The following is a 115,343-nucleotide window of genomic DNA, read 5'->3' as shown; positions in this document are numbered from 1 at the left end:
TTGCTGCCCGGACGGCAGCCCTGATTCTTTTCTGTTTTCGGCCACAGGCCTGAGGAATATCCATGGACACCAAACTGCTCGACATCCTCGCTTGCCCGATCACCAAAGGCCCGCTCAAGCTCAGCGCCGACAAGACCGAGCTGATCAGCAAGGGCGCGGGCCTCGCCTATCCGATCCGCGACGGTATCCCGGTGATGCTGGAAAGCGAAGCCCGTACCCTGACCGACGACGAGCGCCTGGACAAATGAGTGTCGCCTTCACTGTCGTGATTCCCGCCCGCCTGCGCTCGACGCGCCTGCCGGGCAAGCCGTTGCTGCCGATCGCCGGCAAGCCGATGGTTCAGCATGTCTGGGAGCAGGCGCGCAAGAGCAGTGCCAGCCGCGTGGTCATCGCCACCGACGATGCCGGCATCCTCGAAGCCTGCAAGGCGTTCGGCGCCGAGGTGTTGCTGACCCGCGAAGACCATGAGTCCGGTACCGACCGTCTGGCCGAAGTGGCAGCGGTACTGGGGTTGGCCGCCGACGCCATCGTGGTCAACGTGCAAGGCGACGAGCCGCTGATTCCGCCGTCGATCATCGATCAGGTCGCCGCCAACCTTGCCGCTCATCCCGAGGCCGGCATCGCCACCTTGGGCGAGCCGATCGAGGACGTCGAGGCGCTGTTCAATCCCAACGTGGTCAAGGTGGTTGCCGACTGCAATGGCCTGGCCTTGACGTTCAGCCGTGCCCCGTTGCCGTGGGCGCGGGATGCCTTTGCGCAGAGTCGCGACCGGTTGCCGGCGGGCGTACCCTATCGTCGTCATATCGGCATGTACGCGTATCGTGCCGGCTTCCTTCAGGACTTTGTTGGCTGGGGCCCATGCTGGCTGGAGAAAACCGAGGCGCTGGAGCAATTGCGCGCCCTCTGGCACGGTGTACGGATTCACGTCGCCGATGCGCTGCAAGCGCCACCTGTCGGGGTGGACACCCCGGAAGATCTGGAGCGCGTAAGGCGCCTGCTGGAGGCTTGATGCGGGTTTTGTTCGTTTGCCTCGGCAATATCTGTCGCTCGCCGACCGCCGAGGGCGTGCTGCGTCATCAGCTGGACAAGGCTGGTCTGGCCGACGTGATCACCGTTGCGTCGGCCGGGACTGGCGATTGGCATGTCGGCAAGCAGGCCGACAGCCGCACCCGGCGCGCCGCACTGTCCCGAGGCTACGATCTCTCCGGTCAGCGCGCCCAACAGGTTTGCGTCGAGCATTTCAACGAGTTCGACCTGATCCTGGCGATGGACAAGGCCAACCTTGCCCATCTGCAGGCCATGCGTCCGGGCCACGCCCGCGCGGAACTGGACCTGTTCCTGCGCCGCTACGAAGGCGTCCTCGACGAAGTACCGGATCCCTACTATGGCGGCGAGCAAGGTTTCGAGCAGGTTCTCGACCTGGTCGAGGCGGCCTGCCAGGCCCTGATTGTCGAACTGAAGGGCCGTCTATGAGCGTCACCGTACAGTCGCAAGTCTCCCTCAAGCCCTACAACAGCTTTGGCATCGACGTGAGCGCCGGCCATTTTGCCGACGCCCGCAGCGATGACGATGTCCGCGAGCTGCTCGCCTATGCCGGCCAGCATGCGTTGCCGGTGCTAGTGATTGGCGGTGGCAGCAATCTGCTGCTGACCCGCGATGTTCCGGCACTGGTGATGCGCATGGCCAGTTCCGGCATTCGTCTGCTCTGCGACGATGGCCGGGAGGTCGTGGTCGAGGCGGAAGCGGGCGAGCCGTGGCATCCGTTCGTGCAGTGGACCTTGAAGCAAGGTCTGGTCGGTCTTGAAAACCTCAGCCTGATTCCCGGCACCGTGGGCGCCGCCCCGATGCAGAACATCGGTGCCTATGGTGTCGAGATCAAGGATGTGTTCGCCGGCCTCACCGCGCTGGATCGCCAGACCGGCGAGCTGCGGGATTTCAGTCTTCAGGACTGCGCGTTCGCCTACCGCGACAGCTATTTCAAGCGCAATCCGGGGCGTTGGGTGATCCTGCGGGTTCGGTTCCGTCTGGCGCGGGAGGCCGCGTTGCACCTGGACTATGGTCCGGTTCGCCAGCGCCTGACGCAGATGGGTATCGAGCACCCGGGTGCTCAGCAGGTCAGTGATGCAATCTGCAGTATTCGCCGGGAAAAGCTGCCGGATCCGGCCGAGCTGGGGAACGCTGGCAGTTTCTTCAAGAATCCGGTGGTCAGTGCTGAGCACGTCGCGCGCCTCCGCCAGCAATACCCGGCCGTGGTGGCTTATCCACAGGCTGATGGGCAAGCCAAGCTGGCCGCGGGGTGGCTGATCGAGCAAGCCGGCTGGAAAGGTTATCGTGAGGGTGACGCCGGCGTGCATCAATTGCAGGCTCTGGTACTGGTCAATCATGGTCAGGCAAGCGGCGCGCAGTTGCACGAACTGGCTCGCAAGATCCAGGCTGATATCGTCAAACGCTTCGATGTCGAGCTGGAGATGGAGCCCAACCTGTATTGAGGTAGCAGGCCTCAGCAGCGAGCGTGTCGCGTTTTCTCGCAAGCCAATAAAAAGCCCCGCCAGTGTTCACTGGCGGGGCTTTTTATTCAGCCATGGATCAGAACAATGGTTTTTGTTCTTCGGTGGTTTCCAGGGCCTTTGGCGCTGGCTCTACCGCTTCCACTGGCTCGACGGCAGCTTCCGGCTCGATCGCTGTCTCGACAGCCGGTGCGCTCTCGACTGCAGCAGCGGCGGCTGCGGCAGCTGCAGCCGCTTCGGCTTCACGCTTGCGACGGCGGACTTCACGAGGGTCGTTCGGCGCCCGGCCATTGGCCAGGGTCACGGCCGGTGCTTCGACCGAAGCCGGCTGCTCTGCCGGTGGCTCGACGGCCGCAGGAGCAGCCACCGCAGGCGCGGCTTCTTCCTGGGCAGGGGCCGGTTCGACGGCTACCGGTTGAACCTCGACCACCGGTGCTTCGGCTTGTGGCAGTTCGACGGCAACCGGGGCCGCTTCGACCACCACTTCCGGCTCGGCGGCTTTCTCGACCGCTTGCGGTACGACTTCAACCACAGGCTCGGCAGTCGGCTCGACGGCTTCGACCACTGGGGCCGGTTGTTCGACAACCGGTGCGATGGCGGTTTCAGTGGCCTCTGGAGCTGCTTTCACTGCTTCGGCGACTTCGGCGATTTCGGTCTGCAGCGAAGTGGCTTCAGCCGGCTTGACGGCTTCCTCCACGGCGGCGGTTGCCAGTTCAGCCTGGGTGTTGGCTTCGGCTTCGGCGTTGGCGCTGATGTTGCTGGTCGCGACCGCAGCGGTCACGGCCAGGCCGGCAGCCAGCTCGGTGCCGGATGGCTCCTGGCCTTCTTCGCTGCCTTCTTCACCTTCGACCAGGTTGCCGTTGGCATCACGCTGGCGCTCGCGACGGTTGCTGCGACGACGCTGACCGCGGGAACGACGGCGCGGACGTTCGCCTTCGGCGCCTTCCTGATTGTCATCCTGCAGCAGCTCTTCGTTCGGCAGCTGCTCTTCGGCGGCTTCGGCGGCCTGCTCGACAGGGCGTGGCTGACGCTCCTCGCGCGGTGGACGCGGTTGGCGCTCTTCGCGTGGAGCGCGTTCTTCACGAGGTGCACGCTCTTCGCGAGGAGCGCGCTCTTCACGTGGGGCACGTTCTTCGCGAGGGGCACGTTCTTCACGTGGCGCGCGCTCTTCACGCGGAGCACGCTCTTCACGAGGCTGACGCTCTTCACGCGGTGCGCGCTCAGGGCGTTCTTCGCGGACTGCCGGCGCGGCATCCAGTGGCTCGCGCAGTTCGCGGACCGGACGGTCTTCGCGGGAGCGGCGCTCCTCGCGTGGAGGACGTGGCTGACGCTCTTCGCGAGGCTGGCGTGGTGCACGTTCTTCGCGGGCCTGGGTCTCTTCGCGAGGCTGGCGCTCTTCGCGCGGTGCGCGTTCGGCGCGTTCTTCGCGAGGCTTGCGGTCTTCTTCGCGGCGGCCGTTGCGGTTGCGGCTCTGCTGGCGACCGTTGCGACGCTCTTCGTTGCGCTGCGGACGCTCTGCGGCGGCAGGCTTCTCGGCGGCGGCCGGCGCTGCAACAGGCTCTTCCTTGCCGGCGAAGAGGCTGACCAGCGACTTGACCAGGCCCTTGAACAGGCTTGGCTCAGGTGCGGTGTGCACTGGCGCAGGTGCCGGAGCCGGTTGCTCGGCGGTGGTCGGGACCGGGGCGTTGGCGCGGGCCGGAGCGGTCTTGACGGCAGCTTCCTGGCGAACCAGCGTGCGGGTTGCGGCAGCCTGTGGCGCTTCTTCCACTTCGGCAGCGGCGATTTCGTAGCTGGACTGGCCGCTCAGGGCTTCGGGGTTGTCGTCGCGCAGGCGCTGGACTTCGAAGTGCGGAGTTTCCAGGTGATCGTTCGGCAGGATGACGATGCGGGCACGGGTGCGCAGTTCGATCTTGGTGATCGAGTTGCGTTTTTCGTTGAGCAGGAACGCGGCAACCGGGATCGGCACCTGGGCGCGGACTTCCGCGGTGCGGTCCTTCAGGGCCTCTTCTTCGATCAGGCGCAGGATGGCCAGGGACAGCGATTCGACGTCACGGATGATGCCGGTGCCGCTGCAGCGTGGGCAGACGATGCCGCTGCTTTCGCCGAGGGACGGACGCAGGCGCTGACGGGACATTTCCAGCAGGCCGAAGCGCGAAATGCGGCCGACCTGGACGCGGGCGCGGTCGGCTTCCAGGCACTCGCGGACTTTCTCTTCCACGGCACGCTGGTTCTTGGCTGGGGTCATGTCGATGAAGTCGATGACGATCAGACCGCCAATGTCACGCAGACGCAGTTGACGGGCGATTTCCTCGGCCGCCTCCAGGTTGGTCTGCAGGGCGGTTTCCTCGATGTCGCTACCCTTGGTGGCGCGCGCCGAGTTGATGTCGATGGAGACCAGGGCTTCGGTCGGGTCGATCACGATCGAGCCGCCGGATGGCAGGTCGACCACGCGCTGGAAGGCGGTTTCGATCTGGCTTTCGATCTGGAAGCGGTTGAACAGCGGGACGCTGTCTTCGTAGAGCTTGATCTTGCTGGCGTACTGCGGCATCACCTGGCGGATGAAGGTCAGGGCTTCTTCCTGGGCGTCGATGCTGTCGACCAGCACTTCGCCGATGTCCTGGCGCAGGTAGTCGCGGATGGCGCGGATGATGACGTTGCTTTCCTGGTAGATCAGGAATGGCGCGGCGCGGTCCAGGGAGGCTTCCTTGATCGCGGTCCAGAGCTGCAGCAGGTAGTCCAGGTCCCACTGCATTTCTTCGCTGCTGCGGCCAAGGCCGGCGGTGCGAACGATCAGGCCCATGTCGGCGGGGGCGACCAGGCCGTTGAGGGCTTCGCGCAGTTCGTTGCGCTCTTCGCCCTCGATGCGACGGGAGATGCCGCCGGCACGCGGGTTGTTCGGCATCAGGACCAGGTAGCGACCGGCCAGGCTGATGAAGGTGGTGAGGGCAGCGCCCTTGTTGCCGCGCTCTTCCTTCTCGACCTGGACGATGACTTCCTGGCCTTCGCTCAATACTTCCTTGATGTTGACCCGGCCTTCAGGGGCCTTCTTGAAGTATTCGCGGGAGATTTCCTTGAGGGGGAGGAAGCCGTGACGTTCGGAGCCGAAGTCGACGAAAGCGGCTTCGAGGCTGGGTTCGATGCGGGTGATCCGGCCTTTGTAGATGTTGGCCTTCTTCTGCTCGCGGGCGCCGGACTCGATGTCCAGGTCGTAGAGGCGCTGGCCGTCTACCAGAGCAACACGCAACTCTTCGGGTTGAGTCGCGTTAATCAGCATTCTTTTCATGTAATACCGTCGGTTTCCGGGCTGCCGGAAACGGCGTTCGGCACACACGACTTCTCACGGTCGGTGTCAGGTGCGTCAGGGGTGGCGGGCCATCCCGTGTCCAGCGGTATCCGGAGAACTGGTATCCAGTGCTGCCGAAGCCGCGACGACGCTTCCTGCTTGCTGTGGTGTCATGCACTCAGTCAGGAGGAGGAATCAGCCTTCGGCCGTGGACGCCCGGGGGCATCTCGATCAGACCGGTCCGTTCGCTGGGCCTGGGGCCCTCGGGCAGGACGCGGTGCTACACGGTGCGACGGTTGTGCATCTCCACCCTACACGTATCCCTGAAAGTCGGGTGCTGCCGCGCGCTGAATCCGCAACGGGTTGCATTTATCGCCGGCTCCGTTCGGGAGCCCGCGCATTTTATGGCTGAGGCTTGTATTTCCGAAACGTTCGCCATGACTGCGTGAAGGGCCCTGGCACTGAAAGAGTGGCATCGAAAAAAAACGTTGTGGGAGGGTCAAACACCGCTCTTGTTGTTTTTTATCGGTCTTCTCTCTTCGGCGCTGGTGGCGATTCCAGGCATTTCTGTAAACTGGCAAAAGCCCCGTCGGACGGCCTCGCGTCCTCGAGAATTGCGTAGGTCAGGGCCGGCTCGAAGCCATTGGTCCGCTGGCCAGCCGCTTTTGGCGGCGTTCGCGACTATAGCAGCAATCATTAAGTGCTTCAAATCCATAAAAAATTGTTATGATCCGCCAATGACGACCAATACCCCCCCGACTTCCGGTGTCCAACTGATTGAAGTCGCGCCGGAACTTGCCGGCCAGCGCATCGACAATTTCCTCATCAATGTCCTCAAGGGCGTTCCCAAGACGTTGATTTATCGCATTTTGCGTAAAGGCGAAGTGCGGGTGAACAAAGGACGGATCAAGCCTGAATACAAGATTCAGGCGGGTGACATCGTTCGTGTTCCGCCTGTTCGCCTGCCTGAGCGCGACGAACCGGCGCCTGTTGCGCAGGGCCTGCTGCAGCGACTCGAGGCGGCCATCGTGTACGAGGACAAGGCGCTGATCGTCCTCAACAAGCCGACCGGTATCGCGGTGCATGGTGGCAGCGGCCTGAGTTTCGGTGTGATCGAAGCGTTCCGGCAACTGCGCCCGGACGCCAAGGAGCTGGAACTGGTCCATCGCCTCGACCGCGATACCTCGGGTCTGCTGATGATCGCCAAGAAGCGCAGCATGTTGCGTCACCTGCATACCGCGCTGCGCGGTGACGGTGTCGACAAGCGCTACATGGCGTTGGTCCGCGGGCACTGGGCGACGGGCAAGAAGCAGGTCAATGCCCCCTTGCTCAAGAGCAACCTGCGTTCCGGAGAGCGGATGGTCGAGGTCAATGACGAAGGCAAGGAGGCCCTGACGGTTTTCCGTGTCCTGCGTCGCTTCGGTGATTTCGCGACCATGGTCGAGGCGCGGCCGATCACCGGGCGTACCCACCAGATTCGCGTGCACGCCCTGCATGCAGGGCACTCCATCGCCGGCGACAGCAAGTATGGTGACGAAGACTTCACCCGCGAGATTCGCGAGCTGGGTGGCAAGCGGTTGTTCCTGCATGCCTATGCGCTCACCGTGCCGCTGCCCGATGGTGGCGAGCTGAAACTGGAAGCGCCCGTGGATGAAATGTGGGCCCAGACTGTGGAGCGACTGAGTGCGCCGTGACTACGATCTGCTGATCTTCGACTGGGACGGGACGCTGGCCGACTCCATCGGCCGGATTGTCCAGGCCATGCACGCGGCTGCGGAGCGGGCCGGCTATCCCCTGTGCAGCGACGATGCGGTCAAGGGCATCATCGGGCTGGCATTGCCCGAGGCCATCAGTACCCTGTATCCGGAACTGGTGGAGGCTGAGGTGGTGGCGTTTCGTCAGCATTACGCCGATATCTACATGGCTCTGGATGACCAGCCTTCACCGTTGTTTCCCGGCGTTGTCGAGGCGCTGGACGCCTTCCGCAGCGAGGGCTACCGTCTTGCAGTGGCGACCGGCAAGGCCCGTCGCGGGCTGGATCGGGTTCTGAAGGCCAACGGCTGGGAGCAGTTCTTCGATATCACCCGGGCTGCCGACGAGACCCGCGGCAAGCCCGATCCGCTCATGCTTCATGAGATCCTGGCGCATTGCCAGGTTCCTGCGTCCAGGGCGTTGATGGTGGGGGACTCTTCATTCGATCTGCTGATGGCGCGCAATGCCGGGATGCACGCGGTTGCGGTGGGCTACGGAGCGATGTCGCTGGAGGTGTTGAGCGTTCATGAGCCCCGGTTGTCCATCGGTCACTTCTCAGAATTGCAGTCCTGGCTTGGCCGGGCGTCTGCGTCAGTAATTCCAGGGTAGGTAAACATGGTTGATGAGTGGAAGGCGCCTCGCGAAGAGTCGGATCAAGACGGCAAGAGCTGGAAATTGCTGGAAAAGACCCTGCTCGCCAGTGTGCAGGAGCAGCGTCGGGCACGGCGTTGGGGGATTTTCTTCAAGCTGCTGACGTTTTTTTACCTGTTCGGCATCCTGGTGCTGTTCTCGCCCCTGATGGACATGGAGAAAGGGGCGGTGGGTGGAGCTGGGCACACCGCGCTGGTCGAGGTGCGCGGCGTGATCGCCGATCAGGAAGAGGCCAGTGCCGACAACATCATTGGCAGCTTGCGTGCGGCGTTCAAGGACCCCAAGACCAAGGCCGTGGTGATGCGTATCAACAGCCCGGGCGGCAGTCCCGTGCAGTCCGGCTATGTGTATGACGAGATCCGCCGCCTGCGTGGCGAATACCCGGACATCAAGCTGTACGCAGTGATTACCGATCTGGGGGCTTCCGGGGCCTACTACATTGCCAGTGCGGCGGACCAGATCTATGCGGACAAGGCGAGCCTGGTCGGATCCATCGGTGTGACGGCGGCGGGCTACGGCTTCGTCGGGACCATGGAAAAGCTCGGTGTCGAGCGTCGAACCTACACCTCGGGCGAGCACAAGGCGTTTCTCGACCCCTTCCAGCCACAGAAGCCCGAAGAAACGGCCTTCTGGCAGAGTGTCCTGGATACGACGCACAAGCAGTTCATCGCCAGCGTGAAGAAGGGGCGTGGCGAGCGCCTGAAGGACAAGGAGCATCCGGAGCTGTTCAGCGGCCTGATCTGGTCCGGCGAACAGGCGCTGGGGCTTGGTCTGGTCGATGCCCTGGGTAGCGCTGGCTACGTGGCCAGGGAAGTCGTGGGGGAAAAGGATCTGGTTGACTTCACGGTGAAGGAATCGCCATTCGATCGTTTCTCCAAGCGCCTCGGTGCCAGTGTGGCGGAGTATCTGGCGATGTGGATGGGGTTCCAGGGGCCGACCTTGCGTTGAGGTGCCGGTTGTACGAAAAGCCGATCCTGATGGGTCGGCTTTTTCATGGGCTCAGGGAATGTCGACGCCTTCGGTTGTCAACATGTCCACCAGCCGGATGAGGGGCAGTCCGATCAGGCTGGTGGCATCGCTGCCGTGGGTGCTCTGGAAAAGGCTGACACCCAGTCCTTCGCATTTGAAGCTGCCGGCGCAGTCATAGGGTTGCTCTGTACGCAGGTAGCGCTCGATGCGCGGCAGGGTCAGTTCGCGCATATGCACGCTGAAGGGGACGCAATCCACCTGGCACTGGCCGGTCTGGGTATTCAGCAGGGCGACGCCGGTCAGGAAGGTGACGTGGTTGCCGCTGGCGGCAAGCAGTTGTTCGCAGGCTTTGTCGAAGGTGTGCGGCTTGCCGAGGATCTGCTCGCCGAGTACCGCCACCTGGTCGGAGCCGATGATCAGGTGTGCAGGGTAGCGCCCGGCCAGGGCGTGGGCTTTCTCCCGTGCCAGACGCTTGACCAGCGCGGTCGCCGTCTCGTCGTCGTTGCGGTGTTCATCGATGTCCGGCGATGCCCATTCGAAAGGCAAGTGAAGGCGTGCCAGCAGTTCGCGGCGGTAAGGGGAGCTGGAAGCCAGTATCAAGGGCAGCATGAGGTACTCCGGTGCAAGTCGGCTGAATCTGGATTCTGTATGAAAAGGCTTGAGAAGCCGGCAGGGCAAGGCGAAAACGGCCGGGGAAGCGGAGTTTACTGGAGTCAATGAGCATTCCGGGGCGGTTTTCAACGCGACATGGCCACGTATCAAGGCTTTTCATGCAGAACCTAACATGCTGAACGGGGCGGAATTTCCTTTGACAGGGGCGGGGGGCATCCCTAGAATGCTGCGCCTATGTTGAATGACCCGATTCCACCTCACGTTGACCCGCGCAAATTGGCAGACCGTGGCGTTTCCATCGAAGGAAGCGTAGCGCTCGCCGATTTGGAGAGACTCTGCGACCCGCTTTCCGACAATGTCGGTACGGTGCAGGCCAAATTCGATTTTGAGCGAGACGAGCAGAACGCTGTGGTTTTCCACACCGATCTGAACGTCGAGGTCAAGATGGTTTGCCAGCGTTGTCTTGAGCTGGTCACCCTGCCGATCCACAGCGAATGCACTTACGCCGTGGTGAAGGAGGGTGCGAATACCCAGTCGTTGCCGAAAGGTTATGACGTGCTGGAACTGGGCGAGGATCCTTTGGATCTGCAGGCATTGATCGAGGAGGAGCTTTTGCTCGCCTTGCCCATTGTGCCTGCTCATCATCCGGAAGAATGCCAGCAGCCGGCGGGCGCCGATGAGCCCGAACCGAGCGAGGACGAGGTAAAGCGGTCCAACCCGTTCAGTGTATTGGCGCAGTTAAAGCGTGACCCAAACGTTTAGGAGTTAATCAATTATGGCTGTTCAGCAGAACAAAAAATCCCGCTCTGCCCGTGACATGCGCCGTTCGCACGACGCTCTCGAGGCCAGCGCTCTGTCCGTAGAAAAAACCACCGGTGAAGTTCACCTGCGCCACCACGTTTCGCCAGAAGGCGTATACCGTGGTCGCAAAGTGATCGACAAGGGCGCTGACGAGTAATCCTTGTCCGCTCAGATCATTGCGATTGATGCAATGGGCGGGGACTTCGGTCCCCGCAGCATTGTTCAGGCGAGTCTTGCTTGCCTTTCCGCTACCCCCTCGCTGCACCTGACCCTCGTCGGTCAACCCTCCCTTCTTGAAGACCTGATCGCTGGCCAGTCGGCTGCGGATCGCGCGCGCCTGCAAATCGTTGCGGCGAGCGAAGTGATCGGCATGGACGAAAGGCCCTCGCAAGCCCTGCGTGGCAAGCCTGATTCGTCGATGCGCGTGGCGCTCGAACTGCTGCGTGATGGCAAGGTGCAGGCCTGCGTCAGTGCGGGCAATACAGGGGCGCTGATGGCGCTTTCCCGTTATGTGCTGAAGACATTGCCGGGCATCGATCGACCGGCCATGGTCGCCGCCATCCCGACCCAGGCAGGCTACTGCCAGTTGCTGGATCTCGGTGCCAACGTCGATTGCAGTGCCGAGCACCTCTATCAGTTTGCTGTCATGGGGTCGGTGGCGGCGCAGGCGCTGGGTATTTCCCGCCCTCGAGTGGCCTTGCTCAACGTCGGTACCGAGGACATCAAGGGCAATCAGCAGGTCAAGCTGGCTGCCAGCCTTTTGCAGCAGGCCCGAGGGCTCAACTACATCGGCTTTGTCGAGGGCGATGGCCTGTATCGCGGCGAGGCCGATGTGGTGGTGTGCGATGGGTTCGTCGGCAATATCCTGCTCAAGTCCAGCGAAGGCCTGGCAACCATGATCGCCGCCCGTATCGAGGCGCTGTTTCGCAGTGGGGTTGCGTCCCGCCTGGTGGGCGCCATGGCCATGCCGTTGCTCAAGCGGCTCCAGGCCGATCTGGCTCCGGCACGGCATAACGGGGCGAGTTTTCTCGGGTTGCAAGGTATCGTGATCAAGAGCCATGGTTCTGCCGGGGTGCAGGGTTTCCAGAGCGCTATCCAGCGGGCCTTGATCGAAATCCAGGAGAACCTGCCCGAGCGCCTTCACGGGCGACTCGAGGATCTGTTGCTTTAGGCATATTCGCCAGGAAGTGGTTAAATGTGACCGCTTGGTTCTCGTTACCATCCAATCTTTCGAATTTCTTGTGTCCAGCCGTGGCTGGACACTCACATTTTGACGACAAGATCACTAGGGGCTTGTTCAATGTCTGCATCCCTCGCATTCGTCTTTCCCGGTCAAGGTTCGCAGTCGCTTGGCATGCTTGCCGAGCTGGGCGCCCAGCACCCGCTGGTCATCGACACCTTCCGTGAGGCCTCCGAGGCTCTGGGCTACGATCTCTGGGCGCTGGTCCAGAACGGTCCGGAAGAGCAACTCAATCAAACCGACAAAACCCAGCCTGCCATTCTGACGGCGTCCATCGCGCTGTGGCGCCTGTGGCTGAGTGAAGGTGGTGCGCGTCCGGCTTACGTCGCTGGCCACAGCCTGGGTGAATACAGCGCGCTGGTCGCGGCCGGCAGCCTTGCCCTGGGTGACGCGGTCAGGCTGGTGGAGCGTCGCGGGCAACTGATGCAGGAAGCCGTGCCGGCCGGGCAGGGCGCCATGGCGGCGATCCTCGGGCTGGACGATGCTGACGTCGTTGCCATCTGCGCTGAAGCGGCTCAGGGCGAAGTGGTCAGTGCGGTGAACTTCAACTCGCCTGGCCAGGTGGTCATCGCCGGCGCCAAGGCCGCAGTCGACCGCGCCATCGAAGGTTGCAAGGCCCGCGGGGCCAAGCGCGCATTGCCGCTGCCGGTCAGCGTGCCGTCCCACTGCGAGCTGATGCGCCCGGCTGCCGAACGCTTCGCTGACTCGGTCAATGCCATCGACTGGAACGCGCCGGAAATTCCGGTGGTGCAAAATGTCAGTGCCGCGGTGCCGGCCGACCTCGAAACCCTCAAGCGCGATCTGCTGGAGCAGCTGTACAAGCCGGTTCGCTGGGTCGAATGCGTGCAGACGCTGGCTGCAAAAGGTGCTGTGCAACTGGTCGAGTGCGGACCAGGCAAAGTCCTGGCTGGCTTGAACAAGCGTTGCGCCGACGGTGTGACCACCTACAACCTCAATACCCCGGATGCCTTCGCCGCCGCCCGCGCGGCGCTGGCCTGAATTAGGAGAGCTTGCATGAGTCTGCAAGGTAAAGTTGCACTGGTCACCGGTGCGAGCCGTGGCATTGGTCAGGCCATCGCACTGGAGCTGGGGCGCCTGGGCGCTACCGTGATCGGCACCGCCACTTCCGCGGCGGGTGCCGAGCGTATTGCTGCCACCCTCAAGGAGCACGGCATTGCCGGCACCGGCCTGGAACTGAACGTGACCAGCGATGAGTCGGTGACGGCGGTCCTGGCGAGCATCCAGGAGCAGTTCGGTGCGCCGGCGATTCTGGTGAACAACGCCGGTATCACCCGTGACAACCTGATGATGCGCATGAAAGATGACGAGTGGTTCGATGTCATCGATACCAACCTGAACAGCCTCTACCGTTTGTCCAAGGGTGTTCTGCGCGGCATGACCAAGGCGCGTTGGGGTCGTATCATCAGCATCGGCTCGGTGGTGGGGGCCATGGGTAACGCCGGCCAGGCCAACTACGCTGCGGCCAAGGCAGGTCTGGAAGGTTTCAGCCGTGCGCTGGCGCGTGAAGTGGGCTCTCGCTCGATCACCGTGAACGCCGTGACTCCAGGTTTTATCGATACCGATATGACCCGCGAGTTGCCCGAGGCGCAGCGCGAATCGCTGCAGAAGGAAATTCCGCTGGGCCGTCTGGGTCAGGCCGATGAAATCGCGAAAGTGGTTGCATTCCTGGCGTCCGACGGTGCGGCATACGTGACTGGTGCAACCATTCCAGTCAACGGCGGGATGTACATGTAGTCAAATGTGACGGATTGTTTTAAAAAAATGTCATACGAGTCTGACTAAAATCCGTTATAAAGCTGCAATCAAATTCTAGGCAGCCGGTGGGTGCCAGGTTCGGAAGGCGCGTTGAGCTTGAAAAGCAGGCGTCTTTCTATAAACTTACACACCGGCCAGCTGCCTGACATATGTCCATTAGGAGTGAAAACAAGGTATGAGCACCATCGAAGAACGCGTCAAGAAAATCGTTGCCGAGCAACTGGGTGTCAAGGAAGAAGAAGTGAAGAACGAATCTTCCTTCGTTGACGACCTGGGTGCCGATTCCCTTGACACCGTTGAGCTGGTGATGGCTCTGGAAGAGGAATTCGAAACCGAGATTCCTGACGAAGAAGCCGAGAAGATCACTACTGTTCAAGCTGCTATCGACTACGTCAACGCCCACCAGGCGTAAGACTTTGTAGTCGTTACTTCTTGTCAGGGAAAAACCGCACTGCCGTTACTGGCGTGCGGTTTTTTCTTTGCAAGAGATGTGGACACCTAGAATAAGGAGAGTGCTGTGTCGCGTAGACGCGTCGTGGTCACCGGTATGGGTATGCTGTCGCCACTGGGTACCGATGTACCAAGCAGTTGGCAGGGCATTCTGGCTGGCCGCAGTGGCATCGGTCTGATCGAGCATACGGATCTGTCTGCCTACTCCACCCGTTTTGGCGGCTCGGTAAAGGGCTTCGAGGTCGAGCAGTATCTGTCGCTCAAGGAAGCTCGCAAGCTCGATTTGTTCATTCAGTACGGTCTGGCGGCCGGTTTCCAGGCAGTCCGCAATGCGGGTCTGGAAGTGACCGATGCCAACCGTGAGCGCATTGGCGTGGCGATGGGTTCGGGCATCGGTGGCCTGACCAACATCGAGGAAACCAGCCGTACCCTGCATGACCAGGGGCCACGGCGCATTTCGCCGTTCTTCGTACCTGGCTCGATCATCAACATGATTTCCGGATTCCTGTCCATCCACCTGGGTGTGCAGGGACCTAACTATGCGATCGCCACGGCCTGTACCACGGGCACTCACTGCATCGGCATGGCCGCGCGCAACATCGCTTTCGGTGAAGCCGACGTGATGATTGCCGGTGGCGCCGAAATGGCAGCCTGCGGGCTGGGCATGGGTGGCTTTGGTGCGTCCCGCGCGTTGTCGACCCGCAACGACGAGCCTACCCGTGCCAGCCGTCCATGGGACAAGGGGCGTGATGGTTTCGTGCTGTCTGACGGTGCCGGCGCCCTGGTACTTGAAGAGCTCGAGCATGCCAAGGCCCGTGGCGCGACCATCTATGCCGAGCTGGTCGGTTTCGGCATGAGCGGCGACGCCTTCCACATGACCTCGCCACCCGAGGACGGTGCCGGTGCAGCCCGTTGCATGGCCAATGCGCTACGCGACGCTGCCATCGATCCTGCGCAGGTCAACTACATCAATGCTCACGGCACCTCCACGCCGGCGGGTGACCTGGCTGAGGTCGCGGCGATCAAGTCGGTATTCGGCGAACACGCCTACAAGCTGGCAGTCAGCTCGACCAAGTCGATGACCGGGCACCTGTTGGGTGCGGCGGGTGCCGTCGAGGCGATCTTCAGCGTCCTGGCCATCAACAGCCAGGTAGCGCCGCCGACCATCAACCTCGATGAGCCCGATGTCGGCTGCGACCTGGACTTCGTCGCTCACGAGGCGCGCAACATGCCCATCGACGTCGTGCTGTCCAACTCGTTCGGCTTCGGTGGCACCAACGGCTCGCTGGTATTCCGCCGGTTCGCGGGCTGATGCAGGCCTGGGTCGATGGTCAAGGCGCCGACTCCCTGGCGCTGCAAAACCGCGGCCTGGCCTATGGCGATGGGCTGTTCGAGACCATCGCCGTCAAGGCAGGGCAACCGTCCCTGCTCGACTATCACCTCGATCGCCTGACGCTGGGTTGCCAGCGGCTGGCGATCGAGGCTGATCACGCACTGATCCGCGAAGAAATCTGCCGCTATGCCGCTTTGCTCGGCGATGGTGTGCTGAAACTGATCCTGACCCGCGGCGACAGCCAGCGAGGTTACGCCGCTGCGGCGGGGGTCGCGCCACGCCGGATCCTCCAGGGCAATCCCGCTCCCGCTTATCCTGATGCCTATGGCGAGCAGGGCGTGCGTCTGTTTGCCTGTCGTACTCGCTTGGCCGAGCAACCGTTGCTGGCCGGGCTCAAGCACCTCAATCGACTGGAGCAGGTCCTGGCCCGCGCCGAATGGCAGGGGACGGAGTACGCAGAAGGTTTGATGCTGGATGTGTCCGGGCGAGTGATCGAAGGGGTCTACAGCAATCTGTTCCTGGTCCGTAACGGCGAGTTGCAGACTGCGGATCTTTCCCGCTGCGGTGTGGCGGGTGTCATGCGTGCCGCGCTGCTGGAGGCCGCGCGAAGCGAGGGAATTGCGCTCAAAATTGGTGATCTGTTTCTGGAAGACGTCGCGCAGGCCGACGAAGTATTCCTGTGCAACAGTGTCTACGGCGTCTGGCCCGTGTGTTCATTTGAGTCGCTGAACTGGCCGCCGGGACCACTCACCCGTAAACTGCAGGCCATTGCCCGTACGCTACTGGATGCCTGATTCGTGAGACGTAAATTGCTGCTGTTGCTGGAGATCGGTCTGATCCTGGCGGGCCTTGTGCTTGGCTATTCCGCCTGGAAAGTGAGTTCGTCGGTGGAGCAGTCGCTGCATTTGTCTGGAGAGGAATTGCTGGACGTACCCACGGGTACCACGCCCAACCGGGTGTTCTATCGCATGGAAAGCCAGGGCCTGGTCAAGGACGCGTTCTGGCTGCGTCTCTACTGGCGTTTCAATATGGCCGGCGTGCCCTTGCATACCGGCGAGTACCGCATGACCCCTGGCATGACGGTGAGGGACCTGTTCGAAGACTGGCGGCGTGGCGATGTCGTGCAGTACAACCTGACGCTCGTCGAAGGCTGGACCTTCCGTCAGGTGCGCTCGGCACTGGCCCGGCACGACAAGATCAAGCAGACCCTCGACGGCCTGAGCGATAGCGAAGTGATGGACCGCCTGGGGCATCCGAGCGTCTTTCCCGAGGGGCGTTTCTTCCCTGACACCTACAAGTTCGTGCGTGGCATGACCGATGTCGAGCTGCTGCAACAGGCCTATGCCCGTCTTGAAGAGGTCCTGGCCAAGGAGTGGGCCGAGCGTCCTGCCGATCTGCCGTACCGGGATCCTTACCAGGCGCTGATCATGGCCTCGCTGGTTGAAAAAGAGACCGGTGTGCCGCAGGAGCGGGGACAGATCGCCGGTGTTTTCGTGCGGCGCATGCGGATCGGCATGCAATTGCAGACCGATCCTACCGTCATCTACGGCATGGGGGAGCGCTACAACGGCAAGATCACCCGCGCCGACCTGCGTGAGCCTACCCCCTACAACACCTATGTCATTTCCGGCCTTCCGCCGACGCCAATCGCTATGGTCGGGCGCGAGGCCATTCACGCGGCGTTGAATCCGGTGCCGGGCAGCAGCTTGTATTTCGTTGCCCGGGGTGATGGCAGTCACGTCTTCTCCGACGACCTGGATGCCCATAATTCTGCGGTTCGCGAATATCAGCTCAAGCGCCGTGCGGACTATCGTTCGAGCCCGGCCCCCGCTCCAGCCAATGGCAACGGGCAGCCGGCAACCCAGGAAGCGCCCGCGACGCCGGAGCTGCCGGCCCAGCCTGCTACCAGCGTGCCGGCGGAGGCCCCGGCAGTGCCGACCGAGACGCCGTCTGCCGGCGAATCCACTTCGCAATGACTACTATCGAGGACAGCTTGTGAGCGGTTTGTTTATCACCCTGGAAGGTCCGGAAGGCGCGGGCAAGAGTACCAACCGTGACTATCTGGCCAGGCATCTGCGCGATCAGGGGTTGAATGTGCTGCTGACCCGAGAGCCTGGTGGCACCCCGCTGGCTGAACGCATTCGCGAGCTGCTGTTGGCGCCCAGCGATGAAAAAATGGATGCCGATACCGAACTGCTGCTGGTGTTCGCCGCCCGGGCCCAGCACCTGGCCGAGGTGATTCGCCCGGCGCTGGCGCGTGGCGAGGTGGTGCTGTGCGATCGTTTCACTGATGCGACGTACGCCTATCAGGGCGGCGGGCGCGGCCTTTGCGTCGAGCGCATCGCCACCCTGGAGCAGTTCGTTCAGGGCGGCTTGCAGCCGGACATGACCTTGCTGTTCGATTTGCCGGTGGAAGTTGGGTTGTCCCGCGCCGCCGCGCGCGGACGCTTGGACCGTTTCGAGCAGGAAGGCCTCGGCTTCTTCGAGGCTGTGCGCCAGGCGTACCTCGGTCGCGCAAAGGCGGATCCGCAGCGCTATCGACTGATCGACGCAGCCCAGCCGCTGGCGCAGGTGCAGCACTCTCTGGATGGCTTGGTGGCGCAGATCGTGGAGCGCGGCCGTGGCTGAGGCCTACCCTTGGCAGGCGACGACCTGGCAGCAGTTGGCCGGGCGCAGTCGTCATGCCCATGCCTATCTGCTGCACGGTCCGCAAGGTATCGGCAAGCGCGCCATGGCCGAGCGGCTGATGGCATTGCTGTTGTGCCAGCGCCCGGATTCGCTGCAGGCGTGCGGGCAGTGCAAGTCGTGCATGCTGCTGGCCGCGGGCAGTCACCCGGATAACTATGTGCTGGAGCCGGAAGAGCCCGAGAAGCCCATCAAGGTCGATCAGGTGCGCGACCTCGTGGGGTTCGTCACCCAGACGGCTCAACTGGGCGGGCGCAAGGTGGTCTTGATCGAACCGGTCGAGGCGATGAACGTCAACGCGGCCAACGCTCTGCTCAAGAGCCTTGAAGAGCCTTCTGGCGACACGGTGCTGTTGCTGGTGAGTCATCAGCCGAGCCGGTTGCTGCCGACCATCAAAAGCCGTTGCCAGCAGGTAGCCTGTCCACAGCCCGCCGCAGCCCAGAGTCTGGCCTGGCTGGCTTCGGCGCTGCCGGAGTGCGAGGAGCAGGAGCGAGCCGAGTTGCTCAGCCTGGCCGCCGGCTCACCCTTGATGGCGGCAAGCCTGCAGGCGCTGGGTGTTCGCGAGCATCGGGCGCAGGTGGTGGATGGGGTGAAGAAGTTGCTCAAGCAGCAACAGTCCCCCACCCAACTGGCCGAATCCTGGAATGCCATTTCCCTGTTGCATCTGTTCGACTGGTTCTGCGACTGGTCGAACCTGATCCTGCGTTATCAATTGACCCAGGACGAAGACGGCCTCGGCCTGGCGGATATGCGCAAAGTGGTGCAGTACCTCGCCCAGAAAAGTCCGCAGGGCAAGGTGCTCGAGATCCAGGACTGGATTCTGGCCCAGCGGCAGAAAGTCCTGTCCAAGGCCAATCTCAATCGTGTATTGCTGCTCGAAGCCTTGCTGGCTTCCTGGGCCATGTTGCCGGGCCAGCGTTGAGCGGTCCGCGTGTTCAATTCCTTTTCAGTGTTGCCATTTAGCCATGCTCGTAGACTCCCATTGCCACCTCGATCGCCTTGACCTCGCCGCCCATGGCGGCTCCCTCGATGCCGCGCTGGACGCTGCCCGGGCCCGTGGGGTCGGACACTTTCTGTGCATCGGAGTGAGTGCCGACAACGCCGCTCAAGTGAAAGCGCTGGCCGAGCGGTACGCTGATGTCGATTGTTCCGTGGGCATCCACCCACTGGACCTGGCGCCCGGCGAGACTCCGGCGCTGGACTGGCTGCTGGCGGAACTGAACCACCCCAACGTCGTGGCGATTGGCGAGACCGGGCTGGATTACCACTACGAGCCCGAGGCGGCCGAATTGCAGCAAGCGTCGTTTCGCCTGCATCTGGATGCGGCGCGGGCGACAGGCAAGCCGGTGGTCATCCATACCCGTGCGGCGCGTCAGGACACGCTGCAATTGCTGCGCGAAGCTGCCTTGCCTCAGGCGGGGGTGCTGCATTGCTTCACCGAAGACTGGGAGATGGCGCGGGCGGCCCTGGACCTGGGTTATTACATCTCCCTTTCCGGCATCGTGACCTTCCGCAATGCCGATGCCTTGCGGGACGTCGCCCGGCAGGTTCCGGCCGATCGCCTGCTGGTGGAGACCGATTCTCCCTACCTCGCGCCGATTCCCCATCGCGGCAAGCCAAACCTGCCGGAGTACGTTCGCGACGTGGCCGAGTTCATCGCCCTGGTTCGCGGTGAGCGCTACGAGCAGTTGGCCGAGCAGACCACGGCGAACTTCCGTCGACTGTTCCCCCTGGCTCGCGTCCGCCAGGGCTGAGGCCCCTTCGCGCAGGCAAAAAAAACCCGGGTTCTGGGGGGGGAATCCGGGTTAAGACCATTAGGAGTAAAACAAAGGCGAACACTCCTTGATCACCTTTATCGGCCCGACACTTGGGGGGATGTGCCGCGCCAACAATTCAAGTATTAATCAAGATTGATAGGCTTCCAGCCGCTGTTGCTCGTTTTTTAAACAGATTTGGAATACGCCTTCGCCTGCTGAGCACTCATCGCTCTGCTATTTTCCTGACAATGGGGCGCTTTTCGTCGATTATGCGCCGTTCAGCGGGGAAGGGCGGGGAAAATGCACCTGCGCTGCCTTGACGACCGGTCTGCTGGCAGGAGCGATGTCTGCGGCAAGCAGGCGGCCCGAGCGCCGGCCCGGATGTCTCATGAAGCGCCGACATGATTGGATGATCCGTGCATTTTGCCGCAAGTTAGGCATAATACTTGGCTTCGATTTTGATCCAGTCCTTCTTATGCAGAAAGAACCTCGTAAGGTCCGTGAGTTTCGTCGCCGTGAGCAAGAAATTCTCGATACCGCACTCAAGCTGTTTCTCGAACAGGGTGAAGACAGCGTCACCGTCGAGATGATCGCTGATGCAGTGGGTATCGGCAAAGGCACGATCTACAAGCACTTCAAGTCCAAGGCGGAGATCTACCTGCGCCTGATGCTCGATTACGAGCGCGACTTGAACCAGTTACTGCATTCCGCCGATGTCGACCGTGACAAGGAAGCCCTGTCGCGCGCCTATTTCGAATTCCGCATGCGTGATCCGCAGCGCTACCGGCTGTTCGACCGCCTGGAAGAGAAGGTGGTGAAGGGGCATCAGGTGCCGGACATGGTCGAGGAGCTGCACAAGATCCGTGCCTCCAACTTCGACCGCCTCACGCTGCTGATCAAGGGGCGTATCAGCGAAGGCAAGCTGGAAGACGTGCCGCCGTACTTCCACTACTGCGCGGCCTGGGCATTGGTGCATGGTGCGGTGGCGTTGTATCACTCGCCGTTCTGGAGCAATGTCCTCGAAGACCAGGAAGGCTTTTTCCAGTTCCTCATGGATATCGGCGTGCGCATGGGCAACAAGCGCAAGCGCGATCCGGAGCCTTCCGCCAGCTGATACCTGCTACCGACACGAGCGCTACTGACGGCGACAAGGCAGGAATATACTTTGGGTGCGAGGCTTGCAAAAACCTGATTTTTGAGTCAGGTTTCGCAGGCCCGATTCATCTATGCCGGAGTTCTCCATGATCGTCGACCGTCAAGGCAGGCGTTTTCGCAATTTGCGTGTCAGCCTTACCGCCGCCTGCAACTATGCTTGCACCTATTGCGTGCCGGACGGTAAACGGCTGGTCGCTGCTCAGGACGAACTTTCCGCCGAGGCCCTGGCTCGCGGTGTCGCCTGGTTGATCGAGACTGCCGGCATCGAGCGGCTGCGGGTCACTGGTGGCGAGCCGCTGGTCAGTCCCAAGCTGGAAACCTTCCTCAGGACTGTCGCCGGCTTTGGCCTGGACGACATCAGTCTCACCACCAATGGCCAGCTCCTGGCCCGCAAGTTGCCGCTGCTGGTGGAAACCGGCATTCGTCGTCTCAATGTCTCCCTCGATACCCTCGATCCGCAGGCGTTCCGCAGCATTGCCCGCGGCGGTGACCTGGCGACTGTTCTGGATGGCATGGAACAGGCCGCGGCGGCTGGCATGAAGATCAAGGTCAACATGGTGCCTTTGCGTGGCCAGAACCTCGATCAGGTCGTGCCCTTGCTGGATTACTGCCTCGAGCGTGGCTATGAGCTGCGTTTCATCGAGCTGATGCGCATGGGGCACCTGGCCAGGGACAACAATGTGTTCCTGCAGCAGTTCGTGGGCCTGGAGCAGCTGCTGCAGCTGATTGGTGAGCGTCACGAGTACGCCCAGGCCGAAGCTCCGATCGATGCCACCGCGCTGCGTTACCGGATTCCCGGTCGCGGCGTGTTCGGTGTGATCGCCAACGAGAGCGTGCCATTCTGCCGAACCTGTTCGCGCTTGCGCCTGTCGTCCACCGGCTGGCTGCATGGCTGCCTGTCATCGAGCAATCGCCACTTCATTGGCGACCTGCTCGACCGCCCGCGCCACCAGGCATTGCCTGCCCTGCAGGGCTTGCTGGTAAAGGCGCTGGGCGACAAGCAAAGCGTGGCCTTTTCCGGCGGTGCCACCGTGATGAAGATCATCGGCGGCTAGCTGGCGTAAAACATGCATCAGCCGGGCGTTCGCCGGTTTTCCGTCGCCGGCTCCTGGAGGAAAGATGCGTAGCCTGGTTCTGCTGCTGGCGCTGATGGCGCTGGGTGGCTGCATGAATGTCAGCGACATGGGGGAGGCCACCCGTTATCACATGAGTGACGCGGGCTTGCTCGATCACAGCAATACCCAGCGCTCCATGTCGCTGCGGCTGCAACCTGACTCGTTCATTTTCATCGCCCAGGGGGCTTTCGTTCCTCCGGGTGGTGCTTATCCACGACCTAACGTCGTCGCGGAAGAAGCGTTCAAGGGTTTTGTCGAGTACTTCCCGCTGGTGCGGCGCGCGCAAGGGCCGATCGGCCTGGAGGAGGCGCTGGGCCAGGCGAGGGCGGTGGGCGCTCACTACCTGCTGTACACCCGCTTCGCGCGTGCGGATGATCGTATCGGCAATGGTGACGAATGGTATGACCAGCAGGCAGTGGACCGCCTCGGCATTGATACCGGCACGGTCCAGATGATGTTGATCGAAACCAGCACGCGCTATCTGATCGACACCGCCCGCATCCGCAGTCGCGGCGGTTTGCTGACATTCCATGACAACAAGCCGGAAGATTTGCTCGGCCCTCCGCTGGAGGACTACGCTCGTGCTCTTCTGGGGTTGAGTAACTGAGGAGTGCCGAGCATGGCGGATACCGGCAAGGCCAACGATCTTCTGGCGCAGATTCCCAAGGCGGAAAAAGGGCTTCCACCTGTTCATCTGTGGAATCCTGACTTCTGTGGCGATATCGACATGCGTATCGCCCGGGACGGCACCTGGTTCTACCTGGGCACGCCGATTGGTCGCAAGCCCATGGTGCGGCTGTTCTCGACCATCATTCGTCGTGATGGCGACGACTACTTCCTGGTGACGCCGGTGGAGAAGGTCGGCATCAAGGTAGATGACGCGCCGTTCGTGGCGGTTGCGCTGGACGTGCAGGGCGACGGCGAGCAACAGGTGCTAGGGTTCACCAGCAACGTCGAGGATCGCGTGGAGGCGGGGCCGGAGCATCCGTTGCGCTTCGTGATCGACCCCGTAAGCCAGGAGCCTTCGCCCTACGTGCACATGCGCGCCAATCTCGAAGCGTTGATCCATCGCAACGTGTTCTATGAGTTGGTGGAGCTGGCGGTCACCCGGGAGATCGACGGCGAATCCTGGCTGGGTGTCTGGAGTTCGGGCGAGTTCTACCCTATCGGGCAGGGCTGAGCTTCTGCATTGCCCGCTTCGGCGGGCCTTTCATGGCTTTTCTGGCTGCAATGAAAAAACCTCCAGTGCTTGCGCATCTGGAGGTTTTCAGTATTTGGCTCCGCGACCTGGACTCGAACCAGGGACCCAATGATTAACAGTCATTTGCTCTACCGACTGAGCTATCGCGGAATCTGTGGCGTATCTTACTGATTGCTAAGGGGAAGTCAAGCCTCCCCTTGGCAAAAAGTCATCACAGCACGTCGACGATCGCTTTGGTCACGACATGGATATTGCTCTGGTTCAGCGTAGCGACGCAGATACGACCGGTGTCCAGGGCGTAGATGCCGTATTCGTTCTTCAGGCGTGCAACCTGTTCCACGCTCAGGCCGGAGTAGGAGAACATGCCGCGCTGACGACCGACGAAGCTGAAGTCGCGGTTGGCGCCATATTCGGCCAGCAGGTCGACCATCTGCTTGCGCATGCCGTGGATGCGACCACGCATCTCGCCCAGCTCGGTTTCCCACATCTGACGCAGTTCGGCGCTGTTCAGAACGGCAGCGACGATGCTGGCGCCGTGGGTCGGCGGGTTGGAGTAGGTGGTGCGGATCACGCGCTTGACCTGGGACAGCACGCGAGCGCTTTCTTCCTTGGCGCTGGTGACGATCGACAGTGCGCCGACACGCTCGCCGTACAGCGAGAACGATTTGGAGAACGAGCTGGACACGAAGAACTCCAGGCCCGACTCGGCGAACAGGCGTACCGCGAAGGCGTCTTCGGCGATGCCGTCGCCAAAGCCCTGGTAAGCCATGTCCAGGAATGGGACGTGGCCCTTGGCCTTGATGACTTCCAGGACGTTTTTCCAGTCCGCCAGGCTCAGGTCGACGCCGGTCGGGTTATGGCAGCAGGCGTGCAGGACGATGATCGAGCCCGATGGCAGCTCGTTCAGGTCTTCCAGCATGCCGGCGCGGTTGACGTCGTTGCTTGGCGCGTCGTAGTAGCGGTAGTTCTGCACCGGGAAGCCGGCGGTTTCGAACAGTGCGCGGTGGTTTTCCCAGCTCGGATCGCTGATGGCGACGACGGCGTTCGGCGAGATCTGCTTGAGGAAGTCGGCACCGATCTTGAGGGCGCCGGTACCGCCGACGGCCTGGACGGTGACCACGCGGCCTTCGGCCAGCAGCGGGGATTCGGCACCGAACAGCAGTTTCTGCACGGCCTGGTCGTAGGCAGCGATGCCGTCGATCGGCAGGTAGCCGCGGGAAGCGTGCTGGGCGGCACGTTGGGTTTCGGCTTCGATGACCGCACGCAGCAGCGGAATGCGCCCTTCTTCGTTGCAGTAGACGCCTACGCCCAGGTTGACCTTGTTGGTACGGGTATCGGCGTTGAATGCTTCGTTGAGGCCCAGAATGGGATCGCGTGGTGCCAGCTCGACAGCGGAAAACAGGCTCATTATTACCTTGGCTCTGAATGGAGGGTGAGTAGGGTTTGCACGCTCCAGCCCAATGCACTAGAGCGGTGCACAAACGGGGAGTCAGTATAGTGATACCGACTGGAGACGGCGACAGTCTGCCGCAGCTTTTCCTGCTGTTTGCCGGAATATTTTTCGACCGTTAGTCGAATCCTTCAGTCAACAGTAGGAAATGTCCTCAGCGGCAGCTTGAAACTGGCGCCAGGCAGCCTTAATTGGGTATAAATACTGTCTAAAAATACAGTTACTGTATCCGCACTCAGTCAGGGGTTTGTCATGTCCGAGTTTCAGCTCGTCACCCGTTTCCAGCCGGCCGGTGATCAGCCGGAAGCCATCCGCCAGATGGTCGAAGGCATCGAGGCAGGATTGGCGCACCAGACCCTGCTGGGTGTGACCGGCTCGGGCAAGACCTTCAGCATCGCCAACGTGATTGCGCAGGTACAGCGACCGACCCTGGTGCTGGCGCCGAACAAGACCCTCGCCGCACAGCTCTACGGCGAGTTCAAGGCGTTCTTCCCGAACAACGCGGTGGAGTATTTCGTTTCCTACTACGACTACTACCAGCCGGAAGCCTACGTGCCGTCCTCCGACACCTTCATCGAGAAGGATGCCTCGATCAACGATCATATCGAGCAGATGCGCCTGTCAGCGACCAAGGCTCTGCTGGAGCGCCGCGATGCGATCATCGTCACCACGGTGTCGTGCATCTACGGCCTGGGTAGCCCGGAAACCTACCTGAAGATGGTCCTGCATGTGGATCGCGGCGACAAACTCGATCAGCGCGCCCTGCTGCGGCGTCTGGCCGACCTGCAGTACACCCGCAACGAAATGGACTTTGCCCGTGCCACCTTCCGGGTCCGTGGCGACGTGATCGATGTCTTCCCCGCCGAGTCCGACCTTGAAGCCATTCGCATCGAACTGTTCGACGACGAGGTGGAGAGTCTCGCTGCCTTCGATCCGCTGACCGGCGAGGTGATCCGCAAGCTGCCGCGCTTCACCTTCTACCCCAAGAGCCACTACGTCACGCCGCGGGAAACCCTGCTGGAAGCGGTCGATGGCATCAAGGAGGAGCTCGACGATCGGCTGGTCTACCTGACCAAGGCCAACAAACTGGTGGAGGCCCAGCGCCTGGAGCAGCGCACCCGCTTCGACCTGGAAATGATCCTCGAGCTCGGTTACTGCAACGGCATCGAAAACTACTCTCGCTATCTGTCCGGGCGTCCTGCCGGCGCACCGCCGCCGACCCTCTACGATTACCTGCCGCCGGATGCCTTGCTGGTGATCGACGAATCCCACGTCAGCGTTCCCCAGGTCGGCGCCATGTACAAGGGCGACCGCTCGCGCAAGGAAACCCTGGTGGAGTACGGTTTCCGTCTGCCCTCGGCGTTGGACAACCGGCCCATGCGCTTCGACGAATGGGAAAGCGTCAGCCCGCAGACCATCTTCGTTTCCGCCACGCCCGGTCCCTACGAGGCCGAGCACGCCGGGCGCGTGGTGGAGCAGGTGGTGCGGCCGACCGGTCTGGTCGATCCACAGGTGGAAATCCGTCCGGCCCTGACCCAGGTCGATGACCTGCTGTCGGAAATCCGCAAGCGCGTGGCCGCCGAAGAGCGCGTGCTGGTCACCACTCTGACCAAGCGCATGGCCGAAGACCTCACCGATTACCTGGCCGATCACGATGTCCGTGTACGCTACCTGCACTCGGACATCGACACGGTTGAACGGGTCGAAATCATCCGCGACCTGCGCCTGGGCACGTTCGACGTGCTGGTGGGGATCAACCTGCTGCGCGAGGGCCTGGACATGCCCGAGGTGTCGCTGGTAGCGATTCTCGATGCCGACAAAGAGGGCTTCCTGCGCTCCGAGCGCTCGCTGATCCAGACCATCGGCCGGGCGGCGCGTAACCTCAATGGTCGGGCGATTCTCTATGCCGACAACATCACCGGGTCGATGCAACGGGCGATCGACGAAACCGAACGGCGCCGTGAAAAGCAGATTGCCTTCAACACCGCCCATGGCATCGTGCCCAAGGGTGTGGTCAAGGACATCACCGACATCCTCGAAGGCGCCAACGTGCCCGGCTCGCGCAGCAAGAAACGCAAGGGCATGGCCAAGGCGGCGGAGGAGAGTGCCCGTTACGAGGCCGAACTGCGCTCCCCAGGGGAGATCACCAAGCGGATCAAGGCGCTGGAGGAGAAGATGTACCAGCTTGCGCGGGATCTGGAGTTCGAAGCGGCGGCGCAGACCCGCGACGAAATCGCCAAGCTGCGGGAGCGGTTGATTACTACCTGACCCTTCGGGGCAGATCGTTTGCACATTTTTGTGGGAGTGGCTTTAGCCGCGATCGGCGGCGCAGCCGTCGTAAAACCAGAGTCCGCGATTGTGCTGGAATAGTGGGCGCGCAGCGGCCATAGAACCTCAGGGTTTACGACGGTTCGGCGCCCTGACAAGCTCGCTCCCACGAGGTGCGTCCCAGGCAGGCATCCGATTCAGTGAGCCTCCCCGGCCTTCAACCCCTGCGGCAATTTCTTGGTCAATAGCACCGCCACCATACTGATCGCCAGGCCGATCCCGACGAAATGGAAAGCGTCGTTGTAGGCCATGATCATCGCCTGCTGGTGGGTGATCTCGCTCAGCTTGCCCAGCGCCGCAGCATCACTGCCCAGCTTCTCCGCCAGCAACGCCAGGCGCTCCGCCACCTGCGGGTTGGTCGGCACCACGGCTTCGCGCAGATAGTCGAAATACACCTTGGTCCGTGCATCCAGCAGCGTCGCCAGCAGGGCGATGCCGATGGCGCCGCCGAGGTTGCGCAGGATGTTGAACAGGCTCGACGCGGAACCCGCATCCTGCGGCTGGATATACGCGGTGGCGATCAGCGAGATGGTCACCATGATCATCGGCTGGCCGAGGGCACGGATGATCTGGATATGGTTGAACTGGCTCCCCGCAAAGTCCGGATTGAGTACCCCGGAACTGAAACTGGCGAGGCCGAACAGACCAAAGCCCACGGCGCAGAGCAGTTTGGGCGGGATCACCTTCATCAACTGCGGGACCAGCGGAATCAGGAACAGCTGCGGAATGCCCATCCACATGATGACTTCGCCGATCTCCAGGGCGTTGTAGTTCTGGATCTGCGCGAGATACAGGGGCAACAGGTAGATCGATCCGTACAGCCCCACGCCCATCCCCAGACTGGCGATGCTCGACAGGCCGAAGTTGCGGTTCTGCAGGATCCGCAAATTGATCAAGGGATTGGGCCTGGAAAACTGGATGATGACGAACGTGATCAGGCTAACCAGCGCGACACTGCCGAGACCGACGATCAGACTCGACTCCAGCCAGTCCTTGCGATGCCCCTCCTCGAGAAACACCTGCAGGCAGCCAAGTCCGACGCCCAGCGTGACGATGCCGGCGTAATCGGTGCTTTTCAGCAGTTCCCAGTGCGCTTCCTTCTTCTCCAGCCCGTACATCAGGCCGGCAATCATCAATAGCCCCGGAGGAATGTTGATGTAGAAGATGTACTCCCAGCCCCAGTTCTCCGTGAGCCAGCCGCCCAGGGTCGGACCGATGGAGGGCGCGAAAGTCGCCGTCATGGCGAACATCGCCATGCCTTTGGCGCGATGGTGTTCCGGCAGTTTGATCAGGGTCAGGGTGAACGCCAGCGGAATCAGCGCACCGCCGGTGAAACCCTGCATGGCGCGAAACACGATCATGCTCTCTAGGTTCCAGGCCATGGAGCAGAGCAATGACGACACCAGGAACCCCAGCGACACCCAGACCGCCAGGCGTCGGGCCGAGAGCAACTGCACCAGCCAGGCGGTGAGGGGGATCATGATGATTTCGGCCACCAGGTACGAGGTGGAAATCCACGAGCCTTCTTCCAGGGTGGCCGACAGCGCACCCTGGATGTCCTTGAGTGACGAGTTGGTGATCTGGATGTCCAGTACCGCCATGAAGGCGCCGAGCATCACGCTCATGACCGCGATCCAGTCGCGTCGGCTGGGTTCGCCGACGGGACGGATCAGTTGATCACCGGCCATCGCTGCGCAGATCGACGGTGGCGGTGACCGACATGCCGGGGCGGATCCGGCCTTGCAACGGGTTATCGGCAGGGAAGGTCAGTTTCACCGGAATGCGCTGCACGACCTTGGTGAAGTTGCCGGTGGCATTGTCCGGTGGCAGCAGGCTGAACTGCGCACCGGAGGCAGCGAACAGGCTGTCCACCCGGCCTTCGATCGGCGTATCGGGGTAGCTGTCGAACACCAGTTCGGCACGCTGGCCGGGCTGCATCTTGCCGATCTGGGTTTCCTTGAAGTTGGCCTGAACCCAGATGTCCTGGTCGGGAACGATGGACAGCAGGTAGGCGCCGGCCTGCACGAACTGGCCGTCGCGGGCGGAGCGCTGGCCGATCATGCCGCTGATCGGGGCATGGATTTCGCTGCGGGTCAGGTTCAGTTCGGCCTGGGCGAGGTCGGTGCGGGCCGTGGCGATCTGCGCGTCAAGACGCTTGAGCTCGGCTTCCAAGGCGCTGACCTGCTGGCGTTGGCCCTGCAGATCGGCCTGGGCCTTGCTCACCTGGGAGCGGGCGACATTGCTTTCCGCAGACAGGGTGGTGACCCGCTCCTCGGATACGAAGCCGGGTTTGCGCAGGGCCTGAGCGCGGTTCAGGTCCAGCTGGGTGCGACCGAGAGTCGCCTGGCTGGCGGAGACCTGGGCCTGGCCGGCGGCGATCAGGCTGGACTGCTGGGTCAGCCGGCTGTCAGCCTGCAGACGCTCGGCCTCTCGGGTGGCGAGGGTGGCGCGGGCGCGCTCGACGGCGAAGCGGAAGTCATCGGCTTCCAGGCGTACCAGCAGATCACCCTTGTTGACGTGCTGGTTGTCCTGCACCAGCACGTTGTCGATGCGGGCGCCCAACTGGCTGGATACCCGGGTTATTTCACCCTGGACATAGGCATTGTCGGTGCTTTCGTAGAAGCGGCCTTTGAAATACCAGTGGGCGAGGAAGGCGAGAGACACCAGCAGAACCAGGAAAACAAAAAACAGCAGGCGACGCTTGAGTTGGGCAGGCATGAGACGATCGTTCCGAAAATGTAAGCAAATTTAACTAGCTTTGGATCCACCGGCACAAGTGGCGATCACGCCCATTACTGGAGCCCGGCGCCTGCTCCCTGTTAACATCCCGGCTTTGTTTCATCTCTTGTTCGAGACTCTCATGACCACCGTTCGCACGCGCATCGCGCCTTCGCCGACTGGCGATCCCCACGTCGGCACCGCTTACATCGCCCTGTTCAACTACTGCTTTGCCAAGCAGCACGGCGGCGAGTTCATCCTGCGTATCGAAGATACCGACCAGTTGCGTTCGACCCGCGAATCCGAACAACAGATTTTCGACGCGCTGCGCTGGCTCGGCATCGAGTGGAGCGAAGGCCCGGACGTCGGTGGCCCGCACGGCCCGTACCGGCAGAGCGAACGGGGCGAGATCTACAAGCAGTACGCCCAGCAACTGGTCGACCTGGGTCACGCCTTCCCGTGCTTCTGCACCGCCGAAGAGCTGGACCAGATGCGTGCCGAGCAGATAGCTCGCGGCGAAACCCCGCGTTATGACGGTCGCGCACTGCTGTTGTCCCAGGAAGAAGTCCAGCGTCGCCTGGCGGCCGGCGAACCTCATGTGATCCGCATGAAGGTGCCGAGCGAAGGCGTCTGCGTGGTTCCGGACATGCTGCGTGGCGATGTCGAGATTCCGTGGGACCGCATGGACATGCAGGTCCTGATGAAGACCGACGGCCTGCCGACCTACTTCCTGGCCAACGTGGTCGATGACCACCTGATGGGCATCACCCATGTCCTGCGTGGCGAAGAGTGGCTGCCGTCGGCGCCGAAGCTGATCAAGCTCTACGAGTACTTCGGCTGGGAACAACCGAAACTGTGCTACATGCCGCTGCTGCGCAACCCGGACAAGAGCAAGCTCTCCAAGCGCAAGAACCCCACCTCGGTGACGTTCTACGAGCGCATGGGCTTCATGCCGGAAGCCATGCTCAACTACCTGGGCCGCATGGGCTGGTCGATGCCGGACGAGCGGGAGAAGTTCTCCCTGGCCGAGATGGTCGAGCACTTCGACCTGTCGCGCGTGTCCCTGGGCGGCCCGATCTTCGATATCGAAAAGCTGTCCTGGCTCAACGGCCAGTGGCTGCGCGACCTGCCGGTGCAAGAGTTTGCCGCGCGGGTACAGCAGTGGGCGTTCAACAGCGACTACATGATGAAGATCGCGCCCCACGTGCAGGGCCGCGTCGAGACCTTCAGCGAGATCGCTCCGCTGGGTGGCTTCTTCTTCGAAGGCGGACTGCGCCTGGATGCGAAGCTGTTCGAGCACAAGAAACTGTCGGCCGACCAGGTGCGCCAGGTCATGCAGTTGATCCTGTGGAAGCTGGAGAGCCTGCGTCAGTGGGAGAAGGACCGCATCACCGGCACCATCCAGGCGGTGGTCGAAGCCCTGGAGCTGAAACTGCGCGATGCCATGCCGCTGATGTTCGCCGCGATCACTGGCCAGGCGAGTTCGGTGTCGGTGCTCGATGCCATGGAAATTCTCGGCCCGGACCTGACCCGCTATCGCCTGCGTCAGGCGCTGGACCTGCTGGGTGGCGTTTCCAAGAAAGAAAACAAGGAGTGGGAGAAGCTGCTGGGCACCATCGCCTGATTGCGGCTACCGCTTTTTTCCTGCGGGGCGAACCGGCTTTCCCTGGCTCATGGCCAGGAAAAGCCGGTTCGCCCCGCAGTGTTTTCACGCCGGGGGAGGGCGCCATTTGCCCGAAAACACGGGGCTTTTCCCGGCCGTGGGCGGTAAGTGATTGTTATCTAGGAAAAAATTTTTGAATTTTGTTGAAAATATATTTGACAGGTCTGTGATCCGATCTTAATATGCGCCCCGTCCACAGCGATGAACGAAAACGAAACGCGAAGCACCCAGCCAAGCGGTTCAGTTCAAAGCGACATTGTGGGGCTATAGCTCAGCTGGGAGAGCGCCTGCATGGCATGCAGGAGGTCAGCGGTTCGATCCCGCTTAGCTCCACCAATTTCCAGCTTGACAGTCAATTCCAGCGACTGTCGGCATGATCGGTTCGAAGAGCCGGTCGATGGTAGAAGGGTTGCGTCCCCTTCGTCTAGTGGCCTAGGACACCGCCCTTTCACGGCGGTAACAGGGGTTCGAGTCCCCTAGGGGACGCCAGTTTTACACAAGCGATATCGAAAGAGGTCGCTGGGTCGCGAGACTAGAAATCCGGGGCTATAGCTCAGCTGGGAGAGCGCCTGCATGGCATGCAGGAGGTCAGCGGTTCGATCCCGCTTAGCTCCACCAATTCCGCCAGGATTCGTGAAAACGGATCTGCACGAAGGTTACAAGTCCCCTTCGTCTAGTGGCCTAGGACACCGCCCTTTCACGGCGGTAACAGGGGTTCGAGTCCCCTAGGGGACGCCACTTTACCCGCTTTGCGGGATTTCAAGGCTCATTCGATTATTGAATGAGCCTTTTGTTTTTCTGAGCTGAAAGTTTCGAGCTGCAAGCTGCAAGAAAGAGCAGTTAGCGCAGACTTTCGCTTGCAGCTTGCAGCTTGCAGCTTGCAGCTTGCAGCTTGCAGCTTGCAGCTTGCAGCTTATCGCTGCCTTCCCCTCGAAAAAGATTTTTGCCGCGGGCGCGACAAGCGGTCGGGCTAAGCGCTTGCTTTTAAATATTATGAGCATAATATTTCAACCATAATATTTTGGAGCTGCGCCATGAACGACAAGAAGGCCAAGACCCGCGAGCGCATTCTCGACGCTGCTCGCTCCGCCCTTATCCAGCACGGGCCGGCTGACCCCAGTGTCAATCAGGTCATGGGCGCCGCCGGATTGACCGTCGGTGGCTTCTACGCGCATTTCGACAGCAAGGACGCACTGATGCTGGAGGCCTTCAGCCAGTTGCTCGGCGAGCGTCGTGCCTTGTTGTCCCAGGTCGATCCTGCGCTGGATGGCCCGGCCCGCCGCGCTCTGGTGGCGGCATTCTATCTGTCGCGCAAGCACCGCGACGCCAAGGTCGATGCCTGCCCGCTGCCCACTTCCCTGAGTGAAATGACCCATTTGCCCGACACCTTCCGCGAAGTTCTGGCCGAGCACATCGAGTTGATGACCGCGCAACTGGTGGATAGCCCGGAAGAAGCCGACAAGTTTCTGGCCGACCTTGCGCTGATGGTCGGCGGTCTGGCCCTGGCCCGTGCCCTTGGAACCAGCGATCTGTCCGATCGCGTATTGCGTGCCGCCAAGTCGGCGGTGATCTGAACGATCCTTTGGAGCGAAGCGATGAATACCTTGAGCTGGATTCGTGGCGTAAACGGCACCCTCGGGCACCTGCTTCCCGGGCCTATCGCCAGTCGGATGCACCGCGCGTTCATGACGCCCTACACGCGGCCGCCGCGGGCGTGGGAATTGCCCGTGCTGGAGCGTGCAGAGCGCATCACCCTGCGTTTCGGCCTCTCGGCACTCCGCTGGGGGCAAGGGCCGGCCGTGCTGCTGATGCATGGCTGGGAAGGGCGCCCGACCCAGTTCGCCAAAATCATCGAGGCCCTGGTGGAAGCCGGCTACAGTGCGGTGGCACTGGACGGTCCGGGCCACGGTCGTTCTCCGGGGGATGAGGCTCATGTGGGGCTGTTCGCCCGCGCACTGCTGGAGGCAGCGGCGGAACTGCCGCCGCTCAAGGCGGTGATCGGTCATTCCATGGGCGGTGCGAGTGTCCTGCTGGCCCTGCAGATGGGGTTGCGTGCCGAGGCGGTCGTCAGTATCGCCGCACCGGCGCGGTTGCTGGGGGTGTTGCGTGGCTTTGCCCGGCACCTGAACCTGCCGCCGCGGGCGCGGGCCGCCTTCATTCGCAAGGTCGAGCGGGATGTCGGTTTGCCGGTGGTGAAGCTGGATGTCAGTGCGTATCAACTGGATGTACCGGGCCTGATCGTGCACGCCCAGGACGACAACCTGGTGCCGGCCAGCGAAGCTCAGGTCATGCACGATGCCTGGTTCGACAGTCGCCTGTTGATGCTGGAAGAGGGCGGGCACCAGCGGGTTCTCGCCGATCCACGGGTCATCGCCAGCGTACTCGACCTGCTCAGGCGCAGCGACCTGCCGCTGCGCCAATCGGCGTGATCATCCGTTACACTCTGCCCGTTCATCATTTTGGGGAGCGGGCATGAGCTGGGATCTGGCAACGCCATTCGTCATCGACCTTCGCGTCGGTGCCGAGGATATCGACGGACTGGGACACGCCAACAATGCCGTGTACGTCACCTGGCTGGAGCGCTGCGCCTGGCGCCACTCCCAGCGGCTGGGGCTGGACCTGGTCGAATACCGGCGCCTGGACCGCGCCATGGCGGTGGTCCGCCATGAGATCGACTACCTTGCCAGCGCCTATGAAGACGACGAACTGCAACTGGCGACCTGGATCGTCGACTGGGACCAGCGCCTGAAAATGACCCGTCGTTTCCAGCTGGTCCGTCCCAGCGACGGCGTCACGCTGCTGCGGGCGCAGACCACCTTCGTCTGTATCGAGTTGTCCACAGGCCGGCCCAAGCGCATGCCGCAGGAGTTCCTCGACGGCTACGGCCAGGCCATCTCGAAGGATCCTGCATGATCCGTCCGGCGCAACTGGCAGACGAGTCGGCGGTGCGGGCGGTGGTGGAGGCGTCTTACCTGCCGTATGTGGCGAGCATCGGCATCCGCCCCGGTCCGCTGGACGACGACTACGGTGACCTGATCCGTCAGCATCAGGTCTGGCTGCTGGAATCCGACGGGCAGGTCAGTGCCATTCTCGTGTTGTGCCCGGAAGCGGGCGCAATGCTCCTGTCCAATGTCGCGGTCGATCCCGCGTTCCAGGGGCAAGGCCATGGCCGCCGCCTGATCGACTTTGCCGAAACCCGTGCCCGCGAGGCGGGGTTTTCCCTGATTCGCCTCTACACCAATGCCGCCATGCAGGCGAACGTCGCCCTCTACGAGCGGCTGGGTTATCGCGAGACGCACCGGGCGTTCGATCACGGGTTCAATCGGGTGTTCATGGAGAAGGCGTTGGCTTGAACCAGCGCATGAGCAGTTTCCCGGCTCTGCGAAAGGTCGTTCCGAGAAGTCCGGGGCGCCGCCGGTTTTCAGGCCGAGCTGGCAGTTCGTGCGAGTCCCCAGAGTCGACAGGGGGGCGTCGCGGTTTCGCGTTCTGCTGGTCAGCCTGGAAATTCAGGATGTCGTAATTGTTCTTCTTGATATGCATGTCCCGTTCCTTGTCGTGTGGCGCGTCGAGAGTTGCGGCGAGCGGTCAGGTCCAAAGAACGTGATCATGTGAAGGTCTCCAATCGGGAAATGGGCCGTGAATACGGGCATGTCACTTTTTAAACGGAAAAGTGAGTGCAGCAAGCAGGGCTTTTCTTCGAGGCGTGTAGGCCGTTGCCGTTTTTGACCAGGCGTCGAGCCAGAGGCCTCGCCCCTTCCATTTGCGCCTGCCCCGTTTACTATGTGCGCACTTTTTCCGAGGTTTTCCCCCATGCAAATTGCCCTGGCCCCGATGGAGGGGCTGGTCGACAACATCCTGCGCGACGTTCTGACCCGAGTCGGCGGCATCGACTGGTGCGTGACCGAGTTCATTCGCGTCTGCGATCGTGTCCTGCCCGAAGCCACGTTCCACAAGATGGCGCCGGAGCTGGAGCAGGGCGCGCGGACGCCGGCCGGGGTGCCGATGCGGGTGCAATTGCTGGGTTCCGATCCGGTCTGCCTGGCGGACAACGCGGCGCTGGCGTGCGAACTGGGCGCTCCGGTCATCGACCTGAACTTCGGCTGCCCGGCCAAGACGGTCAACAAGTCCCGCGGCGGCGCGGTCCTGCTCAAGGAGCCGGAGCTGTTGTTCCGCATCGTCAGCGAGGTGCGCAAGGCGGTGCCGGCGCACATTCCGGTGACCTCGAAGATGCGCCTGGGCTTCGAAAGCCCCGACGGCGCGCTGGATTGTGGTCGGGCCCTGGCCGAAGGCGGCTCGGCGCACCTGGTGGTTCATGCGCGGACCAAGGTCGAGGGTTACAAACCGCCGGCCCATTGGGAATGGGTGGCGAAGGTGCAGGACGTGGTCAAGGTGCCGGTGTTCGCCAATGGTGAGGTCTGGGACCTGGACGACTGGCGGCGCTGCCGCGAAGTCAGCGGCGCCAAGGACATCATGCTCGGTCGCGGACTGGTCTCGCGGCCGGATCTGGCCCGGCAGATCGCGGCAGTGCGCGATGGTGTCGAGTTCCAACCCTTGGACTGGCAGGCGCTGTTGCCGCTGATCCAGGCGTTCTGGCTGCGGGTGCGCGAAGAACTGACCCCGCGCCAGGCGCCCGGGCGCCTCAAGCAGTGGGTGGCGATGCTGACCCGCACCTATCCCGAGGCCACTGCGTTGTTCACCGAACTGCGCCGCGAAACGGACTGCGACCGGGTTGGCCTGCTGATCGGCGTACCGCCGCCTGTCGCCGCCGCGTAAGAAATTTTTCCGCCAGCGCTTGAAATCGTTCCGGTGGTCCACATCTTGGGAGTACGCGATGCCGAAGTCGGGTCGCGAAAACCCCAACTCGCTGATATTTCAGGAGATGTACCATGACTACCGCTTTTTCCCTGGCTCCACTGTTCCGTCATTCCGTTGGCTTCGACCGCTTCAACGACCTGTTCGAATCCGCGGCGCGTAATGAGTCGGGTAGCAGCTACCCACCCTACAACGTCGAAAAACATGGCGATGACCACTATCGAATCGTTGTTGCCGCAGCCGGCTTCCAGGAGCAGGACCTCGACCTGCAAGTGGAAAAAGGCGTGCTGACCGTCACCGGCGGCAAGCGCGACAGCAGCAATGCAAGCGTCACCTACCTGCACCAGGGCATTGCCCAGCGTGCGTTCAAGCTGTCCTTCCGTCTGGCGGACCATATCGAGGTCAAGTCGGCGGCACTGGCCAACGGCCTGCTCAGCGTCGACCTGCTGCGGGTCGTGCCGGAAGAGGCGAAGGCCAAGCGTATCCCGATCAACGGGGACAAGCCTGCGCTGAACTGACAGCGGCAGGGAAAACGGGCGCCTATCGAGGCGCCCTTTTTTTAGCTGCAAGCTGCAAGTTTCAAGAAAAAGCCGGCCTGATGCGTTCCCGCTTCTCCTTGCAGCTTGTAGCTTGCAGCTTATAGCTCGCCTTCAGTAATCCGCCGGCGCTTCCAGCAGCATCGCCCGGAACGCACTCAGTGGCAGGGGACGGCTGTGCAGATACCCTTGATACAGATGACAGCCCTGGCGCAGCAGAAACTCCAGTTGTTCGGTCAGTTCCACCCCTTCGGCAATCACTGCCAGGTCCAGGCTGCGGGCCATGGCGACGATGGCACGGACAATCTCCGCGTCGTTGGGGTCCACGGGCGCGTCCCGGACGAACGACTGATCGATTTTCAACGCATCCACCGGTAGCCGCTTCAGGTAGGTCAGCGACGAATAGCCGGTGCCGAAGTCATCCATGGCGAAGCTCACTCCCAGCGCCTTCAGTTCACGCATCTTGCTGATGGTGTCTTCGAGGTTCTGGATGACGATGCCTTCGGTGATCTCCAGCTTGAGTACGCGGTAAGGCAGGCGATAGTCATCCAGGCTGCGACGCACTCGCTCGACGAAATCGTTCTGGCGGAATTGCCGAGGACTGATGTTGACGCACAGGCTGAAGTCTTCGGCATCGATCAGGCCGTCCTGCAGCATCCGCGAGCAGGCGTCGCAGGCCTCGTCGAGGATCCAGTTGCCCACTTCGAGGATCAGGCCGCTTTCCTCCAGCACCTGGATGAACTGGCTCGGGGGCTGCTGGCCGAGCAATGGGTGATGCCAGCGCAGCAATACTTCGGCGCCGACGATGCGGTTGTCGCGGGCATCCACTTGGGGCTGGAAGTGCAAGGCCATTTCGCCGCGGGTCAGGGCCATGCGCAGATCGCTTTCCATGCGCAGCCGCTCGCTGGCGGCCTTTTGCATGGTGGTGTGGAACAGTTGCGTGGTGTTGCGTCCGGAATCCTTGGCCCGATACAGGGCGATATCGGCGCGCTTGAGCAGGTCGGCCGGCGTCGAGCCGTGGTCGGGAATCAGCGCCACGCCGATGCTCGGCGTCACCTGCAGGCGCTGGCCGTCCAGCGACATGGGCTCGGCCAGCAGTTCGCGCAGGGTGTCGGCCAGTTCGCGGACCTGCTCGGTGACTTCCTCCCGGCTGCCCTGCAGGCCGCTGAGCAGCACCACGAATTCGTCCCCGCCCAGGCGGGCGACGGTGTCTTCCATGCGCACGCTGGCTTCCAGGCGCGCCGTGATGATCTTCAGCACGGTGTCGCCCACCGGGTGGCCGAGCGAATCGTTGATGTGCTTGAAGTGGTCGAGGTCGAGGAACAGCAACGCACCGCGCAGGTTATGGCGTTTGAGCAGGGCGATCTGCTGGCTCAGGCGGTCCATCAGCAGGGCGCGGTTGGGCAGGTTGGTCAGCGGGTCGTGGTAGGCCAGGTGACGGATCTGCGCCTGGGCGTTCTTCAATTGGCTGACATCCCGGGCTGTCAGCAGCAGGCAGTCGGTTTCATTGAGGGTGATGGGCTCGACCGAGACCTCCAGGGTCAGCAACTCGCCGCGTTTGTTGCGCCCATGCATTTCACGGTGGTTGACCCGGCCGCGCTCCTGAACCTCGGCCACCAGCATCGCGTGCTGTTTGTCGTCGGCCCACACGCCCACCTCATGGGCCGTGCGCCCCAGCACTTCGCTGGCGCTGTAGCCGGTCAGGCGGCAGAAGCCGTCGTTGACCTCAAGGTAGCGACCGCTGTCGCGCTCGCTGATGGTGATGGAGTCGGGGCTGGAGTGAAACGCCTTGGCGAATTTCTCCTCGCTGGCCTTGAGCGCCGCCTCGCCACGTTGCTGCTGGGTGATGTCGCGCAGAGTGGTAACGCTGCATGTCTGCTGGTCGACCTTGATCAGGCGACTGGAAATCACACAGGTCAGAGGCTGGCCGTTCTTGTGGTTGACCACGACGGCGACGTTGTTCAGCGCCTGGTCGCGAATCACCTGCTCGATGCGCCTGGCGCGTTCCGCCGACTCGGCCCACAGGCCTATTTCCTCGGCGCTGCGGCCCAGCACCTGGTCGGCCGTCCAGCCGAAGGTCTGGGTGAAGGCCGGGTTGATCTCGATGAACTGACCGCTGTCCTGGCGGGTGACACAGATCGGGTCGGGACTGACCTGGAACAATCCGGCGAATTTTTCCTCCGAACTGATCAGGCGTTGTTCGCGCTCCACCTGGTCGGTGATGTCCAGCAGGGTGCCGGCCATGCGCAGCGGGTTGCCCTGTTCGTCGCGGTAGAGGCGGGCGCGGCTTTCCAGATAGCGCGAGCTGCCGTTGTCCAGCTGGATCCGGTAGGTGATCTGGTAATTGCCGGCCGGGCCTTCGCGCAGGCTGCGATAGGCCTGGCGCATGCTGCTGCGCTCGGCTTCGGGCACACCTTCGAAAAACGCCTCGAACGACTCGTGGAACGGCACCGGGTCCAGTCCGTGCAATTGCGCGGCGCGGGCCGAGCCGTAGAGCATGCCGCTGGGGATATGCCAGTCCCAGGTGCCCAGTTGCGCCGAGTCCAGCGCCAGGTCCAGGCGTTCCTGGCTGTCCTTGAGGGCCTGCTCGGCCCGTTTGCGCTCACTGGTATCGACGAAGGTGCTGAGCAGGCAGCGCACGCCCTCCAGCTCGATGGTCTGGGTGCAGAGAATGCCGTCATGGAGCTGCCCGCTGCGGGCGCGGAACTGCACTTCGAGAATCACCGGGCCGTTGTTGTCGCGGGTCGCCTCCAGCACCTGGTGGCGCTGGTCGGCATGGGCCCAGAGCTCCAGCTCCACGGTGGTCTTGCCGATGACCTCCTGGGCCGGCCAGCCGAGGATCTTTTCGAAGTGCTCGTTGACCTCGTGTATCAGGCCGTCGTCCCGGCGGGTCAGCAGCACCACATTGGGGCTGAGCTGGAACAGGGTGGCGAAGCGCTTTTCCGAATTGATCAGCGCCGCTTCGCGTTCGCGCTGGCGGGTGATTTCGCGGATCACGCCGATCATTTGCGGGCGGCCGTGCTTGTCCTGGGTCAGGCTGCCGTTGATTTCCAGCCAGTGCAGGCTGCCGTCGGGCCAGCGGATGCGGTGGCGCATCGCCTGCTCCAGCGGCTCGCCAGCGAGCACCCCATGAAACGCCTCGAGCGTGCGCTCGCGGTCTTCTGCGGGGAGCAGGTCGAGATAATCCAGGTCCTGGGGCAGCGGTTGCCGCGGATCATAGCCGAACAGCGCCTGGGTGCCGCGGGACCAGCTGATCTTGCCAGTCTCGACATCCCAGAACCATGCGCCGAGCTTCGCACCATTGAGGGCGGCCAGCAGTTGAGGGGCATTCTCCCAGGTCTGCTCGGATTCCTGGGGATCGGCCGCGTGGATGCGCGGCAGGCGCGGAAAACGGTGTGATTTGGACATCGATACCAGACCTTTGGCGGATACGCTTCCTTGGTACAGGCCTTCCAGGACTTTCCGGCGGCCTCAGGGTTGTCTCGCTTGGCTGTCGAGCAGTGCCATAAAGGCTCTGGCTGCGTTCGATAACGTTCGTTCCGTATGCAGAATGTAGCCTAGCTGGCGAGTCAGACTAATGCCCGGCAGAGTGACGGGCGCCACCTGGTCATCGAGCATGGTGCGTGGCAGAACGCTCCAGGCCAGGCCGATGGAAACCATCATCTTTATGGTTTCCAGATAGTTGGTGCTCATGGCGATGTTCGGCACCAGGCCCTGGGCCTCGAACAAACGCTGGACGATATGGTGCGTAAAGGTGTTTCCGCCGGGAAAAACCGCCGGATGGTGGGCAATGTCCGCCAGGCTCACCGCCGGCTTCGACGCCAGTGGGTGCTCCGGTGCGACGACGAAATCCAGTGGGTCGTCCCACACCGGTACGGCCCGAACCAGGGTGTGGGGTTCTGGCGCCAGGGTAATGACGGCAATTTCCGCGCGACCGTGGAGGATTTCTTCGTAGGCTACTTCCGAATCGAGGAACTGGATGTCCAGGGCGACGGCCGGGTATTGCCGGGTAAAGGTGCGCAGCAACGGCGGCAGGCGGTGCAGGCCGATATGGTGGCTGGTCGCCAGGGTCAGACGGCCGCTGACCTCGCCGGTCAGGTTGGTCAGGGCACGCCGTGTGTCATCCAGCACGTTGATGATCTGGTAGGCCCGCGGCAACAGGGCGCGTCCGGCCTCGGTCAGGCTGACCTCGCGACCCAGGCGATCGAACAGCCGTACATCCAGTTGTTGCTCCAGCCCGGCGATGCGTTTGCTGATGGCCGGCTGGGTCAGATGCAGGCGTTCGCCGGCCCCGGAAAAGCTGCCGGTCTCGGCGATGGCGATGAAGGCGTTGAGGTTTGCCAGATCCACGTTTTCAGATTCCCTTTGGTTATCCAAAGCATAAAAATTATGAATTTGAGTTATTCAATCTAACGCCATAGCATCAGCCGTACAAGCCAAGTGGTTATTGGCATAGAAAGACGCTGATGAGGAACGCCTGATGGCCGGCAAAACGCTTTACGACAAGCTCTGGGATTCGCACTTGGTCAAGCAGCGCGACGATGGTTCGGCGCTGATCTACATCGACCGTCACATCATCCACGAAGTGACGTCGCCGCAAGCCTTCGAAGGCCTGCGCCTGGCCGACCGCAAACCCTGGCGCATCGATGCCAACATCGCCACACCGGACCACAACGTACCGACCACGCCCGAGCGCAAGGGCGGTATCGATGCCATCGTCGACCAGGTGTCGCGCCTGCAGGTGCAGACCCTCGATGAGAACTGTGACGAGTATGGCATCACCGAATTCAAGATGAATGACGTGCGTCAGGGCATCGTCCACGTCATCAGCCCCGAGCAGGGCGCTACCTTGCCGGGCATGACCGTGGTCTGCGGCGACTCGCACACCTCGACCCACGGCGCCTTCGGCGCGTTGGCCCACGGCATCGGCACCTCCGAGGTCGAGCATGTGCTCGCCACCCAGTGCCTGGTCGCCAAGAAGATGAAAAACATGCTGGTACGCGTCGAAGGCCAATTGCCGGTCGGCGTGACCGCCAAGGACATCGTGCTCGCGGTGATCGGCAAGATCGGTACTGCCGGCGGTAACGGCCATGCCATGGAATTCGCCGGCAGCGCCATTCGCGAGCTGTCCATCGAAGGCCGCATGACCATCTGCAACATGTCCATCGAAGCCGGCGCCCGTGTCGGCCTGGTGGCCACCGACGCCAAGACCGTCGAATACGTCAAGGGCCGTCCGTACGCGCCGAAGGGCGAGCAGTGGGACCTTGCCGTCGAAGCCTGGAAAGACCTGGTGTCCGACGCCGATGCCGTGTTCGACACCGTGGTCGAACTGGACGCCGCCGACATCAAGCCACAGGTCAGCTGGGGCACCTCGCCGGAAATGGTTCTGGCGGTCGACCAGCGCGTGCCTGATCCGGCCGCCGAGAGCGACCTGGTCAAGCGTGGCTCCATCGAGCGTGCCTTGAAATACATGGGTCTGAGCGCCAACCAAGCGATCACCGATATTCAGCTCGACCGCGTGTTCATCGGTTCCTGCACCAACTCGCGCATCGAAGACCTGCGCGCCGCCGCCGAAATCGCCAAGGGCCGCAAGGTCGCCGCGACCATCAAGCAGGCCATCGTCGTGCCGGGCTCCGGCCTGGTGAAAGCCCAGGCCGAACAGGAAGGCCTGGACAAGATCTTCCTCGAAGCCGGCTTCGAGTGGCGTGAACCGGGCTGCTCCATGTGCCTGGCCATGAACCCGGACCGCCTGGAGAGCGGCGAGCATTGCGCGTCCACCTCCAACCGGAACTTCGAAGGCCGTCAGGGCGCCGGTGGTCGTACCCACCTGGTGAGCCCGGCCATGGCCGCCGCCGCCGCCGTCACCGGCCGTTTCATCGATGTACGCGAGTTGATCCAAGGGAGCGCAGCATGAAAGCCTTTACCCAGCACACCGGCCTCGTCGCTCCACTCGACCGCGCCAACGTCGACACCGACCAGATCATTCCCAAGCAGTTTTTGAAGTCGATCAAGCGCACCGGTTTCGGCCCGAACCTGTTCGACGAATGGCGCTACCTGGACGTCGGCCAGCCTTACCAGGACAACAGCAAGCGTCCGAAGAACCCGGACTTCGTCCTCAACCACGACCGCTACCAGGGCGCCAGCGTGCTGCTGGCCCGGGAAAACTTCGGTTGCGGTTCGAGCCGCGAGCACGCCCCGTGGGCGCTGGAAGAATACGGTTTCCGCAGCATCATCGCGCCGAGCTATGCCGACATCTTCTTCAACAACAGCTTCAAGAACGGCCTGCTGCCGATCATCCTCAGCGATGAGGACGTCGACGCGCTGTTCAAGCAGGTCGAAGCCGACCCGGGCTACCAGCTGACCATTGATTTGCAGGCACAGACCGTTACCCGTCCTGACGGCAAGGTCCTGAGGTTCGAAATCGATGCCTTCCGCAAGCACTGCCTGCTCAACGGTCTGGACGATATCGGCCTGACCCTGCAGGACAGCGATGCCATCGGTGCATTTGAAGCCAAGCATCGCGCCAGCCAGCCATGGTTGTTCCGCGACGCCAAATGATGTGTTGACCCCATCGCCGGCAACGCCGGCTCCCACCGTTTCAGCGTCGCCGCGGACATTGTGGGAGCTGGCCTTGCCAGCGATGAGGCCCCGGAGACTTGCAGATGACCAACAGCAGCCACAAGGACGTCGTCCAGCGCCAATTCGGCGAACAGGCCAGCGCCTACCTGAGCAGTGCCGTGCACGCCCAGGGCACTGAATTCGCCCTGCTCCAGGCCGAACTGGCCGGGCAGGGTACAGCCCGGGTGCTGGACCTGGGCTGCGGCGCGGGCCACGTCAGCTTCCATGTCGCACCGCTGGTCGCCGACGTGGTGGCCTATGACCTGTCGCAGCAGATGCTCGACGTGGTCGCTGCCAGCGCCGCCGAACGTGGCCTGGGCAATATCGTCACCGAACGCGGTGCCGCCGAGCGCCTGCCGTTCGCCGATGCCTCGTTCGATTTCGTCTTCAGCCGTTATTCGGCGCACCACTGGAGCGACCTGGGCCTGGCCCTGCGCGAAGTGCGCCGGGTGCTCAAGCCGGGCGGTGTTGCCGCCTTCATCGACGTGATGTCGCCAGGCAGCCCGCTGCTCGACACCTACCTGCAGAGTGTCGAGGTGCTGCGCGACACCAGCCATGTGCGCGACTATTCCGGGGCCGAATGGCTGCGCCAGGTCAGCGAAGCCGGGCTGTTCGTGCGTAGCCACACGCGCCAGCGCCTGCGTCTGGAATGGACCTCCTGGGTCGAGCGCATGCGCACCCCCGAGGTGATGCGCGCCGCCATCCTCCAATTGCAGCAGGCGATGGGCGAAGAAGTACGGCAGTATTACCAGATCGAAGCCGATGGCTCCTTCAGCACCGATGTCCTGGTGCTCTGGGCCGAACGCTGATCGCACACTGATTTTTCCGGTGCGCCGCGTGGGCGCGCCGCTTGGATTGAAATAGAGGAAAGCATGAGCAAGCAGATTCTGATTCTCCCGGGTGACGGCATTGGTCCTGAAATCATGGCCGAGGCCGTCAAGGTGCTGGAGCTGGCGAACGACAAGTTCCAGCTCGGCTTCAACCTGGAGCACGACGTGATCGGCGGCGCGGCCATCGACAAGCACGGCGTGCCGCTGGCCGACGAGACCCTGGAGCGCGCACGCAAGGCCGACGCCGTGCTGCTGGGCGCCGTGGGTGGTCCGAAGTGGGACAAGATCGAGCGTGACATCCGTCCTGAGCGCGGCCTGCTGAAGATCCGTTCGCAACTGGGCCTGTTCGCCAACCTGCGTCCGGCGATCCTCTACCCGCAACTGGCCGACGCCTCCTCGCTGAAGCCGGAAATCGTCTCGGGCCTGGACATCCTCATCGTTCGCGAGCTGACCGGCGGCATCTACTTCGGCGCCCCACGCGGCACCCGCGAGCTGGAAGGCGGTGAGCGCCAGTCCTACGACACCCTGCCGTACAGCGAGAGCGAAATCCGTCGCATTGCCCGCGTGGGCTTCGACATGGCCCGTGTGCGTGGCAAGAAGCTGTGCTCGGTGGACAAGGCCAACGTCCTGGCGTCCAGCCAGCTGTGGCGCGAAGTGGTCGAGGAAGTGGCCAAGGACTACCCGGACGTCGAACTGAGCCACATGTATGTCGACAACGCCGCCATGCAACTGGTGCGCGCACCGAAGCAGTTCGACGTGATGGTCACCGACAACATGTTCGGCGACATCCTGTCGGATGAGGCTTCCATGCTTACCGGTTCGATCGGCATGCTGCCTTCGGCGTCGCTGGACGCCAACAACAAGGGCATGTACGAGCCGTGCCACGGCTCCGCGCCGGACATCGCCGGCCAGGGCATCGCCAACCCGCTGGCAACCATCCTCTCGGTATCGATGATGCTGCGCTACAGCTTCAACCAGCAGGCCGCCGCCGAGGCGATCGAGAAGGCCGTGAGCCTGGTGCTGGATCAGGGACTGCGTACCGGTGACATCTGGTCCGACGGTTGCAGCAAGGTAGGGACGCAGGAAATGGGCGACGCAGTAGTCGCAGCGCTGCGGAATCTGTAATCTCTCTGGCCCGCTGCCGAAATCACAACCAGGGCAGCGGCCCACTTTTAGCGAAGGTGTAGTTGCGATGAAACGTGTAGGTCTGATCGGTTGGCGCGGAATGGTCGGTTCCGTGCTCATGCAGCGGATGCTCGAGGAGCAGGATTTCGATCTCATCGAGCCGGTGTTCTTCACCACCTCCAACGTCGGTGGCCAGGGCCCTGCAGTGGGCAAGGACATTGCTCCGCTGAAGGATGCCTACAGCATCGACGAGCTCAAGACCCTGGATGTGATCCTGACCTGCCAGGGCGGCGACTACACCAACGAGGTATTCCCCAAGCTGCGCGAAGCCGGCTGGCAGGGTTACTGGATCGATGCCGCGTCTTCCCTGCGCATGCAGGATGACGCCGTCATCGTTCTCGATCCGGTCAACCGCAAGGTCATCGACCAGCAACTGGACGCCGGCACCAAGAACTACATCGGCGGCAACTGCACCGTCAGCCTGATGCTGATGGGCCTGGGCGGCCTGTTCGAAGCCGGCCTGGTCGAGTGGATGAGCGCCATGACCTACCAGGCGGCCTCCGGTGCCGGCGCGCAGAACATGCGCGAGCTGATCCGCCAGATGGGCGCGACCCACGCTGCCGTGGCCGACGAACTGGCCAACCCGGCCAGCGCCATCCTCGACATCGACCGCAAGGTTGCCGAGGCCATGCGCAGCGAGGCCTACCCGACCGAGAACTTCGGCGTGCCGCTGGCCGGCAGCCTGATTCCGTGGATCGACAAGGAACTGCCGAACGGCCAGAGCCGCGAAGAGTGGAAAGGCCAGGCCGAGACCAACAAGATCCTCGGTCGCTTCAAGAGCCCGATCCCGGTCGATGGTATCTGCGTGCGCATCGGCGCCATGCGTTGCCATAGCCAGGCGCTGACCATCAAGCTGAACAAGGACGTGCCGCTGGCCGATATCGAAGGCATGATCAGCCAGCACAACCCGTGGGTGAAGCTGGTGCCGAACCAGCGTGATATCAGCATGCAAGAGCTCAGCCCGACCAACGTCACCGGCACCCTGAACATCCCGGTGGGCCGTCTGCGCAAGCTGAACATGGGTTCCCAGTACCTGGGCGCGTTCACTGTCGGCGACCAGCTGCTGTGGGGCGCTGCCGAGCCGCTGCGCCGCATGCTGCGGATCCTGCTGGAGCGTTGATCGTTTCGCGGTAGCCTCGAAACCCGTGCTGGAGACAGCGCGGGTTTTTTGTTTTGGCCAGATTCAAGCTGCAAGCTCAAAGCTCAAAGCTCAAAGCTGCAAGCTGCATGGCATTGACGCGAGCGGCTTTTTCTTATGGCTTGCAGCTTACAGCTTGAAGCTTCCTTCCCCTCACCAGTAAAGTGCCGCCCCCGCTTACCGGAGACCCCAGACATGACCCAGCCCATCGACATCGCCGTCATCGGCGCCACCGGCACCGTCGGTGAAACCCTTGTGCAGATCCTCGAGGAACGCGACTTCCCGGTGGGCACCCTGTACCTGCTGGCCAGCAACGAATCGGCCGGCAGTGCGGTGAGCTTCCGTGGCAAGAACCTGCGCAGCCGGGATGTCGATGACTTTGATTTCGGCAAAGTGCGCCTGGCCTTCTTCGCTGCCGGTCCATCGGTGACCCTGAGCTTCGCCCCGCGCGCCAGGGCCGCCGGCTGCGCGGTGATCGATCTGTCCGGCGCATTGCCCGCCGAGCAGGCCCCGGCGGTGGTACCGGAGGCCAATGCCGAGGTGCTGCAGTCGCTGCAGGCGCCGGTGCAGGTCCACAGTCCGAGTGCCGCCGCAGTGGCCCTGGCCGTGGCGCTGGCGCCACTGACGTCGCTGCTGACCCTGCAGCGGGTGGCGGTCACCGCGTGCGTGGCTGTCTCTGCCCAGGGCCGTGAGGCGGTAAGCGAACTGGCGCGGCAAACTGCCGAGCTGCTCAACGCCCGCCCACTGGAGCCGCGCTTCTACGACCGGCAGATGGCGTTCAACCTGCTGGCCCAGGTCGGCGCCAGCGACGAGCAGGGCCACGGCCGGCTGGAGCGTCGCCTGGTGAGCGAGTTGCGCGAACTGCTCGCCCTGCCTTTACTCAGGATTTCAGTCACCTGCGTTCAAGTCCCGGTATTTTTTGGCGATAGCTACACTGTGACGCTGAATACAAGCGAAGCGGTGGACCTGGCGGCCGTCAATGCCGCGCTGGAGGCGGCCGAGGGTGTCGAGCTGGTGGAGGAGGGCGATTACCCGACGCCGGTCGGCGATGCGGTCGGCCAGGACGTGGTGTACGTAGGACGTGTGCGCGGCGGGATCGACGAGGCTGAACAACTCAACCTCTGGCTGACCACCGACAACGTGCGCAAGGGCGCGGCGCTCAATGCCGTGCAAGTGGCCGAATTGTTGATAAAAGACTTTGTGTAAAAGATACTTGGCAACACTTTGCAAATTGTACGTTAACTATCCGAAGCAACTTTCTTACAACGTTAACGGGCAGCTCCCACATGGCTTAGGGCCATATCGGCGGTAACGGCTTCACGGCGGTTCTTCACTTCTTCTCGGTAACCGGGGAAGTTTCAAACAAAGGATGAGGTCATGCTTCGAATTCGCAAACTGGTGTTAGCAATAGCCGCGGCCTCGGCGCTGTCTTCCGGTATGGCGCATGCCCTCGGATTGGGCGAGCTGACCCTCAAGTCGGCGCAGAACCAGCCGCTGGACGCCGAGATCGAACTGCTCGATGTGCGTGACCTCACCGCTGCCGAAGTCAAGCCGAGCCTGGCGCCGGCCGACGAGTTCAGCAAGGCGGGCGTCGAACGTCAGCCGTTCCTCAACGACCTGACCTTTACCCCGGTGATCAACCCGGCGGGCAAGAGTGTCCTGAAAGTCACCTCCAGCCAGCCGCTGCCGGAGCCGATGGTCAAGTTCCTGGTCCAGGTACTCTGGCCTCAGGGCCGGTTGCTGCGCGATTACAGCCTGTTGCTCGACCCGTCCAAGTTTTCTCCCGAGGCTGCCCAGGCTGCGGGTGTGACCCCGGCCTCCAGCACGCCGGCCAACTACACCACGGTGCGCCGCGACACCCTCTGGGAAATCGCCTCGCGTTCGCGCCAGGGCGGCTCGGTGTACCAGACCATGCTGGCGATCCAGGCGCTGAACCCGGATGCCTTCATCAACGGCAACATCAACCAGCTCAAGACCGGCCAGGTCCTGCGCCTGCCGGACCAGCAACAGATCCAGAGCATTCCCCAGGCCCAGGCGGTCAAGGAAGTCAGCGACCAGTACGCCGCCTGGCGCCAGGGCCGTCGCCTTGGGCCGCAGGCGCGGCAGCTCGATGCCACCCGTCGCAGCACGGCTCAGCCCGCACCGTCCAGTGTTGCCCAGCAGGACAACCTCAAGCTGGTCGCTCCTGGTGGCCAGGGCGAGGGCAGTGACAAGGCGCTGAGCGACAAGCTGGCGATGACCCAGGAAAACCTCGATGCCAGCCGCCGCGAAAGCGACGAACTGAAAAGCCGCATGACCGACCTCCAGAGCCAGTTGGACAAGCTGCAGCGTCTGATCGACCTGAAGAACGACCAACTGGCTCGCCTCGAGGCGCAGAGTGGCATTCCCGTGCCGGCGCCGACCGAAGCACCGGTAGCGACTGCGCCGGTCATCGATGCTCAGCTGCAACCGGCGCCGGCCGTCGAGCCGGTGGTCGATCCGGCGCCCGCCGCCGTGGATACCGCGCCGCCGGCTACGCCACCTGCGGGCGCTGAGGGGGCTGTCGAGCCAGCGCCCGACGAGCAACCGGATGCCCTGGCCGGTATCCTCGGCAACCCGACGCTGCTGGCGCTGATCGCCGGTTCCGCGCTGCTGGCGCTGGCCTTGCTACTGTGGCTGCTGATGCGCAAGCGCAAGGCTCAGCAGGAGGCCGAGAAACATTTGCGCATGGCCCGCGCCCTGGCCGAAGAAACCGAGCTGGGACCTGACCTCGACCTGCCGCCAAGCAGCTTCGACGGCCTGGATATCGCGCCGCCAAGCGTCAAGCTGGCACCTGCCGTGGTAGCGGCATCTGCGGCCGAGGCCACGCCAGCCGACCAGGTGGGTGAGCCGCGGGTGGTACCGGTAGCGCCGGCAGCGCCGAAGGCCGACCCGTTCATGGCCGAAATCGATGACTGCATCGCCCATGGCCGGCTCATGCAGGCGTCCAACCTGCTGGAACCGGCGGTGGAGAAATCGCCGCAACGCAGCGACCTGCGCCTGAAGCTGATGGAAGTCTACGCACGTCAGGGCGACCGCGACGGCTTCGTCAGCCAGGAACGCAAGCTGCAGGCCAACCCGCAGAACCTCGCCGATGTCGAATCGCTCAAGAGCCGCTTCCCGACGATGGTCGCGATCGCGGCGGCCGGCGCTGCCGCCGCAACCGCCCTGGACGAGGAATTCATCCAGGACCTGATGTCGGACGAGCCGCAGCCGGAGGCCGACCTGCCGGTCGAGGATGAGCTGGACAGTGCGTTCGACCTGAGCCTGGATGACCTGGACGGCCTGGACCTGGAAACCCCGGCCGACCAGGCTGCCGTGCAGGCGGCAACCCAGGAGCCCTCGCTGGACGACCTCGATTTCGACACGCTGCTGCAGGAGCCTGCCGAGGCCTCGGCCGAGACTGCGTCGGCAGCGCAGGCCGATGCTGCCGCTGATCTGGACGACCTGGATTTCGACAGCCTGCTTCAGGAGCACACCGCCGCCCAGGCCGAGCCACAACCTGAGCCGGAGCCGCAAGCGACCCCGGAACCGGTGGTAGCGGACGACCTGGACTTCGACAGCCTGCTGCAGGAGCACACGGCGGCCCAGGCCGGATCGGAGCCGGACGTCGCCGCCGAAGACGTCCCGGTGCTCGACGACCTGGACTTCGACAGCCTGCTCCAGGAGCACGCCGCGACCCAGGCCGAGCCGGAGCCGCAGCCGGAGGCGCCGGCCGTGGCAGACGACCTGGACTTCGACAGCCTGCTGCAGGAACACACCGCCGCCCAGGCCGAACCGAAACCGGAGCCTGAGACCTTCTCGGCGCTGGACGACATGGACTTCGACGCCCTGTTCGAAGAGCCCGCCAAGCCCGAGGTCGCCGCGACCGACGATCTGGCCGACTTCGATCTGGATGTCGCCGATGATGCCCCGCAAGTGCCCACCGAGAACCGTCCACCGCTGGACATCGAGGCCGAGCTGGCAGCATTCGACAACGACCTGGGCCTGGAAGCCGACCTGCCGGACCTCGAGCTGCCGGATGACTTCGACCTGTCGCTGCCCGGTGAGTCGGACGCCGCCTCCAGGAACTTCGCCGCCGAGCTGGACGACGTCAACGCCGAGCTGGACAAGCTGTCCCAGAGCCTGGAGCAGCCTTCGCTGGAGCCGCATTTCACCGCCGAAGACGCGGCGGCACTGCCGGACGAGGGCGAGTTCGACTACCTCTCCGGCACCGACGAAGTCGCCACCAAACTCGACCTGGCCCGCGCCTACATCGACATGGGCGACCATGACGGTGCCCGCGACATCCTCGACGAGGTCTACAAAGAGGGTGACCAGGAGCAGCGCCGCGAGGCCAACGAGTTGCGCTCGAAGCTGGTCTGAGTCTCAGTCCGGCAAATCCAACGGCAGCCCGGGTGGCTGCCGTTGTCGTTATAATCCCCGCCATTGCGTAGACCGACAGGCTTTATCCCTTGGAAAACATCGACAACGCCGCCGCCGAATCGGCGGCCGCAGGCTATTTCAGAATCGCCCTGGGCGTGGAGTACAAAGGCTCCCGCTATCGTGGCTGGCAGCGCCAGGAAGACGGTGTGCCCAGCGTCCAGCAGACCCTGGAGAACGCCCTGTCGAAAGTGGCCGCCTCGCCGGTGTCGCTGCACTGCGCCGGGCGTACCGATGCCGGCGTCCATGCCAGCGGCCAGGTGGTGCATTTCGACACCCGTGCAGTGCGCAGCGCCAAGGCCTGGGTCATGGGCGCCAACAGCCATCTGCCTCACGACGTCAGCGTCACCTGGGCCCAGGAAATGCCGGCGCATTTCCACGCCCGGTTCAAGGCCTGCGCACGGCGCTACCGCTACGTGATCTACAACGACCAGATCCGGCCGGCGCACCTGGGCGACCAGGTCACCTGGAACCATCGGCCGCTGGATATCGAGCGCATGGCCGAGGCGGCGGCCTATCTAGTCGGCACACACGACTTCAGCGCCTTCCGCGCCGGCCAGTGCCAGGCCAAGTCGCCGATCAAGCAGATCCATCACCTGCGCGTCACCCGCCACGGCAAGATGATCGTGCTGGACATCCGCGCCAGTGCGTTCCTGCACCACATGGTGCGCAACATCGCTGGCGTACTGATGACCATCGGTGCCGGCGAGCGTCCGGTGGAGTGGGCCAAGGAAGTGCTGGACAGCCTCGACCGCCGCGTCGGTGCTGCCACCGCCCACCCGTTCGGGCTGTATCTGGTGCAGGTCGAGTACCCGGAAACGTACGAACTGCCTGCGCGTTTCATCGGGCCGCATTTCCTTACCGGTTTCGAGTCGCTGGCGGCTGACGACCCGGTGGTCATTTGCTAACATCCGGGACTTTCGGGTTCATCAGGGGTTCGCTGGCCATGTCTGCCGTTCGCAGCAAGATCTGCGGTATTACTCGCGTGGAAGACGCGCTGGCCGCGGCCCGGGCGGGGGCTGACGCCATCGGCCTGGTGTTCTATGCCAAGAGCCCGCGGGCGGTGAATGTGCAGCAGGCGCGGGAAATCATCGCCGCCTTGCCGCCGTTCGTGACCACCGTGGGCCTGTTCGTCAACGCCAGCCGCTGCGAGCTCAACGAAATCCTCGAAGCGGTGCCACTGGACCTGCTGCAGTTCCACGGCGACGAAACCCCGGCCGACTGCGACGGTTACAACCGCCCCTGGATCAAGGCACTGCGGGTGCGTCCCGGCGACGACCTGGAAGCCAGCTGCAAGCTGTACGCCAAGGCCAGCGGCATTCTGCTCGACACCTACGTGGCCGGTGTGCCCGGAGGTACCGGCGAAGCCTTCGACTGGTCGCTGGTGCCCGCCCATCTGAGCAAGCCCGTCATCCTCGCTGGCGGCCTGTCGCCGGACAACGTCGGTGCGGCCATTGCCCAGGTGCGGCCCTATGCAGTGGACGTCAGCGGCGGGGTGGAGCAGGCCAAGGGCATCAAGGACGAAACGCGGATCGAGGCATTCCTCGAAGCGGTGCGGCGCGCGTGATGTGCGTCGATGTGACGGCGGCCGGCAAGGCATCGTCCATAGCTTTCGCAGCCCATTGCTGCCCGGCGAGGCCCGAGGGCCCGCCACACGAATTGACGACCGGTCGCTTATCGCACAGGCCAGCGCACTCAGCGCGCCAGCGGGGGCGGGCGGTCTTCGCGACCTACACGAATTTTTGAAGCTCAAGGGCATACGCGCGACCCGGCACACATTGCCTGCCGGCCGCCGCTACTGGAGAAATAAAGCATGAGCAACTGGTTAGTAGACAAACTGATCCCATCGATCATGCGTTCCGAGGTGAAGAAGAGTTCGGTTCCCGAAGGCCTGTGGCACAAGTGCCCGTCCTGCGAAGCCGTGCTTTATCGTCCGGAACTGGAAAAGACCCTGGACGTCTGCCCCAAGTGCAACCACCACATGCGTATCGGCGCCCGCGCGCGCCTGAACATCTTCCTCGATCCGGAAGGCCGTAACGAGCTGGGCGCCGAGCTGGAGCCGGTCGACCGCCTGAAGTTCCGCGACGGCAAGAAGTACAAGGATCGCCTCGCCGCAGCACAGAAGCAGATCGGCGAGAAAGATGCCCTGATCTCCATGAGCGGCACCCTGATGGGCATGCCGATCGTGGTCAGCGCCTTCGAATTCTCCTTCATGGGCGGCTCCATGGGCGCCATCGTCGGCGAGCGCTTCGTCCGCGCTGCCAACTACGCCCTGGAAAACCGCTGCCCGATGGTCTGCTTCTCCGCTTCCGGCGGTGCGCGCATGCAGGAAGCGCTGATTTCCCTGATGCAGATGGCCAAGACCTCCGCCGCCCTGGCGCGCCTGCGCGAAGAAGGCATCCCGTTCATTTCCGTGCTGACCGACCCGGTCTACGGCGGCGTTTCCGCCAGCCTGGCGATGCTCGGCGACGTGATCGTCGGTGAGCCCAAGGCCCTGATCGGCTTCGCCGGCCCGCGCGTGATCGAGCAGACCGTGCGCGAGAAACTGCCGGAAGGCTTCCAGCGCAGCGAGTTCCTGCTGGAGCACGGCGCCATCGACATGATCATTTCCCGCCATGAACTGCGTGACCGCCTGAGCAAGCTGCTGGCGCAGATGATGGGCCTGCCGACGCCGAAATTCGTGCCTTCGGCCGTTGACGCGGTTGTCGTGCCTCCGGCGCCTGCCACCGTATGACCCAACGTACCCTTGGCGACTGGCTCGCCTACCTCGAGCAGTTGCACCCGTCGGCCATCGACATGGGCCTTGAACGTTCCCAACAGGTTGCAGCACGGCTCGGGGCCGGCAGGCCAGCGCCTCGGGTAGTGACCGTTACCGGTACCAACGGCAAGGGCTCCACCTGCGCCTTCATCGCTGCGCTGCTCAAGGCGCAGGGGCTGAAGGTCGGTGTCTACAGCTCGCCGCACCTGCTGCGCTACAACGAGCGGGTGCAGATCGATGGCCTCGAAGCCACCGACGAGCAACTCTGCGAAGCCTTCGCGGCGGTGGAAGCCGCCCGCGGCGACACCTCCCTGACCTACTTCGAAATGGGCACCTTGGCGGCCTTCTGGCTGTTCAGCCGTTCGGCGCTGGACGCCGTGGTGCTGGAAGTCGGCCTGGGCGGGCGGCTGGATGCGGTCAACCTGGTGGACGCCGATCTGGCCGTGGTCACCAGCATCGGCGTCGATCACGCCGACTGGCTGGGCAATACCCGCGAATCCGTGGCGTTCGAGAAGGCCGGCATCTTCCGTCAGGGCAAACCGGCGCTGTGCGGCGACCTCAATCCGCCACAACCGCTGCTGGACAAGGCCCGCGAGCTGAACTGCCCGTTCTTCCTGCGCGGTCGCGACTTTGATCTGGCCTACACCGAGCAACGCTGGCAATGGCGCGGTGTCGACGCCCGCGGTGCGGTGGTCGAGTTGCGCGACCTGCCGCTGCTCGACCTGCCAATGGAAAACGCCGCGCTGGCGCTTCAGGCCTATCTGCTGATGGATCTGCCGTGGGATGCGGCACTGATCGCCCAGGCGCTCCAGGCTGCACGGATCGTCGGCCGCCTGGACCGTCGCCAGTTCGTCTGGAACGGCAAGCGCCTGAATATCCTTCTCGATGTCGGCCACAACCCCCATGCCGCGGAATATCTGGCCGAGCGCCTGGCTGCCCGTCCGCTGGCCGGTCAGCGCCTGGCGGTATTCGGTCTGCTGTCCGACAAGGACCTGGACGGTGTGATTCAGCCCCTGTTGTCTCAAGTCCGTCACTGGGCGGTCGCTACACTGGATACTGCGCGCAGCCGTCCGGCAGCGGAGTTGCAGGCGGCGCTGGAGAACCTTGGTGCTCCGGTGCAGTCATACTCCAGCGTCGCACAGGCCCTGGAAGGGCAGTGCGCGCAGGCGACGGCGGACGATGAGATCCTGCTGTTCGGATCATTTTTCTGTGTCGGCGAGGCGCTGCAATGGCTGAACCGGCAGACCCAGGAGGAAGGGGCCAATGGCGGGGCTGGATAAAGTCATCAAGCAACGGATGGTCGGTGCGCTGGTGCTGGTGGCACTGGCGGTGATTTTCCTGCCGATGCTGTTCACCAAGGAAGACGAGCTGCGCCAGGTGCACGTCGAGGCGCCGCAGGCGCCGGCGGTCCCGGCGTTGCCGCAGGTTCAGGTCGAGCCCGTGCAGGTACCGGAACCCCAGGTGATTCCCGAGGACAACCTCGCGGCCCAGCCGCAGACGCCACCGAGCACGCCTATCGCGCCGGCACCTTCGGCTCCGGTAGCGGCTGCACCGAGCCCGGCGCCCGCGGCGGAAGCGGCAGCCAGGCCGGCAACCCCGGCCCCGGCCAGCAAGCCGGCTGCAGTGCCCGCACCGACGGTTGCCACGGCACCGGCGGCGAGCAAGCCGGTGGCACAGGCCCCGGCCGCAGCCCCGGCCAACAAGGTCGACGGCAATGGCCTGCCGGTGAGCTGGTCGGTGCAACTGGCCAGCCTGTCCAACCGCGCCAGTGCCGACACGCTGCAGAAAACCCTGCGTGGCCAGGGCTACAACGCCTATATCCGTTCGTCCGACGGGATGAACCGGGTCTTCGTCGGGCCGGTGATCGACCGTGCCGAGGCCGAGCGCCTGCGCGATGTCATCAGCCGCCAGCAGAAACTCAAGGGTTTCGTGGTGCGCTTCCAGCCTGAGCGTGGCTGAACCCGCCGTCCGGCGCTGTCCGGACGGCAAATCATCGCTTACCCCCGGCCCTTCGCTCTGCTAAAATGCGCCGCCTCAACCGTTTGCAGGCAACACCGTGGCTTTTACCTGGGTCGACTGGGCGATTCTCGCGATCATCGCCATTTCTGCACTGATCAGTCTCAAGCGCGGCTTCGTCAAGGAAGCCTTGTCACTGCTCACCTGGATCATCGCCGGCGCCGTCGCCTGGATGTTCGGGGGCGCCGCGTCGCAGTACCTCGAAGGCTATATCCAGACGCCTTCCGCCCGTGTGATTGCCGGTTGCGCCATTATTTTCGTCGCCACCCTGCTGGTGGGGGCAATGATCAACTTTCTCATCGGCGAACTGATTCGCGTCACCGGGCTGTCCGGGACCGATCGCTTCCTGGGCATGGCCTTCGGTGCCGCCCGCGGGGCCTTGCTGGTGGTGGTAGCGGTCGGGCTGCTGAGCCTGGGCCCGGTACAACAGGATCCGTGGTGGCAGGAGTCGCGACTCTTGCCACAATTTCTATTGGTGGCCGACTGGTCGAAGAACCTGATTCTCGGGTTCACCAGCCAGTGGCTAGCCAGCGGGATCAGCGCACCCGCTGATCTCCCGTTCAAGGAACAGCTCCTCGGCCCTAAAACGCCTTGAGCGCTGTTCAGTCCAGTTTCATTAAGTAGGGGTTGCGTCGCATGTGTGGCATCGTCGGTATCGTCGGTAAGTCGAACGTCAATCAGGCGCTGTATGACGCGCTAACGGTCCTCCAGCACCGCGGCCAGGACGCTGCCGGTATTGTGACCAGCCATGATGGCCGGTTATTCCTGCGCAAGGACAACGGCCTGGTCCGTGACGTCTTCCAGCAGCGCCATATGCAGCGCCTGGTCGGTCACATGGGCATCGGCCACGTGCGCTACCCAACCGCAGGCAGCTCGACTTCGGCCGAGGCCCAGCCGTTCTACGTCAACTCGCCGTACGGCATCACCCTGGCGCACAACGGCAACCTGACCAACGTCGAACAGCTGGCCAAGGAGATCTACGAGTCCGACCTGCGTCACGTCAACACCAACTCCGACTCGGAAGTCCTGCTCAACGTCTTCGCCCATGAGCTGGCGGTGCGTGGCAAGCTGCAACCGACCGAGGAAGACGTGTTCGCTGCCGTCACCGACGTGCACAACCGCTGCGTTGGCGGCTACGCCGTGGTGGCGATGATCACTGGCTACGGCATCGTCGGCTTCCGCGACCCGAACGGCATCCGCCCGATCGTCTTCGGCCAGCGTCACACCGACGAAGGCGTCGAGTACATGATCGCTTCCGAAAGCGTTTCCCTGGACGTGCTCGGCTTCACCCTGATCCGCGACCTGGCGCCGGGCGAAGCGGTCTACATCACTGAAGAGGGCAAGCTGCACACCCGTCAGTGCGCGGCCAACCCGAAACTCTCGCCGTGCATCTTCGAGCACGTCTACCTGGCCCGTCCCGATTCGATCATCGACGGCGTGTCGGTGTACAAGGCGCGCCTGCGCATGGGCGAGAAGCTGGCCGAGAAGATCCAGCGCGAGCGTCCGGACCACGACATCGACGTGGTCATCCCGATTCCCGACACCAGCCGGACCGCCGCCCTCGAGCTGGCCAACCACCTGGGCGTCAAGTTCCGCGAAGGTTTCGTCAAGAACCGCTACATCGGCCGTACCTTCATCATGCCGGGCCAGGCGGCGCGCAAGAAATCCGTGCGCCAGAAGCTCAATGCCATCGAACTCGAATTCCGTGGCAAGAACGTGATGCTGGTGGACGACTCCATCGTGCGCGGCACCACCTGCAAGCAGATCATCCAGATGGCCCGCGAAGCCGGCGCGAAGAACGTGTACTTCTGTTCCGCAGCCCCGGCCGTGCGTTTCCCCAACGTCTACGGCATCGACATGCCGAGCGCCCACGAGCTGATCGCCCACAACCGCAGCACCCAGGACGTCGCCGACCTGATCGGCGCCGACTGGCTGGTCTACCAGGACCTGCCTGACCTGATCGAAGCGGTGGGCGGCGGCAAGATCAAGATCGAGCACTTCGACTGCGCGGTATTCGACGGCCAGTACGTCACCGGCGACGTCGACGAAGCCTATCTGGATCGCATCGAACGGGCCCGCAACGACCTCGCCAAGGCCAAGAACCAGGCGGTCAGCGCGATCATCGACCTTCACAACAACTGATAGAGGGGAGCAACGGCATGACACAGGAATGGGATGCCGGGCGCCTGGACAGCGACCTCGAAGGGGTCGCTTTCGATACGCTGGCGGTACGCGCCGGCCAGCATCGCACGCCGGAAGGTGAGCACAGCGACCCGCTGTTCTTCACCTCCAGCTACGTGTTCCGTACCGCGGCCGATGCCGCGGCGCGGTTCGCAGGCGAAGTTCCAGGCAATGTCTATTCGCGTTACACCAACCCGACCGTCCGGGCCTTCGAGGAGCGCATCGCCGCCCTGGAAAGCGCCGAGCAGGCGGTCGCCACGTCCACCGGCATGGCCGCGATCCTGTCCACGGTAATGGCGCTGTGCAGCGCCGGCGACCATGTACTGGTTTCGCAGAGCGTGTTCGGTTCGACCATCAGCCTGTTCGAGAAGTACTTCAAGCGCTTCGGCGTGCAGGTCGACTACGTGCCGCTGGCCGACCTGTCGGCCTGGGAGCAGGCGATCAAGGCCAACACCAAGCTGTTGTTCGTCGAATCGCCGTCCAACCCGCTGGCCGAACTGGTGGACATCGCTGAACTCGCCGAGATCGCCCACGCCAAGGGCGCCATGCTGGTGGTGGACAACTGCTTCAGCACCCCGGCGCTGCAGCAGCCGCTGAAACTGGGCGCGGACATCGTCGTGCACTCGGCCACCAAGTTCATCGACGGCCAGGGCCGTTGCATGGGCGGCGTGGTGGCCGGTCGCAGCGAGCAGATGAAAGAAGTGGTGGGCTTCCTGCGCACCGCCGGTCCGTCGCTGAGCCCGTTCAACGCCTGGATCTTCCTCAAGGGTCTCGAAACCCTGAACCTGCGCATGCGCGCCCACTGCGCCAATGCCCAGGCCCTGGCCGAGTGGCTGGAGCAGCAGGACGGCATCGAGAAGGTTCACTACGCCGGGCTTCAGAGCCATCCGCAGCACGAACTGGCCAAGCGCCAGATGAAGGGCTTCGGTGCGGTGGTGAGCTTCGAGGTCAAGGGTGGCAAGGACGGCGCATGGCGTTTCATCGACGCGACCCGCCTGATCTCCATCACCGCCAACCTCGGCGACAGCAAGACCACCATCACCCACCCGGGCACCACCTCCCACGGCCGTCTGTCGCCGCAGGAGCGTGAAGCCGCCGGCATCCGCGACAGCCTGATCCGTGTCGCCGTGGGCCTGGAAGACGTGGTCGACCTGCAGAACGACCTCGCACGCGGGCTGGCCGCGCTGTGATCGACTGGTCGGTTGCCGACAGCAACCACAATGGTCGCGTGGCGCTGGTTACCGGCGCCGCCCGCGGCATTGGCCTGGGCATCGCCGCCTGGCTGATTGCCGAGGGCTGGCAAGTGGTCCTGACCGACCTTGACCGTGTGCGCGGGGCCAAGGTCGCCAAGGTGCTGGGCGACAACGCCTGGTTCGTCGGCATGGATGTCGCCGACGAGAACCAGGTGTCGACCGGTGTGGCCGAGGTCCTCGGCCAGTTCGGTCGCCTGGATGCATTGGTGTGCAACGCGGCGATTGCCGACCCGCACAACACCACCCTCGAAAGCCTCAGCCTCGCTCACTGGAACCGTGTACTGGCGGTCAACCTGAGCGGGCCGATGTTGCTGGCCAAGCATTGCGCGCCTTACCTGCGCGCCCATTGCGGGGCCATCGTTAACCTGACCTCGACCCGTGCCGGCCAGTCCGAGCCAGACACCGAAGCCTACGCGGCGAGCAAGGGCGGACTGTTGGCGCTGACTCACGCCCTGGCCATGAGCCTGGGCCCGGAGATCCGCGTCAATGCCGTCAGCCCTGGCTGGATCGACGCCCGTGATCCTTCCGTGCGCCGTGCCGAACCGTTGAGTGAAGCCGACCATGCCCAGCATCCGGCGGGCAGGGTAGGGACGGTGGAGGACGTGGCGGCCACGGTATCGTGGTTGCTGTCGAAGAATGCCGGGTTCGTCACGGGCCAGGAGTTCGTCGTCGACGGTGGCATGACCAAGAAGATGATCTATCGGTAGTTGCAAGCTCCAAGCTCCAAGCGGTACGCGATACGCGATACGCCTAGCTTTTGCTTTTGCTTCTTCTTGCAGCTTGAAGCTTGCAGCTTGCAACTCAAAAGCACCTTTTTGAAAAAAACTTCAACGGGGCTATTGACTTAGGTTCGTTACCTGCGTAAATTTCGCGGCCTCAGCGAAGCAAACGTAACAAAGCAGAAACACAGCGAAAGCGGTGAATCAGAAAAGTTAGGTTTGACGAGATTGGGTGATTAGCTCAGCCGGGAGAGCATCTGCCTTACAAGCAGAGGGTCGGCGGTTCGATCCCGTCATCACCCACCACTTCCTGAGAAGTTCCTGACCCGGGTCGATTCGAAAGAAACGGCTCACCAGAGAGGAACAGGACGCAAGTCCACATCGCGCAGCGGTAGTTCAGTCGGTTAGAATACCGGCCTGTCACGCCGGGGGTCGCGGGTTCGAGTCCCGTCCGCTGCGCCACTTTTCTCCAGATCGGTTTAATTACCGGTTTGAGGTCCGAAGGTACCGAAGCCTTCAGGCCAGATCCCAGTTTCAAACGGACGCAAGTCTGTGAGATACGCAGCGGTAGTTCAGTCGGTTAGAATACCGGCCTGTCACGCCGGGGGTCGCGGGTTCGAGTCCCGTCCGCTGCGCCATACTCGCCTCGAGGCCCTTGAACTCCTCGAAGCAACGAAGAAAGCGACCTTAGGGTCGCTTTTTTCGTTTCTGTCGTTTGTGTTTTCCCTCTGACGCTCTCGGGGCCCTCATCGCCGGCAACGCCGGCTCCCACAGGTGGTTGAGCCTGTCCTGTCCGCAGATGCGACTAATTATTTCTACACCCCATCCGTTCTTTTGGGAGACAAGCCCGGCCGTTGTCATGGCCGGGGCGTGCACCCACAGGAAAACGACAAATGGGCATCCCTCGCGAAGCATCCGGCCTGACCCTGTTCTGCCTGCCTTACTCCGGCGCCAGCGCCATGTGCTACAGCCCCTGGCGGCAGAAGCTGCCGACCTGGCTGAACGTCCGGCCGCTCGAACTGCCTGGCCGTGGCCGGCGCATGGACGAGCCGCTGCACACCGACATCGTGCGCCTGGCCAACGTCCTGGCCGACGAGATCAGCGTCGAACTTGATCGCCCCTACGCCCTGTTCGGCCACAGCCTCGGTGGCCTGCTGGCCTTCGAACTGGCCCACGTCCTGCGCGAGCGCGGCCTGCCGTCGCCGCTGGCGCTGTTCACCTCGGCCACCGCCGGCCCCGCCCGCCGCGATGTCAGCGAATACGCCATCGAGAAAAGCGACGACGAACTGATCGCGCGCCTGCGCGAACTCGGCGGCACCAGTGAAAGCGTGATCGCCAACCAGGAACTGCTGGAACTGGTGCTGCCGATCCTGCGGGCCGACTTCCTGCTCTGCGGCAGTTTCATCTATGGCCGCCGCGAGCCGCTGGCGGTGCCGATCCATGTGTTCGGCGGCAAGCGCGACACGGTCAAGGTCGAGGAACTGCTGGACTGGCAGGAAGAGACCAGCACCGGCTTCTCCCTCGACATGTTCGAAGGCCATCACTTCTACCTGATCGACGAACAGGCGCAACTGCTGCGCCAGTTGCGCCGCTATGCCGACCAGCACCTGACCTGCTGGCGCAATCGCCAGGCCCGGCAACCGGCCCTGGCGGCCGGCTGAGACCGCTGCCGCACACGCGCCGGCTTTGGCGGGCGCGTTTTCTTTTCGTCACCCCGACCCTTTTTTTGCCACGCCGAATCTAGCAGGAACCCCCCATGGATGCGTTCGAACTTCCAGTCACCCTGGCCCAGTCCCTCCAGCGCCGTGCCGCCCAGACACCGGACAAGCTGGCGCTGCGTTTCCTCTCCGACGAGCAGGACCAGGGCACCGTGCTGACCTACCGTGACCTGGACCTGCGCGCCCGCACCATTGCCGCCGCCCTGCAGGCCAACGCCACGCTGGGCGACCGGGCCATCCTGCTGTTCCCCAGCGGCCCGGACTACGTAGCCGCCTTCTACGGCTGCCTCTATGCCGGCGTGATCGCGGTGCCGGCCTATCCGCCGGAGTCCAATCGCCGCCACCACCAGGAGCGCCTGCTGTCGATCATCGCCGACGCCGAGCCGCGCCTGGTGCTGACCGCCGAAGCCCTGCGCAGCAGTCTGCTGGAAGTCGCGGAACTGGCCGCCGAAGGCGCGCCGCAACTGCTCTGCGTCGACACCCTGGACAACGCGGCCGCCGAGACCTGGCAAGCGCCGGAGCTGACCGGTGAGCACATCGCCTTCCTGCAATACACCTCCGGCTCCACCGCGCTGCCCAAGGGCGTGCAGGTCAGCCACGGCAACCTGGTGGCCAACGAACAACTGATCCGCCACGGCTTCGGTATCGACATCAACCCCGATGACGTCATCGTCAGCTGGCTGCCGCTGTACCACGACATGGGCCTGATCGGCGGCCTGCTGCAGCCGATTTTCAGCGGTGTGCCCTGCGTGCTGATGTCGCCGGCCTACTTCCTCACCCGGCCGCTGCGCTGGCTGGAAGCGATCAGCGACTACAAGGGCACCATCAGCGGTGGCCCGGACTTCGCCTACCAACTGTGCGCCGCCCGGGTCAGCGACTCGGCCCTGGCCCGTCTCGACCTGAGCGGCTGGCGCGTGGCCTATTCCGGCTCCGAACCGATCCGCCTCGACAGCCTCGACGCCTTCGCCGAGAAGTTCGCCGGCTGCGGCTTCCAGTCCAGCAGCTTCTTCGCGTCCTACGGCCTGGCCGAAGCGACCCTGTTCGTCGCCGGGGGCAAGCGCGGCCAGGGCATACCGCACCTGCGCCTCGACGAGCAGGCGCTGGCGCGCAACGTCGCCGAACCGGGGCAGGGCAGCCCGGTGATGAGCTGTGGCACCCGTCAGCCGGAGCACGGCGTGCTGATCGCCGACCCGCAAAGCCTCGCCGTGCTGGATGAAAACCAGGTGGGTGAAGTCTGGGCCTGTGGCCCGAGTATCGCCCATGGCTACTGGCGCAACCCTGAAGCCACCGCCAGGACCTTCGTCCAGCACGACGGCCAGACCTGGCTGCGCACCGGCGACCTGGGCTTTCTGCGCGAAGGTGAGCTGTACATCACCGGTCGCCTGAAAGACATGCTGATCGTGCGCGGGCAGAACCTGTATCCACAGGACATCGAGCAGACCGTCGAGCGCGAGGTGGACGTGGTGCGCAAAGGTCGCGTCGCGGCTTTCGCCATCACCCAGGACGGCCTCGAAGGCATCGGCATCGCTGCGGAAATCGGCCGCAGCGTGCAGAAGAGCGTACCCGCCGACGAGCTGATCAACCGTCTGCGCCACGCCGTGGCCGACGCCTTCCAGCAAGCCCCGAGCGTGGTGGTGCTGCTCAACCCGGGTGCATTGCCGAAGACCTCCAGCGGCAAGCTGCAACGCTCCGCCTGCCGCACCCGCCTGGCCGATGGCAGCCTCGACAGCTACGCCGTGTTCCCGCAGCAGGCGGTCGCGGCCAAGGCCAGCGATGCGACCCTGGCGCAGTCCGACCTGCGCGAGCTGGTGGCCCGCACCTGGCGCGAGCACCTGCAGGCCGAGGACATCGCCGCCGACGATCACTTCTTCCTGCTGGGCGGCAACTCCATCGTCGCCACCCAGGTGGTCGCCAGCCTGCGCGAGGCGCTAGGCATTGAGATGAGCCTGCGCCTGCTGTTCGAATCGCCGACCCTGGACAGCTTCGTCGCCGCCATCGAAAACGTGCAGTCCGGTGCCCCGGCCCAGGACGGCATCGTTCGCCTGGCCGGTGACGAAGCGCTGCCACAATCGCTGGCACAGAACCGCCTGTGGTTCACCTGGCAACTGGATCCGCAGAGCAGCGCCTACAACATCCCCGCCGGCCTCCACCTGCGCGGCGAGCTGGACGAAGAGGCCCTGCGCAGCGCCTTCCAGCGTCTGGTAGAACGCCATGAATCCCTGCGCACCCGCTTCTATGAGGTGGACGGCGTGGCCCTGCAACGCATCGACGCCGCTGCGCCGTTCGACTTCCAGCGCATCGACCTCAGCGAGCTGGACGAAGACGAGCGTCGCGGCCGCGCCCAGGCCCTGCGCGAAGAACAGGCGCGCCTGCCGTTCGACCTTGAGCACGGTCCGCTGCTGCGGGTACGGCTGGTCTGCCTGGACGAGCAAGAGCACCAGTTGCTGGTGACCCTGCACCACATCATCGCCGACGGCTGGTCGCTGAACGTGCTGATCGACGAGTTCTCGCGGCTCTATGCCGCCGCCGTGCAGGGCCAGCCGCTGGCGCTGGAGCCGCTGCCGGTGCGCTACGCCGACTACGGCCAGTGGCAGCGCGACTGGCTGGCCCGCGGTGAAGCGCAGCGCCAACTGGACTACTGGAAAGCCCAGCTTGGCGATGAACAGCCAAGCCTGAACCTGAGCTCCGACCACCCGCGTTCCGCCCGCCAGCAGCACAGCGCCTCACGCTACAGCCTGCGCCTGAGCGCCGAACTGAGCCAGGCCGTGAAAGCGGCGGCGCAGGGCCATGGTTCTACGCCGTTCATGCTGTTGCTGGCCGGCTTCCAGAGCCTGCTGCACCGCTACAGCGGCCAGACCGATATCCGCATCGGCGTCCCCGGCGCCAACCGCCCGCGCCAGGAAACCCAGGGCCTGATCGGCTTCTTCATCAACACCCTGGTGCTGCGTGCCGAGCTGGATGCGCGCCTGCCGTTCGCCGAACTGCTCGGCCGCACCCGCCAGGCGGCACTGGAGGCCCAGGCCAACCAGGACCTGCCGTTCGACCAACTGGTGGAAGCCTTCCCGCAGGCCCGTGAGCAAGGCATGTTCCAGGTCATGTTCAACCACCAGCAGCGCGACCTGGGTGCCCTGCGCCGTCTGCCGGGGCTGCTGGCCGATGAACTGCCCTGGCACAGCCGCGAAGCCAAGTTCGACCTGCAACTGCACAGCGAGGAAGACCGCAGCGGCCGCATCCACCTGTCGTTCGACTACGCCGACGAGCTGTTCGAACGCGCCACCATCGTGCGCCTCGCCGCCCATTACGTGCGCCTGCTGACCCAGGTCAGCGCCAGCGCCGACATTGCCCTCGGCGACCTGCAACTGCTGGACGACGCCGAACGGGCGCGCCAGCACGACTGGAGCGTCGCTCCGTGCACCCCGGCCAGCCGCTGGCTGCCGGAACTGCTCAACGAACAGGCCCAGCGCAGCCCCGAGCGCACCGCGCTGGTGTGGGACGGCTGCAGCCTCGACTACGCCGCCTTGCACCAGCAGGCCAACCGCCTGGCCAACTACCTGCGCGACAAGGGCGTCGGCCCGGACGTGAAAGTGGCCATCGCCGTGGAGCGTTCGCCGCAACTGCTGATCGGCCTGCTGGCCATCGTCAAGGCGGGCGGCGCCTGGGTGCCGCTGGACCCGGATTACCCGAGCGAGCGCCTGGCCTACATGCTGGCTGACAGCAAGGTCTCGCTGCTGCTGACCCAGAGCCACCTGCTGGGCGACATGCCGAGCGCCGAAGGCGTCAGCGCCATCGCCCTCGACACCCTCAAGCTGGACACCTGGCCGAGCCACGCGCCGGGCCTGCACCTGCACGGCGACAACCTCGCCTACGTGATCTACACCTCCGGCTCCACCGGCCTGCCCAAAGGCGTCGGCAATACCTGGGCGGCCCTGGCCGAGCGCCTGCAATGGATGCAGGCCACTTATCAGTTGAACGACACCGACGTGCTGATGCAGAAGGCGCCGATCAGCTTCGACGTATCGGTGTGGGAGTGCTTCTGGCCGCTGATCACCGGCTGCCGCCTGGTCATCGCCGGCCCCGGCGAGCACCGCGATCCGCACCGCATCGCGCAACTGGTACGCGAGCACGGCGTGACCACGCTGCACTTCGTGCCGCCGCTGCTGCAACTGTTCATCGACGAGCCGCTGACTGCCGGCTGCACCAGCCTGCGCCGGGTGTTCTCCGGTGGCGAGGCGTTGCCCGCCGAACTGCGCAACCGCGTGCTGGCACAACTGCCCGACGCCCAGTTACACAACCGCTACGGCCCCACCGAGACCGCCATCAACGTCACCCACTGGCATTGCCAGGTGAGCGACGGCGCCCGTTCGCCCATCGGTCGCCCGCTGGGCAACGTGGTCTGCCGGGTGCTGGACGGCGAACTGAACGCCCAGCCGGACGGCGTGGCCGGCGAGCTGTGCATCGGTGGTATCGGTCTGGCCCGTGGTTATCTGGGCCGTGCGGCACTGACCGCCGAACGCTTTGTGCCGGATGCCGCCGGCGCGCCGGGTTCGCGCCTGTACCGCACCGGCGACCGCGTGCGCTGGGCCGCCGATGGCGCGCTGGAGTATTTCGGCCGCCTCGACCATCAGGTGAAGCTGCGCGGTTTCCGCGTCGAGCCGCAGGAAATCGAAGCGCGCCTGCTGGCCCTGGACGGTGTCGGCCAGGCGGCAGTGCTGGTGCGCGAGACCGTCTCCGGCCCGCAACTGGTGGGCTACTTCACCGCCGAGGCGAGCGAGGAGGGCGAGGCCGCGCAGATTGCCCGGCTCAAGGCCGAGCTGGCGCTGGAACTGCCCGAGTACATGGTGCCGGCGCAACTGGTGCGCATGGACGTGATGCCGCTGGGCCCGAGCGGCAAGCTGGACCGCCGCGCACTGCCCGAGCCGCAGTGGCAGTCCCGCGAACACATCGAGCCGCGTACCGAGCTGGAGCAGGGCATCGCCGCCATCTGGCGCGATGTGCTGGGCGTGCCGCGCATCGGCCTGGCCGATGACTTCTTCGAACTCGGCGGCCATTCGCTGCTGGCGACCCAGATCATCTCCCGGGTGCGCCTGCGCTGCGACGTCGAGCTGCCGCTGCGGGTGCTGTTCGAGCACCGCGAGCTGGGTGACTTCGCTGCCACAGTGGCCGCGCTGCAGGCCGCGGGCGAGCGCAACAGCCAGCAGGCCATCGGCAAAGTCGATCGTAGCCAGCCGGTGCCGCTGTCCTATTCGCAGCAGCGCATGTGGTTCCTCTGGCAGATGGAGCCGGACAGCCCTGCGTACAACGTCGGCGGCATGGCGCGCCTGAGCGGCGCCTTCGATATCGGTTGCTTCGAGGCCGCGTTGCAGGCGTTGATCCTGCGCCACGAAACCCTGCGCACCACCTTCCCCAGCGTCAACGGCGTGGCCTGCCAGAAAGTCGCCGAAGACACCGGCGTGGCCATGCAGTGGCTGGATATCTCGGCGCTGCCGGCCGCCGAACGCCAGGCTCGCCTGCAGGCCTTCGCCGACAGCGAAGCGCACACGCCCTTCGACCTGGAAACCGGCCCGCTGCTGCGCGCCTGCCTGGTCAAGGCCGGCGAGCAGGAACACTACCTCGTCCTGACCCTGCACCACATCGTCACCGAAGGCTGGGCAATGGACATCTTCGCCCGCGAACTGGGGCTGCTCTACGAGGCTTTCCTCGACGGCAAACCGTCGCCGCTGGAGCCGCTGGCGGTGCAATACCTCGACTACAGCGTGTGGCAACGGCAGTGGCTGGAATCCGGCGAGCGCCAGCGTCAACTGGACTACTGGACGGCACAACTGGGCAAGGAGCACCCGCTGCTGGAACTGCCGGGCGACCGTCCGCGTCCCCCGGTGCAGAGCCACCAGGGCGAACTGTTCCGCTTCGATCTGAGCGATGAACTGGCCGGCCGCGTGCGCGCCTTCAACGCGACGAACGGCCTGACCCTGTTCATGACCATGACCGCCGCCCTGGCGGTGCTGCTCTACCGCTACAGCGGCCAGACCGACCTGCGCATCGGCGCGCCGGTGGCCAACCGTATCCGTCCGGAAAGCGAAGGGCTGATCGGTGCCTTCCTCAACACCCAGGTGCTGCGCGTGCAACTGGACGGGCAGATGAGCGTCGGCGAACTGTTCGAGCAGGTCCGCCACACCGTCATCGAAGGCCAGTCCCACCAGGACCTGCCGTTCGACCATCTGGTGGAAGCCCTGCAACCGCCGCGCAGCGCCGCCTGGAACCCGCTGTTCCAGGTGATGTGCAACGTGCAGCGCTGGGAATTCCAGCAGAGCCGCGAGCTGGCCGGGATGACCGTGGAGTACCTGGTCAACGACGCCCGCGCCACCAAGTTCGACCTCAACCTGGAAGTCACCGAGCTGGATCACCGCCTCGGTTGCTGCCTGACCTACAGCACCGACCTGTTCGACGAGCCGCGTATCGCCCGCATGGCTGCCCACTGGCGCAACCTGCTGCAGGCGCTGCTGGCCGATCCGCACCAGCGCCTTGGCGAGCTGCCGTTGCTGGCCGCCGACGAGCGTCAGGGGCTGCTCGACAGCCTCGGCGCCGAGCCGGGCGAGCAGCGCCTGGACCAGTGCATCCACAGCCTGTTCAGCGAGCGCGTGCGGGCCAACCCCGAGGCCGGTGCGCTGACCTTCCGTGGCCAGACCCTGAGCTACGGCGAGCTGGACGCCCAGGTCAACCGCCTGGCCTGGATGCTCCGCGAGCGTGGTGTCGGCCCGCAGGTGCGGGTGGGCCTGGCGCTGGAGCGCGGGCTGGAGATGGTGGTGGGCCTGCTGGCGATCCTCAAGGCCGGTGGCGCCTATGTGCCGCTGGACCCGGAATACCCGCTGGAACGCCTGCAATACATGATCAAGGACAGCGGCGTGCGCCTGCTGCTCAGCGGCGCCGCACTGCTCGATGCCCTCGGCGAGCTGCCCGAAGGCGTGGCGCGCTGGAGCCTGGAAGACGACCTGCCCAAACTTGCGGGCTACCCGGACAGCGAGCCGCCGTTCGTCAGCCTGCCGCAGCACCAGGCCTACCTGATCTACACCTCCGGCTCCACCGGCCTGCCGAAAGGCGTGGTGGTCAGCCATGGCGAAATCGCCATGCACTGCCAGGCGGTGATCAAGCGCTTCGACATGCGTGCCGACGATTGCGAGCTGCATTTCTATTCGATCAACTTCGACGCCGCCACCGAGCGCCTGCTGGTGCCGCTGCTGACCGGTGCGCGGCTGGTGTTGCGTGCGCAAGGCCAGTGGGACGCCGAGGAAATCTGCACGCTGATCCGCGAGCAGGGCGTGACCATCCTCGGTTTCACCCCGAGCTACGGCAGCCAGTTGGCGCAATGGCTGGCCACCCAGGAGCAGCGTCTGCCGGTGCGCATGTGCATCACCGGTGGCGAGGCGCTGACCGGCGAGCACCTGCAACGGATCCGCGCAGCCTTCGCCCCGGCGCTGTTCTTCAACGCCTACGGCCCGACCGAAACCGTGGTCATGCCGCTGGCCTGCCTGTCGCCGGCCGAACTGGAAGAAGGCCAGGCCAGCGTGCCGATCGGCAGCGTGGTGGGGGCGCGGGTGGCCTACATCCTCGACACCGACCTGGCCCTGGTGCCACAGGGCGCCACCGGTGAACTGTACGTCGGCGGTGCCGGCCTGGCGGTCGGCTATCACGAGCGTCCGGGGCTGACCGCCGAGCGCTTTGTCGCCGATCCGTTCGCCAGCGAGGGCGGGCGCCTGTACCGCACCGGCGACCTGGTGCGCCAGCGCGCCGACGGCCTGGTGGAATACATCGGCCGGGTCGACCATCAGGTGAAAATCCGCGGCTTCCGTATCGAGCTGGGCGAAATCGAAACCCGCCTGCTGGACCACGCCGCCATCCGCGAAGCCGTGGTGCTGGCGCTGGACACGCCGGCGGGCAAGCAGCTGGCCGGTTACCTGGTCAGTGATGTCGCCGGCCAGGGCGAGGCGCAACAGGCGCACCTGCGCGATGAACTGAAGGCGGCGCTCAAGGCGCAACTGCCGGACTACATGGTGCCGACCCACCTGATCCTGCTGGACGCCATGCCGCTGACCGCCAACGGCAAGCTCGACCGCCGTGCGCTGCCAGCGCCGGATCCGGAACTGAACCGCCAGCACTACGTGGCGCCCAACAGCGCACTGGAGCAGACCCTGGCGCAGATCTGGAGCGAGGTGCTGAACGTCGCCCAGGTCGGCGTCCACGACAACTTCTTCGAACTGGGTGGCGACTCGATCCTGTCGATCCAGGTGGTCAGCCGCGCCCGTGCGGCGGGCATCCACTTCAGCCCCCGCGACCTGTTCCAGCACCAGACTGTGCAGACCCTTGCTGCCGTGGCGACCACCCAGGAAGTGGTCAGCGCCGAACAGGGACCGCTGACTGGCACCTCGGCGCTGACGCCGATCCAGCACTGGTTCTTCGAGACCCCGATGGTCCGCCGTGAACACTGGAACCAGGCGGTACTGCTGGAACCGACCAGCGGCCTGCAAGCGCCGTTGCTGGCGCAGGCGCTGGCGGCGGTGCAACAGCACCACGACGCCCTGCGCCTGCGCTTCACCGAGCAGGATGGCCAGTGGCAGGCGCGCTTTGCCGAAGCGGCGGACGACAATCTGCTGCACGTCGCCGAAGTCGCCGACCTGGGCCAGTGCACCGCGCTGTTCGACGACGCCCAGCGCAGCCTCGACCTGGCCAACGGCCCGCTGCTGCGTGCCGTGCTGGTCAGCGACGGGCAAGGCCGGCAGCGCCTGTTGCTGGCGATCCATCACCTGGTGGTGGACGGTGTGTCCTGGCGGGTGCTGCTGGAAGACCTGCAAAACGTCTATCGCCAGTTGCAAGCAGGCGAGGCCGTGCAACTGCCGGCCAAGACCAGCGCCCTGCGCGACTGGGCCCAGCGCCTTGAGCACTACGCCGCCAGCGAATCGCTGCGCGAAGAGCGCCAGTGGTGGCAGGCACACTTGCAGGGCAGCGCCGTGCAACTGCCGGGCACCCGCACCGACGGCGGCCAGCAGAACCTGCACGCCAGCACCCTCAGCGTGCGCCTGGACAGCCAGCGCACCCGGCAGTTGCTGCAGGACGCCCCGGCGGCCTACCGCACCCAGATCAACGACCTGCTGCTGACCGCCCTGGCCCGCGTGCTGTGCCAGTGGACCGGCGAAGCCTCGGCCCTGGTGCAACTGGAAGGCCATGGCCGCGAAACCCTGTTCGACGAAATCGACCTGACCCGCAGCGTCGGCTGGTTCACCAGCGCCTATCCACTGCGCCTGACCCCGGTGGCGGGCGATGACGCCGCGTCGATCAAGGCGATCAAGGAACAACTGCGCCAGGTGCCGCACAAGGGCCTCGGTTATGGTGTGCTGCGCTACCTCGGCGACGATGCCAGCCGCGCTGCCCTGCAGGCGTTGCCGGTGGCACCGGTGACCTTCAACTACCTCGGCCAGTTCGACCAGAGCTTCGCCAGCGATGCACTGTTCCGGCCGCTGGAAGCCTCCGCCGGCACCGCCCACGACCCCCAGGCGCCGCTGCCCAACGAATTGAGCATCGACGCCCAGGTCTACGCCGGCGAGCTGGTGCTGCGCTGGACCTTCAGCGCAGAACGGCACGAGGTCGGGGCCATCGACGCCCTGGCCCATGCCTACCTGGAGCAGTTGCAGGCGCTGGTGGCGCATTGCGTCACCGAGGGCAATGGCGGCCTGACACCGTCCGATTTCCCGCTGGCGACCCTGACCCAGGCGCAACTGGACGCGTTGCCTGTGCCGGCAGCGCGCATCGAGGACGTCTATCCGCTGACGCCGATGCAGGAAGGCATGCTGCTGCACACCCTGCTGGAGCCGGGCACCGGCCTGTACTACATGCAGGACCGCTACCGCATCAACAGCGCGCTGGACCCCGAGCGTTTCGCCCGCGCCTGGCAGGCCGTGGTAGCCCGTCACGAAGCGCTGCGTGCGTCTTTCTGCTGGGACGTCGGCCAAACCATGCTGCAGGTGATCCACAAGCCCGGCGATACCGCCGTCGACTACCTCGACTGGCGCGATGTCCCGGCCGACGAGCAGGAGCCGCGCCTGCAGGCGCTGCACAAGCGCGAGCGCGAGGCCGGTTTCGATCTGCTGCACCAGGCGCCGTTCCACCTGCGCTTGATCCGCGTCGGCGAGGCGAGCTACTGGTTCATGATGAGCAACCACCACATCCTCATCGATGCCTGGTGCCGTTCGCTGCTGATGAACGACTTCTTCGATCTCTACATGGCCTTGGGTGAAGGCCGCGACGCACAACTGGCGCCGCCGCCGCGCTACCGCGACTACATCGGCTGGCTGCAACAGCGTGGCCTCGAGCAGGCACGTACCTGGTGGCGCGACAACCTGCGCGGCTTCGAGCGGCCGACGCCGATCCCGAGCGACCGTCCGTACCTGCGCGAGCATGCCGGCGAGCACGGCGGCATGATCGTCGGCGACGTCTACACCCGTCTCGACGAGCGCGATGGCGCGAAGCTGCGCGAGCTTGCCCAGCAGCATCAACTGACCGTCAACACCTTCGCCCAGGCGGCCTGGGCCCTGACCCTGCGGCGCCTGAGCGGCGACCGCGACGTCGTGTTCGGCGTCACCGTGGCCGGGCGCCCGGTGGACATGCCGCAGATGCAGCGCACCGTCGGCCTGTTCATCAACACCATCGCCCTGCGGGTCGGCCTGCCCCGTGATGGCGAGCGCCAGAGCGTGCGCCAGTGGCTGAACGGCCTGCTCGACAGCAACATGCAACTGCGCGAGTACGAGTACCTGCCGCTGGTGAACATCCAGGAACACAGCGAGCTGCCCAAGGGCCTGCCGCTGTTCGACAGCCTGTTCGTGTTCGAGAACGCCCCGGTGGAAGTCTCGGTGCTGGACCGGGCGCAGAGCCTGAACGCCACCTCGGATTCCGGCCGCACCCACACCAACTACCCGCTGACCGCCGTCTGCTATCCGGGCGACGACCTCGGCCTGCACCTGTCCTACGACCAGCGCTATTTCGACCAGCCCACCGTCGAAGGCATGCTGGCCGAGTTCAAGCGCCTGCTGCTGGCGCTGGTGGAAGGTTTCCATGGCGATATGGCCGAGTTGCCGCTGCTGGGCGAGGCCGAACGCGAGTTCCTGGTGCAGGGCTGCAACCAGAGCGCCCACGAGTATCCGCTGGAGCGCAGCTACGTTTCGCTGTTCGAGGAGCAGGTGGCTGCGCATCCGGAGCGGGTCGCCGTGTCCTGCCTGGAACGTCGCGATACCTACGCTGAACTGAACGTAGCCGCCAACCGTCTCGGCCATGCACTGATCGCGGCGGGCGTCGGTTTCGACCAGCCGATCGCCTTGCTCGCCGAGCGCGGCCCGGATCTGCTGGGCATGATTGTCGGCAGCTTCAAGGCCGGCGCGGGTTATCTGCCGCTGGATCCGGCATTGCCGAATCAGCGTTTGAGCGGTGTGATCGCCCAGAGCGGTGCACCGGTGCTGGTGTGCAGCGCCGAGTGTGAGCAACAGGCCCGTGAGCTGATCGCCGACAACACCGCTGTGCAACTGCTGGTCTGGGAACAGGTCCAGCAGAGCGCCGCGTCTGTGGATAACCCGGGCCGCTACAGCACGCCGGACAACCTCGCGTACGTGATCTTCACCTCCGGCTCCACCGGCCTGCCGAAAGGCGTGATGGTCGAGCAGCGCGGCATGCTCAACAACCAGTTGAGCAAGGTGCCGTACCTTGACCTGAGCGACGCCGACGTGATCGCCCAGACCGCCTCGCAGAGCTTCGACATTTCGGTCTGGCAGTTCCTCGCCGCACCGCTGTTCGGTGCCCGTGTGGATATCGTGCCGAACGACATCGCCCGCGATCCGCAGGCGCTGCTGGCGCACGTCCAAACCCAGGGCATCACCGTGCTGGAAAGCGTACCCTCGCTGATCCAGGGCCTGCTGGCCGAAGAGCGCGTCAATCTGGCTGGCCTGCGCTGGATGCTGCCGACCGGTGAAGCGATGCCGCCTGAACTGGCCAGGCAGTGGCTGCTGCGTTATCCACAGATCGGCCTGGTGAACGCCTACGGCCCGGCGGAATGCTCGGACGACGTGGCGTTCTTCCGTGTCGATCTGGATTCGACCAGAAGCACCTACCTGCCGATCGGTACGCCGACCGACAACAACCTGATCTACCTGCTGGACGACGCCCTTGAACTGGTGCCGCTGGGCGCTGTGGGCGAACTCTGTGTCGCCGGCACCGGCGTTGGCCGTGGCTACGTCGCCGATCCACGCCGCACTACGCCGGTCTTTGTCCCCAACCCGTTTGGCGCGCCGGGCGAGCGCCTGTACCGCACGGGCGACCTGGCCCGCCGCCGCGCCGATGGCGTGCTGGAATACGTCGGCCGTGCCGACCATCAGGTGAAGATCCGCGGCTACCGCATCGAACTGGGCGAGATCGAAACCCGCCTGCAGGAACACCCGGCGATCCGCGAAGCGGTGGTGCTGGATATCGACGGACCGCAAGGCAAGCAACTGGCGGCCTACCTGACCACCAAGGTAGCGAGCGATGCCGACGCCCTGCGCGAAGACCTGAAGACCGCCCTGAAAGCCAGCCTGCCGGATTACATGGTGCCGACCCACTTCGTGCTGCTGGCCGCGCTACCGCTGACTCCCAACGGCAAGCTGGACCGCAAGGCGCTGCCGAAGCCGGACACCACGCAATCGCAGACCGCCTACGTGGCCCCGGCCACCGAACTGGAACAACAACTGGCGGCGATCTGGGCCGAAGTGCTGAAGATCGAACGCGTGGGCCTCGATGACAATTTCTTCGAACTCGGTGGTCACTCGCTGCTGGCGACCCAGGTCATCTCCCGCGTGCGTCAGAGCCTGAAGATCGAGCTGCCGCTGCGCAGCCTGTTCGAAGCCCGCGACCTGCGCAGCTTCGTGCGCCATGCCGGCGAAGCGGCAAGCTGCAAGCCACAAGCCGTAAGCAAGGCCGATCGCAGCCAGCCGCTGGCGCTGTCGTACGCCCAGCAGCGCCAGTGGTTCCTCTGGCAACTGGAGCCGCACAGCGCGGCCTACAACATGCCGGCGGCACTGCGCCTCAAGGGTGCGCTGGATATCGCTGCGCTGGAGCTGAGCTTCGAAACCCTGATCGCCCGCCACGAGACCCTGCGCACCACCTTCCGCCAGGATGGCGAAAAGGCCGTGCAGATCATCCATCCGGCGGCGCCGTTCGTGCTGGCGCGGGAGCAACTGCCGGTGTCCGCGTTGCCGCAGGACGAGCAGGTGCGCCTGTTCGTCGAAGCAGAAACCCTGCGGCCGTTCGACCTGGAAAACGGGCCGCTGCTGCGGGTGCGCCTGCTGCACCTGGGCGAGGACGAGCATGTGCTGGTGCTGGTGCAGCACCATATCGTCACCGACGGCTGGTCGATGCCGATCATGGTCGACGAGCTGATGCGCCTGTACGCCGGCTACAGCCAGGGCCATGACGTGGCGCTGGCGCCGCTGCCGATCCAGTACGCCGACTACGCCCAGTGGCAGCGGCAGTGGCTGGAAGCGGGGGAGAAGGCCCGGCAACTGGCCTACTGGACCGCACAATTGGGCGGGGAGCAGCCGGTGCTGGAACTGCCGCTCGACCATCCGCGTCCGCCGGTGCAGAGCACCGAGGGCGCGCAACTGCACCTCACCCTGGACCGCGAACTGGCAACCCACCTGAAAGGGCTGGCGCAGGCGCAGGGCGTGACCCTGTTCATGCTGCTGCTGGCGTCCTTCCAGACCCTGCTGCACCGCTATTCGGGCCTGGGCGACGTGCGCGTCGGCGTGCCTATCGCCAACCGCAACCGCGCCGAGACCGAAGGCCTGATCGGCTTCTTCGTCAACACCCAGGTGCTCAAGGCCGAGCTGGATTCGCAGACCACTGTTGCCGCGCTGCTGCAACAGGTCAAGCGCCATGCCCTGCAGGCCCAGGCCCATCAGGACCTGCCGTTCGAGCAACTGGTGGAAGCGCTGCAACCGGAGCGCGACCTGAGCCGCAGTCCGCTGTTCCAGGTGATGTACAACCACCAGAACCAGGCGCCGCAGCTTGTGCGCGAGCTGGCCGGGCTGACCCTGGAAGGCGTGGTGTCCGAGAAGCACACCGCGCAGTTCGACCTGATGCTCAACACCGTCGAGCAGGACGATGGCCTCAGCGCTTCGCTGACCTACGCCACCGCGCTGTTCGAGGCGGACACCATTGCCCGCATGGCCGGGCACTGGCAGCAACTGCTGCGGGCCATGAGCGCCGATGTGCAGCAGCGGGTCGGTGAGCTGGCGATGCTGTCCGACGCCGAGCAGCAGCATGTGTTGCGTGACTGGAACGCTACCGAGGCCGAGTTCCCGAGTGAGGCGTGCATCCAGAGCCTGATCGAGGCTCAGGTAGCATTGGCGCCGGATGCGCCGGCGCTGGTGTTCGCGGGCGAGGAACTGAGCTACGCCGAGGTCAACCGCCGCGCCAACCAGCTCGCCCACAAGCTGCGTGAACTGGGCGTCGGCCCGGATGCGCTGGTGGGCATCTCGGTGGAGCGCAGCCTGGAAATGGTCATTGGCCTGGTGGCGATCATCAAGGCCGGCGGCGCCTACGTGCCGCTGGACCCGGATTATCCACAGGACCGTCTGGCCTACATGATCGAGGACAGCGGCGTGCAACTGCTGCTGACTCAATCGTCGCTGTTGGCCCGTCTGCCGATTCCGGCTGGCGTTCAGGCCCTGAGCCTGGATCAGCTTGATCTGTCCGGTTACAGCGATGAAAACCCGTCGCTGCACACCGTGCCGGAAAACCTGGCCTACGTGATCTACACCTCGGGCTCCACCGGCAAGCCGAAAGGCGCGGGCAACAGCCATCGCGCCCTGGTCAACCGCCTGCACTGGATGCAGAAGGCCTACGGTCTGGACGGCAGCGATACCGTGCTGCAGAAGACGCCGTTCAGCTTCGACGTATCGGTATGGGAGTTCTTCTGGCCGCTGCTGACCGGTGCTCGCCTGGCGGTTGCATTGCCGGGTGATCACCGCGATCCGGAGCGTCTGGTGGCGACCATCAACCAATATGGCGTGAGCACGCTGCACTTTGTGCCGTCGATGCTGCAGGCGTTCATGACCAGCGATCAGGTTGAAACCTGTGTGTCGTTGAAACGAGTTGTTTGCAGTGGTGAAGCCCTGCCGGCGGAGCTGGCGGCGCAAACCCTGAAGCGCCTGCCACAGTCCGGCCTGTACAACCTGTACGGTCCAACCGAAGCGGCCATCGACGTCACCCACTGGACCTGCACCCTCGACGATCACCTGAGCGTCCCGATTGGCCAGCCGATCGACAACCTGAAAACCCATATCCTCGAAGACGGCCTGCTGCCGGCTGCACCGGGCACCGCTGCCGAGCTGTACCTGGGCGGCGTTGGTCTGGCCCGTGGTTACCACAACCGTCCTGCGCTGACTGCCGAACGCTTCGTGCCGGATCCGTTCTCGGATAACGGCGGCCGTCTGTACCGCACCGGCGACCTGGCGCGTTATCGCGATGAAGGCGTAGTCGAGTATTCGGGCCGTATCGACCATCAAGTGAAGATCCGTGGCCTGCGTATCGAACTGGGCGAAATCGAAGCCCGTCTGCTGGAACACCCGGCTGTCCGCGAAGCCAGCGTCATCGACATCGACGGCCCGAGCGGCAAGCAACTGGCGGCTTATCTGGTAGCCGATGACAGCAGCGACCTGAAGGACGCCCTCAAGGCGCACCTGAAAGTCCACCTGCCGGAATTCATGGTCCCGAGCCACTTCGTGCTGCTGGAAAAAATGCCGCTCAGTGCCAACGGCAAGCTGGACCGCCGTGCGCTGCCCAAGCCGGACCTGAGCCAGGCTCAAGCGGCCTACGTCGCCCCGGGCAATGCACTGGAAAGCCAACTGGCCGCCATCTGGGCCGACGTCCTGAAGCTGGAGAAAGTCGGCATCACCGACAATTTCTTCGAACTGGGCGGCGACTCGATCATCTCCATCCAGGTGGTCAGCCGCGCCCGTCAGGCCGGGATCGTCTTCACCCCGAAAGACCTGTTCCAGCGCCAGACCGTGCAGGGCATCGCCCAAGTGGCGAGCCGTGCCTCGGCGGTGCGTATCGAACAAGGCCCGGTGACCGGTGAAACGCCGCTGCTGCCGATCCAGCACTGGTTCTTCGACAGCGAAATCCCCGAGCGTCATCACTGGAACCAGTCGGTGCTGCTCAAGCCGCTGCAGACGCTGGACGCCGCGCAACTGGAAGGCACCCTGCAAGCGCTGGTGGCGCACCACGATGCCCTGCGCCTGAGCTTCGTCGAGGGGCGTGCGCACCTGCGCGATGTCCAGGCCAGCGAGCTGCTGTGGGTGCGCGAGTTGAATGGGATCGACCAGCTCGACGCCCTGACCCACGAAGCGCAACGCAGCCTCGACCTGCACCACGGCCCGCTGCTGCGTGCGTTGCTGGTCAGGCTGCCCGAGGGCGAACAGCGCCTGCTGCTGGTGATCCATCACCTGGCGGTGGACGGCGTGTCCTGGCGGATCCTGCTGGAAGACCTGCAGGCGGCGTACAACGGCAAGGCGCTGGCGGCCAAGACCCATTCCATCAAGGTCTGGGCCGAGCACCTGCATGCCTTCGCCGGCACCCCGGCACTGCAACAGCAACTGGGCTGGTGGCAGGCACAGTTGCAGGGCGTCAGCGATGCGCTGCCGCTGGACCACGCCGACGGCGGGCGCCAGCACAAGCATGAAGCCACGGTGCGCACGCAGCTGAACGGCGAGCTGACCCGGCAACTGCTGCAGGATGCCCCGGCGGCCTACCGCACCCGTATCAATGACCTGCTGCTCACCGCCCTGGCGCGGGTGATCGGGCGCTGGACCGGTCGTGCCGACACCCTGGTGCGCCTGGAAGGCCATGGCCGTGAAGACCTGTTCGACGGCCTCGACACCACCCGTACCGTCGGCTGGTTCACCAGCCTGTTCCCCGTCAGGCTGACGCCGGCAGCGGCGCTGGGCGACTCGGTCAAGGCGATCAAGGAACAACTGCGGGCCGTGCCGCACAACGGCCTCGGCTACGGCGTGCTGCGCTACCTGGGCAGCGACGCGGCGCAACGCAGCCTCGCTGCGCTGGCCCAGGGCGAGATCGTGTTCAACTACCTCGGCCAACTGGACGGCGCCTTGGCTGACGACGGCGCGCTGTTCGCCGCGGCCGGCGAGGGCAGTGGCCAGGGCCAGAGCCCGGATGCGCCGCTGTCCAGCCTGCTGACGATCAACGGCCAGGTGCTGGGCGGCGAACTGGAACTGACCTGGAGCTTCAGCCGCGAGCTGTTCGACTTGCGTACCGTGCAGGCACTGGCCGATGCCTACGGCGAGGAACTGCGCCAACTGATCGCCCATTGCCTGGCCGCTGGTGTCGCCGGTGTCACGCCGTCGGACTTCCCGCTGGCCGGCCTCGACCAGGCGCAACTGGACAGCCTGCCGCTGGCGCCGGCGCAGATCGCCGATGTCTATCCGCTGTCGCCGATGCAGCAGGGCATGCTGTTCCACAGCCTCTACGAGCAGGAGGGCGCCAGCTACGTCAACCAGCTGCTCGCCGAAGTGCGCGGGCTGGATGTGGAGCGCTTCCGCGCCGCCTGGCAGGCGGTGGTGGATAACCACGATGTGCTGCGGGCGAACTTCGTCAGTAGCCTTGCCCAGCCCTTGCAGGTGATCCGCCGGCAGGTGGAGGTGGCCTTCGTCGAACTGGACTGGCGCCAGCAGGACTGCTCGGCACCGGCCCTGGCGGCCTGGGCCGAGGCCGACCAGCAACGCGGCTTCGACCTGCAGCATGATCCGCTGCTGCGCCTGAGCCTGCTGCGCACCGGCGCCGACACGCATTATCTGGTGTTCACCAGCCACCACATCCTGCTGGACGGCTGGAGCAACTCGCGGATGCTCGGCGAAGTGCTGCAGCGCTACAGCGGCCAGGTGCCGCCGGCAGGCAAGCGTTACCGCGACTACATCGAGTGGCTGCAACGCCAGGACGCCAAGGCCGGCCAGGACTTCTGGCTGGGCCAACTGGCCGAACTGGACGAGCCGACCCGCCTGGTGCCGCTGTTCAAGGCCCCGGCCGAGGGCGAAGGCTTCGCCGAACGGCTGCTGACCCTGGGCCGCGAGAGCACCCAGCGCCTCAACGACTTTGCCCGCGATCAGCGCGTGACCGCCAACACCCTGCTGCAAGCGGCGTGGATGCTGGTGCTGCAGCGCCACAGCGGACAGTCCGGCGTGACCTTCGGCGCCACCGTCGCCGGGCGTCCGGCTGACCTGCCGGGCGTCGAGGAGCAACTGGGCCTGTTCATCAACACCCTGCCGGTGGTGGGGCGTCCGCGGGTGGAGCAAAGCGTGGCCGAGTGGGTGCAGCAGGTGCAGGCGCAGAACCTGGCCCTGCGCGAGTTCGAACACACGCCGCTATACGACATCCAGCGCTGGGCTGGCTGGCAGGGCGAGGCGCTGTTCGACTCGATCATGGTCTTCGAGAACTACCCGATTGCCGATGCCTTGAAGGGCGCCGCGCCGCAAGCGCTGGTGTTCGACAAGGTGGTCAGCCAGGAGCAGACCCACTATCCGCTGACCCTGGTGATCGAGGCGGGCGCTGAACTGGCCGTGCGCATGAGCTACGACCGCAGCCAGCTGGCAGGCGACACCGTGGCGCAACTGGCGGCGCACTTCGAGCACCTGCTGATGGCGTTGATCGCCGATCCGCAGGCGGCGCTGGGTGAGCTGTCGATGCTGTCCGAGGCCGACCAGCACCATGTGCTGCGGGACTGGAACGCTACCGAGGCCGAGTTCCCGAGCGAGGCGTGCATCCAGAGCCTGATCGAGGCGCAAGTGGCGCTGACGCCGGATGCACCGGCGCTGGTGTTCGCCGGCGAGGAACTGAGCTACGCCGAGGTCAACCGCCGCGCCAACCAGCTTGCCCACAAGCTGCGCGAGCTGGGCGTCGGCCCGGATGCGCTGGTGGGCATTTCGGTGGAGCGCAGCCTGGAAATGGTCATTGGCCTGGTGGCGATCATCAAGGCCGGTGGCGCCTACGTGCCGCTGGACCCGGATTATCCACAGGACCGTCTGGCCTACATGATCGAGGACAGTGGCGTGCAGTTGCTGCTGACCCAGTCTTCGCTGCTGGAGCGTCTGCCGATCCCGGCAGGCGTGCAGGCCTTGAGCCTGGATCAGCTGGACCTGTCCGGTTACAGCGATGAAAACCCGTCGCTGCACACCGTGCCGGAAAACCTGGCCTACGTGATCTACACCTCCGGCTCCACCGGCAAGCCGAAAGGCGCGGGCAACAGCCATCGCGCCCTGGTCAACCGTCTGCACTGGATGCAGAAAGCCTACGGTCTGGACGGCAGCGATACCGTGCTGCAGAAGACGCCGTTCAGCTTCGACGTGTCGGTGTGGGAGTTCTTCTGGCCGCTGCTGACCGGGGCTCGTCTGGCGGTGGCATTGCCGGGCGATCACCGCGATCCGGAGCGTCTGGTGGCGACCATCAATCAGTACGGCGTGAGCACGCTGCACTTTGTGCCGTCGATGTTGCAGGCGTTCATGACCAGCGAGCTGGTCGAGAGCTGCGTATCGCTGAAGCGAGTGGTGTGCAGTGGTGAAGCCCTGCCGGCGGAACTGGCGGCACAGACCCTGAAACGTCTGCCACAGTCCGGCCTGTACAACCTGTACGGTCCAACCGAAGCTGCGATCGACGTCACCCACTGGACCTGCACCCTCGACGACCACCTGAGCGTTCCGATCGGCCAGCCAATCGACAACCTCAAGACCCATATCCTCGAAGACGGCCTGCTGCCGGCTGCACCGGGGACCGCTGCCGAGCTGTACCTAGGCGGCGTTGGTCTGGCCCGTGGTTATCACAACCGTCCTGCGCTGACCGCCGAACGCTTCGTGCCGGATCCGTTCTCGGATAACGGTGGCCGCCTGTACCGCACCGGTGACCTGGCGCGTTACCGCGACGAAGGCGTGATCGAGTACTCGGGCCGTATCGACCATCAGGTGAAGATCCGTGGCCTGCGTATCGAACTGGGCGAAATCGAGGCGCGTCTGCTGGAGCACCCGGCTGTCCGCGAAGCCAGTGTCATCGATATCGACGGCCCGAGCGGCAAGCAACTGGCGGCCTATCTGGTGGCCGATGACAGCAATGATCTGAAGGATTCGCTCAAGGTGCACCTGAAGGCTCACCTGCCGGAATTCATGGTCCCAAGCCACTTCGTGCTGCTGGAAAAAATGCCACTCAGTGCCAACGGCAAGCTGGACCGCCGTGCGCTGCCCAAGCCGGACCTGAGCCAGGCTCAAGCCGCCTACGTCGCTCCGGGCAATGCCCTGGAAAGCCAACTGGCCGCCATCTGGGCCGACGTCCTGAAGCTGGAGAAAGTCGGCATCACCGACAATTTCTTCGAACTGGGCGGCGACTCGATCATCTCCATCCAGGTGGTCAGCCGCGCCCGTCAGGCCGGGATCGTCTTCACCCCGAAAGACCTGTTCCAGCGCCAGACCGTGCAAGGCATCGCCCAGGTGGCGAGCCGTGCCTCGGCGGTGCAGGCGGAGCAGGGCCGGGTGACGGGCGAGGCGCCACTGACGCCGATCCAGCGCTGGTTCTTCGACAGCGATATTCCGCAACCCCAGCAGTGGAACCAGGCGCTGATGCTGGCGCCACGCGAGCCGCTGGACGCCGGGCGACTGGAGGCCGCGGTGCAGGCCCTGCTGGTCCAGCACGACGTGTTGCGTGCCCGCTTCGACCGCAACGGTGCGCGCTTCCAGGCGCAAGCCGATGCGCCGCTGTGGCTGCGCGAGCTGTCCGACCGCGAGCAACTGACCGAACTGGCCACTCAGGCCCAGCGCAGCCTCGACCTGGAAAACGGCCCGCTGCTGCGCGTGGTGCTGGCGAACCTGCCGCAGGGCGAACAGCGCCTGCTGCTGGTGATCCATCACCTGGTGGTGGACGGCGTGTCCTGGCGCATCCTGCTGGAAGACCTGCAAGCGGCCTACAACGGTGCAGCGCTGCCGCGCAAGACCAGTTCCTTCAAGCAATGGGCCGCGCGCGTGCAGCAGCACGCCGCCAGCCCGGCGCTGGACGCGCAACTGGCCTGGTGGCAGGCGCAGTTGCAGGGTGTCAGCGATGCGCTGCCGACCGATCGCGCCGACGGCAGCCAGCAGCAATGTCACGCACGGTCGGTTCACAGCCGTCTCGACCGCGAGCTGACCCGCCAACTGCTGCAGGACGCCCCGGCGGCCTACCGCACGCAGATCAACGACCTGCTGCTCACTGCCCTGGCGCGGGTCGTCAGTCGCTGGACCGGCCGCGCCGAAACCCTGGTGCGCCTGGAAGGCCACGGCCGCGAAGCGCTGTTCGACGACCTCGACATCACCCGCACCGTCGGCTGGTTCACCAGCATGTTCCCCGTCAAGCTGGTGCCCGCAGCGGACCTGGACGCCTCGATCAAGGCGATCAAGGAACAACTGCGCGCCGTGCCGGACAAGGGCCTGGGCTACGGCATGCTGCGCCACCTGGGCAGCGACGCGGCACAACGCAGCCTGGCCGAACTGGCCAGGGGCGAGATCGTCTTCAACTACCTGGGGCAATTCGATGCGGGTGTCAGCGACGGCCTGTTGCTGCCGGCCGCCGAGAGCACCGGCGAGGGCGTCAGCCCGCTGGCGCCGCTGGGCAGCCTGCTGAGCATCGATGGCCAGGTGTCGGGCGGCGAGCTGTCGCTGGGCTGGACCTTCAGTGGCGAAGTCTTCGACACCGCGACCATCCAGCGCCTGGCCGACGACTACACCAGCGAACTGGCCCGACTGATCGCCCATTGCGTCAGCGCGGACGCCGGCGGCGTGACGCCGTCGGACTTCCCGCTGGCGGGCCTGAGCCAGTTGCAACTGGACCAGTTCCCGCTGGCGGCGACCGAGATCGCCGACCTCTACCCGTTGTCGCCGATGCAGCAGGGCATGCTGTTCCACAGCCTGTTCGAAGAGGAGGGCGCCAGCTACATCAACCAGCTGCGCGCCGAAGTGCGCGGCCTCGATGTCGAACGCTTCCGCGCTGCCTGGCAGGCGGTGGTGGACCGCCACGACGTGCTGCGGGCGAATTTCGTCAGCAGCTTCGGCGAGCCGTTGCAGGTGATCCGCAAGCAACGGGCGGTGCCGTTCGAGGTCCAGGACTGGCGTGGCCGTGCTGATCTGGAGGCCGCCGTGGCCGCCTGGGCCGAGGCCGACCAGCAACGCGGCTTCGACCTGGAGCATGACGCCCTGCTGCGCCTGACCCTGCTGCGCACCGCCGAGGACACCTGGCAACTGGTGTACACCAGCCACCACATCCTGCTGGACGGCTGGAGCAGCTCGCGCCTGCTGGGCGAGGTGCTGATGCACTATCGCGGCGAAGTGGTGGCGGCGCCGGGTGGTCGTTACGGCGACTACATCCACTGGCTGCAACAGCAGGACGGCGAGGCGGCGCAGCAGTTCTGGACCGCGCAACTTGCTGAACTGGACGAGCCGACCCGCCTGGCACCGCTGTTCAAGGCCCCGGCGCAAGGCGAAGGCTTCGCCGATCGCCTGTTGACCCTCGACAGCGAGCGCACCCGTCGTCTCAACGACTTTGCCCGCGACCAGCGTGTGACCGCCAACACCTTGCTGCAGGCGGCGTGGATGCTGGTGTTGCAACGCTGCACCGGACAATCCGGCGTCACCTTCGGTGCCACCGTGGCCGGGCGTCCGGCCGACCTGCCGGGCGTTGAAGAACAGCTTGGTCTGTTCATCAACACCCTGCCGGTGGTGGGCCGTCCGCGGATCGAGCAGACCGTGGCCGAGTGGGTGCAGCAGGTGCAGGCGCGCAACCTGGCCCTGCGCGAGTTCGAGCACACGCCGCTGTACGAGGTGCAGCGCTGGGCGGGCTGGAGCGGTGAGGCGCTGTTCGACAGCATCATGGTGTTTGAGAACTACCCGATCGCCGATGCGCTGCAACAGGCATCGCCACAGTCGCTGGTGTTCGATCGCGTGGTGGCGCAGGAGCAGACCCACTATCCGCTGACCCTGGTCATCGAAGCGGGCGAGCAACTGGCGGTGCGCATGAGCTACGACCGCAGCCAGCTGGCAGGCGACACCGTGGCGCAACTGGCGGCGCACTTCGACCACCTGCTGATGGCGTTGATCGCCGATCCGCAGGCGGCGCTGGGTGAGCTGTCGATGCTGTCCGAGGCCGACCAGCACCATGTGCTGCGGGACTGGAACGCTACCGAGGCCGAGTTCCCGAGCGAGGCGTGCATCCAGAGCCTGATCGAGGCGCAAGTGGCGCTGACGCCGGATGCGCCAGCGCTGGTCTTCGCCGGTGAAGAACTGAGCTACGCCGAGGTCAACCGCCGCGCCAACCAGCTCGCCCACAAGCTGCGCGAACTGGGCGTCGGCCCGGATGCGCTGGTGGGCATCTCGGTGGAACGCAGCCTGGAAATGGTCATTGGGCTGGTGGCGATCATCAAGGCCGGTGGTGCTTACGTGCCACTGGATCCGGATTATCCACAGGACCGTCTGGCCTACATGATCGAGGACAGTGGCGTGCAGTTGCTGCTGACCCAGTCTTCGCTGGTGGAGCGTCTGCCGATTCCGGCTGGCGTGCAGGCCTTGAGCCTGGATCAACTGGACCTGTCCGCATACAGCGAGGTCAATCCGTCGCTGCACACTGTGCCGGAAAACCTGGCCTATGTGATCTACACGTCGGGCTCCACTGGTAAGCCAAAAGGCGCGGGCAACAGCCATCGTGCGCTGGTCAACCGCCTGCACTGGATGCAGAAAGCCTACGGTCTGGACGGCAGCGATACCGTGCTGCAGAAGACGCCGTTCAGCTTCGACGTGTCGGTGTGGGAGTTCTTCTGGCCGCTGCTGACTGGCGCTCGTCTGGCCGTCGCACTGCCGGGCGATCACCGCGATCCGGAGCGTCTGGTGGCGACCATCAACCAATATGGCGTGAGCACGCTGCACTTTGTGCCGTCGATGCTGCAGGCGTTCATGACCAGCGATCAGGTCGAAAGCTGCACGTCGCTGAAGCGAGTGGTGTGCAGTGGTGAAGCCCTGCCGGCTGAACTGGCGGCGCAAACCCTGAAACGTCTGCCACAGTCCGGCCTGTACAACCTGTATGGCCCGACCGAGGCAGCGATCGACGTCACCCACTGGACCTGCACCCTCGACGACCACCTGAGCGTCCCGATCGGCCAGCCGATCGACAACCTCAAGACCCACATCCTCGAAGACGGCCTGCTGCCGGCTGCACCGGGTACCGCCGCCGAGCTGTACCTGGGCGGCGTTGGCCTGGCCCGTGGTTATCACAACCGTCCTGCGCTGACCGCCGAACGCTTCGTGCCGGATCCGTTCTCGGAAAACGGCGGCCGCCTGTACCGCACCGGCGACCTGGCGCGCTACCGCGACGAAGGCGTGATCGAGTATTCGGGCCGTATCGACCATCAAGTGAAGATCCGCGGCCTGCGTATCGAACTGGGTGAAATCGAAGCCCGTCTGCTGGAACACCCGGCTGTACGCGAAGCCAGCGTCATCGATATCGACGGCCCGAGTGGCAAGCAACTGGCGGCCTATCTGGTGGCTGACGACAGTGCGGAACTGAAGGACGCCCTCAAGGCGCACCTGAAAGTCCACCTGCCGGAATTCATGGTCCCGAGCCACGTCGTGCTGCTGGAAAAAATGCCGCTGAGTGCCAACGGCAAGCTGGATCGCCGTGCACTGCCCAAGCCGGATGTCAGTCAGGCGCGGCAGGCCTACGTGGCGCCGTCCACCGAGCTGGAGCAGCAACTGGCGGCGATCTGGGCCGAGGTGCTGACGCTGGAGCAGGTGGGCATGACCGATGACTTCTTCGAACTGGGCGGTCATTCGCTGCTGGCCACGCAGATCGTCAGCCGGGTGCAGAAGGAACTGGGGCATCACGTGCCGCTGCGGGCGATGTTCGAGCTCAACACCCTGCAGGCGCTGGCGCAGTACATCGTCGGGCAGGCCGATACGCGCATCGACGACGCCAAGGTCGACCGCCTGTCGGACCTGATGGCCGAACTGGAGGCGCTGTAGACCGGGAGGGCATGGCGCGTACCGGCGCTGCGGAAAAAAAGCTGTTTCAGCATGTAAATCCGCAGCGCGCTGGTGCGTTTTTCAAGAAGGAATGAATGCCTGTTTCGCCCGCGCCGACGCGGGCCGGAACGGGCGGCTAACGGTTTGCCTCATCCATCTTTTTCGAGGGTTGCACAGATGTCAGTCGCTATCAGGTTTACCGACGCTCAGGACACCGGCGAAACACTCTACGCGTTCGACGAGTCGCCGCTGCTGGCCCGGCAAAGCCGCCAGGAATCCAATGCCCGCAGCTACCCGCGGCGCATTCCGCTGGCGCTCAAGCGCGCCAAGGGGCTGTACGTCGAAGACGTCGAAGGCCGTCGCTTCATCGACTGCCTGGCGGGCGCCGGTACCCTGGCCCTGGGGCACAACCATCCGGTGGTGATCGAGGCCATCCAGCAGGTACTGGCCGACGAACTGCCGCTGCACACCCTGGACCTGACCACCCCGGTCAAGGACCAGTTCGTCCAGGACCTGTTCAGCATCCTGCCGGCTGCGCTGGCCGCCGAGGCGAAGATCCAGTTCTGCGGCCCCACCGGCACCGACGCAGTGGAAGCCGCGCTGAAACTGGTGCGCACCGCCACTGGCCGCAGCACCGTGCTGTCGTTCCAGGGCGGCTACCACGGCATGAGCCAGGGCGCCCTGAGTCTGATGGGCAGCCTGGGGCCGAAGCGCCCGCTGGGTTCGCTGCTGACCAGCGGCGTGCAGTTCATGCCCTATCCCTACGACTACCGTTGCCCGTTCGGGCTGGGTGGTGCGGCGGGGGTCAAGGCCAACCTCAACTACCTGCAAAACCTGCTCAGCGACCCTGAAGCCGGCGTGCAATTGCCGGCGGCGGTGATCGTCGAAGTGGTGCAGGGCGAGGGCGGTGTGATTCCGGCCGACCTCGACTGGCTGCGCGGTGTGCGCGCCATCACCGAGAAGGCCGGCGTGGCGCTGATCGTCGACGAGATCCAGAGCGGTTTTGCCCGTACCGGCAAGATGTTCGCCTTCGAGCATGCCGGCATCATTCCGGACGTGGTGGTGATGTCCAAGGCCATCGGCGGCAGCCTGCCGCTGGCGGTGATGGTCTATCGCCAGTGGCTCGACAGCTGGGCGCCGGGCGCCCATGCCGGCACCTTCCGCGGCAACCAGATGGCCATGGCTGCGGGCTCGGCGGTGATCCGCTACCTCAAGGAGCACGACCTCTGCGCCCACGCCGCCGCCATGGGCGAGCGCCTGGCCGCACACCTGCGCGACCTGCAGCGCGACTACCCGCAACTGGGCGACATCCGCGGTCGCGGCCTGATGCTCGGCGTCGAGCTGGTCGACCCCAACGGCGCTCCGGACGCCCTCGGCCATGCGCCGTACTTCCCGCGGCTGGCGCCGCTGGTGCAGCGCGAATGCCTCAAGCGCGGGCTGATCCTCGAACTGGGCGGCCGCCATGGCAGCGTGGTGCGCTTCCTGCCGCCGCTGGTCATTACCGCCGAACAGGTGGACGAAGTCTCGGCCATCTTCGGTCGTGCGTTGGCTGCAGCGGTGGCCAGCCTCTAATTTTTCGGCGTAGCGATACGTCCATTCCACAACAGGGCTGCGCGGGTGGCGCGGCCTGCCTTGATAACCACGGAGAGCAGCAATGACTTCAGTATTTGACCGCGACGACATCGTGTTCCAGGTAGTGGTCAACCACGAGGAGCAATATTCCATCTGGCCGGACTACAAGGACGTGCCGAGTGGCTGGCGCACTGTGGGCAAGAGCGGTCTGAAGAAAGAGTGCCTGGCGTATATCGAAGAAGTGTGGACCGATATGCGGCCGTTGAGCCTGCGGCAGAAGATGGAAGCCCAGGCGGCGCAGTAAGGTCGCTCTGGATGTGAAAACGCCCCGGCTCTGGCCGGGGCGTTGTTGTTTGGGGGCGATGTTTTTATTTCGCCTGCTGCTTCAGCCACTCCACCGTCTTCGGCGACGCCTGCTCCAGTGGCACCGCCGCCTGGTGCACCGAGCCGTCCCAGCCTTCCATGGTGATCCACAGTTGTGCATCCGGAGCGGTGGTCTTCGGGATCTGGATATAGGCGCCGAGGCGGTGCGGCGAGCCGAAGAAGATCACCCCGGCGGCGCGCAGGCTGCGGGGCTTGCCGATGCGCAGGTAGGTGGCCTTGACCCGCTCGCCGCAGGCCTCGCACAGGGCGGCATTGAAGCTCTTCATGTAGCCGGAAATGCCGTCCAGTTCCGGTTCCTTGTCCTTCAGTTCGGCCAGGGTCAGGCTCCAGGGGCCGACCTGCACCTCGCCCATCACCCGCTGGCCCAGGCCGGCATCGCCACGGAACAGCGCGGTATCGGCGAAGTACTTGGGCATGAGCCCCAGGGGAATCAGCACCAGCAGGATGTTCAGGTGAAAGCGCCACTTGAGCCAGAGGCGCTTGAGGGCGGATTCCGGGGCGGCGGCGATGTTCTTGCTCACAGCGAATTCTCCAGGGTGTCGGTGGGCTCGGGCGCGGTCTTGACGGTGGTTTTCTTCTCCGCCTTGGCGCTGCGCTTCAGCGCCGCGACGGTGGCCAGGGCAGTGCGCTTGCTCCAGATCAGCAAGCCGCTGAGGACCATCATCGACAGCACCAGGCCGAAGAAGGCCCAGATCAGTTTGATCCAGATACCGCCGAAATCACCGGTGTGCAGCGGCCGCATGGACTCGGTGACCATCTCCAGGTTGGTGCGGTCGGACAGCAGGTAGGTCGAGGTGACTTCGCCGGTGTAGGGGTGGATGTTGACCAGTTGATACATCAGTGGATACCAGCTGCGGCCGAACGCCTGCATCGTGCCGTAGGTATTGGTGGGCAGGATGATGCCGCTGGGGTCGAGGCCTGGCACCTGTTGCTGGGCGATGAGCAGCGCCTTGTCCAGGCCGATGATGGGGGCCGGGGTGCCGTCGGCGGTGAGCGGTACGCTGTTGTGGGCCAGCACTTCGGTGGCGGCGGAGTAGGTGCTCAGGCTGATCTGGTTGTCGGAAAGAATGGCCTGGATCAGGAACCAGGTGCCGGTGACCGAGATCACCGCGATGAACCAGATCGACCAGATGCCGCTGAGGCGATGGAAGTCGCCCCAGAAGATCCGCGCGCCGTGGCGCAGGCGCAGCACCGGCTTGAAGAAGCCTTTCCAGAATTTCTTGTAGACCACCAGCCCGGTGATCAGCGAGGCCAGCATCGGCAGCCCCAGCAGCGACACCAGGTACCAGCCCCAGGGATAGCCGTTGGTATAGGGCACCAGCCACCAGCCGTGCAGGGCGCGGGTGAAATTGCGGAAGTTGAAGTCCGGAGCGTAGCCCTGCAGCTCGGCGGTGTAGGGGTTGACGTAGGCGGTGACGCTGCGGGCGCCGGGCAGGGTGGCGGAGACATTGAGGGCGAAGTAGTCGCCGTCGGGCTGGGCGATGGTGTTGATATCCAGTTCCGGATGGCTTTTGTGCAGTCGGGTCACCAGTTCGTCGTAGCTGAGTCGCTGGGCGTCGTCGCTGGGCTGGGTGGCGCGCATCTCGGGGTAGGCGACCCACATGATTTCCTTGGCCACCACGGCGAGGGTGCCGGTGACACAGACGATCAGCACGAAGAACCAGATCGGCAGGGCCAGCCAGCTGTGCACCAGGAACCAGATTTTCGACCGGGATTTCTTTGACATGGGGTAACGCTCTCGCTCACCGCTGAAAACGGCCGCTGCGGCCGCTGCATCCCTTTCAAACGAATGAGGTCTGGCTGGGTTTAGGGGGAAGATGCAAGCAGATGTTTCCGGGGTGATTCGGGTCGTGTGAGCGCAATGCGCCAGGCAAGATACCGGAACAGGACCGGCAGGCATGCCGATGTTTGTATGGCGCTCTCAGGATCGAGCGCCGCCCGCGCGGCGCATCGCCGGCAACGCCGGCTCCCACACTTGTTGCAACGTACCTATGTCTGTGAGGCCATGGTTGATCGCCTCGTGTGTACGACACGATATCGAGTCGAGCCAAACAGCTTCCCCGCAATGGATCGCCGAGCACCAAAGGCTGGCAACTCAAATCTCACAGGCCATGGCGCGTTGCAACAAATGTGGGAGCCGGCGTTGCCGGCGATGCGCCGCGCGGGCGGCGCTCGATCTTGAGAGCGCTGAATAACCATCGGCATGCACTTGTCAGCCCCATGAACCAGCCCCAAAACCCAATCCCCACGATTCCCTCGACACCCTTAATTTTCCCCCTCAGCCATACGTTTCATCAGGACACCGGTGCCGCACCCGGACCGCTGGGGCCCTGGCGACTGGCACCTTCAGGGAGAATTTTTCATGAGTCATGCGTTGAGTCTGGACATCCGGCCCCTGCTGGCCGACGCGGGTACCTTGCCCATGTTGATCGAGGCGCCCGAGCCGGGCCTGGATCTGATGGAAGCGCTGGACGAGCTCAAACCGCTGGTGACGCAGCACCTGTACAGCGCCGGCGGTATTCTGCTGCGCGGCTTCGAGGTGGGCGGTGCCGAACGCTTCCGCGAGTTCGCCGCAGGTTTCGGCGACCCGCTGCTCAGTTACGAATTCGGCTCGACCCCGCGCAGCAACGTGACCAAGGGCGTCTACACCTCCACCGAGTACCCGGCGCACCAGAGCATCCCGCTGCACAACGAACAGGCCTACACCCTCGACTGGCCGATGCGCATCTGGTTCTACAGCATGATCGCCGCCGAGACCGGCGGCGAAACGCCGATCGCTGACAGCCGCGAGATCTACCGCAAGGTGCCGGCGCGGATCCGCGAGCGTTTCATCGACAAGAAACTGATGTACGTGCGCAACTACGGCAACGGCCTCGACGTGGAGTGGAGCCAGGTGTTCAACACCGAGGACGAAAGCGTGGTGGAAGCCTACTGCCGGGCCCATGCGATCCAGTGCGAGTGGAAGGACGACGGTGAGTTGCGCACCCGGCAGATCTGCCAGTCGGTGGCTCGCCACCCGGTCACCCAGGACATGGTCTGGTTCAACCAGGCGCACCTGTTCCACGTCTCCAACCTGCAGCCGGAAGTGCGCGAGAGCCTGCTGGATGTGGTGGACGAGGAAGACCTGCCGCGCAACGTCTACTACGGCGACGGCTCGCCCATCGAAGAGAGCCTGCTGGACGAAGTGCGCGGGGTGCTGGACGAATGCACCATCAAGTTCCCGTGGCTGGAAAACGACGTGATGATGCTCGACAACATGCTGGCCGCCCACGCGCGCTCGCCGTTCACCGGCAAGCGCAAGGTGGTGGTGGCGATGGCGCAGGGCTATTCCGAGCGCTAGGACCTTGGTTTGCGGGTCGCTTCTGGCCCTGTCGCTGGCAAGCCAGCTCCCACAGGATCGGTGCATGCAGGTCTTGTGGGCGCTGGCTTGCCAGCGATAGGGCCATGAGCAGCCCATAGGTCTGCAGCCCCACATTCCTTGCTAAATATTTCCATTCCTATTCGTTCTTGTTGATACGACCACGCCCCACGGTCACGCCGATCAGCAAGGACTTTCCCCATGAATGCCGAACACGCCCGGAAACTCGCCCGCCGTTTCGTCGAGTTGCCCGCCGAGAAACGCAGCCTGTTCCTCGACGCCCTGCACCGCGAGCAGGTGGACTTCGCCCAGTTCCCGATTCCCTCCAGCGAAGGCGTGGCCGGCCGCGACGGCTTGTCCCATGCCCAGCAGCGCATGTGGTTCCTCTGGCAGCTCGACCCCGAGGCTGCGGGCTACAACCTGCCGATCTCGGTGGCACTGAACGGCACGCTCGATATCCCAGCCCTGGAACGCGCCTTCAGCCTGCTGGTGGAACGCCACGAAAGCCTGCGCACCACCTTCTTCCAGGATGACGAACAGGCCTGGCAGCGGGTTGCCGAGGCGGCGCCGGTCAACATCCCGCTGCGCGAGGTGTCCGGCCCGGAGCAGGCCCGCATGCTGATGGCCGAGGAAGCCGGGCGGCCCTTCGATCTGGAGCATGGCCCGCTGTTTCGCGTGCAACTGCTGCGCCTGGCCGATCAGCAGCACCTGTTGCTGCTGACCCTGCACCACATCATCACCGACGGCTGGTCCATGGGCGTGCTGCTGGACGAGTGCCTGGGCTACTACGACGCGCTGGCCCAGGGCAAACCGCTGCACATCGAACCGCTCGCCGTGCAGTACCGCGACTACGCCCTGTGGCAGCGCGCCTGGCTGGAAGCGGGCGAGCAGGCCCGGCAACTGGCGTACTGGCGCGACCATCTGGGCGAGGAGCACCCGGTGCTGGAGCTGCCCGCCGACCGTCCGCACCCGGCGGTACCGAGCCAGAAGGGCAGGCGCCTGGATATTGCCCTCGACAGCGCGCTGCTGAACAACCTGCAAGGCCTGGCCCAGCGCCAGGGCGTGACCCTGTTCGTGGTGCTGCTGGCCTCGTTCAAGGTGCTGCTGCACCGCTACAGCGGCCAGACCGACATCCGCGTCGGTGGCCTGATCGCCAACCGCACCCGCAGCGAAACCGAAGCGCTGATCGGCTTTTTCGTCAACACCCAGGTGCTGCGCAGTGACGTGCGCGGCGACAGCCGTTTCACCGACCTGTTACAGCGCGTGCGCCAGGCCGCGCTGGGCGCCCAGGCCCATCAGGAACTGCCGTTCGATGCCCTGGCCGACGGCCTGCAGGTGCCTCGCGGGCAGAACCGCAACCCGTTGTTCCAGGCCATGTACAACCACCGTCCGCAGGCCGCTGCCGTCGGTGCCACGCAACTGGCCTGCGGTCTGCGGGTCGAGAGTCTGGCCGATGAGGCGCTGGCGGCCGACGAGCGCGACCAGGCCATCGCCTGCGACCTGATGCTGGAAACCAGCGGCGAAGGCGAGCAACTGAGCGCGTCCTTCACCTATGCCACCGACCTGTTTGATCGCCCGACCATCGCGCGCATGGCCGATCACTGGCGCAACCTGCTGCAGGCGCTGTGCGTTGATGCCAGTGCCCGGGTCGGCGAACTGCCGCTGCTAGGCGTCGAGGAGCAGGCGTTTCTCACCCAGGGCTGCAACCAGAGCGCCCGCGAGTATCCGCTGGAGCGCAGTTACGTCTCGCTGTTCGAGGAGCAGGTGGCCGCGCATCCGGAGCGGGTCGTCGTGTCCTGCCTGGAACGTCGCGACACCTACGCCGAACTGAACGCCGCCGCCAACCGTCTCGGCCATGGGCTGATCGCGGCGGGCGTCGGTTTCGACCAACCGATCGCCTTGCTGGCCGAGCGTGGCCCGGACCTGCTGGGCATGATCGTCGGCAGCTTCAAGGCGGGTGCCGGCTACCTGCCGCTGGATCCGGCGCTGCCGAACCAGCGTCTGAGCGGCGTGATTGCCCAGAGCGGCGCGCCGGTGCTGGTGTGCAGTGCCGAGTGCGAGCCACAAGCGCGCGCGTTGCTGGCGGATTCGAATGCGCAATTGCTGGTCTGGGAACAGATCCAGCAGAGCGCCGCTTCTGTGGATAACCCGGGCCGCTACAGCACCCCGGACAACCTCGCCTACGTGATCTTCACCTCCGGCTCCACCGGCCTGCCGAAGGGCGTGATGGTCGAGCAGCGCGGCATGCTCAACAACCAGTTGAGCAAGGTGCCGTACCTCGACCTGAGCGAGCGCGACGTGATCGCCCAGACCGCCTCGCAGAGCTTCGACATCTCGGTCTGGCAGTTCCTCGCCGCGCCGCTGTTCGGTGCCCGTGTGGATATCGTGCCGAACGACATCGCCCGCGATCCGCAGGCGCTGCTGGCGCATGTTCAAAGCCAGGGCATCACCGTGCTGGAAAGCGTGCCCTCGCTGATCCAGGGTCTGCTGGCCGAAGAGCGCGTCAATCTCGACGGCCTGCGCTGGATGCTGCCAACCGGCGAGGCGATGCCGCCAGAACTCGCCAAACAGTGGCTGCTGCGTTATCCACAGATCGGCCTGGTGAACGCTTACGGCCCGGCGGAATGCTCGGACGACGTGGCCTTCTTCCGCGTCGATCTGGACTCGACCAGGAGCACCTACCTGCCGATCGGCACGCCGACCGACAACAACCTGATCTACCTGCTGGACGATGCGCTCGAACTGGTGCCACTGGGCGCCGTGGGCGAACTCTGTGTCGCCGGCACCGGCGTTGGCCGCGGCTACGTTGCCGATCCACGCCGCACCACGCCGGTCTTCGTCCCCAACCCGTTCGGCGCCCCAGGCGAGCGCCTGTACCGCACCGGCGACCTGGCCCGCCGCCGCGCCGATGGCGTGCTGGAGTACGTCGGCCGTGCCGACCATCAGGTGAAGATCCGCGGCTACCGCATCGAGCTGGGCGAGATCGAAACCCGCCTGCAGGAACATCCGGCAATCCGCGAAGCAGTGGTGCTGGATATCGACGGCCCGCAAGGCAAGCAACTGGCGGCCTACCTGACCACCAAGGTGACCAGCGACGCCGACACCCTGCGCGAAGAGCTGAAGACCACCCTGAAAGCCAGCCTGCCGGACTACATGGTGCCGACCCACTTCGTGCTGCTGGCCGCGCTGCCGCTGACCCCCAACGGCAAGCTCGACCGCAAGGCACTGCCGAAGCCGGACACCACCCAATCGCAGACTGCCTACGTGGCGCCGGCCACCGAGCTGGAACAGCAACTGGCGGCGATCTGGGCCGAAGTGCTGAAGATCGAGCGCGTGGGCCTCGGTGACAGCTTCTTCGAGCTTGGCGGCCACTCGCTGCTGGCCGCGCAGATGATCGCCCGGATCAAGAAGCAACTGGGCGCCAGCCTGCCGCTGCGCACCCTGTTCGAAAAGCCGCTGCTGAGCGAGCTGGCCGCCGAAGTGGCGGCGCTGACCACGACTACGACTGAAGACGACTGGGACGACATGGACCAGTTCATGGATTCCCTGGAGGAGCTTGGAGCATGAGCGGCACCACAACTGCACGTATCGCCAAACGGTTTGTCGGTCTGCCCCTCGAACAGCGGCGCCAGTTCCTGGAAAAGCTGCGGGCCGACGGCAAGGACTTCACCTTGCTGCCGATCGTCGAGAGCCGCCTGGACGCGCGCCTGATCCCGCTGTCCTACGCCCAGCAGCGCCTGCTGTTCCTCTGGCAGCTCGACCCTGCCAGCGATGCCTACAAGATGGTCACCGGCCTGCGCCTGCGCGGCCATCTGGACGACAACGCCCTGTGCCGCTCCTTCGACCTGCTGATCCAGCGTCACGAAGTGCTGCGCACGGTGTTCCGCACCGACGGCGAGCAGCCGTGCCAGGTGATCCTGCCTGCGCTCGCCCTCGACCTCGAACGCATCGACCTCCAGGCCGTGCCTGCCGAGCAGCGTGACGCCGAGCTGGCGCACCAGGTGGCCCGCGTCACCGCACGGCCGTTCGACCTGATCAATGGCCCGTTGCTGCGCGCCAACCTGTTCCAGCTCGATGCCGAAGACTTCGTGCTGGTGGTGTGCATGCACCACATCGTCTCCGACGGCTGGTCGATGGACGTGATGGTCAAGGAGTTCGCCCAGAGCTACCAGGCCTACAGCCAGGGCGCCGAGCCCGCGCTGGCGGAATTGCCGCTGCAATACGCCGACTACGCCATCTGGCAGCGCAGTTGGCTGGAAGCCGGGGAGGGCGAGCGCCAGCTCGATTACTGGAGCCACCAGCTGGGCGACGAGCAGCCGCTGCTGGAAGCGGCCCAGGACTTCCCCCGGCCGCCGACCCAGAGCTTCCGGGGCGAGCGCCTGACATTCGATTTCGGCACGCAGCGCTCCCAGCGCCTCAACGCCTTCGCCCGCACCCAGGGCATGAGCCTGTTCATGCTGGTGCTGGCCGGTTTCTCGCTGTTCCTTTCGCGCCAGTCGGGCCAGCGCGATATCCGCATCGGCGTGCCCAACGCCAACCGGGGTCGCGCCGAGACTGAAGGGCTGATCGGCTTCTTCATCAATACCCAGGTGCTGCGCTGCCAGATCGACGAGCGCCTGAGCTACCTCGACCTGCTTGGCCAGATTCGCGAAACCTCGTTCGACGCACAGGCCCACCAGGACGTGCCGTTCGAGCAACTGGTGGACCGCCTGGCGCCGGAGCGCAGCCTTGGTCACAACCCGCTGTTCCAGGCCAAATTCAACCAGAACGTGGTGCTCAGGCAGGAGCTGTCGCTGAAACTGCCGGGCCTGGAGGTGAGCGAATACCCGCTGCACCGCGAGGGCGCGCACTTCGACCTGGCGCTGGACATCACCGATGACGGCACGCTGATCCACGGCGACATGACCTACGCCAGCGACCTGTACCAGCGCGCCACCGTCGAAGCCTTCATCCCGGCGTTGCTGGCGCTGTTCGACCAGTTGCTGGAGGCGCCAACGGCACCGCTGCTTGACCTGGGGGTGCCGGCCCTGGCCGCCGTGCCAGCGCCATTGCCGGCCGCACCGCTGGTGCTGGAGCAGTGGGACCGCCACGTCGCCCAGCGTCCCGAGGCACTGGCGGCCCGCTGCCTGAACCAGAGCCTGAGCTATCGCGAGCTGGACGAGGCGGCCAATCGCCTGGCCCGGCATTTCATCGCGCTCGGCGTGCGTCCCGGCCAGCCGGTGGCGCTGCTGATGGAGCGTTCGCTGGACTGGCTGACTGCCTTGCTGGCGACCCTCAAGGCCGGCGCGGTGTACATGCCGCTGGACGTCAAGGCGCCGGATGCGCGCCTGCAACAGATGCTCGAACGCGCCGGTGCGCGGCTGCTGCTGGCGGCTGCAGGTGATGCCCGCCTGACCTCGCTGCAGGCCGAAGGTTGCGATGCACTGGCTTATGCACCCGCCGACTGGCAGCAGCAGCCGGCCAGCGCGCCGGCCCTCACGCCGTGCGCCGAGGCCCCGGCCTACGTGATCCACACCTCCGGCTCCACCGGCCTGCCCAAGGGCGTGCTGGTCAGCCACGGCGCCCTGGCCAGCTATGTGCGCGGTCTGCTGGCGCAACTGCAACTGGCACCGGAGGCGAGCATGGCGCTGGCCTCGACCATCGCCGCCGACCTTGGCCACACCGTGCTGTTCGGCGCCCTGTGCGACGGTCGCACCCTGCATGTGCTGCCCGAGGCCCTGGGCTTCGATCCCGATGGCTTCGCCGACTACATGGCGACCCATCAGGTGGGTGTGCTGAAGATCGTGCCCGGCCATCTGGCGGCGCTGCTGCAGGCGTCCCGCCCGGCCGACGTGCTGCCGCGCCATGCCCTGATCGTCGGCGGCGAAGCCTGCCCGGCGGGGCTGGTGGAACAGGTGCGCCAGTTGCGCGGGCAGTGCCGTTTCATCAACCACTACGGCCCCAGCGAAACCACGGTCGGCGTGCTGACCCACGAAGTGCCGGCGAACGCGCCCGTACCGGCGGTAGTGCCGGTCGGTGCCGCGCTGCCGGGCGCCTGGGTGCGGGTGCTGGACGATGTACTCAACGGCGTGGCGCCGCGGGTGCCCGGCGAGCTGTATATCGGCGGCGACAGCGTGGCCCTGGGTTACCTCGGCCAGCCGGCGCTGACCGCCGAGCGCTTCGTGCCCGATGCCCACGGCCCGGCCGGTGCGCGGCTGTACCGCAGTGGCGACCGGGTGCGCCTCGACGGGCAAGGCCAGGTGCAGTTCATCGGCCGTGCCGACGACCAGGTGAAGATCCGTGGCTACCGGGTCGAGCCTGCGGAAGTGGCGCGGGTGCTGCAGGCGCTGCCGGGCGTGAGCCAGGCGGTGGTGCTCGCCGAGGCCCAGGACGGCGATGCCTCGCGCCTGCACCTGCTGGCCTGGTGCGTGGCTTCGGGCCAACAGGCCGAGGCCCTGCGCCAGCAACTGGCCGAGCGCCTGCCGGAGTACATGGTGCCGGCGCAGATCGTTGTGCTGGAACAGCTGCCGCTGACCGCCAACGGCAAGCTCGACCGCAAGGTCCTGCCCAAGCCGGGCACAGTGCAGCAGCGCTTCGTCGCGCCCCAGGGCGAGATCGAGGAAAAGCTCGCGGCCATCTGGCGCGACGTGCTCAAGCTGGAGCAGGTGGGCAGCACCGACAACTTCTTCGAACTGGGCGGCGACTCGATCCTCAGCCTGCAGATCATTGCCCGGGCCAAGCGCCAGGGGATCAAGCTCAACCCCAAGCAGCTCTTCGAAAAACAGACCATCGGCCAGTTGGCCCCGGTGGCGAAACTGATCGAGAAGAAGGCCGCGGCCCCGGTGGTCGAGCAGGTCAGCGGCAACCTGCCGCTGCTGCCGATCCAGGCGCGCTTCTTCGAGCTGGACATTCCCCAGCGCCAGCACTGGAACCAGTCGGTGCTGCTCACGCCGAGCCAGCCGCTGGACGCCGCGCACCTGCAAGCGGCGCTGCACGCGCTGGTGGAGCAACACGACGCCCTGCGCCTGAATTTTGCCCGGCAATACGCCGGCTGGCAGGCGGTGTTCGCACCGATTAACAGCAGCGAACTGCTGTGGACCCGCGAGCTGGACGATGCCCGCGGGCTTGAGGCCCTGGCCGATGAAGCCCAGCGCAGCCTCGACCTGAAGAACGGCCCGCTGCTGCGCGCCCTGCTGGTGACGCTGCCCGAGGGCGAACAGCGCCTACTGCTGGTGGTCCATCACCTGGTGGTGGATGGCGTGTCCTGGCGGGTGCTGCTGGAAGACCTGCAACAGGCCCATGCCGCCATCGCGGCCGGCCGTGCCCCGGCGCTGCCGGCCAAGACCACCTCGCTCAAGGCCTGGGCCGAAAAGCTTCACGCCCATGCCGCCAGCCCGGCGCTGGAAGCCGAGCGTGACTATTGGCGTGCGACCCTGAGCGGCGCCGTCGACCAACTGCCCCGCGACCATGCCCAGGACAACCCGCGTATCGCCGACGCTGCCCACGCCTCGTCGCAACTGAGCGAAGCGCTGACCGCGCAACTGCTCAAGGTCGCTCCGGCGGCCTACCGCACCCAGGTCAACGACCTGCTGCTGACCGCCCTGGCCCAGGTGTTGTGCCAGTGGAGCCGGCAGTCGTCGGTGCTGATCCAGCTCGAAGGCCATGGCCGCGAAGACCTGTTCGATGAGGTTGACCTGAGCCGCACCGTTGGCTGGTTCAGCAGCCTGTTCCCGGTCCGCCTGAGCCCGGCCGGTGCTCCCGGCGCCTCCATCAGCGCGATCAAGGAGCAACTGCGTGGCATTCCTGGCAAAGGCATCGGTTTCGGCCTGTTGCGTTACCTCGGCGATGTCGATTTCGCCCATGAACTGGCGGCCTTGCCCCAGGCGCGGGTGACCTTCAACTACCTCGGCCAGTTCGATGCCAGCTTCGATCGCGAGCAGGGCGCGCTGTTCGCACCCGCCAGCGAAAGCGCCGGCCAGGCGCTGTGTCCGCAGGGCCCGCTGGGCAACTGGCTGAGCATCAACGGCCAGGTCTACAACGGCCAGTTGCGCCTGGAATGGGCATTCAGCCGGGCGATGTTCGAACCGGCCACCATCGAGGCCCTGGCCCGCGACTACGAGCGGGCGCTGACCGCCTTGATCGAGCATTGCATCGGCGGCGGCCAGGGCGTTACGCCGTCGGACTTCCCGCTGGCGAACCTGACCCAGTCACAACTGGACCGGCTGCCACAGCCGGCCGCCACTATCGAGGACATCTACCCGCTGTCGCCGATGCAGCAGGGCATGCTGTTCCACAGCCTCTACGCGGCGGAGGCGGGCAACTACATCAACCAGTTGCGCGTCGAGGTGCGCGGGCTGGACGCCAGCCGTCTGCGTGACGCCTGGCAGGCGCTGCTGGACCACCACGAAGTGCTGCGCAGCGGTTTCCTCACCGATGGCGCCCAGCCGCTGCAAGTGGTGCAGCGCCGGGTGGAACTGCCCTTTGTCGAAGTCGATGCCCGCGAGCAGGCCGACCCGGATGCCTGGGTCGATCAATGGGCCGGTGCCGAGCGCGACAAAGGCTTCGAACTCGCCCAGGGCCCGCTGCTGCGGGTCGCGCTGATCCGCACCGGCGAGGACACGCAGCACCTGATCTACACCAGCCACCACATCCTCATGGACGGCTGGAGCAGTTCGCGGATGCTCGGCGAAGTGCTGCAACGCTATGCCGGCGCGCCGATTCCGCGCCAGGGCAGCCGCTACCGTGACTACATCCGCTGGCTGCAGGACCAGGACGGCGCCGCCGGCGAGCGTTTCTGGCGCGAGCAACTGGCACCGCTGGACGAGCCGACCCGCCTGGCGCAGGTGTTCAAGGGCTTCGCGGCGGGCGAGGGCTATGGCGAATACCTTGACGACCTCGACGCCGATCTGTCCCGCCGCCTCGGCGACTTCGCCCGCGACCAGCGGGTGACCCTCAACACCCTGGTCCAGGCCGCCTGGCTGTTGCTGCTGCAACGCTACACCGGGCAGTCCGCGGTAACCTTCGGCGCCACCGTGGCCGGTCGCCCGACCGAACTGGCGGGCGTGGAAGAACAGCTTGGCCTGTTCATCAACACCCTGCCGGTGGTGGGCAGCCCGCGTTCGGAACAGTCCGTGGCCGACTTCGTGCAGCAGGTGCAGGGGCAGAACCTGGCCCTGCGCGAGTTCGAGCACACCCCGCTGTACGAGGTGCAGCGCTGGGCCGGCTGGGCGGGCGAGGCGCTGTTCGACTCGATCCTGGTGTTCGAGAACTACCCGGTGTCCGAGGCGTTGCAACAGGCTGCGCCGGACGGGCTGGCGTTCGGCGAGGTGCACAGCCAGGAACAGACCCATTACCCGCTGACGCTGGTGGTCAACACTGGCGAGCGCCTGTCGCTGCGCATCAGTCACGATCGCCGGCATTTCGGTGAACAGGCCGTGGCGCAAGTGGCGGAGCATTTCAGCCATCTGCTGCAGGCGCTGATCGTCGATGCCGGCGCACCGCTGGGATCGCTGGCGTTGCCGAGCGGCTGGGAGCAGGACGTTGCCCGCTACCCGGTCGAGCAGTGCATTCACCAGATGATCGAAGCGCAGGCTGCCCGTGTTCCGGATGCGGTCGCGCTGAGTTTCGCTGGTGAGTCGCTGACCTACGCTGCGCTGAACAGCCGTGCCAACCAGCTGGCCCACAAACTGCGGGAGCAGGGCGTGGGGCCGGATGTGCTGGTGGGGCTGTCGGTGGAGCGTGGGCTGGAAATGCTGGTGGGCGTGCTGGCGATCCTCAAGGCCGGTGGCGCCTATGTGCCGCTGGACCCGGATTATCCACAGGACCGCCTCAGCTACATGATGGAGGACAGCGGCATCAGGCTGCTGCTGGCCCAATCTCACCTGAGTTTGCCCGTACCTGCCGGTGTCACCACCTTGCCGCTGGATGAGGTACTGGACGGCTACAGCCACGAGAACCCGGTCAACCTCACGTCGCCGGACAACCTGGCCTACGTGATCTACACCTCAGGATCCACCGGCAAGCCGAAGGGCACCTTGCTGCCGCACCGCAACGTGCTGCGGCTGTTCACTGCCACCGATGACTGGTTCGCCTTCGACGAAAAGGACGTGTGGACCCTGTTCCACTCCTATGCCTTCGACTTCTCCGTCTGGGAGATCTTCGGTGCGCTGATGTACGGCGGCCGCCTGGTGGTGGTGCCGCGTGAAGTGACCCGTTCGCCGGAAGACTTCCACCAGCTGCTGGTGAGCGAGAAGGTCACGGTGCTGAACCAGACGCCGTCGGCGTTCAAGCAATTGGCGCGGGTGGCGTGCGATTCAGCGGCTGAACTGGACCTGCGCTACGTCGTGTTCGGCGGTGAAGCGCTGGATGTCGGCAGCCTGCAACCCTGGTTCGACCGTTTCGGCGACCAGCAGCCGCACCTGATCAACATGTACGGCATCACTGAAACTACCGTGCATGTGACCTACCGTCCGATCACCAGGGCGGACCTGGCCCAGGCCAATGTGAGCCCGATTGGCGAAGCGATCCCGGACCTGTCCTGGTACGTGCTGGACGCCGATTTTAATCCGGTGGCACTGGGCGCGAGTGGCGAATTGCACGTCGGCCACGCCGGTCTGGCCCGGGGGTATCACAACCGTGCGGCGCTGACCGCCGAGCGCTTTGTCCCCAACCCGTTCGCCCACGATGGCAGCCGCCTGTACCGCACCGGCGACCTGGCCCGCTACCGCGCCGAAGGCGTGATCGAGTACGCCGGGCGGATCGACCATCAGGTGAAGATCCGTGGCTTCCGTATCGAACTGGGCGAGATCGAAGCTCGGTTGCAAGAGCATCCCGCCGTGCGCGAAGTGATCGTGCTGGCGGTCGATGGCCCAAGCGGCCCGCAACTGGCCGCGTGGCTGGTGCCCGTCAACGGTGACCAGGATCCGGCTGAACTGCGCGACACCCTGAAAACCCACCTCAAGGCCAACCTGCCGGACTACATGGTGCCGACGCACCTGATCCTGCTGGAGGCCATGCCGCTGACCGCCAACGGCAAGCTGGACCGCAAGGCCCTGCCGAAGCCGGATGCGGCGCAGCTTCAAGGTGCCTACGTGGCGCCGGTGAGCGAGCTGGAGCAGCAACTGGCGGCGATCTGGGCCGAGGTGCTGAAGGTGGAGCAGGTCGGCCTCAGCGACAACTTCTTCGAACTGGGCGGCCATTCGTTGCTGGCGACCCAGGTGGTTTCGCGGGTGCGTCAGCAACTGGGGTTGGAACTGTCCCTGCGCAATCTGTTCGAGTCTGCCGACCTTGCCGCCTTCGTGGACGCGGCCGGCCAGGAGCCGGGCGTCAAGGCGCCGGCGTTCTCGCCGGTCGATCGCAGCCAGCCGCTGGCGTTGTCCTACGCCCAGCAGCGCCAGTGGTTCCTCTGGCAACTGGACCCGCAAAGCGCTGCCTACAACATTCCCGTGGCCCTGCGCCTGAGCGGCGCCCTGGACATAGAGGCGCTGCGCGGCGCCTTCGAAACCCTGATCGCCCGCCATGAAACCCTGCGCACCACCTTCAGGCAGGACGGCGAGCAGGTCGTGCAGAGTGTGCAGCCGGCCAGCACCTTCGAACTGCCGGTGGAAGCCGTGCAGGCCGACGCGCTGCAAGCCCTGATCGACGCCGAGGTGCAACGGCCGTTCGACCTTGAGCACGGCCCGCTGCTGCGGGTGCGTCTGCTGCGTCTGGCTGAGGACGCGCATGTGCTGGTGCTGACCCAGCACCATATCGTCTCCGATGGCTGGTCGATGCCGGTGATGGTCGATGAGCTGGTGCGTCTGTATTCGGGCCAAGTGCTGCCGGCGCTGGTGTTCCAGTACGCCGACTATGCGGCCTGGCAACGCCAGTGGATGGAAGCCGGCGAGCGCGAGCGGCAACTGGCGTACTGGACCGCGCAACTGGGCGGCGAGCAGCCGGTACTGGAGTTGCCCACCGACCGCAACCGTCCGGCGCAACCGAGCCAGCGCGGCGAACGCTTCAATCTGGTTCTGGACGCGGACGAGCTCGAGCGGCTGAACCGTGCGGCCCGGCAACAGGGCGTGACCCTGTTCATGCTGTTGCTGGCGTCGTTCCAGACCCTGCTGCACCGCTACTCCGGGCAAGCGGATATTCGCATCGGCGTGCCGGTGGCCAACCGCAACCGCGCCGAAACCGAGGGGCTGATCGGCTTCTTCGTCAACACCCAGGTGCTCAAGGCCGAGTTCGAACCGGCCCTGACCGTGGCCGCGCTGCTGCAACAGGCCAAGGCCAGGGTCGCCGGCGCCCAGACCCACCAGGACCTGCCGTTCGAGCAACTGGTGGACGCCCTGCAACCGCAGCGCGACTTCAGTCGCAGCCCGCTGTTCCAGGTGGCCTATAACCACCAGACCGCCAGCGCGGGAGATCCCCGCGAGGTAGCGGGCCTGCATCTGCAACCGCTGGCCGCCGACAAGCACAGCGCCCAGTTCGACCTGACCCTCGACACCCACGAAAGCGAGCAGGGCCTGGCGGTATCGCTGATCTACGCCACCGACCTGTTCGACGCCGCCACCATCGAGCGCATGGCCGGGCACTGGCGCAACCTGCTGGAGGCCATGGCCGCCGATGTAAGCCAGCGGATCGCCGACCTGCCGCTGCTGAGCGCGGTGGAAACCAGCCAGACCGTGCGGGACTGGAATGGCGGGTTGAAGGCGTTCCCGGTCGAGCAGTGCATTCACCAGATGATCGAGGCGCAGGCTGTCCGTGTTCCGGACGCGGTCGCGCTGAGTTTCGGTGATGAGTCGCTGACCTACGCTGCGCTGAACAGGCGCGCCAACCAGCTGGCCCACAAACTGCGGGAGCAGGGCGTGGGGCCGGATGTGCTGGTGGGCCTGTCGGTGCAGCGCGGGCTGGAAATGCTGGTGGGCGTGCTGGCGATCCTCAAGGCCGGTGGTGCCTATGTGCCGCTGGATCCGGATTATCCACAGGACCGTCTGAGCTACATGATGGAGGACAGCGGTATCAGGCTGCTGCTTGCTCAGGCGGGGCTGGAGCTGCCAGTGCCTGCTGGCGTGGTCACTTTGCCGCTGGATCAAGCGCTGGAGGGTTACAGTGAGGACAACCCGGTCAACCTGACGTCGCCGGACAACCTCGCCTACGTGATCTACACCTCGGGCTCCACCGGCAAGCCGAAAGGCACCTTGCTGCCGCACCGCAACGTGCTGCGGTTGTTCACTGCCACCGATGACTGGTTCGCCTTCGACGGCCAGGACGTGTGGACCCTGTTCCACTCCTACGCCTTCGACTTCTCTGTGTGGGAGATCTTCGGTGCGCTGATGTACGGCGGCCGCCTGGTGGTGGTACCGCGTGAGGTGACCCGTTCGCCGGAAGACTTCCACAACCTGCTGGTGAGCGAAAAGGTCACGGTGCTGAACCAGACGCCGTCGGCGTTCAGGCAACTGGCGCGGGTGGCGTGTGAGTCGGATCGATCCCTCGACCTGCGCTACGTGGTGTTCGGCGGCGAGGCGCTGGATGTCGGCAGCCTGCAACCCTGGTTCGAGCGTTTCGGCGACCAGCAGCCGCACCTGATCAACATGTACGGCATCACCGAAACCACGGTGCACGTGACCTACCGGCCGATCACCAAAGCGGACCTGGCACAGGCCAATGTAAGCCCGATTGGCGAAGCGATCCCGGACCTGTCCTGGTACGTGCTGGATGCCGATTTCAACCCGGTGGCTCTGGGTTGCAGCGGTGAGCTGCATGTCGGTCAGGCAGGCCTTGCGCGGGGTTATCACAACCGTGCGGCACTGACCGCCGAGCGTTTTGTGCCGGACCCGTTCTCGTCCAATGGCAGCCGCCTGTACCGCACCGGCGACCTGGCCCGCTACCGTGCCGAAGGCGTAATCGAGTACGCCGGTCGGATCGACCATCAGGTGAAGATTCGCGGCTTCCGTATCGAGCTGGGCGAGATCGAAGCGCGCTTGCAGGAGCATCCGGCGGTGCGCGAGGTGATCGTGCTGGCAGTGGACGGTCCAAGCGGGCAGCAACTGGCCGCGTGGCTGGTGCCCGTCAACGGTGACCAGGATCCGGCTGAACTGCGCGACACCCTGAAAACCCACCTCAAGGCCAACCTGCCGGACTACATGGTGCCGACGCACCTGATCCTGCTGGCCGCCATGCCGCTGACCGCCAACGGCAAGCTGGACCGCAAGGCCCTGCCGAAGCCGGATGCGGCGCAGCTTCAAGGTACCTACGTGGCGCCGGTCAGCGAGCTGGAGCAGCAACTGGCGGCCATCTGGGCCGAGGTGCTGAAGGTGGAGCAGGTCGGCCTGACCGACAACTTCTTCGAGCTGGGCGGCCATTCGCTGCTGGCGACCCAGGTGGTGTCGCGGGTGCGTCAACAGCTCGGCCTGGAACTGTCGCTGCGCACCCTCTTCGAAGCCGCCGACCTGGCCGGTTTTGCCGACGCCGTGGGGCAGGGCGCTGCGTCGTCCGCTCCGGCATTGCGCAAGGCTGATCGCCAGCAGCCGCTGGCGCTGTCCTACGCCCAGCAACGCCAGTGGTTCCTCTGGCAACTGGAGCCGCAGAGCGCCGCCTACAACATCACGCTGGCGCTGCGCCTGACGGGCAGCCTGGATATCGACGCGCTGGAAGCCAGCTTCTCGGCGCTGATCGCCCGCCACGAAACCCTGCGCACCACCTTCCGCCAGGACGGCGAGCAGGCCGTGCAGGTGATCCATCCCGCCACGCCGCTGGTGCTGGCGCTGGAACAGCCGGCAGACCTCGAAGCCGCGGTGCGCGAAGAGTTCCTGCGGCCCTTCGACCTGCAACAGGGCCCACTGCTGCGGGTGCGCCTGCTGCGCCAGGGGGACGACGACCATGTGCTGGTGCTCAACCTGCACCATAGCGTTTCCGATGGCTGGTCGATGCCGGTGATGGTGGATGAACTGGTGCGCCTGTACGCCGCCTGCAGTCAGGGCCAGGACCTGCACCTGCCGGCGCTGCCGATCCAGTACGCCGACTACGCCCGCTGGCAGCGCGACTGGATGCAGGCCGGTGAGCAGGAGCGCCAACTGGCCTATTGGACTGCCCAACTGGGCGACCAGCAGCCGGTGCTGGAACTGCCCACCGACCGGCCACGGCCATCGGTGCAGCAGGACGACGGCGACCGCCTCGGCATCGAGCTGGAGCGGGCGCTGGTGGACGACCTGCGCAAGGTCGCCCGGGAGCAGGGCGTGACCCTGTTCATGCTGTTGCTGGCCGCGTTCCAGACCTTGCTGCAGCGGCATTCCGGGCAGAACGACATCCGGGTCGGCGTGCCCGTCGCCAACCGCACCCGGGCCGAGACCGAGGGCCTGATCGGCTTCTTCGTCAACACCCAGGTGCTCAAGGCCGACTTCTCCCCGGCGACGACCTTCAGCGCGTTGCTGCAACAGGTCAAGCAGGCCGTGGTGCAGGCCCAGGCCCATCAGGAGCTGCCGTTCGAGCAACTGGTGGAAGCCCTGCAGCCGCAGCGCAGCCTGAGCCACAGCCCGTTGTTCCAGGTGATGTTCAACCATCAGGTGGATGTCCAGGAGACCCGGCACAGCCTGTCGGGCCTGAGCGTGGAAAGCCTCGATCCGGACAGCCACCGCGCCCAGTTCGACCTGACCCTCAACACCGCCGAGCACGACGGCGGCCTGAGCGCCGGCCTGGTCTACGCCACGGCATTGTTCGACCGGGCTACGGTCGAGCGGCTGGCAGCGCACTGGATCAACCTGCTGCGTGGCCTCTGCTGCAATGTGCAAACGCGGGTGGCCGAACTGCCGCTGCTGGGCGAGGCCGAGCGCGAGTTCCTGGTGCAGGGCTGCAACCAGAGCGCCCATGAGTATCCCCTGGAGCGCAGCTACGTTTCGCTGTTCGAGGAACAGGTCGCGGCGCATCCGGAACGGATCGCCGTGTCCTGCCTGGAACGTCGTCACAGCTATGCCGAGCTGAATGCGGCGGCCAACCGTCTCGGCCACGCACTGATCGCGGCGGGCGTCGGTTTCGACCAGCCGATCGCCTTGCTCGCCGAACGCGGTCCGGACCTGCTGGGCATGATCGTCGGCAGCTTCAAGGCGGGTGCCGGCTACCTGCCGCTGGATCCGGCGTTGCCGAACCAGCGTCTGAGCGGCGTGATTGCCCAGAGCGGTGCGCCGGTGCTGGTGTGCAGCGCCGAGTGCGAGCAACAGGCGCGAGAGCTGATCGCTGACAACGCGGCAGTGCAACTGCTGGTCTGGGAACAGATCCAGCAGAGCGCCGCGTCTGTGGATAACCCGGGCCGCTACAGCACGCCGGACAACCTCGCGTACGTGATCTTCACCTCCGGCTCCACCGGCCTGCCGAAGGGCGTGATGGTCGAGCAGCGCGGCATGCTCAACAACCAGTTGAGCAAGGTGCCTTACCTCGACCTGAGCGAGCGTGATGTGATCGCCCAGACCGCCTCGCAGAGCTTCGACATTTCGGTCTGGCAGTTCCTCGCCGCGCCGCTGTTCGGGGCCCGCGTGGATATCGTGCCGAACGACATTGCCCGCGACCCGCAGGCGCTGCTGGCGCATGTGCAGTCTCAAGGCATCACCGTGCTGGAAAGCGTACCCTCGCTGATCCAGGGCCTGCTGGCCGAAGAGCGCGTCAACCTGGACGGCCTGCGCTGGATGCTGCCGACCGGCGAGGCGATGCCGCCAGAACTGGCGAAACAGTGGCTGCTGCGTTATCCACAGATCGGTCTGGTGAACGCTTACGGTCCGGCGGAATGCTCGGACGACGTGGCCTTCTTCCGCGTCGATCTGGACTCGACCAGGAGCACCTACCTGCCGATCGGCACGCCAACCGACAACAACCTGATCTACCTGCTCGACGATGCGCTCGAACTGGTGCCGCTGGGCGCCGTGGGCGAGTTGTGTGTCGCCGGCACCGGCGTTGGCCGCGGCTACGTTGCCGATCCACGCCGCACCACGCCGGTCTTCGTCCCCAACCCGTTCGGCGCAGCCGGCGAGCGTCTGTACCGCACCGGCGACCTGGCCCGCCGCCGCGCCGATGGCGTGCTGGAGTACGTCGGCCGTGCCGACCATCAGGTGAAGATCCGCGGCTACCGCATCGAGCTGGGCGAGATCGAAACCCGCCTGCAGGAACACCCGGCGATCCGCGAAGCGGTGGTGCTGGATATCGACGGCGCCCACGGCAAGCAACTGGCCGCCTGGCTGGTGGCCAACCCCGGCCATGACGACGCTGCGGCACTGCGCGACGCCCTCAAGGCCGGGCTCAAGGCCCATTTGCCGGACTACATGGTGCCCACCCACTTCGTGCTGCTCGACGCCATGCCGCTGACCCCCAACGGCAAGCTCGACCGCAAGGCGCTGCCCGCGCCCGACCTCAGTCAGTCGCAGCAGCAGTACATCGCCCCGGTCGGCGAGCTTGAACAGCAGATCGCCGCCCTCTGGGCCGAGGTGCTCAAGGTCGAGCGGGTGGGGCTGTCCGACGACTTCTTCGAACTGGGCGGCCACTCGCTGCTGGCGACCCAGCTCGTTTCCAGAATCCATTCCGGCCTCGGTATCGACGTACCGCTGCGCCTCATTTTCGAGAAACCGCAATTGAACGAATTTATCCAGGCATTCGAAAGCACCAGCCTGTCCCTTACCGAGGACGGCCTGTTCGATATCGAGCAAATGATGAACGACATGGCGGCGGAGGCCTGAGATGGACAAGACGACAGCAGAACGCATCGCCAAGCGCTTCGTCGGCCTGCCGGTAGAACAGCGCCGGCAGATCCTCGACAAGATGGCCGCCACCGGGCAGAGCTTCCGCCTGCTGCCGATCGCCGTGACCCGTCACGACGTGACGCGCATCCCGCTGTCCCACGCCCAGCAGCGCATGCTGTTCCTGTGGCAACTGGAGCCGGACAACAGCGCCTACAACGTGCCGATGGCGGTACGCCTGAGCGGCCCGCTGGCGCCGGCGGCCCTGGCCAGTGCCCTGGAGCAGCTGGTGCAGCGCCATGAAACCCTGCGCACCCGCTTCGTCTCCGAGGACGGTGAGTTCCATCAGGAAATCCTCGCCCAGGCGCCGGTGGCGCTGGAGGTGACCGAGGTGCCAGCCGGCGAGGACCGCGAAGCCGCGCTGCGGGCGCTGGTGGAGGCGGAGCTGCAGGCCCCGTTCGACCTGCTGGCCGGCGCACTGCTGCGGGTGCGCCTGTTCCGCCTGGGCGAGACCGAGCATGTGTTGACCCTGTGCATGCACCATATCGTCTCCGATGGCTGGTCCGGCCACTTGCTGGTCAGCGAGTTCGCCCGCTTCTACCAGGCTGCGCTGGCGGGGCAGGCGGCGCAGTTGCCGGAGCTGCCGATCCAGTACGCCGACTACGCCATCTGGCAGCGCAGCTGGCTGGAGGCCGGCGAGGCCGAGCGGCAACTGGACTACTGGAGGCAGCAACTGGGCGAGGAGCAGCCGCTGCTGGCGCTGCCCCTGGACCACGAGCGGCCGTTGCAGGCCAGTCATCGCGGCGCCGTGGTGCGCGCCGACCTGCCGGCGGACCTGTCCAGCCGGCTCAAGGCCCTGGCCCGCAACAATGGCCAGACCCTGTTCATGCTGACCCTGTCGGCGCTGGCGGTGGTGCTGTCGCGCTACAGCGGGCAGAGCGACATCCGCATCGGCGCGCCCAATGCCGGGCGTACCCGTGCCGAGCTGGAAGGCTTGATCGGTTTCTTCATCAATACCCAGGTGCTGCGGGTCCAGGTGGATGAACGGCAGACCTTCGCCGAGCTGCTGCAACAGGTGAAGCAGGTGGTCGCCGGTGCCCAGTCGCACCAGGAACTGCCCTTCGAGCACCTGGTGGAAGCCCTGGCACCGGAACGCAGCCTGGGCCACAACCCGCTGTTCCAGTTCAAGATCAACCAGCACGTCAACGACGACAGCGAACCCGCCAGCCAGAACGTGGCCGGCCTGACCCTGGCCGACTACCCGCTGGGCGGCGGCGATGCCCGCTTCGACCTGGCGTTCGACTTCAGCGACACGCCGGAGGGCGTGCGCGGCTACTTCACCTATGCCACCGACCTGTTTGAGGCCGCGACCATCGAGCGCATCGCCGTGTCCCTGCGCGAGGTGCTGGAAGCGCTGGCGGCGCATCCCGGCGAGCGTCTGCTGGATCATCCGCAACGCGTGGCTGCGCTGCCCGCGCAGGGCGCCAGCGAGTTCGCTGCCCATGATTTCCTCGCCCTGTGGCGTCAGGGACTCGAGGCCGGCCGTGGCAAACCGGCGCTGCATGCCGCTGGCCAGGTGCTGGACTACGACGGGCTGGAGCGCCAGTCCAACCAGCTGGCCCATTACCTGAAGGCGCAAGGCATCGGCGCCGGCATGACCGTGGCGCTGTGCCAGGAGCGCGGCATCGAGTGGGTGGTCGGCCTGCTGGCGGTGCTCAAGCTGGGCGCCGTGTACCTGCCGCTGGACAACCAGCAACCCGCCGAGCGCCTGCAGCAACTGCTGCAGGGCAGCGCTGCGGCTCTGCTGATCCATGCCGCCGATGACCACAAGGCCGCAGGCCTGGACGCCGTTCGCCGCCTCGCCTGGGAACCGGCGCTGTGGAACGGCTACAGCGACCAGGCGCCGGCACTGACCCTGCTGCCCGAGCAGCCGGCCTACATCATCTACACCTCCGGCTCCACCGGGCAGCCCAAGGGCGTGGTGGTCAGCCATGGCGCCCTGAGCAACTACGTCCAGGGCGTGCTGGAACGCCTGGAGCTGAGCGACGACGCCAGCATGGCGCTGGTGTCCACCGTGGCCGCCGACCTGGGCCACACCTTGCTGTTCGGCGCCCTGGCTTCGGGGCGGGCGCTGCACCTGTTGTCCCACGAACACGCCTTCGACCCGGACCGCTTCGCCGCCTATATGGCCGAGCACCGCGTGCAGGTGCTGAAGATCGTCCCGAGCCATCTGCAGGGCCTGTTGCAGGCCGCCCGGCCTGCCGACGTGCTGCCGGCGCAACGGCTGATCCTCGGTGGCGAGGCCAGCAGCTGGAACCTGATCGAGCAGATCCGCCGCCTCAAGCCGGGCTGCCGCATCCTCAACCATTACGGCCCGACCGAAACCACCGTGGGCATTCTCACCCACGAGGTGGGCGAGGTGGTGCCGGGCAGTCGCAGCGTGCCCGTGGGTACGCCGCTGGCCAACGGTACGGCGCAGGTGCTGGATGCCTGGCTCAACCCGGTGGCCGAGCGGGTTGCCGGTGAGCTGTACCTGGGGGGCCGTGGCCTGGCCCAAGGCTACCTGGGCCAGCCGGGGCTGACCGCCGAGCGTTTCGTGCCGGCGGAAGGCGGCCAGCGTCGTTACCGCGCCGGCGACCGTGCACGTCTGCTGGACGGCCGCCTGGAATACCTGGGCCGCGCCGACGACCAGGTGAAGATCCGTGGCTACCGGGTCGAGCCGGGCGAGGTGGGGCAAGTGCTGCAGGCATTGCCGGAAGTGGCCGAGGCGGTGGTCCTGGCCTTGCCGCTGGACAGCGACGACAGCCGCCTGCAACTGGTCGGCTACTGCGTGGCCGCCAGCGGCGCGAGCGTGCAGGCCGAAGCCCTGCGCCAGCAACTGGCAGCGAGCCTGCCCGATTACCTGGTGCCGGCGCAGATCGTGGTGCTGGAGCGCCTGCCGCTGACCGCCAACGGCAAGCTCGACCGCAAGGCCCTGCCCAAGCCGGGCGCGGTGGCCCAGCGCTACGTGGCGCCGGTGGGCGAGATCGAGGAAAAACTCGCGGCGGTGTGGGCCGATGTGCTCAAGCTGGAACGGGTCGGCACCACCGACAACTTCTTCGAGCTGGGCGGCGACTCGATCCTCAGCCTGCAGATCATCGCCCGGGCCAAGCGTCAGGGGATCAAGCTCAATCCCAAGCAACTGTTCGAGAAACAGACCATCGGCCAGTTGGCCTCGGTGGCGAAACTGATCGAGAAGAAGGCCGCGGTCCCGGTGGTCGAGCAGATCAGCGGCAACCTGCCGTTGCTGCCGATCCAGGCGCGTTTCTTCGAGACCGACATTCCCGAGCGCCATCACTGGAACCAGTCGGTGATGCTCAAGCCGTCGCGCCGCCTTGATGCCGCTCAACTGGAGGCGGCCCTGCATGCGCTGATCGAACAGCACGACGCGCTGCGCCTGACCTTCGTCCGCCAGCAGTCCGGCTGGCAGGCCAGCTTCGCTGCGAGCTACAACCGCGAGGTGCTGTGGACCCGTGAACTGAGCGATGTCGCCCGTCTTGCCGAACTGGCCGACGAGGCCCAGCGCAGTCTTGACCTCGCCATCGGCCCGCTGCTGCGCGCCGTGCTGGTGGAGCTGCCCGATGGCGAGCAGCGCTTGCTGCTGGTGATCCATCACCTGGTGGTGGATGGCGTGTCCTGGCGGGTGCTGCTGGAAGACCTGCAGCAGATCTGCGTCGCCCTGGCCGCTGGCCAGGCCGCGAACCTGCCGCCTCGCAGCACCTCGCTCAAGGCCTGGGCCGAGGCGCTCCACGGCTACGCTGCCAGTGCCGCGCTGGAACAGGAACTGGGCTGGTGGCAGGCGCAACTGCAGGGGGTCGACGACAGCCTGCCGTGCGACAACCCCGAAGGTGCCCGGCAGAACCGCAACGCCCTCTCGGTCAGCACCCGGCTCGATGCCGACACCACCCGCCAGTTGCTGCAGGAGGCGCCGGCCGCCTACCGCACGCAGATCAACGACCTGCTGCTGACCGCCCTGGCCCAGGTCATCAGCCGCTGGACCGGCCGCCCGGACGTGCTGATCCGCCTGGAAGGCCACGGCCGCGAGGACCTGTTCGACGACCTCGACCTGAGCCGCACCGTCGGCTGGTTCTCCAGCCTGTTCCCGGTGCGCCTGACCCCGCAGGCCAACCTGCCGGGCTCGATCATGGCCATCAAGGAGCAACTGCGGGCCGTGCCGAACAAGGGCATTGGCTATGGCGTGCTGCGCTACCTGGGTTCCGAGGCTGCGCGTGCGGCCCTGGCCGGGCTGGCCGAAGGCGCCATCGTGTTCAACTACCTGGGCCAGTTCGATGGCAGCTTCAATGACAAGGACGCGCTGTTCGCCCCGTCCGGCGAGAGCAGTGGTGCAGGGCAGAGCGACAGCGCACCGTTGCCGGCCCTGCTGGGCATCAATGGCCAGGTCTATGGCGGCGAGCTGTCGCTGAGCTGGAGCTTCAGTGCCGAGGTGTTCGACAGCGCCACTGTGCAGCGTCTGGCCGACGAGTACAGCCAAGCCCTGCGCGAACTGATCGCCCACTGCACCCGCGACGACGTCGCCGGTGTCACACCGTCGGACTTCCCGCTGGCGCGGCTGACCCAGGACCAGTTGCAACGCCTGCCGGTGCCGGCGGCGGATATCCAGGATGTCTACCCGTTGTCGCCGATGCAGGAGGGGCTGCTGTTGCACACCCTGCGCGAACCGGGTTCGGGCATCTACCTGATGCAGTACTGCTACCTGATCGAGCACGCCATTGACCTTGCGGCCTTCGAAAGCGCCTGGCGTACCGTGGTGGAACGTCATGAAGTGCTGCGCACCTCGTTCTGCTGGGACGTGGCCGAGCAGATGGTGCAGATCGTGCGGCGCGACCCGCGCCCGGATATCCGCCTGCTCGACTGGCAGCATGTGGCCGAGGGCGACTACGAGGGCCTGCTCACCGAAGAGCTGGCCAGCGAACTGCGCCAGGGCTTCGATCTGGCCAACGAGGTGGCGTTCCGCCTGCGCCTGATCAAGCTGGGCGAGGCGCGCTACGGCTTCGTGCTCAGCAACCACCACATCCTGCTGGATGCCTGGTGCCGCATGGGCCTGATCGCCGAGTTCTTCGAGCTGTACAGCGCCCTGGTCGAGGGGCGCCAGGCGAGCTTGCCGGCGCCCAGCAGCTACCGCGACTTCATCGCCTGGCTGCAGAGCCGCGACCAGGACCTGTCGAAACGCTTCTGGCAGACGCAACTGGCCGGCTTCGAGCGGCCGACCGCCTTGCCGTTCGATCATGCCCGGCGCGATGTCGGCGAGTCGTCGGTGGGCGACTGCCTGGTGCGCCTGACCCGCGCGCAGAGCCAGCAACTGGCCCAGGCCGCCCAGGCCAGCCAGCTGACCCTCAACACCGTGGTCCAGGCGGCGTGGGCCATCCTGCTGCACCGCTACAGCGGCGAACGCGATGTGCTGTTCGGCGTCACCGTGGCCGGACGCCCGGCGGAAATCCCGGAAATGCAGGCCACCGTCGGCCTGTTCATCAACAGCATTCCGTTGCGGGTGCGCATTCCGGGGGCCGAATCGTCCCTCAGCCTCAAGGCCTGGCTGCAACAACT

The 115,343-nt window shown here is 65.0% G+C and carries 65 protein-coding genes and 8 tRNA genes (2 of these 73 running past the window's edge); 63 read left to right on the top strand and 10 right to left on the bottom strand.

The window, feature by feature from the left end:
- The 5 genes in view from lpxK to murB are tightly spaced (at most 38 nt apart) and all read left to right on the top strand, a layout consistent with a single transcriptional unit that may run on beyond the window.
- Positions 1–24 carry the final stretch of a tetraacyldisaccharide 4'-kinase gene (gene lpxK, locus AC05QJ_RS23705; RefSeq protein WP_476743684.1) on the top strand. Its footprint begins 984 nt before the window's first position, so only the last 24 of its 1,008 coding nucleotides appear in the window; its start codon lies off the left edge, out of view; its stop codon occupies positions 22–24.
- Positions 25–62: 38 nt separating this feature from the next.
- Positions 63–248, top strand: a complete 186-nt coding sequence (locus AC05QJ_RS23700) for a Trm112 family protein (protein ID WP_003247142.1) — start codon at positions 63–65, stop codon at positions 246–248.
- The gene (kdsB, locus tag AC05QJ_RS23695; protein ID WP_476743683.1) at positions 245–1,009 is read left to right on the top strand and encodes a 3-deoxy-manno-octulosonate cytidylyltransferase; all 765 of its coding nucleotides are present in this window, start codon (positions 245–247) and stop codon (positions 1,007–1,009) included. Before AC05QJ_RS23700 ends, kdsB begins: the two co-directional genes overlap by 4 nt.
- On the top strand, positions 1,009–1,473 hold the full coding sequence (locus tag AC05QJ_RS23690; protein WP_476743682.1) for a low molecular weight protein-tyrosine-phosphatase: 465 nt from the start codon (positions 1,009–1,011) through the stop codon (positions 1,471–1,473). Before kdsB ends, AC05QJ_RS23690 begins: the two co-directional genes overlap by 1 nt.
- Positions 1,470–2,489: a UDP-N-acetylmuramate dehydrogenase gene (gene murB, locus AC05QJ_RS23685; protein WP_476743681.1), complete on the top strand. Its 1,020-nt coding sequence runs from the start codon at positions 1,470–1,472 to the stop codon at positions 2,487–2,489. The genes AC05QJ_RS23690 and murB overlap by 4 nt, the downstream gene beginning before the upstream one ends.
- 97 nt (positions 2,490–2,586) lie before the next feature.
- Here the strand turns inward: murB and rne are convergent, their stop codons facing one another.
- Positions 2,587–5,790 carry a ribonuclease E gene (gene rne, locus AC05QJ_RS23680; protein WP_476743680.1) on the bottom strand — a complete coding sequence of 1,068 codons (3,204 nt, stop codon included), beginning with the start codon at positions 5,788–5,790 and terminating at the stop codon, positions 2,587–2,589.
- Positions 5,791–6,527: 737 nt separating this feature from the next.
- On the opposite strand from rne, the gene rluC reads away from it, so the two are divergent.
- From rluC to AC05QJ_RS23665, 3 genes are read left to right on the top strand one after another with little or no spacing between them, the layout of a single operon-like run.
- Positions 6,528–7,484: a 23S rRNA pseudouridine(955/2504/2580) synthase RluC gene (gene rluC / locus AC05QJ_RS23675; protein WP_476743679.1), complete on the top strand. Its 957-nt coding sequence runs from the start codon at positions 6,528–6,530 to the stop codon at positions 7,482–7,484.
- The gene (locus AC05QJ_RS23670; RefSeq protein ID WP_476743678.1) at positions 7,474–8,151 is read left to right on the top strand and encodes an HAD-IA family hydrolase; all 678 of its coding nucleotides are present in this window, start codon (positions 7,474–7,476) and stop codon (positions 8,149–8,151) included. The genes rluC and AC05QJ_RS23670 overlap by 11 nt, the downstream gene beginning before the upstream one ends.
- A gap of 6 nt (positions 8,152–8,157) precedes the next feature.
- Positions 8,158–9,141, top strand: coding sequence for a S49 family peptidase (locus AC05QJ_RS23665; protein ID WP_476743677.1), 984 nt, complete (start codon positions 8,158–8,160; stop codon positions 9,139–9,141).
- A gap of 51 nt (positions 9,142–9,192) precedes the next feature.
- On the opposite strand, the gene AC05QJ_RS23660 is transcribed toward AC05QJ_RS23665, so the two are convergent.
- Positions 9,193–9,771, bottom strand: a complete 579-nt coding sequence (locus AC05QJ_RS23660) for a Maf family protein (RefSeq protein ID WP_476743676.1) — start codon at positions 9,769–9,771, stop codon at positions 9,193–9,195.
- Between the two features lie 237 nt (positions 9,772–10,008).
- Here AC05QJ_RS23660 and AC05QJ_RS23655 point away from each other — a divergent pair, with 237 nt between their 5' ends.
- From AC05QJ_RS23655 to AC05QJ_RS23580, 16 genes are all read left to right on the top strand, one after another.
- The gene (locus AC05QJ_RS23655; protein WP_476743675.1) at positions 10,009–10,536 is read left to right on the top strand and encodes a YceD family protein; all 528 of its coding nucleotides are present in this window, start codon (positions 10,009–10,011) and stop codon (positions 10,534–10,536) included.
- A gap of 13 nt (positions 10,537–10,549) precedes the next feature.
- Positions 10,550–10,732 carry a 50S ribosomal protein L32 gene (rpmF, locus tag AC05QJ_RS23650; RefSeq protein WP_010447173.1) on the top strand — a complete coding sequence of 61 codons (183 nt, stop codon included), beginning with the start codon at positions 10,550–10,552 and terminating at the stop codon, positions 10,730–10,732.
- Between the two features lie 3 nt (positions 10,733–10,735).
- Complete coding sequence (plsX, locus tag AC05QJ_RS23645) at positions 10,736–11,746, top strand: phosphate acyltransferase PlsX (protein ID WP_476743674.1); 1,011 nt, start codon at positions 10,736–10,738, stop codon at positions 11,744–11,746.
- A 129-nt stretch (positions 11,747–11,875) separates the two neighbouring features.
- Positions 11,876–12,814 (top strand): ACP S-malonyltransferase, encoded by a 939-nt coding sequence (fabD, locus tag AC05QJ_RS23640; RefSeq protein ID WP_476743673.1) that lies wholly within the window; start codon positions 11,876–11,878, stop codon positions 12,812–12,814.
- Positions 12,815–12,829: 15 nt separating this feature from the next.
- Entirely contained in the window at positions 12,830–13,570 is a 741-nt protein-coding gene (fabG, locus tag AC05QJ_RS23635) for a 3-oxoacyl-ACP reductase FabG (protein ID WP_476743672.1), read from the top strand.
- Between the two features lie 196 nt (positions 13,571–13,766).
- On the top strand, positions 13,767–14,003 hold the full coding sequence (gene acpP, locus AC05QJ_RS23630) for an acyl carrier protein (protein ID WP_085578119.1): 237 nt from the start codon (positions 13,767–13,769) through the stop codon (positions 14,001–14,003).
- Between the two features lie 105 nt (positions 14,004–14,108).
- Positions 14,109–15,353: a beta-ketoacyl-ACP synthase II gene (fabF, locus tag AC05QJ_RS23625; protein ID WP_476743671.1), complete on the top strand. Its 1,245-nt coding sequence runs from the start codon at positions 14,109–14,111 to the stop codon at positions 15,351–15,353.
- Positions 15,353–16,168: an aminodeoxychorismate lyase gene (pabC, locus tag AC05QJ_RS23620; protein WP_476743670.1), complete on the top strand. Its 816-nt coding sequence runs from the start codon at positions 15,353–15,355 to the stop codon at positions 16,166–16,168. Before fabF ends, pabC begins: the two co-directional genes overlap by 1 nt.
- 3 nt (positions 16,169–16,171) lie before the next feature.
- Entirely contained in the window at positions 16,172–17,350 is a 1,179-nt protein-coding gene (mltG, locus tag AC05QJ_RS23615) for an endolytic transglycosylase MltG (RefSeq protein ID WP_476743669.1), read from the top strand.
- Positions 17,351–17,369: 19 nt separating this feature from the next.
- Positions 17,370–18,002 carry a dTMP kinase gene (gene tmk, locus AC05QJ_RS23610; protein ID WP_476743668.1) on the top strand — a complete coding sequence of 211 codons (633 nt, stop codon included), beginning with the start codon at positions 17,370–17,372 and terminating at the stop codon, positions 18,000–18,002.
- Positions 17,995–18,981, top strand: a complete 987-nt coding sequence (locus AC05QJ_RS23605; protein WP_476743667.1) for a DNA polymerase III subunit delta' — start codon at positions 17,995–17,997, stop codon at positions 18,979–18,981. The genes tmk and AC05QJ_RS23605 overlap by 8 nt, the downstream gene beginning before the upstream one ends.
- Before the next feature lie 43 nt (positions 18,982–19,024).
- Positions 19,025–19,813: a TatD family hydrolase gene (locus AC05QJ_RS23600; protein WP_476743666.1), complete on the top strand. Its 789-nt coding sequence runs from the start codon at positions 19,025–19,027 to the stop codon at positions 19,811–19,813.
- Positions 19,814–20,291: 478 nt separating this feature from the next.
- Positions 20,292–20,930 (top strand): TetR/AcrR family transcriptional regulator, encoded by a 639-nt coding sequence (locus tag AC05QJ_RS23595; RefSeq protein WP_042122274.1) that lies wholly within the window; start codon positions 20,292–20,294, stop codon positions 20,928–20,930.
- A gap of 127 nt (positions 20,931–21,057) precedes the next feature.
- On the top strand, positions 21,058–22,026 hold the full coding sequence (locus tag AC05QJ_RS23590; RefSeq protein ID WP_476743665.1) for a GTP 3',8-cyclase MoaA: 969 nt from the start codon (positions 21,058–21,060) through the stop codon (positions 22,024–22,026).
- Positions 22,027–22,090: 64 nt separating this feature from the next.
- On the top strand, positions 22,091–22,693 hold the full coding sequence (locus tag AC05QJ_RS23585) for a DUF4823 domain-containing protein (protein WP_476743664.1): 603 nt from the start codon (positions 22,091–22,093) through the stop codon (positions 22,691–22,693).
- A gap of 12 nt (positions 22,694–22,705) precedes the next feature.
- On the top strand, positions 22,706–23,266 hold the full coding sequence (locus AC05QJ_RS23580; RefSeq protein ID WP_476743663.1) for a DUF1285 domain-containing protein: 561 nt from the start codon (positions 22,706–22,708) through the stop codon (positions 23,264–23,266).
- A gap of 95 nt (positions 23,267–23,361) precedes the next feature.
- Here AC05QJ_RS23580 and AC05QJ_RS23575 read toward each other — a convergent pair.
- A tRNA-Asn gene (locus tag AC05QJ_RS23575) sits at positions 23,362–23,437 on the bottom strand.
- Between the two features lie 61 nt (positions 23,438–23,498).
- Positions 23,499–24,695, bottom strand: coding sequence for an amino acid aminotransferase (locus AC05QJ_RS23570; RefSeq protein ID WP_476743662.1), 1,197 nt, complete (start codon positions 24,693–24,695; stop codon positions 23,499–23,501).
- Positions 24,696–24,989: 294 nt separating this feature from the next.
- Here AC05QJ_RS23570 and uvrB point away from each other — a divergent pair, with 294 nt between their 5' ends.
- Entirely contained in the window at positions 24,990–27,005 is a 2,016-nt protein-coding gene (gene uvrB, locus AC05QJ_RS23565) for an excinuclease ABC subunit UvrB (protein ID WP_476743661.1), read from the top strand.
- A 197-nt stretch (positions 27,006–27,202) separates the two neighbouring features.
- Here the strand turns inward: uvrB and AC05QJ_RS23560 are convergent, their stop codons facing one another.
- Together AC05QJ_RS23560 and AC05QJ_RS23555 are read right to left on the bottom strand one after the other, a co-directional pair.
- On the bottom strand, positions 27,203–28,753 hold the full coding sequence (locus tag AC05QJ_RS23560; protein WP_476743660.1) for an MDR family MFS transporter: 1,551 nt from the start codon (positions 28,751–28,753) through the stop codon (positions 27,203–27,205).
- On the bottom strand, positions 28,743–29,783 hold the full coding sequence (locus tag AC05QJ_RS23555) for an HlyD family secretion protein (protein WP_476743659.1): 1,041 nt from the start codon (positions 29,781–29,783) through the stop codon (positions 28,743–28,745). Before AC05QJ_RS23555 ends, AC05QJ_RS23560 begins: the two co-directional genes overlap by 11 nt.
- Before the next feature lie 142 nt (positions 29,784–29,925).
- Here AC05QJ_RS23555 and gltX point away from each other — a divergent pair, with 142 nt between their 5' ends.
- The 11 genes from gltX to AC05QJ_RS23500 all read left to right on the top strand — a co-directional run bounded on the left by gltX (position 29,926) and on the right by AC05QJ_RS23500 (position 36,776).
- Entirely contained in the window at positions 29,926–31,407 is a 1,482-nt protein-coding gene (gene gltX, locus AC05QJ_RS23550) for a glutamate--tRNA ligase (protein ID WP_476743658.1), read from the top strand.
- A 299-nt stretch (positions 31,408–31,706) separates the two neighbouring features.
- Positions 31,707–31,782: transfer RNA gene (locus tag AC05QJ_RS23545), tRNA-Ala, on the top strand.
- 77 nt (positions 31,783–31,859) lie between these two features.
- Positions 31,860–31,935, top strand: a tRNA-Glu gene (locus tag AC05QJ_RS23540).
- A gap of 53 nt (positions 31,936–31,988) precedes the next feature.
- Positions 31,989–32,064: transfer RNA gene (locus AC05QJ_RS23535), tRNA-Ala, on the top strand.
- A gap of 44 nt (positions 32,065–32,108) precedes the next feature.
- Positions 32,109–32,184 (top strand) — tRNA-Glu (locus AC05QJ_RS23530).
- A 296-nt stretch (positions 32,185–32,480) separates the two neighbouring features.
- On the top strand, positions 32,481–33,020 hold the full coding sequence (locus AC05QJ_RS23525) for a TetR/AcrR family transcriptional regulator (RefSeq protein WP_476743657.1): 540 nt from the start codon (positions 32,481–32,483) through the stop codon (positions 33,018–33,020).
- 21 nt (positions 33,021–33,041) lie between these two features.
- Positions 33,042–33,875, top strand: coding sequence for an alpha/beta fold hydrolase (locus AC05QJ_RS23520; protein ID WP_476743656.1), 834 nt, complete (start codon positions 33,042–33,044; stop codon positions 33,873–33,875).
- A 43-nt stretch (positions 33,876–33,918) separates the two neighbouring features.
- Positions 33,919–34,359, top strand: coding sequence for an acyl-CoA thioesterase (locus AC05QJ_RS23515; protein WP_476743655.1), 441 nt, complete (start codon positions 33,919–33,921; stop codon positions 34,357–34,359).
- Positions 34,356–34,799, top strand: a complete 444-nt coding sequence (locus tag AC05QJ_RS23510) for a GNAT family N-acetyltransferase (protein ID WP_476743654.1) — start codon at positions 34,356–34,358, stop codon at positions 34,797–34,799. Before AC05QJ_RS23515 ends, AC05QJ_RS23510 begins: the two co-directional genes overlap by 4 nt.
- 457 nt (positions 34,800–35,256) lie before the next feature.
- The gene (locus tag AC05QJ_RS23505) at positions 35,257–36,219 is read left to right on the top strand and encodes a tRNA dihydrouridine synthase (protein ID WP_476743653.1); all 963 of its coding nucleotides are present in this window, start codon (positions 35,257–35,259) and stop codon (positions 36,217–36,219) included.
- Between the two features lie 113 nt (positions 36,220–36,332).
- Positions 36,333–36,776, top strand: coding sequence for an Hsp20 family protein (locus tag AC05QJ_RS23500; protein WP_476743652.1), 444 nt, complete (start codon positions 36,333–36,335; stop codon positions 36,774–36,776).
- A gap of 132 nt (positions 36,777–36,908) precedes the next feature.
- On the opposite strand, the gene AC05QJ_RS23495 is transcribed toward AC05QJ_RS23500, so the two are convergent.
- Together AC05QJ_RS23495 and AC05QJ_RS23490 are read right to left on the bottom strand one after the other, a co-directional pair.
- Complete coding sequence (locus AC05QJ_RS23495; RefSeq protein ID WP_476743651.1) at positions 36,909–40,202, bottom strand: PAS domain S-box protein; 3,294 nt, start codon at positions 40,200–40,202, stop codon at positions 36,909–36,911.
- A gap of 63 nt (positions 40,203–40,265) precedes the next feature.
- A complete protein-coding gene (locus AC05QJ_RS23490; protein ID WP_476743650.1) occupies positions 40,266–41,144 on the bottom strand; it encodes a LysR family transcriptional regulator in 879 nt (292 codons plus the stop codon).
- Positions 41,145–41,274: 130 nt separating this feature from the next.
- Here AC05QJ_RS23490 and leuC point away from each other — a divergent pair, with 130 nt between their 5' ends.
- From leuC to AC05QJ_RS23375, 23 genes are all read left to right on the top strand, one after another.
- Positions 41,275–42,708 (top strand): 3-isopropylmalate dehydratase large subunit, encoded by a 1,434-nt coding sequence (gene leuC / locus AC05QJ_RS23485; protein WP_476743649.1) that lies wholly within the window; start codon positions 41,275–41,277, stop codon positions 42,706–42,708.
- The gene (gene leuD, locus AC05QJ_RS23480) at positions 42,705–43,352 is read left to right on the top strand and encodes a 3-isopropylmalate dehydratase small subunit (protein WP_476743648.1); all 648 of its coding nucleotides are present in this window, start codon (positions 42,705–42,707) and stop codon (positions 43,350–43,352) included. Before leuC ends, leuD begins: the two co-directional genes overlap by 4 nt.
- A 104-nt stretch (positions 43,353–43,456) precedes the next feature.
- The gene (locus AC05QJ_RS23475) at positions 43,457–44,221 is read left to right on the top strand and encodes a class I SAM-dependent methyltransferase (protein ID WP_476743647.1); all 765 of its coding nucleotides are present in this window, start codon (positions 43,457–43,459) and stop codon (positions 44,219–44,221) included.
- Positions 44,222–44,284: 63 nt separating this feature from the next.
- Positions 44,285–45,367 (top strand): 3-isopropylmalate dehydrogenase, encoded by a 1,083-nt coding sequence (gene leuB, locus AC05QJ_RS23470; protein WP_476743646.1) that lies wholly within the window; start codon positions 44,285–44,287, stop codon positions 45,365–45,367.
- A gap of 67 nt (positions 45,368–45,434) precedes the next feature.
- Positions 45,435–46,547, top strand: a complete 1,113-nt coding sequence (asd, locus tag AC05QJ_RS23465) for an aspartate-semialdehyde dehydrogenase (RefSeq protein ID WP_316922766.1) — start codon at positions 45,435–45,437, stop codon at positions 46,545–46,547.
- 213 nt (positions 46,548–46,760) lie between these two features.
- Positions 46,761–47,771 carry an aspartate-semialdehyde dehydrogenase gene (locus tag AC05QJ_RS23460; protein WP_476743645.1) on the top strand — a complete coding sequence of 337 codons (1,011 nt, stop codon included), beginning with the start codon at positions 46,761–46,763 and terminating at the stop codon, positions 47,769–47,771.
- Positions 47,772–47,942: 171 nt separating this feature from the next.
- Positions 47,943–50,948, top strand: coding sequence for a motility hub landmark protein FimV (locus AC05QJ_RS23455; RefSeq protein WP_476743644.1), 3,006 nt, complete (start codon positions 47,943–47,945; stop codon positions 50,946–50,948).
- Positions 50,949–51,037: 89 nt separating this feature from the next.
- Positions 51,038–51,913, top strand: coding sequence for a tRNA pseudouridine(38-40) synthase TruA (gene truA / locus AC05QJ_RS23450; RefSeq protein WP_476743643.1), 876 nt, complete (start codon positions 51,038–51,040; stop codon positions 51,911–51,913).
- A 38-nt stretch (positions 51,914–51,951) separates the two neighbouring features.
- On the top strand, positions 51,952–52,572 hold the full coding sequence (locus tag AC05QJ_RS23445; RefSeq protein ID WP_476743642.1) for a phosphoribosylanthranilate isomerase: 621 nt from the start codon (positions 51,952–51,954) through the stop codon (positions 52,570–52,572).
- A gap of 246 nt (positions 52,573–52,818) precedes the next feature.
- Positions 52,819–53,739 (top strand): acetyl-CoA carboxylase, carboxyltransferase subunit beta, encoded by a 921-nt coding sequence (gene accD / locus AC05QJ_RS23440; protein WP_476743641.1) that lies wholly within the window; start codon positions 52,819–52,821, stop codon positions 53,737–53,739.
- On the top strand, positions 53,736–55,043 hold the full coding sequence (gene folC, locus AC05QJ_RS23435) for a bifunctional tetrahydrofolate synthase/dihydrofolate synthase (protein WP_476743640.1): 1,308 nt from the start codon (positions 53,736–53,738) through the stop codon (positions 55,041–55,043). The genes accD and folC overlap by 4 nt, the downstream gene beginning before the upstream one ends.
- Complete coding sequence (locus AC05QJ_RS23430) at positions 55,027–55,722, top strand: SPOR domain-containing protein (RefSeq protein ID WP_476743639.1); 696 nt, start codon at positions 55,027–55,029, stop codon at positions 55,720–55,722. The genes folC and AC05QJ_RS23430 overlap by 17 nt, the downstream gene beginning before the upstream one ends.
- 97 nt (positions 55,723–55,819) lie before the next feature.
- Positions 55,820–56,374 carry a CvpA family protein gene (locus AC05QJ_RS23425; RefSeq protein WP_476743638.1) on the top strand — a complete coding sequence of 185 codons (555 nt, stop codon included), beginning with the start codon at positions 55,820–55,822 and terminating at the stop codon, positions 56,372–56,374.
- Positions 56,375–56,415: 41 nt separating this feature from the next.
- Positions 56,416–57,921 carry an amidophosphoribosyltransferase gene (gene purF, locus AC05QJ_RS23420; protein WP_476743637.1) on the top strand — a complete coding sequence of 502 codons (1,506 nt, stop codon included), beginning with the start codon at positions 56,416–56,418 and terminating at the stop codon, positions 57,919–57,921.
- A gap of 17 nt (positions 57,922–57,938) precedes the next feature.
- Positions 57,939–59,150 carry an O-succinylhomoserine sulfhydrylase gene (locus AC05QJ_RS23415; protein WP_476743636.1) on the top strand — a complete coding sequence of 404 codons (1,212 nt, stop codon included), beginning with the start codon at positions 57,939–57,941 and terminating at the stop codon, positions 59,148–59,150.
- Positions 59,147–59,920, top strand: a complete 774-nt coding sequence (locus tag AC05QJ_RS23410) for an SDR family oxidoreductase (RefSeq protein ID WP_476743635.1) — start codon at positions 59,147–59,149, stop codon at positions 59,918–59,920. Before AC05QJ_RS23415 ends, AC05QJ_RS23410 begins: the two co-directional genes overlap by 4 nt.
- 242 nt (positions 59,921–60,162) lie before the next feature.
- Positions 60,163–60,238, top strand: a tRNA-Val gene (locus AC05QJ_RS23405).
- Positions 60,239–60,317: 79 nt separating this feature from the next.
- Positions 60,318–60,394: transfer RNA gene (locus AC05QJ_RS23400), tRNA-Asp, on the top strand.
- Positions 60,395–60,493: 99 nt separating this feature from the next.
- Positions 60,494–60,570, top strand: a tRNA-Asp gene (locus AC05QJ_RS23395).
- 255 nt (positions 60,571–60,825) lie between these two features.
- Complete coding sequence (locus tag AC05QJ_RS23390; protein ID WP_476743634.1) at positions 60,826–61,593, top strand: thioesterase II family protein; 768 nt, start codon at positions 60,826–60,828, stop codon at positions 61,591–61,593.
- Between the two features lie 95 nt (positions 61,594–61,688).
- The gene (locus AC05QJ_RS23385; protein WP_476743633.1) at positions 61,689–86,750 is read left to right on the top strand and encodes a non-ribosomal peptide synthase/polyketide synthase; all 25,062 of its coding nucleotides are present in this window, start codon (positions 61,689–61,691) and stop codon (positions 86,748–86,750) included.
- A 177-nt stretch (positions 86,751–86,927) separates the two neighbouring features.
- A complete protein-coding gene (locus AC05QJ_RS23380) occupies positions 86,928–88,322 on the top strand; it encodes a diaminobutyrate--2-oxoglutarate transaminase (RefSeq protein WP_476743632.1) in 1,395 nt (464 codons plus the stop codon).
- Positions 88,323–88,404: 82 nt separating this feature from the next.
- The gene (locus tag AC05QJ_RS23375; protein ID WP_476743631.1) at positions 88,405–88,626 is read left to right on the top strand and encodes an MbtH family protein; all 222 of its coding nucleotides are present in this window, start codon (positions 88,405–88,407) and stop codon (positions 88,624–88,626) included.
- A 64-nt stretch (positions 88,627–88,690) separates the two neighbouring features.
- Here the strand turns inward: AC05QJ_RS23375 and AC05QJ_RS23370 are convergent, their stop codons facing one another.
- Together AC05QJ_RS23370 and AC05QJ_RS23365 are read right to left on the bottom strand one after the other, a co-directional pair.
- Positions 88,691–89,227: a thiamine pyrophosphate-binding protein gene (locus AC05QJ_RS23370; RefSeq protein ID WP_476743630.1), complete on the bottom strand. Its 537-nt coding sequence runs from the start codon at positions 89,225–89,227 to the stop codon at positions 88,691–88,693.
- Complete coding sequence (locus AC05QJ_RS23365) at positions 89,224–90,432, bottom strand: PepSY-associated TM helix domain-containing protein (protein WP_476743629.1); 1,209 nt, start codon at positions 90,430–90,432, stop codon at positions 89,224–89,226. The genes AC05QJ_RS23370 and AC05QJ_RS23365 overlap by 4 nt, the downstream gene beginning before the upstream one ends.
- Positions 90,433–91,068: 636 nt before the next feature.
- On the opposite strand from AC05QJ_RS23365, the gene AC05QJ_RS23360 reads away from it, so the two are divergent.
- The 4 genes from AC05QJ_RS23360 to AC05QJ_RS23345 form a co-directional block, all read left to right on the top strand.
- Entirely contained in the window at positions 91,069–92,046 is a 978-nt protein-coding gene (locus AC05QJ_RS23360; protein ID WP_476743628.1) for a TauD/TfdA family dioxygenase, read from the top strand.
- A gap of 219 nt (positions 92,047–92,265) precedes the next feature.
- Positions 92,266–95,631 carry an amino acid adenylation domain-containing protein gene (locus AC05QJ_RS23355; RefSeq protein ID WP_476743627.1) on the top strand — a complete coding sequence of 1,122 codons (3,366 nt, stop codon included), beginning with the start codon at positions 92,266–92,268 and terminating at the stop codon, positions 95,629–95,631.
- Positions 95,628–109,739 (top strand): non-ribosomal peptide synthase/polyketide synthase, encoded by a 14,112-nt coding sequence (locus AC05QJ_RS23350; protein WP_476743626.1) that lies wholly within the window; start codon positions 95,628–95,630, stop codon positions 109,737–109,739. The genes AC05QJ_RS23355 and AC05QJ_RS23350 overlap by 4 nt, the downstream gene beginning before the upstream one ends.
- Position 109,740: 1 nt before the next feature.
- Positions 109,741–115,343 carry the 5' portion of an amino acid adenylation domain-containing protein gene (locus AC05QJ_RS23345; protein ID WP_476743625.1) on the top strand. Its footprint extends 2,311 nt past the window's final position, so only the first 5,603 of its 7,914 coding nucleotides appear in the window; the start codon lies at positions 109,741–109,743; its stop codon lies beyond the right edge, outside the window.

The organism is Pseudomonas sp. TUM25319 (assembly GCF_056388475.1).
Note: the sequence above shows the minus strand (reverse complement) of the source record. Positions and strands in the feature narration are given on the sequence as shown.

What these genes read in the sequence shown, in the direction of transcription:
- AC05QJ_RS23415 (WP_476743636.1), top strand. Translation starts at nt 57,939, where the DNA reads ATGACACAGGAATGGGATGCCGGGCGCCTGGACAGCGACCTCGAAGGG.
- AC05QJ_RS23690 (WP_476743682.1), top strand. Translation starts at nt 1,009, where the DNA reads ATGCGGGTTTTGTTCGTTTGCCTCGGCAATATCTGTCGCTCGCCGACC.
- AC05QJ_RS23385 (WP_476743633.1), top strand. Translation starts at nt 61,689, where the DNA reads ATGGATGCGTTCGAACTTCCAGTCACCCTGGCCCAGTCCCTCCAGCGC.
- AC05QJ_RS23700 (WP_003247142.1), top strand. Translation starts at nt 63, where the DNA reads ATGGACACCAAACTGCTCGACATCCTCGCTTGCCCGATCACCAAAGGC.
- AC05QJ_RS23590 (WP_476743665.1), top strand. Translation starts at nt 21,058, where the DNA reads ATGATCGTCGACCGTCAAGGCAGGCGTTTTCGCAATTTGCGTGTCAGC.
- gltX (WP_476743658.1), top strand. Translation starts at nt 29,926, where the DNA reads ATGACCACCGTTCGCACGCGCATCGCGCCTTCGCCGACTGGCGATCCC.
- folC (WP_476743640.1), top strand. Translation starts at nt 53,736, where the DNA reads ATGACCCAACGTACCCTTGGCGACTGGCTCGCCTACCTCGAGCAGTTG.
- AC05QJ_RS23580 (WP_476743663.1), top strand. Translation starts at nt 22,706, where the DNA reads ATGGCGGATACCGGCAAGGCCAACGATCTTCTGGCGCAGATTCCCAAG.
- pabC (WP_476743670.1), top strand. Translation starts at nt 15,353, where the DNA reads ATGCAGGCCTGGGTCGATGGTCAAGGCGCCGACTCCCTGGCGCTGCAA.
- AC05QJ_RS23360 (WP_476743628.1), top strand. Translation starts at nt 91,069, where the DNA reads ATGAGTCATGCGTTGAGTCTGGACATCCGGCCCCTGCTGGCCGACGCG.
- AC05QJ_RS23600 (WP_476743666.1), top strand. Translation starts at nt 19,025, where the DNA reads ATGCTCGTAGACTCCCATTGCCACCTCGATCGCCTTGACCTCGCCGCC.
- uvrB (WP_476743661.1), top strand. Translation starts at nt 24,990, where the DNA reads ATGTCCGAGTTTCAGCTCGTCACCCGTTTCCAGCCGGCCGGTGATCAG.
- AC05QJ_RS23500 (WP_476743652.1), top strand. Translation starts at nt 36,333, where the DNA reads ATGACTACCGCTTTTTCCCTGGCTCCACTGTTCCGTCATTCCGTTGGC.
- AC05QJ_RS23525 (WP_476743657.1), top strand. Translation starts at nt 32,481, where the DNA reads ATGAACGACAAGAAGGCCAAGACCCGCGAGCGCATTCTCGACGCTGCT.
- AC05QJ_RS23380 (WP_476743632.1), top strand. Translation starts at nt 86,928, where the DNA reads ATGTCAGTCGCTATCAGGTTTACCGACGCTCAGGACACCGGCGAAACA.
- AC05QJ_RS23595 (WP_042122274.1), top strand. Translation starts at nt 20,292, where the DNA reads ATGCAGAAAGAACCTCGTAAGGTCCGTGAGTTTCGTCGCCGTGAGCAA.
- leuD (WP_476743648.1), top strand. Translation starts at nt 42,705, where the DNA reads ATGAAAGCCTTTACCCAGCACACCGGCCTCGTCGCTCCACTCGACCGC.
- AC05QJ_RS23570 (WP_476743662.1), bottom strand. Translation starts at nt 24,695, where the DNA reads ATGAGCCTGTTTTCCGCTGTCGAGCTGGCACCACGCGATCCCATTCTG.
- accD (WP_476743641.1), top strand. Translation starts at nt 52,819, where the DNA reads ATGAGCAACTGGTTAGTAGACAAACTGATCCCATCGATCATGCGTTCC.
- purF (WP_476743637.1), top strand. Translation starts at nt 56,416, where the DNA reads ATGTGTGGCATCGTCGGTATCGTCGGTAAGTCGAACGTCAATCAGGCG.
- AC05QJ_RS23560 (WP_476743660.1), bottom strand. Translation starts at nt 28,753, where the DNA reads ATGGCCGGTGATCAACTGATCCGTCCCGTCGGCGAACCCAGCCGACGC.
- AC05QJ_RS23445 (WP_476743642.1), top strand. Translation starts at nt 51,952, where the DNA reads ATGTCTGCCGTTCGCAGCAAGATCTGCGGTATTACTCGCGTGGAAGAC.
- rluC (WP_476743679.1), top strand. Translation starts at nt 6,528, where the DNA reads ATGACGACCAATACCCCCCCGACTTCCGGTGTCCAACTGATTGAAGTC.
- AC05QJ_RS23520 (WP_476743656.1), top strand. Translation starts at nt 33,042, where the DNA reads ATGAATACCTTGAGCTGGATTCGTGGCGTAAACGGCACCCTCGGGCAC.
- AC05QJ_RS23555 (WP_476743659.1), bottom strand. Translation starts at nt 29,783, where the DNA reads ATGCCTGCCCAACTCAAGCGTCGCCTGCTGTTTTTTGTTTTCCTGGTT.
- AC05QJ_RS23430 (WP_476743639.1), top strand. Translation starts at nt 55,027, where the DNA reads ATGGCGGGGCTGGATAAAGTCATCAAGCAACGGATGGTCGGTGCGCTG.
- AC05QJ_RS23585 (WP_476743664.1), top strand. Translation starts at nt 22,091, where the DNA reads ATGCGTAGCCTGGTTCTGCTGCTGGCGCTGATGGCGCTGGGTGGCTGC.
- leuB (WP_476743646.1), top strand. Translation starts at nt 44,285, where the DNA reads ATGAGCAAGCAGATTCTGATTCTCCCGGGTGACGGCATTGGTCCTGAA.
- acpP (WP_085578119.1), top strand. Translation starts at nt 13,767, where the DNA reads ATGAGCACCATCGAAGAACGCGTCAAGAAAATCGTTGCCGAGCAACTG.
- AC05QJ_RS23665 (WP_476743677.1), top strand. Translation starts at nt 8,158, where the DNA reads ATGGTTGATGAGTGGAAGGCGCCTCGCGAAGAGTCGGATCAAGACGGC.
- AC05QJ_RS23505 (WP_476743653.1), top strand. Translation starts at nt 35,257, where the DNA reads ATGCAAATTGCCCTGGCCCCGATGGAGGGGCTGGTCGACAACATCCTG.
- AC05QJ_RS23390 (WP_476743634.1), top strand. Translation starts at nt 60,826, where the DNA reads ATGGGCATCCCTCGCGAAGCATCCGGCCTGACCCTGTTCTGCCTGCCT.
- AC05QJ_RS23375 (WP_476743631.1), top strand. Translation starts at nt 88,405, where the DNA reads ATGACTTCAGTATTTGACCGCGACGACATCGTGTTCCAGGTAGTGGTC.
- AC05QJ_RS23660 (WP_476743676.1), bottom strand. Translation starts at nt 9,771, where the DNA reads ATGCTGCCCTTGATACTGGCTTCCAGCTCCCCTTACCGCCGCGAACTG.
- AC05QJ_RS23350 (WP_476743626.1), top strand. Translation starts at nt 95,628, where the DNA reads ATGAGCGGCACCACAACTGCACGTATCGCCAAACGGTTTGTCGGTCTG.
- AC05QJ_RS23455 (WP_476743644.1), top strand. Translation starts at nt 47,943, where the DNA reads ATGCTTCGAATTCGCAAACTGGTGTTAGCAATAGCCGCGGCCTCGGCG.
- AC05QJ_RS23510 (WP_476743654.1), top strand. Translation starts at nt 34,356, where the DNA reads ATGATCCGTCCGGCGCAACTGGCAGACGAGTCGGCGGTGCGGGCGGTG.
- AC05QJ_RS23355 (WP_476743627.1), top strand. Translation starts at nt 92,266, where the DNA reads ATGAATGCCGAACACGCCCGGAAACTCGCCCGCCGTTTCGTCGAGTTG.
- AC05QJ_RS23515 (WP_476743655.1), top strand. Translation starts at nt 33,919, where the DNA reads ATGAGCTGGGATCTGGCAACGCCATTCGTCATCGACCTTCGCGTCGGT.
- AC05QJ_RS23475 (WP_476743647.1), top strand. Translation starts at nt 43,457, where the DNA reads ATGACCAACAGCAGCCACAAGGACGTCGTCCAGCGCCAATTCGGCGAA.
- murB (WP_476743681.1), top strand. Translation starts at nt 1,470, where the DNA reads ATGAGCGTCACCGTACAGTCGCAAGTCTCCCTCAAGCCCTACAACAGC.
- AC05QJ_RS23495 (WP_476743651.1), bottom strand. Translation starts at nt 40,202, where the DNA reads ATGTCCAAATCACACCGTTTTCCGCGCCTGCCGCGCATCCACGCGGCC.
- kdsB (WP_476743683.1), top strand. Translation starts at nt 245, where the DNA reads ATGAGTGTCGCCTTCACTGTCGTGATTCCCGCCCGCCTGCGCTCGACG.
- fabD (WP_476743673.1), top strand. Translation starts at nt 11,876, where the DNA reads ATGTCTGCATCCCTCGCATTCGTCTTTCCCGGTCAAGGTTCGCAGTCG.
- AC05QJ_RS23655 (WP_476743675.1), top strand. Translation starts at nt 10,009, where the DNA reads ATGTTGAATGACCCGATTCCACCTCACGTTGACCCGCGCAAATTGGCA.
- leuC (WP_476743649.1), top strand. Translation starts at nt 41,275, where the DNA reads ATGGCCGGCAAAACGCTTTACGACAAGCTCTGGGATTCGCACTTGGTC.
- rpmF (WP_010447173.1), top strand. Translation starts at nt 10,550, where the DNA reads ATGGCTGTTCAGCAGAACAAAAAATCCCGCTCTGCCCGTGACATGCGC.
- rne (WP_476743680.1), bottom strand. Translation starts at nt 5,790, where the DNA reads ATGAAAAGAATGCTGATTAACGCGACTCAACCCGAAGAGTTGCGTGTT.
- asd (WP_316922766.1), top strand. Translation starts at nt 45,435, where the DNA reads ATGAAACGTGTAGGTCTGATCGGTTGGCGCGGAATGGTCGGTTCCGTG.
- AC05QJ_RS23365 (WP_476743629.1), bottom strand. Translation starts at nt 90,432, where the DNA reads ATGTCAAAGAAATCCCGGTCGAAAATCTGGTTCCTGGTGCACAGCTGG.
- fabG (WP_476743672.1), top strand. Translation starts at nt 12,830, where the DNA reads ATGAGTCTGCAAGGTAAAGTTGCACTGGTCACCGGTGCGAGCCGTGGC.
- AC05QJ_RS23460 (WP_476743645.1), top strand. Translation starts at nt 46,761, where the DNA reads ATGACCCAGCCCATCGACATCGCCGTCATCGGCGCCACCGGCACCGTC.